The organism is Sphingopyxis sp. FD7, assembly GCF_003609835.1.
In the GTDB taxonomy this organism is placed as follows: domain Bacteria; phylum Pseudomonadota; class Alphaproteobacteria; order Sphingomonadales; family Sphingomonadaceae; genus Sphingopyxis.
In genome coordinates, this window is sequence record NZ_AP017898.1 from 1416208 (window position 1) to 1529772 (window position 113565).

The following is a 113565-nucleotide window of genomic DNA, read 5'->3' on the forward strand; positions in this document are numbered from 1 at the left end:
GCGCGGCGCAGGCATCAGCGCCGCCATGCGCACGCGCGGCCGCAGGAAAAGCGACAGCGCGACGCAGGCAAAGCCCGCGAGCGCCAGGCCCGACAGCATCTGGGCAAGACCGTCCAGCGCCGCCACGGCTATCGCGCACCCTCGGGCCACAGCACGACGCGCACCGTCTGGAGCAGGATCAACAGGTCGAGGAAGGGCGAATAGTTTTTGGCGTAATAAAGGTCATATTCCAGCTTCACGCGCGCGTCGTCGACCGACGCGCCATAAGGATAGTTGATCTGCGCCCAGCCGGTCAGCCCCGGCTTCACCATGTGCCGCTCGGCATAATAGGGCAGCGCCTTTTCCAGCTCGGCGACGAAGCTCGGCCGTTCAGGGCGCGGCCCGACAAAGCTCATGTCGCCCTTCAGCACGCACCACAGCTGCGGCAGTTCGTCGATGCGCAGCTTGCGAATGACCCGCCCGACGCGCGTGATCCGGGGATCGTTCGCGCTCGCCCAGACCGCCTTGCCCTCGGCTTCGGCGTCCGTCCGCATCGACCGGATCTTCAGAATGTCATAGGGCTGGCCGAACAGCCCGACGCGCGGTTGGCGGTAAAGAACCGGCCCGCGGCTGTCGAGCTTCACCGCGATCGCAGCGACGATCATCAGCGGCAGGCCGATCACCAGCACGATCAGGCTCGCGGCAATGTCGAACAATCGCTTGCCGACCCTGGAGATCCGCTGCCCCGCCGAAAAACCGTCGGAAAAGATCAGCCCGCTGGGGTTGGTGGTGGCCAGGTCGACGCGCCCCGTCTCGCGCTCGATGAAACTGGCGATGTCGTTGACATGCACGCCCGTCGTCTTGACCCGCAGCAGGTCGGCGAGCGGCAGCGCCTTGCGCCGCTCCTCGAGCGCCAGGACGACTTCGCCGGCGCCGAGCGCCACGACATGATCGGCAAGGCTCGCAATCTCCTGCCGCGGCACCGCCTGCGGCACCGCCGTCTCGGTCGCGCTCATCGCGACAAAGCCAACGATGTCGAGCCCGCTTCCCGGCGCCTCGGCAAGCGCGGCGAGCCGCGCCGCGCGCGGCCCGGCGCCCAGCACCAGGATGCGGCGGCGAAAGGCGTCGGCGCCCGCCGACTGGGTGAGCGCGAGCCGGATCAGGAACAGCGCGCCAATGGCGATCCCCATCGCGTAAAGGCTGTTCGCGCGCCACAGCGTCGCGGTCGGCAACAGGAAGCCCAGCACCGCCAGAAAAATCACGCCGAGCGAGATGGCGGCAAGCAGGCGCGCGGTCGCAAAACGCATCGAGCGCAGCCCCTCGTTGCCGTACATCCCCGTCGCCATCATCGCCAGCGAATTGGCGACGGCAAAGGTCGCAAGCGGCAACGCGCGCTCGTCCAGCGGCCCGGCGTCGAACCCGGATTGCCAGGCATAAAGATGCCACGCCCCCTCGGCCGCACCGAGCAGCGCGCAAAACTCGATCAGTGCAAGCCAGACGACCGCATAGGGGACATAATGTTTGAACAGCCGGACCATGCCCGCGCGATACTAGAAGCGAGGCGTCAACTGTCGGTTAATTTTACACTTGCCGCGCAGGAAAATGCGGCAAGCCGGCGTGATTTTTCACATCTCCTGTTGTTAATGCGACTGACTCGCATTAGACGCCAGCGCGACTCGTCCGAACAATCAGGGGAAAATCAAAGTGAACACCGCGCGTATCGCCATGCTTGCCTGCACCGCGCTGGCCAGCGGCACCGCCTTCGCTGCCGACGCCGCTACCGCCGAAATCGAGGATCAGGACCAGATCGTCGTCACCGGCTATGCGGGGACCAAGACCGATACCGCGCTCGTCGAACTGCCGCAGCCGGTCAAGGTCATCACCGCCGATCAATATGAGGCGCAGGGGGCGATCAACATCAGCGACACGGTGAAATATGCCGCGGGCGTGCTCGCCAACCCCTATGGCCGCGATACGCGCGTCGACGGATTCAACGTCCGCGGCATCGACGCGCTGCAATTCCGCGACGGGATGCGCGACATCTTCTCCTTCTACGCCAGCATCACCTCCGACCCCTATAATTTCGATCGCGTCGAAATCGTGCGCGGCCCGGCGTCGGTGCTGTTCGGCCAGGGCTCGATCGGCGGCCTCGTCAACCTCGTGTCGAAAGCCCCCGGCTTCGAAACGCAGGGCGAAATCAACCTCGTCTATGGCAGCTACGACCGCAAGGAAGTGCTCGCCGACGTCAACCTCGCGCTGTCCGACGGCTTCGCGATCCGCGCCGTCGGCCGCGCGCGCGACGCCGACACCTATGTCGACCATGTACCCGACGACCGGGTGATGTTCGCCCCCTCTCTCCGCTGGCAGCCGACGGCAGACACCGACGTTGTCCTCACCGGCCTCTATCAGGAGGACGACACCGGCTCGACGTCGCAGTTCCTGCCGATCATCGGCACCTTCCGCCCCAACCCCGGCGCGCCGGGTCCGCTCGACCGCTACACCTTCGTCGGCAAACCCGGCTGGGATCGCTATGCCGGCCGCTCGCTGCAAGGCATGGCGAGCGTCACGCACGATTTTTCGGACGCAGTGCGGCTCAGCCTCAAGGCGCGCTATATCGACAGCGACCTTGAGTATTTCACCCATTATACGAACAGCTACTCAAACCCCACCGATCCCTTCGCCGCCGACCGGCGCACCATCGGCCTTTACGCCGACGCCAGCGATGCGCGGATGAACGTCTTTTCGACCGACAACAACCTCCAGTTCAATTTCAACACCGGCGCAAACATCGAGCACAAGCTGCTCGTCGGCGTCGATTACAGCTGGAACAGGGTCGGCAAACGCTACGCGGGCGGCCTCGAGACCATCGACCTTTACGACATCGACTATGACGCGCTGCTCACCTACGATCCCAGCGGGCCCTTTTTCGAGGAATCGCAGAAACAGCTCGGCGTCTATGTCCAGGATCAGATCCGCTTCTTCGACCGCGTGTCGGTCGTGCTCGGCGCGCGGCGCGACCGCGTGACCGGCTCGTCGGGGCAAAAGGACCATGCCACGACATTCCGCGCGGGCATCATCGGTGACATCGGCGCGGGCTTCTCGCCCTTCTTCAGCTATACTGAAAGCTTCCTGCCGATCGCGGGGTCGCTCAGCGACGTCGACGGCAACCTCGGCGATCCGTTCAAGCCGCAGACGGGGACGCAGTTCGAGGCGGGGGTCAAATGGCAACCCGGCCCCGGCACCCTCGTCACCGTCACCGGCTTCCGCGTCAAGGAACGCAACCGCGTCATCTACGGCGAGGGCCAGTCGATCACCCAGTCAGGCGAACTCACCACCAGGGGCATCGAGGTCGAGGCTAGCCACAGCCTGCCCGGCAATTTCGACCTGCTCGTCAACTATGGCTATAACAAGCTGAAGTCGGAGGTGAACACCGACCTCGACTATCTGCCGCGCCACATCGCCTCGATCTGGTCGACCAAGACCTTCGGCCTGACGGACGAAGCGCAGCTGCGCCTCGGCGCGGGCGTCGTCTACACCGGCAAGCGCCGCTCGACGGGCCCCGCCTGGTCGCTGGTCACCCCCAGCAATACCACCGTCGATGCGCTCGCCGAAGTCAGCTGGAACAACTGGCGTTTCGCGATCAATGCGACGAACCTGCTGGATAACAGATATTTCGCCTCCTGCCTCGCGCGGGGCGACTGTTTCATGGGCGCGCCGCGCAATGTGATGGCGACCGTCGGTTACCGCTTCCGATGAACGAGACCGCGCCTCTGGTCTGGATCGGCGCCGCGGGACTCGTCGCCGCGGTGTTGCAACTTCGCCGCGCATGGGGCTTGCCGCGCCGCTCGGCGGCGGCGAACGGCATCGGCTGGGCGCTGCTGCTTATCGGCGCGGCGCTCGCGCTTACCGGCAATGGCGCATGGGGGCTCGCGGTCGCGTCGCTCTTTGGCATGACGACCGCCGCGCTGCTCCTCGCCCACGCCGGCTGGACGTCGCCCAGGGGCAAAGGGCGCGCGTCGGACCGCAAGGCGCATATGCTCCCCGAACAGGGCGAACCGCGTGCGCTGGGCCGCCGCCTGCTCACCTTCCTCCTCACTATCCCGCTCGCCTTTGCTGCGGCGCTGCTCGCCGCGCTCGGCGTGCGCGCGCTCGCGGGGATGGCGGGGTGGAGCGACGCCGACGGCAATGCGACGGCGCTGCTGCTCCTGCCCCTACTCTGGGGCATCCTCGCCTTCTGGCTGCTCATGCTGCCGCGCCGGGGCGCGCAATGCGCCTTGCTCGCGGTCCCCGCCGCAGCCGGACTCGGCCTGATCCTCGTCGGAGGCGCCATATGACGCTCGCCATTTCCAAACATGCCGTCCAGCGCGCATTGTCGGGCCACGCCGCGATCGGCCTGCTCGCCTCGGCGCTGCTCTACCTCATCTGCCTCACCGGCACGGTCGTCGTCTTCTATCAGGAATGGCAGCGGATCGAGCAGCCGAACGCCCCCGAAATGGCGGCGATCGCCCCCGACGCCGTCCAGCGCGCCGTCGCAGCGGTGCTCGCGAGCGAAAAGGGCAAGTCCGCCACGACGCACCTCTATGTCCATATGCCGGTCGACGGCCTGCCGCGCACGACGATCACCACCGACCATCAGGCGGTGCATATCGACGCCGATGGCAGGATCGCCATGCCCGAGGAGAATGCCTGGTCGGAGTTTCTGCTCCACGCCCATTATGCGCTCAACATTCCAGGCCTCGTCGGCATGACGATCGTGGGCATCTTCGGCGTGATGATCCTCGCGCTGTCGCTGTCGGGCATCGTCGCGCATCCGCGCATCTTCCGCGACGCCTTTCGCCTGCGCGCGCGCGACAATCACGGCGTCGGCCTCGCCGACTGGCACAATCGGCTCAGCGTCTGGACCCTGCCCTTCTCGCTCGCGATCGCGCTCACCGGCTCGATGATCGGCCTCGGCGTCGTCGGCGCCTATGGCCTCGCCGCCGCCTTCTACAAGAATGACGTCGAAGCCGCCTACGCCCCGATCTTCGGCGAAGAACATGGCGCCGACGCCCGCCCCGCCCCGCTCGCCAATGTCGCCGCGCCGCTCGCCTGGCTCGCCAGGAACCACCCCGACGTGCGCCCGACCTACGTCATCCTCCACGATCCACAGACGCGCGGCCAGCATATCCAGCTCATCGCCGAACATCCGCGCCGCCTGATCTACGGCGAAACCTATGAATTCGGCGCCGACGGCACCTATCATGGCAAGGTCGGCCTGTCCGACGGCCATCTCGGGCAACAACTCGCCGCCTCGACCTACAACCTCCATTTCGGCAATTACGGCGGCCTGCCCGTCAAGCTCGCTTATATCCTTTTCGGTCTCGCGCTCACCGTCGTCGTCGCCACCGGCACCTCGATCTGGCTCGGCAAAAGGCAGCGGCGCGGTCATGACGAACCGCGCCTGCGCGCGGGGTGGGACGGCGTGATCTGGGGTGTCCCGCTCGCGCTGACGCTCACCTTCCTCGCGCGCATCCTGCTCGGCAATGGCGCGCCGCTGATCGCGATCTTCTGGACATTGGCGATCGCCATCCCGCTGCTGGCCATCGCATTCCCGGCACCGCGCCCGAAACGCCTGTTGCAATATCTCCTGTGCGGCGCGCTGGCGCTGGCGCTCTTCAGCTGGTTTCTGGTCTGAGCGACGGGATTGCGATTAATTGGCGATTATCCCCTGGACATCCGTAGAGGTTCCTCACTCCGTCATTGCGAGCGGGACAATCGCCAATCATTTCGGACGCGAAGGCGTGCCCTGACATATTGTTTACGGTCGCAGGGCCGCGACAAATCATTTCACGCAAAGGCGCAAAGACACGAAGAAGTCGCGCTTGCCGCGAAAGCGGCTTCATTCCAGCGTCCGCGCGGCAGGACCGACAATGAGGAAAGAGACTGCCTTGCACGCGGGACTTTTTGCGCCTTTGCGTGAAACAAGACACGCTTCCGTTCGAGGCTATCGCCACCGTTTCCCATCACGCCCGCCCTCTCCTCAATCGTCATCCCGGCAAAGGCCGGGATCTCACCCTGTCGCCACAATGCAGCGGCGGGATCCCGGCCTTCGCCGGAACGACTCTAATCCCCGGCAAAATCGAATGCTGACACCCCGCGTTCGCCGTCGCGGAACCGCAGCGGGCGGCCGCGCGGCGGCATCGAGCGTTGCACACACAGCGTGCGCGTGCAGCGGCGGCATCCCAGCCCGATCGGCGTTGCGCGCGATCGCATCAGGTCGATGCCGCGCGCCGCGATCAATGGCGCCGCGACCTTGGCGTCGACCCCGACGCACACCGCAAAGCGCGCGGGCGTTCCGCTCCCCGTTGCACCGGGCGCCGCAACGCTGCGGCTCTGCGTGAACCAGCGCGACCCATCCTCCAGCTCGACAAGGTCGGCAATCACTTCGCCCGGCCGAGCAAAGGCTTCGTGGATGCCCCACAGCGGGCAGCGGGCATCGCCGTCGGTCAGCGGCGACTGACTCGCCCCGGCGTAACGCTTGCTCCCCTGCCCCGCGCGGTCGATGCGCAGCATGAAAAAGGGCAGCCCGCGCGCACCGACGCGCTGGAGCGTCGTCAGCCGGTGCGCGACCTGTTCAAAGCCCGCGCCGAAGCGCCGCTGGAGCAGCAGCAGGTCGTACCCCGTCGCGTCGCACGCGCGCAGGAAGCGGCCATAGGGCATCATCAGCGCCGCGGCGAAATAATGGATCAGATGCCGCTCGAACAATCGCGCCGCAGCGCTCTCGGCGAACTCCGCGCCCGCGACCAGCGCGTCGATCTCGCCCTTCGCCTCGATCTGCGCCAGCGTCGCCGACGCCTGAAACGTCCGTGACGCGGGGCGCAGCAGCTCATTGAGCATCAGTTGCCGCGCGTGCCAGTCGAGCCAGCGGAGGCGATCGGGCATCACGTCGGCGGGCAAGATGCGGATGCCGAGCTGGTGGCGCGTGCGCAAACGCTCGGCAATCGTGCCATAGAGGTCGCCGCCCGCGAGCCGCAATTCATCGGCGAGCTCCTCGGCGCGCGCGTCGAGGTCGGGGAAATGATTGCGCCATTTCTCGATCGCGCGGCGCACCGCGGCCACTTCGGGTGCGTCGCCGTCACCTTCGGTCGCCGCTTCGGGCGCCGCGTCGAACAGCCGCGCGAAAGCGGCCGCGGTCGCCGGGGCGGTCTGGAGCCACTCCTCGACCTCCTCGGCGCCGATCCCCAGGTCGGCGAAGCGCGGGTCGGCCAGCCGCCGCCGCAGCCCTGCCGCGCCCCCCGGCACCTCGTCGCCGCCCAGCGTCGCGGCGTCGAACGCAAAGCGTTCGGCCAGCTTGACCAGCACCGTGGCGGAGAGCGGCCGCTGCCCATTCTCGATCAGATTGAGGTAGCTCGGCGAAATGTCCAGCGCGTCGGCCATGGCCGCCTGCGTCATCCCCGCCTCCCGCCGCACCCGCCGCACCGTCGGCCCCGCAAACACCCGCCGCTCGTTCATGTTTGTAACTTTCTTTACTAATTTACAGGATAGTTATCACCATACCGCGTATATTCACAATTATTATTGACAAATCTTTTCACTTTCCGCGGCAACTTCGCCAACATCCACCCATCATCTCCGCACAAGGACAAAGACGATGGGTTATCAGGAAGACATGGCGCAGGCCGGCCGCCTTATCCGCGATCATGACGGCACGTGGGACGGCATCAGCGGCGAAAGCGTCGCCCGCATGCGCGCCCAGAACAGGTTCAAGACCGGCCTCGACATCGCCCGCTACACCGCGCGCATCATGCGCGCCGACATGGCCGCCTATGACGCCGATCCCGCCAACTACACCCAGTCGCTCGGCTGCTGGCACGGCTTCATCGCGCAGCAGAAGATGATCGCGATCAAAAAGCATTTCGGCACCACCAAGGGCCGCTACATCTATCTGTCAGGCTGGATGATCGCCGCGCTGCGCAGCGAATTCGGCCCGCTGCCCGACCAGTCAATGCACGAAAAGACCAGCGTCCCGGCGCTGATCGAGGAAATCTACACCTTCCTGCGTCAGGCCGACGCCCGCGAACTCGGCATGCTCTTCCGCGACCTCGACGCCGCGCGCGCCGAGGGCGACGAACTCAAGGCCAAACAGGTTCAGGCGGCGATCGACAATCATGAAACCCACGTCGTTCCGATCATCGCCGACATCGACGCCGGCTTCGGCAATGCCGAAGCGACCTACCTGCTCGCCAGGAAGATGATCGAGGCCGGCGCCTGCGCGCTGCAGATCGAGAACCAGGTCTCGGACGAAAAGCAGTGCGGGCATCAGGACGGCAAGGTCACCGTGCCGCATGAAGATTTCCTTCAGAAGATCCGCGCGATTCGTTACGCCTTCATGGAACTGGGCGTCGAGGACGGCGTCATCGTTGCGCGCACCGATAGCCTTGGCGCCGGCCTGACCAAGCAGATCGCCTATTCGAAGGAACCGGGCGACCTCGGCGACCGCTACAACAGCTTCCTCGACTGCGAAGAGGTCGAGGGCGCGGGCAACCCCGGCGACGTGCTCATCAACCGCAATGGCAAGCTGATGCGCCCGAAGCGTCTGCCGTCGAACCTCTATCAGTTCCGTCCGGGAACCGGCGAGGACCGCTGCGTGCTCGATTGCATAACCTCGCTCCAGAACGGCGCCGACCTTATCTGGATCGAGACCGAAAAGCCGCACATCGAGCAGATCGCCGGCATGGTGGATCGCATCCGCGAAGTCGTGCCCAACGCAAAACTCGCCTACAATAATTCGCCGAGCTTCAACTGGACGCTCAATTTCCGCCAGCAGGTTTATGACAGCTGGGCGGAAGAGGGCCGCGACCTGTCGGCATATGACCGCGCCAAGCTGATGAGCGCCGAATATGACGACAGCGAGCTTTCCAGGGAGGCCGACAACCGCATCCGCAGTTTCCAACGCGATGCAGCCAGGCGGGCGGGCATCTTCCACCACCTCATCACGCTGCCGACCTATCACACAGCGGCGCTCAGCACCGACAATCTCGCCAGGGAATATTTCGGCGACGAAGCGATGCTCGGCTACGTCAAGGGCGTACAGCGCAAGGAAATCCGCGAGGGCATCGCCTGCGTGAAGCACCAGAATATGAGCGGAAGCGACATCGGCGACGATCACAAGGAGTATTTTGCCGGCGAAGCCGCCCTCAAGGCCGCGGGCAAGGACAATACGATGAATCAGTTCGCCGCCTGACCGAGCTCGGCGCGAGGGGTTCCGTTGCACCCCCTCGCGCCAACCCTCTCGGCGCGGGACGCCTTGCACAATCGTCCCGCGCCTTCCGAGCTTTCCTGGGGAGGAAAGCCTGTCCGCCGGAAGCCCCCAAGGCCTCCGGCGGACATTTTTATCGCGGCATACCGGCGTCCTCGTCGCGCGTCCTGATAAGCGACCAGATGACGCCACCCGCGATCAGCGCGACGGTCACGCCCAGGCTGACCAGCGGCGGGAACTTGTCGCTGCCGAGGATGAAATCGGCGACAAAGATTTTCGAACCGATGAACACAAGCACCAGCGCGAGCGCATATTTGAGATAGTGAAAGCGATGAACCATCGCCGAAAGCGCAAAGTACAGCGCGCGCAGGCCCAGGATCGCCATGATGTTCGAGGTGTAGACGATGAAGGTGTCGGTGGTGATCGCAAAGATGGCCGGCACGCTGTCGACCGCGAACACAAGGTCGGCGAGGTTGATGACGACGAGTGCCAGGAACAACGGCGTCGCCGCAAGCACCAGTTTGCCCGTCTTGCCGTCGGGTAGGCGAACGAAAAAACGCTCGCCGTGGAGCTGGCTGGTGATCGGGATGTGGCGCGACAACCATTTGACGACGGGATTACCCGCAACGTCCATCGGCTTTTCGCCTACGAAGAGCATCTTGACGCCCGTGAAGATCAGGAAGGCGGCAAAGACATAGAGCAGCCAGCCATATTCGCTGACCAGCGCTGCGCCGCCCGCGATCATGATGCCGCGCAGCACGATGACCGCGACGATACCCCAGAGCAGCGCGCGATACTGATATCGCGGCGGGATCGCAAAGGTCGTGAAAATAAGCGAAATGACGAAGATATTGTCGATCGACAACGCCTTCTCGATAAAGAAGCCCGTGTAGTATTGCAGGCCGGCCTCGCCGCCCTTCGCGCTCCACACCCACGCACCGAATGCGAGCGCGATGCCGATGTAGAACGCCGAGAGCTTCAAACTCTCGCCGATCCCCATTTCCTTGTTTTCCCTGTTGAGAATACCAAGGTCGAACGCGGTTAGCGCGACGACGATCGCGATAAAGGCCAGCCAGAACCAGGCCGGCGTGCCAAGCCAGTCGGCAAACAGAAACTCCATGATGGCTTTTCCCTGAACAGGCCGCGCGCGCGGCTTTTGGCCCGCACGCGCAGCTTTCGGTTATCGGACGATTTAGCGGACGAACGCAGGGCGGGACACGAGTGCGGTGAGCCGCCGTTTGACAGCAAACTTCAGCGCCTTGAGCCGCAAGAGCCGGAACGGATCAGCGCCGTGGCGCCGCGCCTCGCGGCGCTCGGCTTCGTCAAGCCGACGGTGAAGCTGGGACAAACGGTAGAAATGGCAACGAAAACGCATCGAAAAGGGCCTCCTGATTGATAAATCAAGCAGGTGACGCCGACGCCGAGCCCCGAACAGGGGGGAGATAGGGCCGCAAGCATCGGTGTCACCCGATGCGGTCCGACATCACGTAGCGGGACATTTCCCGCCGACGCCAGAGGGGCCCGGCCCGCACGCCTGTCATTTAGGGGGCGGCCGTGCGGCTTGCAAGTCCCCTGCCCCGCGCCCGCTGCAGACGAGTTGGAGGGCGCCCCATGAGCCAGTGCGGCCAACGGGATTTCGACTCAGAGCGGCGCTCGCCCACGAAGCCCGCGCCGGAGCCACGCCGTAGCACGAAGGCTCCGAACGCTGCGGAAGTTTTGCCGCGCGAAACCGGCAAGACGGTTAAGGAGTGGGGAGCGGGCATGGACTCTATTTCGGAAACCCCGAATAGGCCGCATCCCCGAGCGAAGACGAGGGGCCATGCCGAGCGAAGTCGAGGCGGCGGGGTTACGCGGTTCTCGCTTCGCTCGAACGAGCCCCTCGCCTTCGCTCGGGGATGCGGAGGTCATTAGAGCTGGCGTCCTGCCCAGAGCCGCAATCAGCCGAAACAAGCCGATCGGACTAACCCTTACCCATCAGCTTCATCGTCATCGCCGTGAGCGCCTCGGTGGCGGTCGAGATCACCGCGGGCGCATCGGGCGCCCAGAAGGGCGAGTGGAGGCTGGGCAGCGTCCGGCCTTCCTTCTTGGCCGCGTCAAACTCGGCCTGCGGGACGCCGCCCACCCAGATGATCAAGCTCTTGATATCCTTGTCCGCGCGCGCGAAGCGGCCGAAATCCTCGCCGCCCATCACAGGAGGAACCTTGACGACGCGCGCTTCGCCGAAGCTGGTTTTCAGAAAGGCCGCCATCTCTTCGGTGAACTCGGGCGTATTGAAGGTCGCCGGCGTATATTCATCCTTCTGCACCGTCACCACGGGCATTCGGTCGTCGGGCATCCCCGCGGCGATCGCCTCACCTTTCGCAATGCGCGCGATGCCGCCCAGCAGATGATCGCGCACCGCATCGGTGTAGCTGCGCACGGTCAGTTGCAGCCGCGCCTCGTCTGAAATGATGTTGTGCTTCGCCCCTGCATGAAAGCTGCCGACCGTCACCACCGCGCTGTCGAGCGGGCTGATCTCGCGCGACACCAGCGTTTGCAGCGCGCCGACGATGCGGCTCGCCAGCACGATCGGATCCTTGGTCGTCTGCGGATAGGCGCCATGCCCGCCGACGCCCTTCACCAATATGTCGACGCTGTCGACATTGGCGAGCGCATAGCCCGGCGCATAGCCGATCATACCCGCGGGAAACTGCGCTGCATCGTGGAACGCCAGCACATATTCGGGTTTCGGAAAGCGTGTATAAAGCCCGTCCTCGAGCATCATGCGCGCGCCCGCGCCGCGTTCCTCGGCGGGCTGGCCGATCATCACCAGCGTCCCCGACCATTTGTCCCTGTTCGCCGCCATCAACCGCGCCACGCCGACCCATGCGGTCATATGCGTGTCGTGGCCGCAGGCGTGCATCACGCCCGTTTCGACGCCTTCGGCGGTCGTAACCCGCACCTTCGACGCGCCGGGCAGCCCCGTCTGTTCGGTGACGGGCAGGCCGTCCATGTCGGCACGTACCATCACGACCGGGCCGGGACCGTTCTTCATCACCGCGACGACACCGGTGCCGCCCACCTTTTCGGTGACCTCGAACCCCAGCTTGCGCGCTTCGGCCGCCAAAATGCCCGCCGAGCGCACTTCCATGAAGCTGAGTTCGGGATTGGCGTGCAGATCGGCGTAAATCGCCATCAGCGACGACATCTGCGCCTGCACCTCGCCGCGCAGCGTCTGCGCCGATGCGGGCGCTGCCAATGCAAGCGCCGCCGCGCTCATCCAGAAAGTGCGCATTATCCCATCCCCCTTGTCAGTTCGCCGGAACCAGCTCGATCACGTCGAGCAGCGATTCATAGGCCGGAGCGGGCAGCACCAGCCGCCAGCGATTGTCGCCGATCCGCTCGATCAGCCCCGCCATGTCGCGCATCCGGTCGCTGCCGTAATTGACCGCCATTTTTTCATCGCCGAGTTCGAGCGTGCCGAGGAAAATCTGGCGCTTCAGATTGTCGGGAAAGACCAGCCCGACGGGACGCTGCGACCCGGTGAGTTTGGTGAGGCTGGACAACCCCTGCTCGGCCGCGACGCGGCAGCGGAACCAGCCATAGGCGATATAGCCGAGCCCGCCGCGCCCCTTCGCGCCGATCTTGATCGTCCGGCAGCGATAGTCCCCCGCGGGCAGATACGCGTTGGGCAATGCGGCCGTCGGCTGGAGCAATGCGCCCTCGCGGTCGATTTCGGCGCCATGTCCTTTCGCGCGCGCGTCGGCGAGCGCCGCCTGCCAGCTCCTGTACCAGTCGCGAATGCGCTGCTTGTCGGCGTCGGTCGCCGTCGCGCGCCAGGTGCCGCTCGCCTCCGACGCGTCGGCTGCCGTCGGTGGCATCGTCGGCACGACCGTCTGGCATGCGCCAAGGGTGGCGCCCAGCGCCACCGCCAGAATCCGATTGGTGCGACCCATGATTCTCCGTTTCTCCCCGACCCCTTTGGTTAACCTTAGGAGAGAGAAAGAGAATGCTCAAGCAACTCCACCCTCTCCCATCGGGAGAGGGTTGCCGTTACGCCGCGGTCCAGCCGCCGTCGACACTGAGGTTCGCGCCGGTGATGTTCGCCGCCTCGTCGCGCGTCAGGAAAGCGGCGAGCGCCGCGACCTGCTCGACGGTGACGAACTGCTTGGTCGGCTGCCCCGCGAGCAGCACGTCGTTGATCACCTGCTCGCGCGTCATGCCGCGTGCCTTCATCGTGTCGGGGATCTGGTTTTCGACGAGCGGCGTCCAGACATAGCCGGGACTGATGCAATTGACCGTGATCCCGGCGTCGGCCACTTCGAGCGCCACCGTCTTGGTCAGCCCGGCTAGCCCGTGCTTCGCGGTGACATAGGCCGATTTGAACGGCGATGCGACGAGCGAATGCGCCGATGCGGTGCCGATGATCCGCCCCCATTTCTTCTTGCGCATCCCGGGGACGGCGTGGCGGATCGTGTGGAACGCCGCGGTCAGGTTGAGCGCGATGATCATGTCCCACTTCTCGACCGGGAAATCCTCGACGGGCGAGACGAACTGCATCCCCGCATTGTTGACGAGAATATCCACGCCGCCGAAATCCGCCTCGGCCCGCGCGAACATCGCCGCAATCTCGTCGGGCCTGGTGAGGTCGGCGCCGTCATAGGCGGCCTTGCCGCCGCTGATCGCCTCAATGTCTTTGCGCTCGGCCTCGATCGCGTCGGCGTCGCCGAAGCCGTTGAGGATGATGTTCGCGCCGTCGGCGGCAAAGGCCTTGGCGATGCCGAGCCCGATGCCCGAAGTCGATCCGGTGACGAGCGCAGTCTTGCCTTTAAGGTGCATGTCCTTGTCCTTTCGGTGGGGGAGAATCAGCGAATATCCTTGTCGGCCTTGGGCTTCAGCCCGTCGGCCTGCACCGCGAAGCTGTCCGACCGTCCCTCGGCGATGCTTTCGGCGAGCAGATGGCCGTCCTTCATCGCCGCTTCGACCGCATCGCGGCCGAGCGCCCAGTTGACCTCCATCGTCGAGCGCGAAAACTCGAAATCGCGCGCGCCGGTCTGCCAGGCGGGCGGTTCGTGGATGAGCTGCACAACGTTGAGCGCCTTGCAGTCGACCATCCGCCGCACCGCCTTCACCTCGGGCAGCTCGGCGAGGTCTTCGGGCAGTTTCGCGAGCATCCGGTCGATCAGCCGATGCTCCTTGCGGCGCCGTACCAGCCCGTCCGAAATCCGCCGCGTGCGGCTGGAATAGCGGATGTCCTTCTCGCGCGACCAGGCCTCTTCCAGATCGTGCGGGCGCGTCCCGCGCGCGGGGAACAGGTCGACCTGGAACACCAGCATATCCTCATGCGCCGCCGCGACGACATGTTCGAGCGGGGTGTTCGACACCAGCCCGCCGTCCCAATACCAATGGCCGTCGATCTCGACCGGCGGCAGGCCCGGCGGCAAGGCACCCGATGCCAAAATATGCCGCGCATCAATTGTATCAGTGGTCGTGTCGAAATAACGGAAATTGCCCGTCTCCACCGCGACCGCGCCGACCGACAGGCGAACCTTGCCATTGTTCACCCGGTCCCAGTCGACCAGCCGGTTCAGCGTCTGGGCCAGCGGCGCGGTGTCGTAAAAGCTGATCGCCTCGGGCGTCTGCCGTTCGGCAAAGGCGGGCGGCGGAAAGCGCGGAGTGAAAAAGCCCGGCACGCCGAACGCCATCACCTGCCCGGCCGCGGCCATATGCGACCATTCGCGCGCCCAGTCAGTGTCGGGGATCGGCAGCGACGGCAGCGCCGACGACACACCTTCCCAGAACTCACGCATCTTGCCGACCGCCTGATCGCGCTCGTTGCCCGCGATGATCGCGGCATTGACCGCGCCGATCGAAATGCCCGCGACCCAGTCGAGCTCGATCCCCAGGTCGATCAGCGCCTCATACACCCCCGCCTGAAACGCGCCGAGCGCGCCGCCGCCCTGCAGGACAAGCACGACCAGATCGGGAAGCGGAAGCGCGGCGCGGGTGGCTCGGCGGGGCATGGAGTCGCGATCCTTGAGTTGCGGATGCGCGATTTGTGCACCGCAACACGCCCTATTGCAATGGCTTGCCCGCTGCGAAGTCCCTTGGCGCTTATCCCGCTCGCATCCGTAGGCGTCATTGCGAGCGCAGCGAAGCAATCTCCAGCTTGCGTAGCACCCGAACGATGGCTGGAGATTGCTTCGTCCCCCGGATCAAGTCCGGGGTCCTCGCAATGACGAGTGGGGTCTCCTTATGGTAAGGGGATAATCGCCAAGCCCCTTCCAATTGCCCGATGCTGCTGTAACACTCGGGCCGAAACGATCCTTCACCGGTGGAGAAGCCCGATGCGCCTCGACGATTATGATCCCGGAGACGATATTCGCGATCTGGGCCGGGGCGGCGGCGGGTTCGGCGGGGGCGGCGGCGGTCTTGGCGGGCTGCTGATCGGTTTCCTGCCGATGCTGCTCGGCCGCAAGATGGGATGCGGGACGATCCTGCTGCTCGGCGCGGTCGCCTTTTTCCTGCTCGGCCCCGGCGCCAACATGCTGAGCATGGGCGGCGGCACCGCCGATCCCATGGCCGACAGCCGCGGCGCCCCGCAGGGCGTCGCCTGCGATACCGAGGCCGAGCGCTTTGCCTGCAACGTCTTCGGATCGACGCATCAGGTGTGGGCCAGCCTGATCGACGGATATCGGCAGCCGACGCTCTACTTCTATTCCAATCGCGTGGACCGGACCGGCTGCGGGTCCGCAAGCTCGGCCATGGGCCCCTTTTATTGCCCCGCCGATCAGGGCGTCTATCTCGACACCGACTTCTTCCGTGAGCTCGACAGCAAGTTCGGCGCCGCGGGCGACGCCGCGCAGGCCTATGTCGTCGCACACGAAGTCGGCCATCATATCCAGACGATCAGCGGCATCGCAAATCAGGTGCGCCAGGCGCAGGCGCGCAGCTCGCAGGCCGAGGGCAACCAGCTTCAGGTCCGCATGGAACTTCAGGCCGATTGCTACGCCGGCGTCTGGGCGGCGCGGGCGCGCAACAGCGCGGGCCAGCCGGTGATGGAGCCGGGCGACATGGAGGAAGCGATGCGCGCTGCCAATGCGATCGGCGACGACACGCTGATGCGCTCGGCGGGACAGCGTCCGGTGCCCGAAAGCTTTACCCACGGGACGAGCGAGCAACGCATGACCTGGCTGCGCCGCGGCCTGCAAACGGGGGATCCGCGCCAGTGCAACGCTTTCGACAGCGCCATCTGAGCGCTGCGCTCGCGACAAGTCTTTTGGCGGCATCGCCGACGTCGGCCGAAAATCTCTATATCGAGGCCGGACGGCTGATCGATGGCGTCTCCAGCGAGGTCCGTACCGGCCAGTGCATCACCGTCGAGGCCGAACGCATCAAGGCGGTGGCTCCATGCGGGCCGACGCCCGATGGCGCGAAGCGGCTCGACTGGTCCGCCTTCACCGTCCTGCCCGGCCTGATCGACCTCCACACGCACCTAGCCGACCTCGGCCAGAGCGCCGACCTCGCCGCGCCGATCAAGGCGTCGCCCGCCGAAACCGCGCTCGTCGGCGCGCGCAACGCACGCGTGACGCTGGAAGCCGGATTTACCAGCGTGCGCGATGTCGGCACCTATCGCGGACTCACCGACGTCGCCTTGCGCAACGCGATCGACCGCGGCGACGTGCCGGGGCCGCGCATGTGGGTCGCGGGCGCCTATATCACCATCCCAAAGGGCGGCGGCGAGCTCAACGGCGTCATCCCCAATGAGCAGCTACCGCCCGACATGCGGCTGGGCGTCGCCGTGACGTCCAAGGAAGCGGCGGAAAAAGCGGCCTTCCTTCTCGATCAAGGCGCCGATTTCATCAAGACGATCGCCACCGGCGCGGTGCTCGCGATCGGCACCGAACCCGGCGCGCCCGAACTGACGGTCGATCAACTCCGCGCGGTGGTGCAGGTCGCCCATGCCCGCGGCAAAAAGGTCACCGCGCACGCCCACGGCGCCGAGGGCATCAAGAACGCCATCCGCGCCGGGGTCGACAGCATCGAACATGCGAGCCTTGCCGACGAGGATGCGCTTCAGCTTGCGAAACAGCACGGCACCTGGCTCGCGATGGATATCTACAACGGCGACTATATCGACGAGATCGGGACGAAGGAGGGCTGGCCCGCCGAATATCTGCGCAAGAACCGCGAGACGACCGACGCCCAGCGCGCCGCCTTTCGCCGCGCGGTCGAGCTGGGGGTCAACATCGGCTATGCCACCGACGCCGGCGTCTATCCGCACGGACTGAATGCGCGGCAATTCCGCAATATGGTTCAATATGGGATGACGCCGATGCAGGCGATTCAGTCGGCGACGGGCCACGCCGCCGAAGAAATGGGCCGCAGCGACATCGGCGCGATCGTCCCCGGCCGCTATGCCGATTTCGTCGCGGTAAAGGCCGACCCACTCGCCGACATCACGGCGCTCGAGGCGATCGATCATGTTATGAAGGGCGGTGTGCTGGTACGCTAGGATCAGCGTGCAGCGTCGCGTGGCCCTCGTTCCTTGCCTAATATTCGACGATGATGCGGACCCGGTCGATGCCAAGCCCCGCGGCACGGGCGATCTGTTCGCGGCTGCGGTCGATCACCTCCTGAAGCGGCTCGGGCGCAGCATCGTCGGGGGATTCATCCAGTGCCGGTTCGACGCCCGACTCTTGAACCTCAGGAGGCGGGGCGACGGCGCTTTTCAACTCCACCGCGCTCAGCGTCGCCGGGGATACCGGGCCTTCGAACTGGCAGCCGAAAAGCCGCCCGCTGGCCCAGATGACGACCGCCGTGATGCCGCCCGCATGGGGTAACTCGATTTCGATCCGGTCACAGGGTTCCAGCTGGATGTCGCTTTCAAACAGCAGTCCCGTTCCCGATATATTGTGGATCTGGACCGCGATACCCGTCCCGTCATGCTTCACGCCACGGGCAAGCAGGCTCAGTTTGCGGCGCACGTCCTGGCGTTTGTCGCCATTCGGCGCCAAGGGGAGGAAATGTCCGTAAATGGGCATATGCTTTTGTTGGAGTTGACTGGTTAAAGGAAGGTTAGCGAGCCCGTCGAAAGGCGGCGTTCGGTGCAGAATATCCGGGTGGCCGCCGCGGCGGGCCATGCGGACGCGCTGGGCGAAGGCCGCCGGTCCGCGACGAACGCGCTTGATCGCGCTCGCGTCGTCGCTAAACCGCTTTCATGCGTAACCTTCTCCTGACCAGCGCGCTCGCGCTCGCCGCCGCCCTTTCCTCCCCCGCCATGGCCCGCCCGATGACCGAGGTAGACCTCGCGACGCTGAAGCGCGTCGCCGCACCCGCCGCATCGCCCGACGGGCGCTGGGTGGTTTTCCAGATGACCGAGACCGAGGCGGGCAGCTACAAGCGTTCGACCGGCCTCTGGCTCGTCGACCGTCATGCCAAAGGCGCCAAGCCGACCCCGATCGCCGACACCGCGGGCAAGAACGAAACCTCACCCGCCTTCGACAAGGACGGCATCCTCTATTTCCTCTCGAACGCTTCGGGCAAAAGCGAGGTGTGGCGCGTCGATCCCAAGGTCGGCGGCGCCGCGATGCAGGTTACCGACACCAGGGCCGATGTCGCGGGTTTCAAGATTTCGCCCGACGCGACGAAGCTGCTCGCCTGGGGCGACATCCCCAAGGAATGCACCGACTTCGGTTGCGAGGCGAAGGACAAGGGCGCGCTCGTCGGCCCCGGCAGCGGCCGACTTTACAAGGATGGCGTCGGCTTCGTCCGCCACTGGGACGAATGGGAAACGCCGGGCACCTACAGCCGCCCCTTCATCTTCAATCTGGAAGGCGGCAAGGCGACCGCTGCGCGCGCGGCCGATGCCGGGCTGGTCGGCGATACGCCGTCCAAACCCTTTGGCGGCGGCGAGGAGCTGGCGTGGGGCGCCGACAGCCGCACCGTCTTTTTCACGCTGCGCAAGGCCGACCGGAACGAACCGATGTCGACCAATCTCGACATCTATCACTGGCTCGTCGACAGCCGGATGATGCCGGTCAATCTGACCGCCGACAATCAGGCGACCGATACGCTGCCCACGCCGTCGCCCGACGGCAAGTGGCTCGCCTATGCCGCCATGGCGCGGCCGGGTTATGAATCCGACCGGCTGGTGCTGATGCTCCGCGACCTCGAAAGCGGGGAGACGCGGAAACTTACCGACGCATGGGATCGCTCGGTCGGTTCGATTGCCTGGGCTCCCGACGGCAAGTCGCTCTATGTGACCGCGCAGGACGTGCTCGAACATCCCATGTTCCGCGTCGATGTCGCAACGGGCAGCGTCGAGCGGCTGAAGGCCTCGCCCGAAGCGCTGGAGGGCAATATCGGCGACGTCACACCGCTCCCCGGCGGCGCGCTTCTCTATTCGCGCAACAGCGCGCTCGCGCCGACTGACCTGTTCGTGCGCGATGCCAGGGGCAAGGTCCGCCAGCTCACCAATGTCAACGCCGATCGCCTCGCCGAGTTCGATCCGGTGAAGCTCGAAAAAATCCGTTTTGCGGGCGCGAACGGCGACACGGTATGGGGCATGATTCTGAAGCCCGCGAATGTGGCCGAAAAGCTTCCGGTCGCCTTCATCGTTCATGGCGGCCCGCAGGGCAGCTTCGGCAACAGCTGGTCGACGCGCTGGAACCCGCGCCTGTTCGCGCAGCAGGGCTATGGCGTCGTCACCGTCGATTTCCACGGTTCGACGGGTTACGGGCAGGCCTTCACCGACAGCATCAACCAGGATTGGGGCGGCAAGCCGCTCGAAGATCTGAAACTCGGCCTCGCCGCCGCGGGCGAACAGGATGCGCAGCTCGACGTCGCCAACGCCTGCGCGCTCGGCGCCTCCTATGGCGGTTATATGATGAACTGGATCGCGGGGCAGTGGACCGACGGCTTCAAATGCCTCGTCCAGCACGATGGCGTCTTCGATCTCCGCGCGATGGCGTTCGAGACCGAGGAATTATGGTTCGACGAATGGGATCATGGCGGCCCCTGGTGGGAACGCACCGACCCCGAAAAATGGAACCCGGTGAACCATGTCGCGAAGTGGAAGACCCCGATGCTCGTCATCACCGGCGAAAAGGATTTCCGTATCCCCTACAGCCAGGGCCTCGCCGCCTTCACCGCACTCCAGCGCCGCGGCGTGCCGTCGCAATTGCTCGTCTTTCCCGACGAAAACCACTGGGTGCTGAAGGGCGCGAACAGCGTCCAGTGGCACCAGACGGTGTTCAACTGGCTGGGGCGGTATTTGAAGAAGTAAGCAAGACCGTGTGCTCGCGCGAAGGCGGGAGCCCATCACCGGCCGGTGCAAGTTGGAACCGTCAGGATATGGGTTCCCGCCTTCGCGGGGACACGCATGTGGTTGCAGCACGGGCGCGTTCCCCCTTGCCGCGCCGCACCATGGCTGGCAAAGGCGCCCCGCTATGCCGATGGAAAAAACCTTCGATCCCGCCGCCATCGAGGCGAAATGGGCCCAGGAATGGGAAAGCCGCGGGCTGTTCCGCCCGCACCGCCCCGACGCAACCCCCTTCACGATCGTCAACCCGCCGCCGAACGTCACCGGCGCGCTGCACATCGGCCATGCGCTCGACAATACGTTGCAGGACGTTCTGATCCGGTACGAGCGGCTGCGCGGCAAGGATGCTTTGTGGGTCGTCGGCACGGACCATGCCGGCATCGCGACGCAGATGGTCGTTGAGCGCCAGCTCAACGAGCGCCAGCAAAAGCGCACCGATTTCACCCGCGACGAATTCGTGGGCAAGGTGTGGGAATGGAAGGCGGAGAGCGGCGGCCAGATCACCCGCCAGCTCCGTCGCCTCGGCTGCTCGATGGACTGGAGCCGCGAACAGTTCACGATGGACCCGCATTTCACCAAGGCGGTGGTCAAGGTGTTCGTCGACCTGCACAAAAAGGGCCTGATCTACCGCGACAAGCGGCTGGTGAACTGGGATCCGAAGCTCAAGACCGCGATCTCCGACCTCGAGGTCGAAACGCAAGAGGTGCAGGGCGGCTTCTGGCATTTCAAATATCCGCTCGCGGACGGCGTGACGCTCGATGACGGGCGCGACCATATCGTGGTCGCGACGACGCGGCCCGAAACGATGCTCGCCGACATGGCGGTCGCCGTGCATCCGGACGATGAACGCTACAGGAGCGTGATCGGCAAGCAGGTCAAGCTGCCGATTACGGGCCGCCTTGTCCCGGTCGTCGCCGACGAGCACGCCGATCCCGAACTGGGCAGCGGTGCGGTGAAGATCACGCCGGGGCATGATTTCAACGACTTCGAGGTCGGCAAGCGCGCGGGTTTCAAGCCCGCCGAAATGCTCAACATGCTCGACGGCGACGCGAACGTCGTCCAGACCGCCGACGGGCTGATACCGGACGAATATATCGGCCTCCACCGTTTCCGCCGCGACGGTATCGACGGCGCGCGCGAACTGGTCGTGCGGCGGATGAAGGAAGCGGGTTTCCTGATCCCGCACATCGACAAGGATGGGGGCGAGCACGACGCCGAGCCGCGCACGATCCAGACGCCCTTTGGCGACCGCGGCGGCGTGGTGATCGAACCCTGGCTTACCGACCAATGGTATGTCGACGCCAAAACGCTCGCGCAGCCGCCGATCCAGGCGGTGCGCGACGGGCGCATCCAGATTGTCCCCAAGACGTGGGAAAAGACCTTCTTCAACTGGATGGAGAATATCCAGCCCTGGTGCGTCTCGCGGCAATTATGGTGGGGGCACCGGATTCCGGCTTGGTATGGGCCTCGCCCTGATGAGCTGAACGGTTTCGGTTATAGCGATGCTCCGTGCTTTGTTGGTGAAACCGAAGAGGACGTGAGAGCAGAGGCGGCGTCAAAATATTGTGTTTCGCCGGATCGCGTGTTCTTCGCTGACAGTCCGGGGAAAGCGGGTGCTGTGTGGGTTGAGAACAGCATAAACGGCGATACCGTTGTGCTGTATCGAGACCCCGACGTCCTAGACACCTGGTTCTCCTCCGCCCTCTGGCCCTTCGCGACGCTGGGCTGGCCCGAGAATAGCGAGCTTCTCAAACGCCACTATCCCAACGATGTCCTCATCTCGGGCTTCGACATCTTGTTCTTCTGGGATGCGCGCATGGCCATGCAGGGGATGGAGTTCATGGGCGAAGTCCCGTGGAAGACGCTCTATCTCCACGGCCTCGTCCGCGCGCCCGACGGGCAGAAAATGTCGAAGTCGAAGGGCAATGTCGTCGATCCGATCGGGCTGATCGACCAATATGGCGCCGACGCGTTGCGCTTCTTCATGGCGGCGATGGAAAGCCAGGGCCGCGACATCAAGATGGATGACGCGCGCCTCGCGGGCTATCGCAATTTCGCGACCAAGCTGTGGAACGCCGCGCGATTCTGCGAAGCCAACGGCATTTCGGCTTCGACCAGCCTCGAAGCCCCCACGGCGGCCCTGCCGGTCAATCGCTGGATCATCGGCGAGGTCGCGGACACCGTCGCCGCGATGGAAGCGGCCTTTGCCGCCTATCGCTTCGACGATGCCGCGAACGCAATCTACAGCTTCGCCTGGGATCGCTTCTGCGACTGGTATCTGGAGCTGATCAAGGGCGCGATTGACGACGAGACAAAGACCGTCGCCGGCTGGGTGCTCGACCAGATCCTCGTCATGCTCCACCCCTTCATGCCCTTCATCACCGAAGAGCTTTGGACGGGGCTTGGCGAGCGCGCGGACTATCCGCTGATTACGGCCAAATGGCCCGCACCGAATGCTGCGCGCGATGTCGGTGCCAGCGCCGACATCGACTGGCTGATCAAGTTGGTGAGCGAACTGCGCGCGGCCAAGGCCGAACTCGGCCTGCCCCCAGGCGCGCGCCTGACCGCGCATTTTCCGGCGGAGCTCAAGGATCGCGCCGACAAGCTGGCCGCGCAGCTCGACCGCCTCGCGCGTCTCCAAACCATCAGTTTCGACCCCGCCCCCGCGGGCGCCTCGGCGCAGCTCGTCGTCGAAGGCGAGACGATCACCGTTCCGCTCGAAGGCGTGATCGACATCGCCGCCGAGCGCGAGCGGCTGACCAAGGCGCTCGCCGCCGCAACGAAGGAGCGCGACAGCCTCGCCGGTCGGCTGGGCAACCCCTCTTTCGTCGAGCGCGCGAAGCCCGAAGCCGTTGAAAAGGCACGCGCCGACCATGCCGCGAAGGAAGCCGAGGCCGACCGCCTGGCCGCCGCGCTCGCGCGTCTCGGCTAGTCGGCGCGCGCCGCAGCTTTCGACCAAGGCGCGGGCGGCTTCGACTGGCGGCCCGCTGCACACTGGTCAGCGGGTCGCTTTTGGCGCTAGAAGCGGGGATAATGAACGCCAATCTCCGCAAAGACGCGCTGCGCGACCAGCGCGCGAAAATGCTCGCGGCGGCACCCGACTGGCGCGCGTCGGACGCGCGCGTCAATCCGCGCGTCGCGATCGGGTCGATCCTCGCCATGTGGCTGATCTATTTCCTCATCACGACCGGCCTCGCCATGCTGACCGGCGCAAGCGAACAATGGTCCTATGCCGGACGCCGCGCGATCGTCGTGGTTGCGGGCATCCTCTGCACCTTCGTGCTCTATCAATTGCTCCAGCGCGCGCAGCCGCGCAGCTTCGGTGCGCGGCTCGCCGCGGCGCTCGGCGCGGCGGTGCCGCTCGTCGTCCTTTACGCCAGCATCAACCTGTTCGTCTTCTTCTACTGGTTCCCGGCGCCCGACAGCGCCAAGGTCATCGAAGAGGTGCAGTCGAAGTTCCCGGTGGCGTGGGAAATGGTGCTGATCCTCGACAGCTCGATCCGCTGGTATTTCTTTTTCGCCGTGTGGGCCGCGCTCTATGTCGCTTTCGGCTATGCGAACGAGATGCGCGCGGTCGAACGCCGCGCCAATCATTTCCGCATGGAGGCCAAGAATGCGCAGCTCCGCGCGCTCCATTACCAGGTCAATCCGCATTTCCTGTTCAACACGCTGAACTCGCTCTCCACGCTCGTGCTCAAGGGCTCGAAGAGCGAGGCCGAGACGATGATCATGAACCTGTCGTCCTTCCTGCGCTCAAGCCTCGCGGTCGATCCCGAGCAGCTCGTCAGTCTCGACGAGGAAATCGCACTCCAGCGCCTTTATCTCGACATCGAGCAGGCGCGCTTTCCGGACCGGTTGCAGGTCGAGGTGTCGATGCCCGACGAGCTCAAACATGCGTGCGTACCGGTGCTGATCCTGCAACCGATCATCGAAAATGCGATCAAATATGGCGTGTCGCCCAGCAAGGGCAAAATCGCGATTCGCCTGCAAGCCAGCGCCGAATATGGCCTGCTCGTCTTGCGCATCGAGAATGACATCGACCCCAGGGCGCCGGTGCCGACGTCGGGAACCGGCCTCGGCCTCGGCAATGTTCGCGAGCGCTTGCTGACCCGCTATGGCCCCGCGGCCGGGTGCGAATGGGGCAAATCGGACAATGGCGGCTTTGTCGTTTCGCTATGGCTGCCGCTGGCACGGGAGGCTTGCTGATGCTTCAGACCTTGCGCACATTGATCGTCGATGACGAGCCGCTCGCGATCGAGCGGCTTCAGATCCTTGCCGGGCAACAGGATGGGATTTCGCTCGTCGGCACCGCGAGCGACGGCGCCTCGGCGCTACGCATGGTCGATGCGCTCGCGCCCGACCTGCTGCTCTGCGACATCGCCATGCCCGACCTCAACGGGTTGGAGGTGGCGGCGGCGATCGAGCGGCTCGACAATCCGCCCGCGATCGTCTTCGTTACCGCCTTCGATCGCTACGCCGTTGCGGCGTTCGAGGTCGCGGCGGTCGACTATCTGCTGAAACCCGTTGCCCCCGACCGGCTGGCGCGCGCCTTGTCGCGCGTACGCGAATGGCGCGCGGCCGAGCGCGCTCCGGCGCAGAAGAGCAAGTGGATCACCGAATTCTGGGTCCAGAATCGCGGCGAGATGCTGCGCATCGATGCGGCGCAGGTCGATCTGATCGAAGCCGAACGCGACTATATGCGCCTGCACGTCGGTGCGCGCAGCTGGCTGATCCATCAGACGATCAAATCGTTGGAAGCGCGGATGAACCCCGATCAGTTCATGCGTATCCATCGGTCGAAGATGATCCGGCGGGACGGCATCGTCGGGCTGAAACATCATGGCGACGGCGCGTGGAGCGTCGACCTGGGCGAAGGCGGCGTGCACCGCATCGGCCGCACCTATCTGCACGATGTAAAGGCGATCATGCACGCCTGAAAAGGCGACCATGCCGCCTGGGCATGGCCGCCTTCACAAATGATCGCAAGGGACGCGATCAGGGTGCGGCGGCGATCACGAGCCGCCCGGCCTCGGCGTAGCGTGCGCCATTACCGTTGAATAGTTCGGCCAGCTTGATCTCGGCGTCGGCCATCGCCGATTTTTCGCAACGGATCGCGATGGCGCGCTCGTGGAGCGGCTGACGGTAATGCGGTCGGCTGCCGCACACCTTTTGCACCGCATATTTGACGCGCGTTGTCAGCGATTCGCGGCCGTCTTCGGTTGCAAGGTTGAGATCATCGTAGCGCACGATAGTCGTTCGCCGTTCGCCCTCTTCGTCGACGGCGGCGGCCGCGGGGACCGCAAGGCCGGTCAGCGCCATCGGCGCCGCCAGCAGGATGAAATTAAGGTTCGCCATGGGGGAGTCCTCTCGCAGGGGGATCGGATGCGGGATACGAAGCGCCCGGACCGGGGAGACCGAGGCCCTCCGCATCCCGCAGCCTTGGAATGGCGCATTTGCTCCGTTCGATCATCCCGGGTTCGACCGGATCGGTGGGCACGTCGATCAGACCGACCAATGGCATCCGGTCATCGACGAATGGCCGACGGCACGGTAATTTCGTGACACAATTCTTGCATCCCGGTGACAAAGCGACCATTTTTTGTCATTGTGAAGAAATTATCTTACCGAACGACTCGAAAAGTCGAAAGCGCGCTGTTCCGCGGCGTGCTGCTGGTCGGCGTGGGCGTCCTGTGCGGTGCGCTTCTGGGCAACATGGCCGCAGGGAAGCGGTTAAGCCGTGACACGGCCGACATCCCGATGTCCTACACGGCGCTCAGCGCCAACCCCGATGCGGCCGCGACTCCCCTGATCGAACCCGCCCCGTGTCGCGCCTGTCCCGACAGCTATGGCGTCGCGGCGCGCCTCCGCGCTGACCGCGAACAGCGCGCGAACGGCGCGTTCCGCGCGCTGGGGGCCGTCGAACCGGCGATCGACGACGCCCACGCCGAGGAAAATTATCGATATGGCGGCAGTTTCCCGAATCTCGCGCCGCTATCGTCCGCGTCAGCCATCGAACCTCCCGCCTCGACACAGGATGGCGAGACTGATCGGGATACGGAACGCCCCGCCCGCACCGATGCGCCCGATTTTATTGCGGAGGCGCCTTGACCGGCGGCGCGCAGCGCGTCTTGTCGCCAGCCTTGCATGCAGCGACGTCGGCTTCCCACTTCATCCGCTCCTCGGCCGACATTGCGGCAAGACGCGCCTTTTCGGCCTCATAGGCAGCGGTTTCCTCGGCAAAGACTTGCTGGTCGTGCGCGACCTGCTGCGCCGCCGCCGAGACTTCCTGCGTATAGAGGACGTTATCGCTCCGCGCCCGCGCCGCTTGCTCCGCGTTGAGGCGTGCGGTGTTGGCCCGCTCTTCGGCCGTGGTGCCGTCGGGCAATTTCTGTTGGGCCGCGGGCGGCGCGTCGGCGGCCTGATGCGCGGCGGCCTGACCGGCGGCCAGCAGCGCCAGGGCAAATGAAACGGTCAATATCGTCCGGGTCATCGAAACGTCTCCTTCGATCCACAGCTCTGCTCCAACGCGCCAGCTCGCGCCGCGTTCCGGCCGCGATTTGACCTCGCGTCGGCCAGTCGTCATGCTGGGCCCCTTCCTTCTGCGCGATCGGACCCGCATTTGCCAGCCCCGACGAAATATCCACTCAACCGGCCCGTCTTTTTCGTCCCGCTCGCGGTCCTGCTCGCCGCCGTGTTGTTTAGCCTGTGGCAGGGCGCGACGGTCGTGGCCGTCGAAACGGCGATCAACGATTGGATACTGCACCATTTTTCGCCGCTCTTCGCCTGGGCGGGCATCGTTTTCCTCGCGCTGCTGCTGATCGTGGCGCTGTCGCCGCTCGGCGGCCGCATTGTCGGCGGGGCGCAGGCGACGCCGATCCTGACACGCTGGCGCTGGTTTGCCGTCACCCTCTGCACAACGATCGCCACCGGCATCCTGTTCTGGGGCGCCGCCGAGCCGCTGTTCCATCTCAACGCCCCGCCCGCGATGCCGGGGATCACGCCGGGCAGCAACGCCGCCGCGGCCTTCGCCATGTCGACGATGTTCCTTCACTGGACGCTGACGCCTTATGCCATTTACACCGTTGCCGGCCTTGCCTTCGCGCTCGTCTATTACGACCGCCGCGAACCCTTCAGCCTTTCGTCGCTTTTCGTGCCGCTTATCGGACCGCGCGCGCACGGCGCCGCGGGCACCGCGATCGACATCGTCTGCCTGTTCGCGCTCGTCGCCGGCATGGCCGCTTCGCTCGGCGCGGGCGTGCTCGCGCTCGCGGGCGGAATCGAGGGACTGTCGAGTTTCGCGGGTGGCGCGCCGCTGCGCTGGGGTATCGCCGCGGCGATCGTCGCCACTTTCGTCATTTCGGCGGCGCTGGGTCTTCAGCGCGGCATTGCGCGATTGTCGCTCCTCAACATCTGGCTGTTCCTCGGCGTGTTGCTGTTCGTCGTCGTCAGCGGTCCCGCCGCGCGCCTTCCCGCACTCGGCCTGGCGGGCGCCACCGACTATGCCGCAACCTTCGTGCCGCGCAGCCTCGGCATCGACGTTGATCGCGACTGGCACCAACAATGGACAATCTTCAACTGGGCCAACTGGTTCGCCTGGGCGCCGGTCACCGCGCTGTTCCTCGGCCGCCTTGCGGTAGGCTACAGCATCCGCGCCTTCATCCTCGTCAACCTGCTGCTGCCCGCGCTGTTCGGCGCGGTTTGGATGATTGTCATCGCCGGAACGACGATCATCCTCGACCAGCAATCGGGCGGCGGTCTTTACACCCTCCTGACCAGCGCCGGTCCCGATCCGCTTCTCTATCACCTGTTCAGCGAACTCGGCGGGGGCCTGCCCGTTCTCGTGCTGCTGATCGGCGCGATTTTCATTTCCTATGTGACGGCAGCCGACAGCAATGTCTCGGCGATGAGCGCGCTTTCGACGCATGGCATATCGCCCGAAACGCCCGAAGCGCCGCTCGCGGTCAAGATCGCATGGGGGATTACCGTCGGGCTGGTCGCGACCATTCTCGTCGCATCGTCGGGGATCGACGGCATCCGCATGATGTCGGTCCTCGGCGGCTTTCCCGCGCTGTTCATCATCCTCGGCGCCGCGATGTCGTTGGCCGTCATGACGATGGAACGCCGACCGGCCGTTGCCTCGACGGATCGCTGACCCAAGGGGCACATTGCCGCCGCGCGGCGCGCGTCCTATCTAAGCGGCGAAGCGGTATAGACCGCCCTTGCGTCTTTAGAACAAATCTGGAACATACCGCCTCCATGAGTCTCACCCACATCTCCGTGCGCGGTGCGCGCGAGCATAATCTGAAGGGCGTCGACGTCGATCTGCCGCGCGACGCGCTGATCGTCATCACAGGGCTTTCGGGGTCGGGGAAATCGTCGCTCGCCTTCGACACCATCTATGCCGAGGGACAGCGGCGCTATGTCGAGTCGCTGTCGGCCTATGCGCGCCAGTTCCTCGAAATGATGCAGAAACCCGATGTCGAGCATATCGACGGCCTCTCGCCCGCGATCAGCATCGAGCAGAAGACGACGAGCCGCAATCCGCGTTCGACCGTCGCCACCGTCACCGAAATCTATGACTATATGCGCCTGCTGTGGGCGCGCGTCGGCATTCCCTATTCGCCCGCAACCGGCGAGCCGATCAGCGCGCAGACGGTCAGCCAGATGGTCGACCGCGTGATGCAGCTTCCCGAAGGCACGCGCGCCTATCTGCTCGCCCCCGTCGTCCGCGGACGCAAGGGCGAGTATAAAAAGGAACTCGCGCAGTGGCAGAAAGAGGGCTTCACGCGCGTCCGCATCGACGGTGAGTTCTACGCGATCGAGGACGCCCCGGCGCTCGACAAGAAGTACAAGCATGATGTCGAGGTCGTCGTCGACCGCATCGTCGTGCGCGAAGGCATCGAGACGCGGCTCGCCGACAGTTTCGAAACCGCGCTGAAGCTGGCCGAAGGGCTTGCTTATGTCGATCTCGCCGACGGTGTCGTGCCCGGCCGCGAGGACGAGGAGAGCGGCGGCACGGAACAGAAAATGAAGGGCGCGGGCATCCCGGCGAATCGCCTCATCTTCTCCGAAAAATTCGCCTGCCCGGTCAGCGGCTTCACCATCGCCGAGATCGAGCCGCGGCTGTTCAGCTTCAACGCGCCGCAGGGCGCCTGCCCCGCGTGCGACGGCCTCGGCGAACGGCTGGAGTTCGACCCCGAGCTCGTCGTCCCCAACCATGCGCTCAGCCTCAAAAAAGGCGCGGTGGTGCCGTGGGCGAAATCGAACCCGCCCTCGCCCTATTATATGCAGGTGCTCGAAAGCCTCGGCAAAGCCTATGGCTTCTCGCTCGACACGCCATGGCAGGATCTGCCCGGCGCGGTGCAGCTGATCATCCTTTATGGCACCGGCGGCAAGCCCGTCGAACTGACCTTCAAGGACGGCAAGCGCAGCTATACGACGCACAAGGCGTTCGAGGGGGTGATCGGCAACCTCAATCGCCGGATGCTCCAGACCGAAAGCGCGTGGATGCGCGAAGAGCTGGGCAAATATCAGACCGCGCAGCCGTGCGAGACGTGCCACGGCGCGCGGCTGCGCCCCGAGCCGCTCGCGGTGAAGATCGCGGGCGAGAATATCAGCATGTCGGCGCAGCGGTCGGTTGCCGACGCGCTCCAATGGTTTTCGACGCTCGACGAGAAGCTGAACGAGCAGCAGCGCCAGATCGCCAGGGCGATCCTGAAGGAAATCAACGAGCGGCTTGGCTTCCTCAACAATGTCGGGCTGGACTATCTCAACCTCAACCGCACGAGCGGCACGTTGAGCGGCGGCGAAAGCCAGCGCATCCGCCTTGCGAGCCAGATCGGCAGCGGCCTCTCCGGTGTGCTCTATGTGCTCGACGAGCCGAGCATCGGTCTGCACCAGCGCGACAACGACCGGCTGCTCGCGACGCTGAAGCGTCTGCGCGACCTCGGCAACACCGTGATCGTCGTCGAGCATGACGAAGATGCGATCCGCCACGCCGACCATATTGTCGACATGGGCCCCGGCGCGGGCGTCCACGGCGGCGAAATCGTCGCCGAGGGCACGCTGAAACAGGTGCTCGCGAACAAGAAGAGCCTGACCGCCGCCTACCTCACAGGGGCGAAAAAGATCGAGGTGCCGAAGCACCGCCGCCCCGGCAACGGCTTCGACCTGGTGCTCAAGGGCGCGCGCGCGAACAACCTCCGGAACGTCACCGCGAAGATCCCGCTCGGCACCTTCACCTGCGTCACCGGCCTGTCGGGGTCGGGCAAGTCGAGCCTGATCATCGACACGCTCTATGCCGCGGCGGCGCGCACGCTGAACGGAGCGCGGCTCGTCGCGGGGCCGCACGAGAGCCTCACCGGGCTCGAACATTGCGACAAGGTCATCGACATCGACCAGTCGCCGATCGGCCGCACGCCGCGGTCGAACCCCGCCACTTATACGGGCGCCTTCACGGTCATCCGCGACTGGTTCGCGGGGCTGCCCGAAAGCCAGGCGCGCGGATACAAGCCGGGGCGCTTCAGCTTCAACGTCAAGGGTGGGCGCTGCGAAACCTGCACCGGCGACGGCCTCATCAAGATCGAGATGCACTTCCTTCCCGACGTCTATGTGACCTGCGAGACGTGCCACGGCAAACGCTACAACCGCGAAACGCTGGAGGTTAGGTTCAAGGGGATGAGTATCGCCGACGTGCTCGATATGACCGTCGAGGATGCGGCCGAATTTTTCAAGGCGGTGCCCGCGATCCGCGACAAGATGGCGATGCTCGTGCGCGTCGGGCTCGGCTATATCAAGGTCGGGCAACAGGCGACGACCTTGTCGGGCGGCGAGGCGCAGCGGGTGAAGCTCGCCAAGGAATTGTCGCGGCGCTCGACCGGGCAGACGCTCTATATCCTCGACGAGCCGACGACGGGGCTGCATTTCGAGGATGTGCGCAAATTGCTCGAAGTGCTCCAGGCGCTCGTCGAACAGGGCAACAGCGTCATCGTGATCGAGCATAATCTCGATGTCATCAAGACCGCTGACTATATCCTCGATCTCGGCCCCGAAGGCGGGGTCAAGGGCGGCGAAATCGTTGCATGCGGCACGCCCGAACAGGTGGTGAAGGAAAAACGCAGCTTCACCGGGCAGTATCTCAAGCCGTTGCTGGAGAAACAGGCGCCGCCGCAATGATCACCACCGCCGCCGCCGACTTTGCCGCCGCCTTGCCGAACGGCGGTCGCCTCGCGGGGCTCGATGTTGGCACCAAGACGATAGGCGTTGCGCTGTGCGATGCGGGCTGGTCCTTTGCATCGCCCGACAAGACGATTGTGCGCAAGAAATTCGCCGCCGACCTCGACGCGCTCAGGGCGCTCGTCGCTGCGCAGTCGGTCGTCGGGCTGGTCGTCGGCCTGCCGCTCAACATGGACGGCAGCGACAGCCCGCGCACGCAGAGCACGCGTGCCTTTGCGCGCAACCTCGCGCCGCTCGGCCTCCCCGTGCTGCTGTGGGACGAACGCTGGTCGACCGCCGCGGTCGAACGCGCGATGATCGCCGCCGACATCAGCCGCGCCAAACGCGCCGAGCGCGTCGACAGCGCCGCAGCGGCGTTCATATTGCAAGGCGCGATCGACGCGATGACAAGATGATCCTCCCTGCCGCGTAGCGGTGAGGAGGTGGCAGCGCGAAGCGCTGACGAAGGGGCCATAACGCTGCCGCTGCTGCCCTCCACCACGCCTTGCGGGCGCGGTTCCCCTCCCCATGGCTTCGCCACAGGGAGGATACGCTTGCCAGAATCGCCGCCCTTACCTAAACGCTCCCCTTTAATGACAAGCGCCACCATCCGACCCGCCAGCGACTATCCGCCCGGCGGCGATGCCTTTCGCCATCGCCACCTCACCGGCATCGCCCAGCTTACCCCGTGGGAGATTTCCTACTTATTGGATGCCGCCGAACAATGGGTCGAACTCAACCGCAGCGGCGCGGCGAAGCATGACGACCGGCTCGCGGGGCTGACGATCATCAACGCCTTTTTCGAAAACTCCACCCGCACGCTCCTGTCGTTCGAGATTGCCGGAAAACGCCTCGGTGCCGACGTCGTCAACATGCACGCTGCGCAGTCGAGCGTGAAGAAGGGCGAGACGCTGATCGACACCGCGATGACGCTCAATGCGATGCGCGCCGACGCCATCGTCATTCGCCACTCGGCGTCGGGCGCGGTGCAACTCATCGCCGACAAGGTCGATTGCCCCGTTCTCAACGCGGGCGACGGCCGCCACGAGCATCCGACACAGGCGCTGCTCGACGCGCTCACCATCCGCCGCCGCCTTGGCAAGGTCGAAGGACTCACCATTGCGATCTGCGGTGACGTTCTCCACAGCCGCGTTGCGCGCTCGAACATCCTGGCGCTGACCTTGCTCGGCAACGAGGTGCGCGTCGTTGCCCCCGCGACGCTGACCCCGCCCGCGATGGAACGGATGCACGTCGCCACCTTCACCGACATGGACGAGGGGCTGAAAGACGCTGACGTCGTGATGATGCTGCGCCTCCAGAACGAACGCATGGACGGCGCCTACCTGCCCTCGGCGCGCGAATATCATGCGCTTTATGGTCTCACCCCCCAGCGGCTCGACAAGGCGAAGCCCGACGCCATCGTCATGCACCCCGGCCCGATGAACCGCGGCGTGGAGATCGACAGCAGCATCGCCGACGATCCCGCGCGCTCGACGATCACCGAGCAGGTCGAAATGGGGGTCGCGGTGCGCATGGCGTGCCTCGACATATTGACGCGCCGCCAGCGGGGAGTGCCGGGATGGAACTGAGGCCGCTCCACATCGTCAATGCTCGGCTGGTCGATGGCGACACGCCGCGTCCGGGCAGCCTGCTCGCGGTCGATGGCCGTATCGCCACGATCGACCCGACCGACATTCCCGAAGGCGCCGAGACAATCGATGCCAGAGGCCAGTGGCTCGCCCCCGGCATCATCGACCTCGGCGTCTTTGCGACCGACAAGCCCGCCTTTCACTTCGGCGGGATCACCCGCGCCGCGCTGATGCCCGACAATGGCCCGCTCGACGGCGCGGGACTGGTCGAGCGCGCAGCCAAGGGCGGCAAGCCCGACCTGTGGGTCCATCCGCTCGCCGCCGCGACCAAAGGGCTTGAGGGAAAGGAACTCGCCGAAATCGGCCTGATGAAGGCGGCGGGCGCGCGCGCCGTCGCCACCGGCCGCTCCCGCATCGCCGACAGCGGCGTGATGCGCCGCGCGCTCGCCTATGCCGCCTCGCTCGGCCTCGTCACGATCATCCATGCCGAGGATGAGGGGCTGACCGCCGGCGCCGTCGCAACCGACGGCGAAATGGCGACGCGCCTCGGTCTCGCCTCCGCTCCGGCAATCGCCGAAGCGATGGCGATCGCGCGCGATCTGGCGCTTGTCGAGGAAACCGGCGCGCCCGTCCATTTCCGCCAGGTCACGACCGCGCGCGGGCTCGACCTGATCCGCGCCGCCAAGGCCAAGGGGCTGCCCGTGCTGTGCGGTATCACCCCCGCGCATCTGTTGCTCTCCGACACCGCGATCGGCGATTTCCGCACCTTTGCGCGCCTGTCGCCGCCGCTGCGCAGCGAGGACGACCGGCAGGCCTGCCTTGCTGCGGTGGCCGACGGCACGATCGACATATTGTCGTCAGGGCACGATCCGCGCGGCCCCGAAGACAAGCGCCTGCCCTTCGCCGAGGCTTTGCCCGGCATGGCGGGCGCCGAAACGCTGCTCGCCATGGGTCTGAACCTTGTTCGCGATGGACATATAACGCCGGGTCGTCTGTTCGAGATGCTCGCGGCGACTCCCGCCTGCCTGCTCGGTGTCGATGTCGGCAAGCTTGCCATCGGCAAGGAAGCCGATCTCATCCTCGTCGATCCCGATACGCCGTGGCAGGTCGACGCCAAGAAGATGGCGGCGTGGGCGGGCAACACGCCCTTCGACGGGATGCCGGTACAGGGCCGCGCAACGATGATGTGGAAGGGCGGCCAGCGGATACGGTGACCGGGTCCGCGCGGCAGCGATCCCTCTTGCACGACTTTCCGTTTACGTTAAGGTCAGTTTCAAACCGCAACCGGAGAGTGATTCATGGCCCTTCCCCCGATTTTCGACCGCCTGCGCCTGCCCGTCATCGGGTCGCCGTTGTTCATCGTGTCGGGGCCCGATCTGGTCATCGCGCAGTGCAAGGCGGGCATCGTCGGCAGCTTTCCCGCGCTGAACGCGCGCCCGCAATCGCTGCTCGACGAATGGCTGCATCGCATCACCGAGGAGCTGGCGGCGTGGGACCGCGACAACCCCGACCGCCCCTCGGCGCCCTATGCGGTCAACCAGATCGTCCACAAGTCGAACGACCGGCTGGAGGCGGACATTGCGACCTGCGCCAAATGGAAGGTGCCGATCACGATCACCTCACTCGGCGCGCGCGAGGAGCTCAATCAGGCGGTGCATGGCTGGGGCGGGATCACGCTGCACGACGTCATCGACGATCGTTTCGCGCGCAAGGCGATCGAAAAGGGCGCCGACGGGCTGATCCCGGTCGCCGCCGGCGCGGGCGGCCATGCCGGACGGCAATCGCCCTTCGCCCTCGTGCAGGAAATCCGCGAATGGTTCGACGGCCCCGTCGCGCTGTCGGGAGCGATCGGCCACGGCCGGTCGATCCTCGCCGCGCAGGCGTGCGGCGCCGACCTCGCCTATATCGGCAGCGCCTTCATCGCGACCGCCGAAGCGAACGCCGACGAAGGCTATAAGAACGGCATCGTCGAGGGACGCGCCGCCGATATCGTCTATTCCAATCTCTTTACCGGCGTTCACGGCAACTATCTCCGCCAGTCGATCGTCGCGGCGGGCATGGACCCCGACAATCTGCCCGAAGGCGACCTCAAGACGATGAATTTCGGATCGGGCGGCAACACCAAGGCCAAGGCGTGGAAGGACATCTGGGGATCGGGTCAGGGGATCGGCGCCGTTTCCGCGGTGCGTCCCGTCGCCGAGTTTGTCGCCGAACTGGAGGAGCAATATCTCGCTGCGCGCCACGAATTGGCGGCGAAGGTCCGGCTCTAGACCCTGTCTCGGTAAGATTGAAGCGACGAGTCGGAGGCGAAGACGACCGCCGGTCAGATCGCGACCTGACTCCCCAGCTCGACAACGCGGTTGGTCGGCAGGCGGAAATACTCCATCGCGCTTTCCGAATTGCGGAGCATCCACGCGAACAGTTTTTCGCGCCAGATCGGCATTCCGGGCTTCTTCGCCGCGATCAGCGTCTGGCGCGACAGGAAGAAGCTGGTTTCCAGCATCTTGAACTCGCCGCCACAGCTCGACACCCGGCCCAGCGCTTCGGGCACGTCGATCGGCTGCATGAAGCCATAGTTGAGCACGAGCCGGTGGAAACCCTGCCCCAGATCCTCGAGTTGGCAGAGCTTGCTTTCGGGGACGAAGGGCACGTCGGCGATCTTGATCGTGAGCAGGATGATGCGCTCGTGCAGCACCTTGTTGTGCTTCAAATTGTGGAGCAGCGCGTGCGGCACGCCGTCGCTGCTCGACGTCATGAACACGGCGGTGCCGGGCACGCGCGTCGCGCTGTTCGCGGCCGACTTCACGAAAATCGGGATCGGCATCGCGCCTTCGGCCATTTCCTGCTGCATCAGTTTGCGTCCGCGCGACCAGGTGGTCAGCAAGGTAAAGATCACCAGGCCGATCGCCAGCGGCACCCAGCCGCCATCGGGCACCTTGATCAGATTGGCGCCGAAATAGGCAATATCGACGATGAAGAAGACCGCGAGCACCGGCAGCGCCTTCCACGCCGGCCATTTCCACAAGGTAAAGAGAACGACGCTCATCAGGCAGGTGTCGATGAACATCGCGCCGGTCACCGCGATGCCATAGGCCGCGGCGAGGTTGCTCGACGAGCCAAAGCCCAGGACGAGCAGGATCACCATGATCATCAACCCCCAGTTGACGATCGGAATATAAATCTGACCCGCGGCCGACGCGCTGGTGTGCTCGACGCGCAGGCGCGGCATGAAACCCAGCTGGATCGCCTGCTGCGTCAGCGAGAAGGCGCCCGAAATCACCGCCTGGCTGGCGATGATCGTCGCGAGCAGCGCGAGAATGACGACGGGCAGCTCCAGGAACTGCGGCATCATCTGGAAAAAGGGATCGGAAATCAGCTCGGCGCGTGGCCCCGCTTCGGCCGCGAGAACCATCGCGCCCTGCCCCATATAGTTGAGCATCAGCGCGGGGAGCACGAAACTGAGCCACGACAGCCCGATCGGCCCGCGCCCGAAATGCCCCATGTCGGCATAGAGCGCCTCCGCCCCGGTCACGGCGAGCACGACCGCGCCCAGGGCTATGAAGGCAGTGAAGCCGTCGAGATAGAAAAAGCGCAACGCGTTCACCGGATTGAGCGTCTCGACGATAATCCACGGATTATTGCCGATATGCAGGATGCCGAGCGCTGCGAGCATCAGAAAATAGAGCAGCATGATCGGGCCGAACAGCGCGCCGACCCTGGCCGTTCCGCGCGCCTGGATCGCGAACAGGCCAATCAGGATCGCGAGCGCGATCGGGACGATATAGGGCTCGAAACCTTCGTCGACATAGGACAGACCCTCGGTCGCCGACAGCACCGACATCGCCGGGGTAATCATGCTGTCGCCATAGAAGAGCGCGGTCGCGAACACGCCCAGCAGGACGATCGGCCAGGTCCAGCGCTTGCCCTCCGACGACCGGCTGATCAGCGCGAGCAGCGCGAGGCTGCCCCCCTCGCCCTTGTTGTCGGCGCGCATGATCGTCATCACATATTTGAAGGTGACGACGAGCATCATCGACCAGAAGACCAGGCTCAGAACGCCATAGATGTGCAGCCGGTCGGGCTCGATCGGGTGATGGCCGGCGAAGGTTTCGCGGAAGGCATAAAGCGGGCTGGTGCCGATGTCGCCGAAGACGACGCCGATAGCGCCGACGGCAAGCTTCAGCTTGCCATCGCCATGATGCCCATGGCCGTGATGGCCGGTTTCGGCGGCGGCTTCGATGGCGGTTGCCACGCCCTCGGCCGCCTGTTGCGACTCAGCAGTCATCGCGCGCCTTTAGACGAGCCTGCGATTTTGGAACAGGTTTCAATTCGGGACGCTCGCGGTGGCTTCGTCGTTCGCGTCCGGCGGCACCGGCCCCATCGCCTGCCGCAGCTGCGCGAGCCGCATTTCGAGGTCCGCGCGCCACGGCGCATCGGCAGGGCTGCGCGCGAGCAATTCGCTCCACACCGCCTCCGCGCCTTTGAGATCGCCTCCCTGTGCCAGCGCCAACCCCGCAAAAAAGGGCGGCGCCGGGTGCGACGGATCGCGCCGCGCCGCCTCATCGAACGCCAGCGCCGCGGCGGGCGACATCATCCCGCCGCCATGCGCCGCGAGCGCATTGCCGAGGCCGACCCACAGGTCGACATTGTCGGGATATGTCTCCAGTCCCTTTTCCAGCGTCTTGGCCGCGAGTTCGGTCTTGCCCGTGCGCGCGAAGCCGTCGGACATGCCCAGCCATTGCGCCGCCGGGCCGAAGCGTTCGGCCATGCCCTGCCGCCGGTCGGTCAATGCCTCGCCAAAACCTTCGGGTTCCTCGGCCGCCGCGACGGGCTTTCCGGGCAGCGACGGGCTGCCCTGGAGCGCGTAACCTGTCAGGCCCAGCATCACCGCCGCCCCCGCCAGCGGGCGCACGGCGGAGGGCAAGCGGCCGAGCCAGAAAATGCCGCCGATCGTCAGCACCGCGGCGAGCATGACCCACAGCCAGGTCACGCCTTGTCCTCCGCATCGCCATCGCCGCGCCGGAACCGCCCGAACGCCAGCCAGCCGCCGATCGCGAGGAACAGCAGCGGCCCGAGCCAGAGCAGCGCCGTCGCCGCGTCGAACGGCGGATCATAAGTCACCCAATTGCCATAGCGAGCCACGAGCCACGCCTTGATTTCATCGGGACTTTCGCCGGCGGCGATCTTGCTGCGCACCTCGTGCCGCATGTCGCCCGCCAGCGGAGCGTCGCTGTCGGCAATCGACTGGCCCTGACAGACGAGGCAGCGCAGTTCCTCCATCAAGGCCTTGGCGCGCGCCTCCTTCGCCGGGTCGTTCAATTGCTGATAGGCATAGGGCGCGGGCGGGAGACGGTCCTGCGCGAAGGAAGGAACAGCGAACAGCAAGGCCAAAAACAACAATGCACCCCCGCGAAAGCGGGGGTCCAGGGCGACGTTGAACCCACGCCGCATTGTGCCGCTCTGGATCCCCGCCTTCGCGGGGATCCATGCTGTGAAGGCCTGTACTCCCCTCATTTCATCGCCTCGATCTTCGCGACGATCTCGGGCACCTGGTCGGCCAGGATCACGCCCTGGATCTGCTCGCGGATGATGCCCTTGCCGTCGACGAGGAAGGTTTCGGGCACCCCCGACGATCCCAGCGCGATCTGGACGCTGCTCTGCATATCGGCGCCGATGCGGTCGAAAGGATTGCCATATTCGCTCAGGAACCGGGCGACATCCTCGGGCCGGTCGCGGATCGCGATGCCGTCGATCGGCACGCCCGCGGCCTTGAGCGCCTCGAGCTGCGGCGCCTCGGCGCGGCACGGGATGCACCAGCTGGCGAACACATTGACAAGCCGCGGCTGCCCGTCGGCAAGATCGCTGCTCTTCAGCCCCGGCACCCCGGCGGTCGCGGGCGGCAGGTCGAACAGCGGCATCGGCTTGTCGATCCATTGCGACTGGATCAGCGTTTCGGCGGGCGTGACCAGCCGATAGATGAAAGCACCGAACAATAATCCCATGATTGCCAGCGGCACAAACAAGACCCAGCGGTTCTTCATGGCGCAAAACGCTCCTGTGCTTTGCGGTGCCGGCGCGCGCGCCACATGGCGAGCAGCTGCGCGCGGCCGAGCAGCGACAGCGTCGCGCCGAGCGCAATCAGTCCGCCGCCCAGCCATATCCACCACACCAAAGGTTTCCACCACAGGCGAATCTGATAGCGGTCGGCACGGCCATCCTCGCCCGACACCGGCTGGCCCAGCACCGCGTAAAGCTGCCCGCCGGGCCGCGTCAGCAGCGCGGCTTCGTTGGTTTCGGTCGGTGCGGTGCCCATCAGTCCCGGAAAAGTGCGCGCTTCGGGTTTCATCGTAAAGCTGTTGCCCGATGCGGTTGTCGCGACCAGCGAGCCTTCAACGGCGGTATAGTTCGGCCCGGCCACGGGCTTCACGCCCACGAATTTTACCGAAAAATCGGCGATGCGGATGGTCTCGCCAGGCGCGGCGGCGACCAGCCTCTCCTTGATGAAGGCGCTTTCGGCGCCCATTCCGGCGAGACACACCGCGACGCCGAAATGCGCCACGACCATGCCCCAGGTCGGCAAGGGCACGCGCCGAAGGTTGCGCCCCCACAGCGGGGCCAGGCTCGCGACCGCGACGACAGCGGCAACGGTCATGCCGAGCAACGGCAATATCCCCACGGCGCCGCCGAACAGGATCAGCGCGAAGAGCACCGCCGCCCCTGCAAGGGCCGACGCGGGGAGGCGCGACCACAATCTTTTGCCGTCATCCTTGCGCCAGCTGAGCAACGGTCCCGCGACCATGACAAGGCAGAGGATCAGCGCCAGCGGCCCCGCGACGCGATTATAATAGGGTGGCCCGACCGAAATCTTCTCGCCCATCGCTTCGGCGACGATCGGATAGAGCGTGCCAAGCAGCACGAGCGCGAGGATCGTCGTCAGCAGCAGATTGTTGATGACGAGCGCGCCCTCGCGGCTCAGCAGCGCGAATTTCTTGCCCTCGGCGACCGCCCCGGCGCGCAGCGCGAACAGGGTGAGCGCGCCGCCGATATAGATCGCCATCAGCACGAGCAGAAAGGTGCCGCGTTCGGGATCGACGGCAAAGCTGTGGACGCTCGTGAGCAATCCCGACCGCACGATGAAGGTGCCGACCATCGACATCGAAAAGCCGATCACCGCGAGCATCACCGTCCAGGCGCGCAGCGCGTTGCGCGTTGCCGTCACCGCGACCGAATGGAGCAGCGCCGCCCCCGCGAGCCACGGCACGAGCGAGACATTCTCGACCGGATCCCAGAACCACCAGCCGCCCCAGCCAAGCTCATAATAGGCCCAATAGCTGCCCGCGGTGATGCCCAGGGTCAGGAAAATCCAGCTGCCGAGCACCCACGGCCGCATCGCGCGCGCGAAGGCCGGGCCGATCTCGCGCGTGATCAGCGCGCCGACGGCAAAGCTGAACGCCACCGACAGCCCGACATAGCCGACGTAGAGCGTCGGCGGGTGGAAGGCCAGGCCGATGTCCTGGAGCAGCGGATTGAGCCCCTGACCGTCGGGCGGCGCCACCGGCAAGCGCTTGAACGGGTTGGACGAGAACAGCAGGAAAGCGAAAAAGCCCAGGCTCAATGCCGCCTGCGCCGCCAAGGTCGCGACCAGCGTATCCTCGCGCAGCCGCTTCTCGAACAGCGCGATCAGCGCGCCCGACAGCGACAGGATCATCAGCCACAGCAGCATCGACCCTTCGTGATTGCCCCACGTCCCGGCAATCTTGAAGATCATCGGTTTCAGGCTGTTGCTGTTGCGCGCCACCAGCTCGACCGACATGTCGGAGCGCACGAACAGCGCGATCAACAGACCGAAGGCCGCGGTAGTGAGCACGCCCTGCGCGACGCTCGCCGGCCGGACGAGCGCCGCCAGATCCTTCGGCCCGCCGCGCAGGAACAAGGTTCCCGCGACGAGCGACAGGCAGGCGAGCGCCGCCGCGATCCACAGCAGCGCGAGGCCGAGTTCGGCGATCATGCGATCACACCATCAAACCAGTGCATGTCTTTGCGAGGAGCGAAGCGACGAAGCAATCTCCAGCTATCGACACCAAAGGCCGCGAGCTGGAGATTGCTTCGCTTCGCTCGCAATGACGAACTTGGAACGCAGCTCATACCCCCGCCGCCGCCTTCATATCCTTCGGCATTTCGCCCATCTGCGGTGGCATATAGCGTTCGTCATGCTTGGCCAGGATACGGTCGGCAACAAAGGTACCGTCGGCGCGCATCCGGCCGTCGGCGACCATGCCGCTTTCCTCGCCGAACAGATCGGGGACGATGCCCTTATATTCGACAGGCACCGATGCCTTGCCGTCGGTTGCGACGAAACGGATCGTGAGGCCATCGGGCTGCCGCACGATGCTGCCTTTCGCGACCATGCCGCCCAACCGCATCGCTTCACCGACCGCCGCCTTGCCGCCCGCGACTTCGACAGGCGTACGGAAATAGGCCGCCTCGTCGCGAAGCGCGCTCGCCGCGAGCACGCCCGCGCCGACGACGCCACACAGCGCGACGACCGCCAGGACCAGCCGCTGATGCTTTGCCTTCATCGACGATCCTTTCGCAGCGCGTCGCTGCGTCTCTCGGCCCGCACCATCGCGCGCCAGCTCGACCAGAGCACCGCGGCGGTCAGCGCGACCGTCAGGCCATAGGCCGCGGCCACATAGGCCCATTGACCGCCCCCGCTGATCACCCCCGCCACGCCTTATTCCTCCTCGTCGGCCAGCCGCCGCAGCCGCGCCGCGACGCGGTTGTCGGCGATGATCCGCCGCATCCGCATCAGCACGATAGCCCCGAATAGCAGCGAAAAACCCAGCAAGGTCAAGCCCAGCGGCCACAGCAGTGCGCCGTCGATGCTCGATCCGCCCAGCGTGATGCTCGGTCCCTGATGCAGGCTGTTCCACCACACGACGCTGCGGTTGATGATCGGGATGTTGATCGCGCCGACCAGCGCATAGATCGCCGCCCCGCGCGACAGTGATCCACCCTGTCGCTGCGCATCGTCGCCGTTCGTGAGCGCGATAAAACCAGCATAAAGAAAGAGGAGCACGAGCATCGAGGTCATCCGCCCGTCCCATTCCCACCAGGTGCCCCAGGTCGGCTTGCCCCAGATCGACCCGGTGGCAAGGCAAAGCGCGGTGAACAGCATCCCCGGCACCGCGATCGCGCGCGCGGCGATGCCCGCCAGCGGATGCCGCCACACCAGCTGGACAAGCCCCGCAACCGCCAGTGAGGTCCAGCCGCCCATGCCCAGCCACGCCGACGGCACATGAACATAGAGGATGCGCGCGGTCTCGCCCTGCTTGTAATCGCCTGGCACCAGCGTCAGCCCGGCCAGCCCCCCACCGAACACCAGCAACAGGCCAAGGCCGAGCAGCCAAGGCGTCAGCGGCCTGGCAATCGTCAGAAAACGGGTCGGATTGGCATAGGCGTGCATCGGTTTCGCGTCGTCCTTAGGAGAGGCGGCGCCTGCGGTCCAGCGATTTGCCGGGCGAAGGCGTCGGGATTCACTGTTCCGGCCGCGTCCAGATCCAACTGCCCGTCACGCCCGCAGCGACCACCGGCACCATCGCCCATGGCCACGGCGCAAGCGCCAGCGCAAGCGCGATACTCGCAACGAAGGCAAGTGACGCGGCAACCTTGGCCTTGCGGCTGATCGCGCCATGGTCGCGCCACGCGACGATATGCGGTCCGAAGGTCTGATGCGCCAGCAGCCACGCCTCCAGCCGCGGCGACGAGCGCGCGAAGCAGAAGGCGGCGAGAATGACGAACGGCACCGTCGGCAGCAACGGCAGTACCGCGCCGATCGCCCCCAGGCCGAGCGACAACCAGCCCGCGACCAGATAGAAGTGCCGTTTCATTTGCGATGGCTTAGCGCCTTTTCTCCCCGACGCCATCCACTTACCGTCGCCCCCGCGCAGGCGGGGGCCGCTGGCAACCTTGGCGAGATGGCGGCCCCCGCCTTCGCGGGGGCGACGCTCACCCGCGCCCGATCAGCTTTTGCGCCATCCGGTCGGCGACGACCGACGCCGGAGTGCCGCTCGCCTTGCTTTCGGTCCAGATTTCGGCGAGTCGGCCGGGAATCAGCCGGATGCGGCTTTCGACCTCTTCCTGGCTGCCCTGCCCCAGATATTCGAGCGCGACGTTGATGATCCCGCCCGCGTTGATGACATAGTCAGGAGCATAGACAATGCCGCGATCATGAATCCGCTGGCCGTCGAGCGCGGTCGCGAGCTGGTTGTTCGCACCGCCCGCGACGATTTGGACCTTCAGCTTGGCGATGCTCGCCTCGGTCAGGATCGCGCCCAGCGCATTGGGGCTGAGCACATCGGCCTCGACCTCCATGATCGCCGCCGAATCGGCCAGCTCGGCGCCCAGTTCCTCGGCCAGCGCCTTCGCGCGCGCCAGATTGACGTCGGCGAGGGTCAGCTTCGCGCCTTCGGCCGCCAGCCGCCGCGCGACGCCGCCGCCGACGCTGCCGACGCCCTGGATCGCGACGCGCACATCCTTCGCGCTGTCGGCGCCCAGCCCTTCGCGAATCGCCGCCTTGATGCCCAGGTAAACGCCGAGCGCGGTGAATGGTCCCGGGTCGCCGCCCGCCTCGCCGCTCGCGACGGGCAGCCCGCTGACATGCTTGGTCTGCTTGGCAATTTCGACCATGTCGGCGTCGGTGATGCCGACATCCTCGGCGGTCACATAGGCGCCGCCGAGCGAATCGACCGCGCGGCCGAACGCCGCGAGCAGTTCGGGGGTCTTCGCCTGCCCTTCGTCGGCCAGGATCACGCCCTTGCCGCCGCCCATCGGCAGCCCCGCCATCGCATTTTTATAGCTCATGCCGCGCGACAGGCGCAGCGCGTCGGTGATCGCCGCCGCGCGCTGCGGATAATGCCAGTAACGCACGCCGCCCGCGCCGGGGCCGAGGTGCGTCGAATGGACGGCGATCACCGCGGTCAGGCCGCTGGCGCGATCGCGGAACATGTGGACATGTTCGTGATCGTCGAAATCGGCGAAATCCCAGACAGCGGACATGGCAGCTTCCTCACGTTAAAAAATTACGTGAAGACGTAATAATGAAACAGGGGTAACGAGTCACCCCAAAAGCGTCTGTCAGCCATGAAAGCAAAAATGGGGCGACCAACGGGGCTCGAACCCGTGACCTCCGGTACCACAAACCGGCGCTCTAACCAACTGAGCTATGATCGCCACACGCCGCGCGAACCCGCCTGCGACAGCGCGCGGCGATAGGCCCGACCTCCCCCTTCGTCAAGCATTGTTCGCGTCGGTCGACAACAGTAAAAGCGCGCCATGGCTGGCAAGGATCATGTCGACATGGCCTCTTCGGGCGCCGACCGCACCGCAGCGCGGCTGGCGGCCGTCCCCGGCATACGCCGCGCGCCGACACCCAGGCTCGAACAGTTCATGCTGCCGCGCTTCCTCGACGGCGAAACCTGCGCCGCGCTGATCGCGCTGATCGACGGCGATGCGCGTCCCTCGACGATCGCCGACCCCAATGGCGACGAGGCGTTCCGCACCAGTTCGACCTGCGACCTCGACCACCGCCTTCCGCTCGTGAGCGCCGTGAACAAAAGGCTCCACGATCTGACCGGCATCCCGCTCGAATATGGCGAGCCCTTGCAGGGCCAGCGCTATGACGTCGGCGAGGAGTTCAAGGCGCACACCGACTATTTCGACCCCCACGGCGCCGACTGGGACATCTATTGCGCGGTGCCCGGCCAGCGGAGCTGGACCCTGATGATCTACCTCAACCAGCCCGCCGCGGGCGGCGCGACGCGCTTCCTCGCCACCGGCAAGATGCACCAGCCCGAAGTCGGCAAGCTGCTCGCGTGGAACAATGTCCGCCCCGACGGGACGACGAACCCCGACACGCTCCACCATGGGATGAAGGTGCGCAAGGGGCGCAAATATATCATCACCAAATGGTTCCGCGAACGGCCGTGGCCGTGGACGGAGGGGGAGTTGGGGTAACGGCTACCTCAAAACCCGTTCGTGTCGAACGGAAATAGGGGTCGGTTTGCACCGACCCCTCGTTGGAATTACCGCATCAGCCTATACTGGAAGTGCAGCGTCAGCGTGTTCGACACCCGCCCTGGTTCAACCGGTGTCGATTTGGCATCGGCGGCCATTTCCATCCGCACATAGGGCATCGGCGGCTGTGGCCCGGCAAAGCCGCCCTCGCTGATCGACACCAGTTCGGCGCCGCGATAGCCCGCAAGCCGTGCATAATCCGCGGCCTTGGCCTCGGCCGCCTTGATCGCCGCGCCGCGCGCACCGACGAGCTGCGCATCGGGATCCTTCATGCCGAACCACGGCCCTTCGATATTGGTCCCGCCCGCGGCGACGAGCGCGTCGAGCAGCGGGCCGATGTCGTCGATCCTGCCCGTCGTCGCGCGCACGGTGTTCGATACCTGATAGCCCAGAAAGCGCGGTGGCTGGCCGTCGGTGCGGTTGCTGTAATCATATTGCGGCGACAGGTTGATGCCGCTCGTCTGGATGTCCTCGGCCTTGATCCCGCGCGCCTTGGCGGCGGCGATCAGCCGGTCCATCGCGGCGGCATTGGCGCGCATCGCCTCCACCGCGGTGGACGCGGTGGTGGTCACTCCGGCGCCGACGGTCGCCTGGTCGGGGCGCGAGCGCACCTCCTCGCTGACGCTGAAGCTCAGGATCGGCCCCTGCGTCGTCGCTGCCGTCACCGCCGATCCTCCTTGCTGTGCGATGGCGGGCGCCGCCGCGATCAGGGCCAGTCCGGATGCCATAGCGGCAAGCATTTGCTTCGTCATTTCATTCTCCTGTGAACCGGGCTTGCGGTCATTTGCCATTTCCACCCCGTAACGCCGACGGCGCGGACCCGTTCCCGCCTTTGTGCGGACGGCGCTTGCATGATGCTGAACGCGTCAGTAGCGAGCCGTTCATCATGGCGGCACCGATCTTATCATATGAAGGCCTCGGCCTTGTGCAGGGCAGCGGCTGGCTGTTCCAGGATCTCGACATCTATGTCGGGCCGCGCGACCGGCTCGCGCTGATCGGCCGTAACGGCGCGGGCAAGACGACGCTGCTCAAGCTGCTCGCGGGGCGCATCGACCCCGACAAGGGCCAGCGCACGATCGTTCCCGGCACGCATGTCGTGATGCTGGAACAGGAACCCGATTTCCGTCCCTTCGCAACGCTGATGGATTTTGCGGTGGCGGGCGTCGACGGCCCCGCAAGCCATGAAGTTGCGGCGATCGCCGACCAGCTCGGCATCGACATGAGCCGCACCGCCGCCAGCGCGTCGGGCGGCGAACGCCGCCGCGCCGCGCTCGCGCGCGCGCTCGCGCAGAACCCCGACGTTTTGCTGCTCGACGAGCCGACCAACCACCTCGACCTCGCCGCGATCGACTGGCTTGAAAGCTGGCTCGCGCGCTACACGGGCGCTTTCGTCGTCATCAGCCACGACCGCACCTTTCTGACGCGGCTGACGCGCCAGACCCTGTGGCTCGACCGCGGCAGCATCCGCCGCAAGGAAATCGGCTTCGGCGGCTTCGAGGAATGGAGCGACGCCGTCGCCGCCGAGGAAGCACGCGCCGCGCAAAAGCTCGATTCCAAGCTGCGGCTCGAAACGCATTGGCTCCAACGCGGCGTCACCGCGCGCCGCAAGCGCAACCAGGGGCGGCTCGAAAAGCTGAAGGAAATGCGCGCGACCCGCGCCGCGATGATCGGCGGTCCCGGCGTCGCCAGGCTCGGCCTTGCCAACGACGATGTCCGCTCGAAATCGGTAATCGTGGCCGAAGGCGTGACCAAGAGCTTCGGCGACCGCACGATCATCAGGAACTTCGATTTTCGCGTCCAGCGCGGCGACCGCATCGGCATCGTCGGCGCGAACGGCGCGGGCAAGTCGACCCTGCTCAAGCTGCTCACCGGTGAGCTTCAACCGGACAGCGGCAGCGTCACTCTCGCCCCGACGCTCGACGGCATCGTCATCGACCAGCAGCGCAGCCTGCTATCGCCCGAAAAGCGGGTGCGCGACGTGCTCGCCGACGGCGGCGACTGGGTCGAGGTACGCGGCGTCAAGAAGCATATCCAGGGCTATCTGAAAGAGTTTCTCTTCGACCCCGGCGTCGTCGAGGCGAGCGTCGGCGCGCTGTCGGGCGGTGAACGCTCGCGGCTGCTCCTCGCGCGCGAATTTGCCCGCGAATCGAACCTCCTCGTCCTCGACGAGCCGACCAACGACCTTGACCTCGAAACGCTCGATTTGTTGCAGGAAGTCATCGCCGACTATGCCGGCACCGTGCTCCTCGTCAGTCACGACCGCGACTTTCTCGACCGCACCGTCACCGTCACGCTCGGCCTCGACGGGTCGGGCAAGGTCGACATCGTCGCGGGCGGCTATGCCGACTGGGAAGCCAAGCGGGTCAAGCCGGGCAGCGTCAAAACCAAAGCCTCAACAGCTGCCGCCCCGCCCCCGCCGACCGCGCGCAAAAAGCTGAGTTACAAGGATCAGCGCGATTACGACCTCCTCCCGGCCCGGATCGAGGCGATCGAGGCCGAGATGACGGAGATCGAGACCGAATTGTCCGACGCCGCGCTGTTCACGCGCGATCAGGCCCGCTTCAACGCGCTGACGGCCAAACTCGACGCCCTCCGCACCGAAAAGGCCGCGGCCGAGGATCGCTGGCTGGCCCTCGCGGAAGAAGTCGAGGCCCTGCAATAAGCGGGAGGTGAAACACTCCTGCGCGCGACATCCGCTTTGAGGTGGTGAGCTGCCCTATAAGTCCGTCATGCTGGCTGCGGCGATGGCCTCGCTGTTTCAGCATCCATGGCCTGACCTCTGATCCGGCGCTGCACCGGAGGAAACGAATGGGCCATGGACCCTGAAACAAGTTCAGGGTGACGCGAATTGAGAGGTCCGCAATCGGTCGTTTACCGTCATCGCAACGACCATCGCCCCAAAAAACCTCACCCCCCGGCACCAAACTCCCGCGCCAGCCGCAGCACCGGCTCGGCCAGTTCCTTGCGGCAGATCAGCAGGTCGGGAAGATAGGTGTCGGCATTGTTATAGCGCAGCGGCGACCCGTCGGCGCGGCTCACATGCAGTCCGGCAGCCGCGGCCACCGCGGCAGGCGCGCAATTGTCCCATTCATATTGGCCGCCGCTGTGCAGATAGATGTCGGCCTCGCCGCGCACGACCGCCATCGCTTTCGCGCCGGCCGACCCCATGGCGACCAGCTCGGCGCCCAGATGGTCGGCGACGAACAGCGCTTCGGCGGCGGGGCGCGAGCGGCTGACCAGCATCTTTGGCGGGTCGTTCGGCGGCGCGAGCGGCGGCGGCGACGCCGATGTCAGCGTCACCCCCAACCCCGGCAGCGCGACCACGCCGACCGCGGCAACGCCGTCGATCGCCAGCGCGACATGCACGGCCCAGTCGCTACGCCCCTCGCCATATTCGCGCGTGCCGTCGAGCGGATCGACGATCCACACGCGCGACCGGGCGCAGCGTGCGACATTGTCCTTCTCCTCTTCGGAAAGGAGCGCATCGTCGGGGCGCGCCGCGTGGATTTCGCGGCACAGCATCGCGTTCGCGGCTTCGTCGCCCGCCTGCCCCAGCGCCTTGCCCTCGATATCGCCGCGCGCGCGAAGATCGAGCAGGATCGCCCCCGCCGCCGCCGCGAGACGCTCGGCAAGCTGGTCGTCGGTCTCGTTCATCCGAGCAGGCGCTCGACGATCAGGTCGGCCGCGGCTTCGGGTGACATGGCGGTCGTGTCGATACGGATTTCGGGATTTTCGGGCGCTTCATAGGGGCTGTCGATCCCGGTGAAGTTCTTGAGCTGCCCCGCGCGCGCCTTTTTGTAGAGGCCCTTGACGTCGCGGCGCTCGGCTTCCTCCAGCGGCGTGTCGATGAACACTTCGATAAACTCGCCTTCGGGGAGCATCGACCGCACCATTTCGCGCTCCGCTCGGAACGGCGAGATGAAGGCGGTGATGACGATCAGCCCCGCGTCGGTCATCAGCTTCGCGACTTCGCCGACGCGGCGGATATTCTCGATCCGGTCGGCCTCGGTGAAACCCAGGTCGCGGTTCAGCCCGTGGCGCACATTGTCGCCGTCGAGCAGAAAGCTGTGCCGGTTCATCCGGTGCAACTTCTTCTCCACCAGATTGGCGATTGTCGACTTGCCCGACCCCGACAGTCCCGTGAACCACAAGAGCGCCGGCTTCTGATTCTTGAGGTTCGCGCGCATCTCGCGGCTGATGTCGCTTGCCTGCCAATGGACATTCTGCGCGCGGCGCAGGCTGAAATGCAGCATCCCCGCGGCGACCGTCGCATTGGTCAACTTGTCTACAAGCACGAAACCGCCCAGCGTCCGGTTGTCGGCATAGGCCTCGAACACGATCGGCTTGTCGGTCGCCAGTTCGACGACGCCGATGCCGTTCAGTTCCAGCGTCTTGGCCGCCAGATGGTCGAGCGTGTTGACGTTGATCTCATATTTGGGGGCCTGCACCGTCGCCGACACGCTCTGCGTCGCGAGCTTCAGCCAATAGGCGCGGCCGGGGATCATTGCCTCGTCGGCCATCCACACCAGTGTCGCCTCGAACCGGTCGGCAGCCTCGGGCGGATTGTCCGCCACCGCGATCACGTCCCCGCGCGAGCAATCCACCTCGTCGGAAAGTGTCAGCGTCACCGACTGACCCGCGACGGCTTCGTCCAGGTCGCCGTCGAGGGTAACGATGCGATCCACGGTCGTCGTCTTGCCGCTGGGCAGGATGCGCACCGCATCGCCCGGCCTGACCTTGCCGCTGGCAAGCTGCCCCGAGAAACCCCGGAAATCGAGGTTCGGGCGGTTGACCCATTGCACCGGCATACGAAACGGCCTGGCTTCGTCGGCGGCGGCGCCGATCTCGACATTTTCGAGATGCTCGATCAGCGTCGGTCCCGTGAACCAGGGCATGTTCGCCGACAGCGCGGTGATATTGTCGCCCTTGAACCCCGAAATGGGGATCGCGGTAAAATGGGTGATGCCGATCTCGCTCGCAAAGGCGCGATAGCTCAGCAGGATGCGCTCGAAAACCGCCTTGTCGTAACCGACAAGGTCCATCTTGTTCACCGCGAGCACGATATGCTTGATGCCGATCAGGTGCGCGAGGAAGCTGTGCCGCCGCGTCTGGGTGAGCACCCCCTTGCGCGCGTCGATCAGGATGACGGCGAGGTCGGCGGTCGAGGCGCCGGTGACCATGTTGCGCGTATATTGCTCGTGCCCCGGCGTGTCGGCGACGATGAACTTGCGCTTCTCGGTCGTGAAAAAGCGATAGGCGACGTCGATCGTGATCCCCTGCTCACGCTCGGCGGCAAGGCCGTCGACGAGCAAGGCAAAGTCGATTTCCTGCCCCTGGGTGCCGACGCGCTTGCTGTCGGCTTCGAGCGCGGCGAGCTGATCCTCGAAGATCATCTTGCTGTCGTAGAGCAGTCGCCCGATCAGCGTCGATTTGCCGTCGTCGACCGATCCGCAGGTGATGAAGCGTAGCAGCGACTTCTTCTCATGCCCCGCCAGATAGGCGTCGATGTCCTCAGCGATCAGGGCGTCGGTGACGTAAACAGGATCGGTCATATCTTTAACTTCGTCATTCCCGCGAAGGCGGGAATCCCGCTTCGTTCATTGGCTCCGAAAGAGGCCCCCGCCTTCGCGGGGGTTGACCCTTCGTCAATCTGAAGATTGACGTGGCGGGTCAAAAATACCCCTCCTGCTTCTTCTTCTCCATGCTCGCATCGCCGCCGTCCTTGTCGATGATGCGGCCCTGGCGTTCGCTGGTCGTCGTCAGCAGCATCTCCTGAATGACCTCGCTCAGCGTCGCCGCCTCGCTCTCCACGGCGCCGGTAAGCGGATAGCAGCCGAGCGTGCGGAAACGCACCGAGCGGAGCGTCGGCGTCTCACCCGGCAGCAGCGGGAAGCGCTCGTCATCGACCATCAGCAGTAACCCGTCGCGCTCCACGGTCGGGCGCGGCGCGGCGAAATAGAGCGGGACAATGGGGATATTCTCGCGCGCGATATATTGCCAGATGTCGAGCTCGGTCCAGTTCGATATCGGAAAGACGCGGATGCTCTCCCCCTTCGCCTTGCGCGCGTTGTAGAGGTTCCAAAGCTCAGGCCGCTGCTTTTTGGGATCCCAGCCGTGGCTCGCGGTGCGGAAAGAAAAGATGCGCTCCTTGGCGCGGCTCTTTTCCTCGTCGCGGCGCGCGCCCCCGAAGGCGACGTCGAAGCCATGGAGGTCGAGCGCCTGTTTCAGCCCCTCGGTCTTCCACATGTCGGTGTGCAAGGGGCCGTGATCGAACGGGTTGATCCCGCGCGCCTTCGCTTCCGGGTTCTGATGGACGATCAGTTCCATGCCGCTTTCCGCGGCCATGCGGTCGCGCAGTTCGTACATCGCCTTGAACTTCCATGTTGTATCGACATGGAGCAGCGGGAATGGCGGCGGCGAGGGATAAAAGGCCTTGCGCGCAAGGTGCAGCATCACCGCGCTGTCCTTGCCCACGCTATAGAGCATCACGGGCTTTGCCGCGTCGGCCATCACTTCGCGCATGATATGGATGCTCTCGGCCTCCAGCCGGTCGAGATGGGTCAGCGTATCGGTCATGCCCTGCCCTTGCCGCCCCTCCGAAAACCGATCAAGCTGTATGGCCTTTTGGCGCTGCAAGCCAGACTTGTGAGGCCGGTCGTCACGGCGCGGCATCGACCTTCGCCTGCCGCCACTCGGCAGCGATCGCGCCAATCGTCTCGCGCGCGTGCGCCAGCCGCGGGCTGATTTCGGGCAAACCGGCCCAGGCGGGATCGGCGACCAGCCCCAGTTCGCGGCGAAAATCATAGCCCGCGACCTTGAGCGGCACGATGCCGTCGATCGCGAGCGACACCGGCGCGGTGGTGATGCCGATGCCCGCGGCGACCATCCGCAGGCAACGCTCGTCGCTTTCGCTGCGCAAGGCAAAGCGCGGGCGCACGCCGTGGCGCGTGAAGAAACGGCTCGTCGCCCCCAGAAACTCGCACGAACGCCGCGCGATCATCGTTTCGGCGGCCAGTTCGTCGGGTGTGACCTCGATACGGCCGACCAGCGGATGATCGGCGGCGATGAACATCGTCAGCGGCTCATCATAGAGCGAGGTGATATTATCGCCGCGCTCGCCGGGACGCAGCCCGACAAGCGCCATATGGATGCGCGCGCTGCCCAGCGCGGCGCGAAGCTCGGCATCGCCGTTCTCAACGATCTCGATCGCAAAGCTGGGGCGCAGCGCCGCGACGATCGCCTGCAACAACTCGCCGGGCACCGATCGGATCACACCCAGTTTCAGCTCGGCCAGGGGCCGTTCGCCGGTACGACCGAAATCGTCGGCGGCGCGAAATCCGCGGTCGAGATCGCGCGCGATCGGCAAAAAGCGCCCGCCCGCTTCGGTGAGGCGAATCTGCCGCCGGTTGCGCAGGAACAGCCGCGTCCCGACCAGCCTTTCCAGCTCGGCGATCCCCGCCGACAGGGCCGGTTGGGTGACGCGGATGCGCAAAGCCGCCTGTGTAAAGCCGCCGGCATCGACGACGGCGAGGAATTGCCGGATATGCGCGCGCTTTATCATAGATTTTGCTTATGCTGAAACGCGACCTCTTTCAATTTCCATATGCCAGGATTTTGATGCACAGTTGCGGGACCATCCGGCCCTCGATCGACAGGTAATCCATGCGCGCCACCCCCGATTTCGACTTCGCCCTCGGTGAAACCGCCGACATGATCCGCGAAACCACCGCCCGCTTCGCCGACGAACGGATCGCGCCGCTCGCCGCCAGGGCCGACGCCGACGACTGGTTTCCGCGCGATGAGCTGTGGACCGCGATGGGCGCGCTCGGCCTCCACGGCATCACCGTCGAGGAAGAGTGGGGCGGGCTTGGCCTCGGTTATCTCGAACATGTGATCGCGGTCGAGGAAGTCAGCCGTGCCAGCGCGGCGATCGGTCTTTCCTATGGCGCGCACTCGAACCTGTGCGTCAACCAGATCCGCCGTTGGGGCAATGCCGAGCAGAAGGCGAAATATCTGCCCAGGCTGATTTCGGGCGAGCATGTCGGCAGCCTCGCGATGTCCGAAGCCGGTGCGGGCAGCGACGTCGTGTCGATGAAGCTCAAGGCCGACAAGGTTCAGGGCGGCTATGTGCTGAACGGCACGAAGTTCTGGATCACCAACGCGAGCCACGCCGACACGCTGGTCGTCTATGCCAAGACCTCGCCCGAGGCGGGATCGCGCGGCATCACCGCCTTCCTGATCGAAAAGGATATGCCGGGGTTCAGCATCGGGCAAAAGATCGACAAGGTCGGGATGCGCGGCAGCCCCACCGCCGAGCTGGTGTTCACCGATTGCGAAGTGTCCGAAGACCAGGTCATGGGCCCCGAAAATGGCGGCGTCGGCGTGCTGATGTCGGGGCTCGATTATGAGCGCGTCGTGCTCGCGGGGCTTCAGCTCGGCATCATGCAGGCGTGCCTCGACACGGTCATTCCTTACGTGCGCGAACGCAAGCAGTTCGGCAAGCCGATCGGCTCGTTCCAGCTGATGCAGGCGAAGGTCGCCGACATGTATGTCATGCTCCAGTCGGCGCGCTCCTACGTCTACAACGTCGCCAAGGCGTGCGACGCCGGACAGACGACGCGCTTCGACGCCGCGGGCGCGATCCTGCTCGCGAGCGAAAGCGCGGTAAAGGTCGCGGGCGAGGCGATTCAGGCGCTTGGCGGCGCGGGATACACGAAGGACTGGCCGGTCGAGCGCTATTGGCGCGACGCCAAGCTGCTCGACATCGGCGCGGGGACCAACGAGATCCGCCGGATGCTGATCGGCCGCGAACTGATCGGGGCGGCGGGGTGAGTGAAATGCCGATTGTTGAAGGTGAAGAACCAAAGAAATCAAAGCGATCGGTCCGCGAGCGAGCCGACGCAATCAAGCCATTTGTGTGCAAAAACCTGATCGCTGTCATCGAAAACCCGGCCGACATCAAGAATATCGGCACGGTCATCCGCAACGTGAACGCACTCGGTGTGGAGAAGGTTTATATCGTCGATCCCCGCAAGGCGCTGCCTGACGACTGGCAGGAAATGCGCGAAAGGCCTTCATTATCCAAGACGTCCGTTTCGGCGATCAAGTGGAGCTTCGTGAAACGGTTCGACAGCACAGACGATTGCTTCGATCATCTGGAGAGAAAGAATTTCCGGTCGATCGTCACCTCGCCGCACATGAAGGGACAGGTAAATATTATCCTGCACGAAGGCGATTACACCGAACATGCCAAGCTGGCTGTGTGGTTCGGCAATGAAAAACGCGGGATCAGCGACCGGGCAGTCGAGCGCAGCGATGCCTGCGTTTCAATCCCGATGTTTGGCATGATTGAGAGCCTCAATTTGGGCACGTCCTCCGGCATCGTGCTTTATGAAGTGACGAAGCAGCGGCGAGAATATCAGAGCAAATATAGCAAGCGCGACAAGCGCGGCGCTCGGGCAGAGCCATTGCCAACGGTTATGCCATTGGAGGAACGCCAAAAGTGAACGCCCCGACCCTCAACACTATCCTCGACCGGGAAAGCTCCGAGGCCAAGGCGCGCTTTATTCGCAACCAAGCGCTTGCTACCGAACTACGCGCACGTGTCGCCGAAGCGGCGCTGGGCGGCAACGAAAAGTCGCGCGAGCGCCTGCTCGACGCGGGCTCGCCCGTCCTCGAGATCGGCCAGCTTGCCGCGTGCGACTTGTATGGCGGCGAAGTGCCGGGTGCGGGGATGATCGCCAACATCGGCGCGGGGACGAACGAGATCCGCCGGATGCTGATCGGCCGCGAACTGATCGGCGCCGGCGCGTGATCTGGCTCTGGCTGTCGGCGGCGTTTATGACGACGACGGCCGCGATCCACGCCATTCTTGGCGAGCGGCGGCTGATGGGACCGCTGATGATGCTCGATCAGGGCATCATGGGGGTCGACCTTGCGCGGCGCGTCTTTCGCCTCGCCTGGCATGCGCTGTCGCTGCTCATGCTCGTCTCGGCAGCGTCGGTCGTCTGGCCGGGCACCCCGCGCGGGCTGATCCTGCTGATCGGCGGCGCATGGCTCGCGACCGGCCTGTTCGACGCCATTTATACGCGCGGACGTCATATCGGCTGGCCCTTCCTCGCCGCGTCGGGCGCCTGCGCGCTGCTGGGGGCCACATGAGCCAGCCCCTGCTCGACGCGCTTCAATATTATGGCGCCGCGGCGGCGACCTTTGCCGCGCTGATCGTCTCGCTCAACCTTGGCGAGCGGTGGACCGGCTGGGCGTTCGTCATTTTCGTGACCAGCAGCCTCGCGCTGATCGCCTGGGGCTTCCTGCAGTCCGACAGCGAAGGCATCGGGTGGCAGAATATCGCGCTGCTCGGTATCAATTGCGTGGGCGTCTATCGCCACCTTATCCGCAAGAAGCCGGGCGACGTCGCGGCCGCGCAGGAATGACGACATGACATTTTTGATGGGAGATTCGGCAAGGTGAGCGCCCCGGTCCTGGGAACGATGGTCGATCGCGACGGCGAGGCGTTCCGCGCCAACGCCGCGCACAACCGCGCGCTGCGCGACGAGCTGTACGCGCGCGTCGCGCAGGCGGCGCTGGGCGGCAACGAAAAGTCGCGCGAGCGCCATGTGAGCCGCGGCAAGCTGCTCCCCCGCGAGCGCGTCGAGCGCCTGCTCGACCCCGGCTCGCCCTTCCTCGAGATCGGCCAGCTCGCCGCGTGCGACCTCTATGGCGGCGAGGTGCCGGGCGCCGGGATGATCGCCGGCATCGGCCGCGTGTCGGGGCGACAGGCGATGATCGTCTGCAACGACGCGACGGTGAAGGGCGGCACCTATTATCCGATGACGGTGAAAAAGCATCTGCGCGCGCAGGAAATCGCGCAGGAAAACCGCCTGCCGTGCATCTATCTGGTCGACTCCGGCGGCGCGAACCTGCCGCATCAGGATCAGGTCTTTCCCGACCGCGACCATTTCGGGCGCATCTTCTTTAACCAGGCGAATATGAGCGCGCGCCGCATCCCGCAGATCGCGTGCGTGATGGGAAGCTGCACCGCGGGCGGCGCCTATGTGCCCGCGATGAGCGACGAAACGGTGATCGTCCGCGGTCAGGGCACGATCTTCCTCGCCGGCCCGCCGCTGGTGAAGGCGGCGACGGGCGAAGAAATCAGCGCCGAGGATCTGGGCGGCGGCGATCTCCACGCCAGGAAGTCGGGCGTTGTCGACCATCTCGCCGAGAATGACGAACATGCGCTGACGATCGTGCGCGACATCATGTCGCACCTTGGAACTGAGGAAGGATTCAAGGTCGAGATGAAGGAGCCGCGCCCGCCCAGATATGACGCCGAAGACCTCTACGGCATCATCCCGCAGGACGTCCGCGCTCCCTATGACGTCCACGAAGTCATCGCGCGCATCGTCGACGGCAGCGAGTTTCACGAGTTCAAGGCGCAATATGGCAGCACGCTCGTCTGCGGCTTCGCGCATATCTGGGGCATCCCCGTCGCGATCCTCGCCAACAATGGCGTGCTGTTCAGCGAAAGCGCGGTCAAGGGCGCGCATTTCATCGAACTGGCGCAGCAGCGCCGCATCCCCCTGCTCTTCCTCCAGAATATCAGCGGCTTCATGGTTGGTGGCAAGTACGAGGCAGAGGGCATTGCAAAGCATGGCGCAAAGCTGGTGACCGCGGTTGCGACGGCAACGGTTCCGAAGATCACCGTGCTGATCGGCGGCAGCTTCGGCGCGGGCAATTACGGCATGTGCGGGCGCGCCTATTCGCCGCGCTTTTTGTTTACGTGGCCCAATGCGCGGATCAGCGTGATGGGCGGCGAACAGGCGGCGTCGGTGCTCGCGACCGTCCACCGCGACGCCGACAAATGGACGCCCGAGGAAGCCGAAGCCTTCAAGGCGCCGATCCGCCAGAAATATGAGGACGAAGGCAATCCCTACCACGCGACCGCGCGCCTGTGGGACGATGGCATCATCGACCCCGCGCAGACGCGCGACGTGCTGGGCCTCGCCTTCGCCGCAACGCTGAACGCCCCGGTCGAAGACCGCGGCTTCGGCGTGTTCAGGATGTGATTATGATGATCCAATCGCTCCTCATCGCCAATCGCGGCGAAATCGCCTGTCGCATCATCCGCACCGCGCGCGCGATGGGCATACGGACCGTTGCGGTCTATTCGGATGCCGACGCGAAAGCGCTGCATGTGCGCGAGGCCGATGAGGCGGTGCATATCGGGCCGTCGTCGGCGCGTGAAAGCTACCTCGTTGGCGAGAAGATCATCGCCGCTGCGAAGGCAACCGGCGCCGAGGCGATCCATCCGGGCTATGGCTTCCTCTCCGAAAATGCCGAGTTCGCGCAGGCCGTGATCGACGCGGGCCTCGTGTGGGTCGGGCCGAAGCCTTCGTCGATCACCGCGATGGGGCTGAAGGACGCCGCCAAGAAGCTGATGGCCGAGGCCGGGGTGCCGGTGACGCCCGGCTATATGGGCGAAAATCAGGACCCCGCCTTTCTCGCCGAACAGGCGGCCGAGATCGGCTACCCCGTGCTCATCAAGGCCGTCGCAGGCGGCGGCGGCAAAGGGATGCGCAAGGTGGATAGCCCGGCTGACTTCGCCGACGCGCTCGCCTCGTGCCAACGCGAGGCGGCCGCGTCGTTCGGAAACGACCATGTGCTGATCGAGAAATATATCCTGACCCCCCGCCATATCGAGGTGCAGGTGTTCGGCGACATGCACGGCAACGTCGTCCACCTGTTCGAGCGCGACTGCTCGCTCCAGCGCCGCCACCAGAAGGTGATCGAGGAGGCCCCCGCCCCCGGCATGGACGAAGCGACGCGCGCCGAGTTGTGCGCCGCTGCGGTGCGCGCGGCGAAGGCAGTCGATTATGTCGGTGCAGGGACGATCGAGTTCATCGCCGACGCGAGCGAGGGCCTGCGCGCCGACCGCATCTGGTTCATGGAAATGAACACGCGCCTGCAAGTCGAGCATCCGGTGACCGAGGAAATCACCGGGGTCGATCTGGTCGAATGGCAGTTGCGGGTGGCGAGCGGCGAGCCGTTGCCGCTGACGCAGGACCAGCTGGCGATCAACGGCTGGGCGATGGAAGCGCGGCTTTATGCCGAGGATCCGGCGAAGGGTTTTCTGCCGAGCATTGGCACGCTCGAACTCTTCCAGCTTCCCGAACATATCGGCCGCATCGACACCGGCGTTTACGAAGGCGCTGAGGTATCGCCCTTCTACGACCCGATGATCGCCAAGGTGATCGCCTGGGGCGAGAACCGCGACGAAGCGCGCGAGTTGCTCTCCGAGATGCTGGAGGATAGCGCGATCTGGCCGGTGAAGACCAATTCGGCCTTTCTGATCAATGCGCTCGACCATCCCGATTTCGTCGCGGGCACCGTCGATACCGGATTGATCGGCCGCGACGGCGACAGCATGACCGCCGAACCGGTGCCGACCGAACAGGCGCTCACCAACGCCGCAATGGCGATGGTCCCCCGTTCATTGCAGTCGGGATTCCGCCTCAACGCGCCCGCCGTCCGCGGCGCACCCTTTCTGCTGGACGGCAAGCGCGTCGATGTGCGGCTGCATGGGCCGGGCACCGGGGAACCGGCGCCTGCGATGCTCGTCGCCGAAAGCGGCGCGGTGTGGCAACTCACGCCCTGGCGTGCGCAAGGCAGCGCGGGCGGCGCGGCGGGTGACGGCGCGATCCTGTCGCCGATGCCGGGCAAGATTATCGCGGTCGATGTGTCCGTGGGCGATATGGTGTCGAAAGGGCAGAAGCTGCTGACGCTGGAAGCGATGAAGATGGAACACAGCCTGACCGCGCCTTTCGATGGCGTCGTCGCCGAACTCAATGCCTCAGCGGGCGCGCAGGTGCAGGTCGAGGCGTTGCTGGCGCGGATCGAGGCGGCGGAATAAGGTTCCTTCTCCCTTCGGGAGAAGGATATGGAGCCTTGCTGCTTCAGCAGCTAGGCGGAGTTGGATGAGGGGTTGCGAGCTATCGTGGGGGCAGAACCCCTCACCCAGCTGCGACTAGCCGGCAAGCCGGCAAGTCTTCGCATCCCTCTCCCGATGGGAGAGGAAGTAAGATGCCCGGCAAATATTTCGACGAATGGACCATCGGCGACACGCTGACGCACGAGATCCGCCGCACCGTGACCGAGACCGACAATCTGCTCTTCACCACGATGACGCACAATCCGCAGCCCTTGCACCTCGACATCGAGGCGGCGAAGGCTTCGGAGTTCGGACAAATCCTCGTCAACGGCACTTTCACTTTCAGCCTGATGGTCGGACTGTCGGTCGGCGACACGACGCTGGGCACGCTCGTCGCGAACCTCGGTTATGATAAGCTCGTCATGCCCAAACCCGTGTTCATCGGCGACACGCTGCGCGCAACAAGCGAAGTCATCGCCCTCAAGGAGTCGAAATCGCGCCCCAATGCGGGTATCGTCACTTTTCTGCACCGCTGCATCAACCAGCGCGACGAAATCGTTTGCCAGTGCGAACGATCGGCGCTGCTCAAAAAGAAGGATGCCTGATGCGCCTCCGCTCGCTTCTCTTCGTCCCCGGCGACCGCCCCGAACGCTTTGTCAAGGCGGCGGCGTCGGGCGCCGATGCGATCATTCTCGACCTCGAGGATTCGGTGTCGCCCGCGAACAAGGAGGCGGCGCGCGCCGCGATCGCCGATTATCTTGCGGGGACACGCGAAGTCGTGACGCTGGTGCGCGTCAATCCGCTCGACGGCCATATGACCGCCGCTGATGTCGCGGCGGTGATCGGCGCACGCCCCGACGCGATCATGCTCCCCAAGGCCGAAGGAGCGCCGAGCATCCAGCAACTCGACACCATCCTGCGCAGCGAGGCGGCGGATGACGCGTCGCTGCCCGCGATCCTGCCCATTGCCACCGAGACGCCCGCGGCGATCTTCACACTCGGCAGCTACCGCGAAGTGAAGGACCGGCTGCTCGGCCTGACCTGGGGCGCCGAGGATCTGCCCGCCGCGATCGGTGCGACGACGAGCCGCGAGGAGGACGGCGGCTACACCGAACCCTATCGTGTCGCGCGTGCGCTCACCCTGTTCGCCGCGCACGCCGCGGGCTCGGCGGCGATCGACACGGTGTTTCCCGCGATCAAGGACGCAGCGGGCCTCGCCGCCTATGCCGCCCGCGCGCGGCGCGACGGCTTTACCGGCATGATGGCGATCCACCCGTCGCAGGTCGAACCGATCAACGCCGCCTTCACTCCCAGTGCCGAGGAAGCGGCGCGCGCGCAGGCGATCGTCGATGCCTTTGCCGCCAATCCCGGCGCCGGGGTGCTGCAGGTCGACGGCAAGATGGTCGACGCGCCGCATCTGAAACAGGCGCGGCACATCCTCTCACTGGCGGATTGACCCCCGCCATCCCGGCGAAGGCCGAGACGACGGATGGGAGCGGTTAGCGCCCGCGCCGCCGAAACGGCCGGTGCCGTTTCATCCAGCTTTTGCCGCGCCGCCAGCTTTTCCTGAGGCCACGCTCGGCGAAGCTTTCGAACATCGCATCGGGGCTCGCCGGGTCGAGCAGTTCATTGTCGGCGATGAAATCGTCCAACGGCCCCGGCGCCACCAGGTCGAGCAGTTTGAGCGAACGCCCCGGTCCGCGCAGTGCTTCGATCGCCGCGATCAGTGAGCCGGAGGCGTCAAAGGCGCGCGCGACCTCCGCCGGATCGACGTCCAGATGCTCGCCGATCAGCGATTCGCGCAGCCTGCGGATCACCGGCCCGGCGCCGCGATTTGCAGGCAGCGCCGCGTCGATCGTGACGTCGCATTCGCTGTCGAGGCCCATCGAGCGGTTGTTCATGTTCGACGATCCGACGCGCAACAGCCGGTCGTCGACGATGGCGGTCTTGGCGTGGACATAGATGGGATCGCCGCCCGCCGTATGCGGCACATAGATCCGCAGCCGTTCGCCATGTTTCGTCCTGGCGATCGCACGCACCAGCTTCACCCGCGCCGCGTCCATCGCCATCTGCTCGAGCCAGCCATCGGCGGTTTCGGGCATCACCATGACGAATTCGGGCGCGTCATCCTCGTCGAGCCGCGCGGCGATCGCGGCGGCGATCTTGCCGCTCGTGAAATACTGATTTTCAAAATAGATGAAGTGCTTCGCCGCCGCGATCATGTCGAGATAGAGCTGCTCGATCTCGCGCACGCCGGGATAGCCGTCATATTCGGCGCGCGAACGCGAAATAGCGACATCGACATCGGTGAAGTCGGGTTCAAGCGCGGCGGGCCAGGCCTCGCCGTCGCCTTTGACGTCGCGCAGCGCCTTTTTCGTCGCGCGTTGCCAGCGCTCATTGCCCAGTTCGGCGAGCGCGCGGCCGACGTCCCCCGCAAGGATCATCGTCGAATCATGCCATGGCATATAGATTTTGCCGTCGGGGTTGGACCGCCGCGTGTCGCCATCCTTGTGCTCACGCGTGTCCCAGCGCGACGCGGCGACGTCGATGCCGCCGCACACCGCCAGATGATCGTCGAACACCGCGACCTTCTGGTGATGGCTGCATCCCGCCGGATGTGCGCTGTCGAGGCGAAAGCTGATCGAGCGCGTCGCCTTCCAGCGCAGGATCATCGTGACGATGCGCGGCACCAGAAAATGCTTCAGCCCGCCAAAGTTCCAGCGCAGGATGTCGATGTCGCGATCGGGCTTCGCGTGCGCCAGCGCCAGCAGATAATGGCCGAGCGACTCGCCTTTGCCGTCGGCGTCGGGCTCCAGCGCAATGCGCGGATCGAAATCCCAGCCGATCAGCAGGATGCGCTCCTTCGCGCCTTCCATCAGTTCTTTCAGCAGTTTGAAATAATCGGCGGCGTCGACGATCATCCGCGCCTTGTCGGCGCGCTCGATCCGCCAGCAATTGCGGCCCTCGACGACAATCGGTTCCAGATCGCTGCCCATCGCCGCCGACACGCTTGGCGGCGGCGATGGTTGCACCGGCACGGCCTCAGGCCGCGAAGAATTGTTCGGGGGTCAGCGCCATCATCGTTTCGCTGCCCGCCTCGATCTTGCGGCGGAGCGATCCGGCGTCGGGCAGAAAACGTTCGCCGAAATGGCGCGCGGTGACGATCTTGGCGTCGAGGAAGTCCTTGGCGCCGCGCCCTTCGTCGAGCGCCTTCTGCGCCGCCTCCGCCATGCGTAGCCACATCAGCCCCAGCGCGACGATGCCGGTGATGTGCATATAATGATGCGCGCCGGCGCCGACATTGTTCGGATTGGTCATGCCATTTTGCATAAACCACATCGTCGCGGCTTTGAGCTCGCCGTTCGCCTTTTCCAGCCGCTCGGCGAAATCGGCGAGCGCGGGCTTGTCCTTCGCCGCCGCGCATTCGGCATCGACGATGGCGAACAGCGTCTGGATCGCGCGACCGCCATTCTGCGCGAGCTTGCGCCCGACCAGATCCATCGCCTGCACGCCGTTCGCGCCTTCGTAAATCATCGTGATGCGGGCATCGCGAACATATTGGCTCATGCCATGTTCCTCGATGTAACCATGGCCGCCGAATATCTGCTGCGCATTGGTTGCGACCTCATAGCCCTTGTCGGTGCCATAGCCCTTGATGACGGGGGTGAGCAGGCTGACGAGGTCGTCGGCAAGCTGCCGCTCCTCCTCGGTCTCGGCGACATGCGCCAGATCGACCTGGAGCGCGCCCCACAGGCACAGGGCGCGCAGCCCTTCGACCGTCGCCTTGGCGTCCATCAGCATCCGGCGCACATCGGGGTGGACGAACAGCGGATCGGCCTTTTCCTGCGGATCTTGCGGCCCGGTCAGCGCGCGGCCCTGGCGGCGGTCCTGCGCATAGGCCACGGCGTTCTGGAACGCGATATCCGCCTGTCCCAGCCCCTGAATCCCGACGCCCAGCCGCGCCGCGTTCATCATCACGAACATCGCGGCAAGGCCCTTATTCTCCTCGCCGACCATCCAGCCCTTCGCGCCGTCATAGTTCATCACGCAGGTCGAATTGGCATGGATGCCCATCTTGTGCTCGATCGACCCGCATTGCAGCGCGTTGCGCTCGCCCAGCGAGCCGTCCTCATTGACAAGGAACTTCGGGACGATGAACAGCGAGATGCCCTTGACGCTGTCGGGCGCGTCGGGGGTCTTGGCAAGGACGAGGTGGATGATGTTGTCGGTCAGGTCATGCTCGCCCGACGAAATGAAAATCTTGGTGCCCGTAATCGCGTAGCTGCCGTCGCCATTGGGCACCGCGCGCGTGCGGATGAGGCCAAGGTCGGTGCCGCAATGCGGTTCGGTCAGGTTCATCGTCCCGCCCCATTCGCCCGACACCATCTTGGGGACGTAAAGCGCTTTCTGCTCGTCCGATCCCTTGACCAGAATCGCCGCCACTGCCGCCTGCGTCAGCCCCGGATACATGGCAAAGGCCTGGTTCGCGGCCATGCGATATTCCTCGACCGGAAAACCGACGACGTGCGGCAGTCCCTGCCCGCCGAATGCCTCGGGCTGCGTCAGCAGCGTCCAGCCGGCGTCGCAATAGGCCTTATACGCCTCCTTGAACCCTCTGGGCGTCGTCACCGAGCCGTCGTCGTGGCGTGTGCAGCCTTCGAGGTCGCCGGGATGATTGATCGGAAACAACACCTCTTCGCAGAACTTCCCCGCTTCGGTCAGCACCGCTTCGATCATGTCGGGGGTCGCGTTGGCAAAGCCGGGCAGATTCGCATAGCGTTCGACGCCGAGCACCTCGTTGAGGAGGAACAGGCTGTCCTGCACGGGGGCGCGATAGACGGGCATGGAAAATCCTTCTGAAAAGCAGTTGATCGGATCCAACGTGCCTGGGGAGAGGCCAGCGTGGGGGCGAGCCGACTATTTCTTGTCGGCGTCGACCTTTTTCACCATTTCGATGAAACGTGACAATTCATCTACAGCGCTGTCAATATCGTCGCGCTGGCGGCGGAGCAATGCGATACGTTGCTCGCACTTCTCGATCGTCACCTGTCGCTGCAACTTGCGACCGTCGCCGACGTCATAGAGGTCGATCATCTCACGGATGTCGGCCAGGCTGAAGCCGGTGCGTTTCGCACGCAAAATCCACGCAAGCCGCGCGCGATCGCGCTTGGAATAGATGCGCGACAGCCCCTTGCGCGACGGGCTGATCAGCCCCTCATCCTCATAAAAGCGCAGCGCGCGGGCGGTGACGCCGAACTCGGTCGACAAGTCGGTGATGCTGAACTGTTCGCGCCCCAGATGGTCGGGCGTATCGATGTGCGAGTGGCCGTAGGGTTCGGTCATGCCGCCGAAACTAGTTTCCGTTGACGTGAACGTCAATAGCGCCGGAGCGCCGCGATTCCGAGCGATTCAACCCGCGCAGGGCTGGATGACATTGCCGCGCCCGTCGCTGATCCGCAAGCCCCTTGCATCACCCTCCGACCAGCTCGCGCGCGGCAGCCGCAGGCCCGACAGCGAAGCGCGGTTCGGGCACAGCTGCGCGCATTGCGACGGCAGCCTTCCCGGCAGGCGCAGCTCGTCATTTTCCTCGCGGACCAAGACGGCGCAGCCCTCCGCTCCCGCAAAGCGCATCCGCCACTCATCGCCCTCGCGCACGATCGTCCCCCGCGCGGTGCAGGCGAGAGTGTCGCCGAAAGCCGCGGTCACCGCAAAGCGCCACTGCCCCGCGCCGTCGGGAACGACGCACATCGCATCGCGGCCCAGATCGTGCGCGCGCTCGAATACGCCGACCGGCGTTTCAGCCTCGGGCCGCACGACGCCGCGTTCGCGTGCCGCAATCTCGAGCGGATTCCCCGCGTCGATCGCCTCGTCACCGCCCGCCCTGCGCTCGCACCCCGCGAGCAGCAGCCCTGCCAGCGCAAGGACGGTGCTAACCCTGCGCATCGTCCGCAAGAAAGGTCAGGCGGCCATCGCCCTCGACGCGGCGATAAAAGCACGACCGGCGCCCCGTGTGGCACGCCGGTCCCGCGGGCTTCACGCGCAGCAACAGCGCGTCCTGATCGCAATCGACGCGCATTTCGACGAGCGCCAAGCCGTTGCCCGACGTCTCGCCCTTGCGCCAGAGCACGCCGCGCGAGCGCGACCAGAAATGCGCCTGCCCCGTCGCGCGCGTCGCCTCGATCGCCTCGTCGTTCATATGCGCGACCATCAGCAGCGCCTGCGTATCGGCATCGACGACAATCGCGGTCACCAGTCCGGCGGCGTCGAAACGCGGGAGAAATCGGTCGGTCGTGTCGCGCTGTTCATCCATGCCCGACGCTTTAGAGCAGGATCGAAGCCGCTGTCACCCCGCGCGTCGCCGCCGATGTGACAATATCGTGATTAGGGGGGCGACAATCGGCTTTCCCCTCCCTATATGCGCCGCAGTCACTGCCCCCCTGCCGCTGGAACGCCATGCTGACGACCCATCCTTTCGACGACGACAAGCTCCGCGAGGAGTGCGGCGTCTTTGGCATTCACGGCGCCGACAGCGCCTCCGCGGTCGTCGCGCTGGGGCTGCACGCGCTGCAGCACCGCGGACAGGAAGCCGCGGGCATCACCGCCTTCGACGGCAAGGAGTTTCACACCCACCGCGCAATGGGCCATGTCGCGGGCAATTTCGACCGCGACGAGATCATCCGCCAATTGGACGGCGCGTCGGCGGTCGGCCATGTGCGCTATTCGACGACGGGCGAGACCGCGCTGCGCAACGTCCAGCCCTTGTTCGCCGACCTCTCGACCGGCGGCTTCGCCGTCGCGCATAACGGCAACATCTCGAACGCCGCGGCGCTCCGCAAGCTGCTCGTCCGCCGCGGTTCGATCTTTCAGTCGACCAGCGATACCGAGGTGATCATCCACCTCGTCGCGACATCCAATTATCGCTCCTTGCTCGACCGCTTCATCGACGCGCTGAAACAGGTCGAGGGCGCCTATTCGCTGATCTGCCTCACCGCCGAAGGCATGATCGGCTGCCGTGACCCGCTTGGCATCCGCCCGCTGGTGATCGGCAAGCTTGGCGATGCGCATATTCTGGCATCCGAAACGGTGGCGCTCGACGTCGTCGGCGCCGAGTTCCTGCGCTCGGTCGAGCCCGGCGAGCTTGTCATCATCCGCGACGGCCAGCTGACGTCGCACCGCCCCTTTGCGCAGCAGTCGGCGCGGCCGTGCATCTTTGAATATGTCTATTTCTCGCGCCCCGATTCAATCGTCGACGGCACCAGCGTCTATTCGGTGCGCAAGGCGATCGGCGCCGAACTGGCGCGCGAAAATCCGGTCGACGCCGACCTCGTCATCCCGGTCCCCGACTCGGGAACGCCCGCGGCCATCGGCTATGCGCAGGAATCGGGCATTCCGTTCGAGCTCGGCATCATCCGGTCACACTATGTCGGGCGCACCTTCATCCAGCCGGGCGACAAGGTGCGCCACCTCGGCGTCAAATTGAAGCACAACGCCAACCGCGCGCTGATCGCGGGCAAGCGCATCGTGCTGATCGACGATTCGATCGTCCGCGGGACGACGAGCCTCAAGATCGTGCAGATGATGCGCGACGCGGGCGCCGCCGAGGTGCATATGCGCATTGCAAGCCCCCCGACGTCGCACAGCTGCTTCTACGGCGTCGACACGCCCGAGCGCGCGAAGCTGCTCGCGGCGCAGATGACGGTCGGCCAGATGGCGAATTTCATCAACGCCGACAGCCTCGCCTTCCTCACGATCGACGGCCTCTATCGCGCGCTGGGCGAGGCCGACCGCCAGCAGGACGCGCCGCAATATTGCGACGCCTGCTTCACCGGCGACTATCCGACCACGCTCACCGACTTCGACGAGCATGGGTTGGAGGATCAATTTTCGCTGCTTGCCGAACGGGTTGTCTGACATAATGGTTACAAGGTCTGAAGAACTGGCGGGCCAGGTCGCGCTCGTCACCGGGGCGAGCCGCGGCATCGGCGAAGCGATCGCCGAGGCGCTGGCGGCGCGCGGCGCGCATGTCGTCATCACCGCGCGAACCGCTGGCGGACTCGAAGCGCTGGAGGATCGCATCCACGCCGCGGGCGGCACCGCGACGATCGCGCCGCTCGACCTCACCGACGGCGACAGCATCGCTCGCCTCGCCAGCGCGATGGCCGAACGCTGGCAGCATCTCGACATGCTGGTGCTCAACGCCGCGATGCTCGGCACGCTCACCCCCGTCGCCGCGATCGACGGCAAGGAGTTCAACAGGACGCTGACGCTCAACCTGATCGCACAGCAGGCGCTGATCGCCAATTTCGACCCGCTGCTCCGCCGCGCCGCCAACGGTCGGCTGCTCGCGCTATCCACCGGCGTCGCGCGGACGCCGCGCGCCTATTGGGGCGCCTATGCCGCGTCGAAGGCGGCGTTCGAGGTGCTCGTCACCAGCTATGGCGCGGAAATGCGCAACATCTCGGGCGTCCGCACCGCGATCCTCGACCCCGGCGGCACGCGCACCCAGATGCGCGCGCGCGCCTATCCCGGCGAAGATCCCCAGAGCATCAAGGAACCGGCCGTGGTCGGCGAATATGTCGCGAAGCTGATGGTCGAAGGCTTTGACAGCACCGCCTTCCACGCCTTGCCCAAGGTCATGGAAAAAGCTTGACGCCATCGGCGCTTTCCTGCGCTAGGTTGAGCGCAAATCGGGCTGGCGGGGGCGTGGAATGACCAGGACTATTTTGCGATCGGCGATTGCCGCGGCGATCGGTATCGCGGTGGCGTTCGGATTGATCTGGCTGGCGCAATATGCCGGCAGCGAAATTGCGCCGGCCGAATATGATCCGGCGACGGGCGAAATCCTGATCCCGATCGCCTCCACCATCGCGCTGATCGTCGGCTGGTTTATCGCTACCTTTGGCGGCAGCTGGCTTGCGATGCGCATTTCCGGCGGAACCGGCGCGGGATGGGTCGTCGCAGGCGCCGTGATCGGCGCTGCCCTCTATACCGCCATCGACTTTGCCGACACCTGGTGGATGATGGCACTGGGCGTTGCCATCCCGCTTGTGGCCGCGTGGCTGGCGCAGCGGGCGGCCGCGACCGTTATCGACTAGGGCCGATCGACATTCGGAAGCTGGCGAGTCGAAAAGGGTGGTTTTCCGTGATCCGGAGCGCAGCGTGCTTTTTTGCACGTGAGCAGCGGAAGCGCGGAAGGCCGCCACTTGCAGACCGCCAGAACTGAATGTCGATCGGTCCTAGACCCTGTTTCAGATCGTCACCCGAGCGAAGGCCGGGGTCTCGCCGTCGAGATCCCGGCCTTCGCCGGGATGACGAAAATCAGTTTGCCGCCTCGCCGTCCACCGCCGCCTGCACGGCCTTGTAAAAGGCCTCGCGCGCCGCGCCGACACCTTCGGGATCGGTCGCCGTCGGCCAGTTGCCGTTCGACGCGATCACCAGCCTGCGCCTGGGGTCGATGAAGATGCCCTGCCCGAAAATGCCCTGTGCGGCGAAACTGCCGTCGTCGTTCGTCCACCATTGATAGCCATAGCCACGACCCGGCACGTCGATCCCCGCCTGCTTCGTCGTCGCCGAGGCCAGCCAGTCGTCGGGCAGCACCTTCACGCCGCCCGCGACGCCGCCGTTCAGGATGAACTGGCCGAAGCGCGCATAATCCCTGAGGCTCGCCGATATGCAGCAGCCGCTGATCTCATGCCCCGTCGGCCCGAGCATCCACACCGCGTCCTGCTCCATGCCAAAGGGCTTCCAGACCTTTTCCGACAGATATTCGGACAGCGTCTTGCCGGTTGCGCTCGACACCAGCACGCCGATCAAATTGGTCTCGCCGGTCTTGTACACCCACTTCGACCCGGCGGGCGCTTCGCGCGGCAAGTTCTTCATATAGCTGACGGTTATGTCCTCGCCCGCGACCGGCTTTTGCAGGTTGAACTGCGCGACGTCGGACTTGGGATCGGTATAATCCTCGTTCCATTTGACACCCGACGTCATCGTCAGCAGCTGGCGCACGCTGACATCGTCATAGGCCGATCCCTTGAGGCCGGGGATATAGGCGGTGACCTTGTCGTCGAGGCTCTTGATATAGCCGTCCTTCACCGCCGCGCCGACGAGCGTGGAGGTGAAACTCTTGGCGACCGAAAAGCTCGTCCAGCGGCCCGCGGCGCCATAGCCGAGCGCATATTTTTCGAGCCGGACCTTGCCGTCCTGCACGATGATCAGCCCCGCGTTGCGCTGCGTCGCCATATGGGCGTCGACGTCGATCCCGAGGTCGATCGGCTCGCCTTGCGGCAGGGGATAGACGGCGTCGCCCGCCTCGATCGTGTTGACGACCACCTTGGGCACCGTTTCCATTGTGCGGAAAGCAAGGTCGCGTTGGTCCTGGGTCCAGAAAAGCACGTTCAGATCCTTTGGCAATTGGTCGGTCGTTTGCGTCGTCGCGGGGGCATTGCACGCCGCCGCGGTGCCGAGCAGCACCGCCGCCAAAAGTCTTCGCATCATCATTCCTCCCCTGTTTTCAGGCCGGTTTTTCGAGCGTGACCTGCGCAACGTCGATGCCGCCGCCGCGAAAGCCCCCCTCGCAATATTGCAGATAATAGCGCCAGAGCCCGACGAAACGCGCATCGAAACCGGGTGGCAGGCGATCCGCGGCGACCGCGGCGTCGAAGCGCTCGCGCCACTGGCGCAGCGTTTCGGCATAGTCGCCGCCAAACCGACGGACATCGCGCCAGATGAGCCCCCTCTCCTCGGCGAGCGCGCGAAAACGGCTCTCGGACAGCAGGCAGCCGCCGGGGAAGATGTAGGCCTGGATGAAATCGCTGCTCGCCGCATAACGCTCGAACAGCGCATCGTTGATCGCGATATACTGGATCGCCGCCTTGCCGCCCGGCCGCAGCAATCGCGCGATCGCACCCAGATAGGCGGGCCAATAGGCCTGCCCCACCGCTTCGACCATTTCGACGCTGGCGATCGCGTCATAGGGGCCCTGGACGTCGCGATAGTCACAAAGCTCGATCCGCGAGCGTCCCGACAGATCGACCGCCGCGAGCCGCGCATCGGCGACTTCGGCCTGCGCGTGCGACAGGGTGATGCCGGTGTAGATCACATCGTGGCGCTCGACCGCGCGCTCGGCGAGCGCCCCCCAGCCGCAGCCGATTTCGAGCAGCCGACACCCCGACCGGAGATCGAGCCGGTCGAGGATCGCATCGACCTTAGCCGCCTGCGCCTCCTCCAGCGACTGCCCCGGATCAGCGAACAGCGCGCTCGAATAATTCATCGAAGAATCGAGCCACAAGCGATAGAAATCATTGCCCAAATCATAATGAGCATGAATGTTCCGCCGCGCGCCGCGCCGATCGTTGCGGTGGAGTGCATGGATGGCGCGATTGAGCCAGCGCGACGGGCCGTGCGCGCGCGCCGCATCGCCCAGCGCTTCGCCGTTGCGCATGAAAAGGTCGAACAGCGGAACCGGATCGGGCGACGCCCATTCGCCCTTCTCCCACGCGCGATACCAGCCGATCGAACCCGACAGGGCGAGCCGCGCCAGCGCCGCCCAGCTGTGCAGGTGAACAATCGCGGTCGGCCCCTTGCCGCGGCCGCCGAGCAATCGCACGCTGCCGTCGGGCAAATGCCCCTCGATCGTTCCCGCGAGCAGCCCGGCGTCGATCCGGTCGAGCAGGCGATGGAACAGCGCTGATGGCGCGAGGGCGATCAGCCGCGCCATCACCCCGCCCGCGCGATAGGCGCGGTCGGCGCGGAGCAGTTCCTTGCCGCGGCGGGGGCTGACATGGGTGTTCACAAGCTCCTTCCTGCCCCAAAGGCGCGCGGCTGACAATTGCCTGAAACGCCTGCCATCGTGACGTCACGCACGCGCCCTCTATTGGGGGGCGCTCGCCGTATCGGGGGCGGTCAGCCGGACCTGGAAACGCTCCTCCGCCAACGGGTGCATGAAACGCTGGTCGCGCAGCACCAGCGCATCGCCATCGCGCTCGGCCACCGGCATCCGCGCCCAGAACAGGAAGGCGCGCGCATCGGGATCGCCCTTGACCCACATGGCGAGCCGCGGATCGTTCATTCCCGTCGGCGCGCCGGTCAGGTCGACGGCCCCGCCGACGCCGGGCGTGAACGTTGCCGTGCCATAACGGTCGGCGGTGCGCCAGAAAATGTCGCGCCGCCAGAAGGCGAGCGGCGGCGGGCTCGCGACGACGAGCGCGTCCGCCGTGCCGCCCGCGGCCAGCGCGCCCGACGCCATCCGCTCCGCCGCGCCGGTGATCAGCCCATTCGCGAAGATATAGGCCGAAACGGCCACGAAACCGATCCACGCCGGGCGCCACCAGCTCGCCGCGCCGCGCCGTTCACGCCGGAACGACAGCCAGAGCGAGACCGCCAGCGCGATCCAGATCCACAGGTCGATGATGAAGATGCTGTCACCATAGAACCATTGCGACGAGAAGGGTTCGAGCAGGCGGATGCCGTAATTGTTGAGCCAGTCGAGCGCCGGATGACTGAGACACCCGATGCAGGCAAGCGCGAGCAGCCAGCCGCGATGGACCGGAAGGCGATCGACCGGTCGATTGCCACGCCGTTCCTGCCAGCGGTCGAAGGCAATCATCAGCACCCAGAGGATGAGCGGCAGCACCAGCATGGCAACCGGCCCATGGGTGATCCCACGCCGAAAGCCCAGATGCTGCACCCCATCGAGCCAGAACAGGCAGGCCGCGTCGATGTCCGGCAGGTTCGCCGCCACAACCAGCGTCGGAATCGCCAGCCCTGTCTTCTTCTTGAGCCCCATCTGTCCCAGCAATGCGCCGACAAGGCTGTGTGTCAAATTATCCATAGGCCCCGTCGCTCGCTGCGCCATCCTCCGATCGACGGCCGCCCCCAACGGAGGACGACCGCCCGGATCATAGCTGCGTGCCGAGCAGCGACGGCGCGGTAATGGAGGAGACCACGGCGCCGATGATGAGGAACAGCACGACCGCAACGATCACAACAATGGCCGCGTAAGCCGCTGCCTTGTCCTGCGGCACCTTCATCAGCACGGGCAGGCCGAGATAGAGGATATAGAGGCCATAGAGCGCGAACAGCAGCCCGATCAGGCCGAGCATCGGGATCAGCCCGAAAACGCCGCCAACCCACGCCGCGGTGCCCGAATAGGCGGCAACCTTCAGCGCCTGGATCTGGTCCTTTTGACCGCCGAAACTGGGCGCCAACCCGTCGATGACGAGCGCCAGGACAAAGACGGTCGCCAGGGTCAGCCCATAAGACAGAATCGCGGAGGTCAGCGCGGCGCCGATTGGCGGATGCCAGGTCACGCCAAGCGCCGGGAACCCGATGAGCTGGCCGCCGATCAGCGAGGCGAACGGCCCGATCGCCGCCAGGACGACGACATAGGGGACATAGATCGACTTCGTCGTCGCCGGTTCGGCGGCGATCACCGGCCACGCTTCTTTGGGTTTGAGCAATATGTCCCTGGCGCGCCGGACGATGCCCGCGGCGGGGCCGGAACCATTGGGTGATAAATCAGCCATCATGCGTCTCCCCTGCTAGGATGCGGCCCGCAACCCGATCGGGACATGCAGAGGCCACGGGAATGTTTAGCCCCGATGACCAGCGCATCCGTAACCCCGATCACAACCGATTCGGCAAACCGCGGCACCCGGGAATGTAACGCACTTGAAACAGTCGTAAACCGCCATAGATTGAAGGCATGATGCCCGAATCCGCCCCCGAAACCCCGAACAGACCCGTGGCGCCGCTGGTCGGTCGCGCGCGCTTTGCCCCTGGCGACATCGTGCGCCACCGCATGTTCGACTTTCGCGGCGTCGTGTTCGACATTGACCCGGTCTTTGCGAACAGCGACGAATGGTATGAAGCGATCCCCGAGGAAATCCGACCGGCAAAGGAGCAGCCCTATTACCATCTGCTCGCCGAAAATGGCGATTCATCCTATATCGCCTATGTCAGCCAGCAGAATCTGGTCGCCGATGGCGACGGCGGCCCGATCGACCATCCGCAGATCGAAACGATGTTCGACGGGCTGGAGCAGGGCCGTTACCGCGTCCGCGCAATCCACCGTCACTAGATTTTAGACCCTGTTTCCGTGAGATTGAAGCGCGGGACGGAGCAGATTTTGCCGCGCGGCGAGGCGCGACGAGGGAGCGATGGTTATCCATCGTGACCGACGAGCAACGACGTCCTCGCGGCAAATCGGCCTGCCGCCGCAGGCGGTCGTCCCTTCAATCTCACGGAAACGGGGTCTAGCGACATTCGACCCCGGTAGAGAGCGCGGGAGCGCGGCGCATCAGGCCTTGAGCTTCCAGCCCGAGGCCAGCAGGCGATAGGTCACAAATCCCAACACGACATTGACCGCGACGAGCACCAGCGCCGCGGTCGGCACGGGATTGGCGATTGTCGCATCGACCGTTCCGATAAAGCCGTAACGAAAGCCCATGATCGCATAATAGACGGGGTTGGCGTGGGCGATCCCCTGAAACCAGGGCGCGAGCAGGTCCACCGAGTAGAAAGTGCCCGACAACAGCGCCAGCGGGGTCACGACGAAATTGGTCACCGCCGCGGCATGATCGAACTTTTCGGCCCAGACCGACGTGATGAGTCCGAGGAAACCCAGCATCATCGCCCCCAGTATGCCAAAGACCGCGACCGCCCACAGATGATCGGCTCCGACATCGACGCCGGGCCAGAACAGCATCGCGATCCAGAGTACGAAACCGACGAGGATCGCGCGCGTGATCGCGGCGCCGACCAGCGCGATAACCAGCTCGCCGACCGCGAGCGGCGGCATCAGATAGTCGACGATCGTTCCCTGGATCTTGCCCACGAGCAGCGAAAAGCTGGAATTGGCGAAGCTGTTCTGCAGCATCGCCATCATGATGAGCCCGGGCGCGATGAAATCGGCGAAGGGGACGCCGATGACGGTGCGCCCGGCCCCGCCAAGCGCCACGGTAAAAATGACAAGGAAAAGGAGCGTCGTGATCGCGGGCGCCCAGATTGTTTGCAGCTGGACCTTGAAAAAGCGCCGCACCTCCTTGACATATAGCGCCCGCATGGCCGGCACGTTGAGCGCGCGGATGTGCGGGACGCCGGGTTCGGCAAAAGCCGGACCTGAGCGGATATTTGCTGAGTCGGGGTTCGAATTTTGGGGCTGGCCGTTCATGGCGTTCTCGCCTATCGCCTCCCCGATCTTACCGCAAGCTGGGCCGTCGCGACCTCGATCCCGAAAGGATCGCAATACGGACGCTGTGGCCCGCGGCGGGCAATGATGAGGAATGAATATGTCGTGGACCGATGAGCGCATCGAACAGTTGCGCAGCATGTGGGAAAAGGGCCTGACCGCCAGTCAGATCGCCGACGAACTCGGCGGCGTCAGCCGCAATGCCGTCATCGGCAAGGCGCACCGACTGGGGCTGAAATCGCGTCCCTCGCCCGTCAAGGCGACCGAAAAGGCCGCAAAGCCCGCCAAGCCTGCGGCGCCCGCCGCACCGAAGCCCGCACCCGCCGCTGCCACGGTGCGTCCGGCCGCCCCTGCCGCGCCGCGTCCGGCGCCGGTTTCCGCACGCCCCGAACCCAGGCCTGCGGCCGAAGCCCCGCGCGAAACGAGCAGCGACGTCGCGCCGAAACCCGATGCGCCGCGCATCGTCTCGATCGGCCCCGGCGGCTTTATCCGTCAAGGCCCCGGCGACCAGCAGGCGCCGATCCCGCCCGCGCCGCCGCGTCGGCTGGTGCCCGCCAAGCCGAGTCCGGAAATTGCCGACAAGACGAGCCTGCTCGACCTCAACGATCGCATCTGTCGCTGGCCGATGGGGCATCCGGGCGAGCCTGACTTCCATTTCTGTGGTGAGGCGGTGAACCCCGGCTTCCCCTATTGCGTCGAGCATTGCGGCCGCGCCTATCAGGCACAGCTGCCGCGCGGCACGCGGCGTCCGCCCCCACCCCCGCCCTTTGGCGGTCCGCGAGTTCGTTAAGCGCGCCCGGTGAGGCCGTTCGGCCAGGATTTTGAGTTCGCGCGCGCGCTCGGCCTGCAAATGGTCGCGCGCGGCGGCGGATGCTGCACAATGGCGATCGACATCGAGCGTGAGCGGCATTTCAATCCGCAAGGTGTCGCGCACGGCGGCGTCGCCTATTCGCTCGCCGACACCGCGATGGGCGGGGCGCTGTTCAGCACGCTCGACGAGGGGCTCTGGTGCGCGACGCTGGAGATCAAGTTCAACTATCACGTCGGTGTGCGCGAAGGCCGCCTGATTTGCGAGGCCAGCGTGCTCCACAAGGGCAAGCGCGTGGCCAATATCGACGCCCGTTTGTTCCAGCACGACCGGCTCGTCGCGAGCGCCAACGGCAATTTCGCCATTTTCCCGGCGCCGAAGAATTAGCCCAACCTCTTTGACCCGTCATCCCGGCGAAGGCCGGGACGACGACCTGGGGCCGATCGACATTCAGCTCTGGCGGTCTGCAAATGGCGGCCTTCCGCGCTTCCGCTGCTCACGTGCAAAAGCACGCTGCGCTCCGGATCACGGAAAACCAGCATTTTTGACTCGCCAGCTTCTGAATGTCGATCGGTCCGAGGTCTTTGGTCCCGGTGTTTGATGGTGCGGGTTTGAGGTAAATCGTTCGGGTTCATTTGCCCAGCATTTGCAGATGTATTCGTAGGGAGTGAGGCCGCGGAGCGTCTTGAGGCGCCGGCCGTAGTTATAGGCATCGATGAAGTCGTGGAGGTGCGCAGTCAGTTGGGCATGGCTGTCATAATGGTATCGTTTGACGGTCGCTTCCTTGATCGTCCGGTTCATCCTTTCGACCCCCGCCTTCGCGGGGGCAGGCTCTGGCCGTTGGTCCAGGGATGCTTCACTTTGGTCAGCCGGTGCTCGATGCCATGCTCGTCGCAAACGCGATCGAAGATGTGGTGGAAGGCATATTTGTGGTGCGCCATGTTGGTGAACTGGATGCCGTTGTCGGTCAGCACGGTGTGGATCGCATAGGGGACCGCTTCGATCAGGTTCCGCAGGAACTGGGCAGCAATCATCTTGTCGGCTTGCTGCTGCAGCTCGACGAAGGCGAACTTGCTCGTCCGGTCGATCGCCACGAACAGGCGCAGCTGATCTTCCCCCGGTTGCGCGGACACCAGGGTTAGCCCGTCATGCGTTGCTCGGCCTGTTCGGGGGTGAGATACCCGAGGGCCGAGTGCATGCGGTTCCGATTATAATAGCCTTCGATATATCCGAACAGAGCCTGCCGGGCTTCGAGATGCGTTGCCCAGCGGCATTGATGGACCAGTTCGACCTTCAGCGTATGGAAGAAGCTCTCCATCGGCGCGTTGTCGTAACAGTTCCCAGTGCGGCTCATCGACGCGGTCGCGCCGATCGCAGTGAGTTGATCGACATAAGCCCCGGCGGCATATTGCGATCCGCGATCGGAGTGATGCACGAGTCCGCGTAGCGGTCGCTGCCGTTGGGCGGCCATCATCAACGCAGCGAGCGTCAGTTCGGTGCGCATGTGATCCCGCATCGCCCAGCCCACGATCTTGCGAGTCGCCAGATCGAGCACGGCGGCCAGATACAGCCAGCCTTCGCCGGTCGGGATATAGCTGATATCGGCCAGCCACACGCGGTTCGGCGCCGTGGCTTCGAAGCGCTGCGCGAGCAGGTTCGGCGCGATCGGCAGGTAATGGCGGCTGTCGGTCGTCGAGGGCCGAAAGCGGCGACCGGCAAGCGCACGGATGCCGTGGCGGCGCATCAGCCGCTCGACACGACCGCGGCTGCAGCCGCGCCCTTCCGCGCGCAGCGCGGCATGCATCCGGGGACTGCCGTATCGCCCGGAATGCCGCGCCTGGATCCGACGGATATCGCCGAGCAACACGGTGTTCGCCGTCGTGCGCATACTCGGCGGCCGATCGCGCCAATCGTAATAGCCGCTGCGCGACACACCGAGCATGCGGCACATGACGCTGACCGGCCAGGTGCCAGCATGGGCGCGGATGAACTGGAACTTCACCGTGGCATCTCCGCGCAAATGCCGACCGCTTTTTTCAGAATGTCGCGCTCCATGCGCGTGCGATCGAGTTCGCGGCGCAGCCTGGCAATCTCCGACGCCTGATCCGCCGGCGACGCCATCGGCGATGATAGCGGCTTCGCCGCAGGCACTGTCCCCTTGATCTCCAGTGCCCGCTGCCAGCGCCTCAACATCGTCGGCATGATCCCCAGCTCACGCGCAACGTCGGTCTGCATCCGACCGCTCGTCTCCCACAGCGTCACAGCCTCGCGCTTGAACTCGTCTGTGAAATATCGCTTCCCAACCTTCGCCATCTTACACCTCCTCGCTCCAATGAGCCGTTCATCGGTGTCCGCGCAACCGGGGGAAGATCAAACCGCTTCCGGCGCTGGGCCGAGCGCGGTGTGTGGGAACGGATCTTCGTCCAGCTCGCCGGGGTCGAAGGCGTGCCGGACAAGCTCTTCATCGACAGTAGCCGCATCAAGGTCCACCGCACCGCCGGAGGCGCAAAAGGGGGGGCCTTGGCTCATGGTATCGGCATCGCCAAAGGCGGCAGGAATACCAAGCTCCACGCCGTCTGCGACGAGAAGGGCCGCCCCACGTCCTCCTGCTGACACCCGGCAATACGCACGATGCCAAGGTCGCCACGCTGGCGATCAATGCCGTGCCACCGTCAGAATATCTGGTTGCCGACAAGGGCTACGACAGCAACGCCTTACGCGCCTGGCTGATCGAGCGCGGCACCACGCCGGCCATCCCCGCCAGGTCCAATCGCAAGGCGCGCATTGAACACGACCGGAAAATCGCCAGCGCAATGACGTCGAGCGCATGTTCTGCCGCTTCAAGGACTGGAGGCGCCTCGCCACACGCTTCTACCGCAACATCAAGACCTTCATGGTCACTATCGCCATCGCCGCCTTCGTCACTTGGTGGCTCCAATGAGTCCAAACCCAAAGCTCCTATCGTACGACATCAGCAGCTTTCAACGATGCCCGTTCGAGCGCTCCACGCGAGAAAGGCGCGAGATCGCCGCGCAGCCCATGTTTGAGCGCCGAGAGCGAAAGACCGTGCGCAGCCACGTCGACCAAGGCGAGACCTTGCCACAGTCCATCAAGGATACCCGCCGCAAAGGCGTCCCCGGTGCCGACGCGATCGACGATCGGCGCAATTACGGCGTCGGCGGTTGCGGCCCACGCTTCGCGCGTGTCGATACGCGCAACGATACAATGCTCATCAGCGCCCACGACATGCCGCGCCGTCGATGCGACGTGGGTGAGCGCCGGAAAACGGTCGAGCAAAGCCAGCGCGGCCGCGCGTCGCCGATCCTCGCCATCGCCCGAAAATTCCTGCCCCAGGAGCAGCGAGGCGTCGCGGTGATTGCCGAAGAGCAGCGTCGCCTGCTCGACAATCGGGCGCAGGATCGCGGCGGGGTCGTCGTGCCAGCGCTCCCACAAACGGCCGCGCCAGTTGCCGTCGAACGACACGCCGATTCCGCGCGCACGCGCTGCGCGGGCGGCGGCAAAGGCCGATTCGGCCGCGGCCGCGCCAAGCGCGGGTGTCACTCCCGAAAGGTGCAGCCAGTCGGCGCCGCCGAGCAATGCATCCCAGTCCCACTCGGTCGGCGCAGCGCGTGCAAAGGCCGAATCGGCGCGGTCGTAAACGACTTCGGCCGCGCGCATCGGACCACCGGCAATGTGGTAATAGAGGCCCATCCGTCCGCCGCGGCGCAAGATCGCACCGATATCGACCCCGTGCCGCCGCAATTCGGCGATGGGGGCGTCGCCGATCGTGCCCGAAGGCACGGCGCTGACCATGCGGCTGCGATGGCCGAGCGCCGCAAGCGCGACGGCCACATTCGCCTCCGCGCCCCCCACCCAGGCGTCGAAGCGCGGCGATTGTAGCGGCATTTCCCCGGCGGGGACGGAGAGACGCATGACGATTTCGCCAAAGCAGAGAATGGTGCGGGATTGAAGCGTCATCAGGGCAGTCCGGTTTCGGGAACGGCGGTGCAGGCGATGCGGATCGCCGAGCCAAAACTTGCGGTCGCGTGCTCGCCCGGAACGATCGGATGGACCCCCGTGATCGCCCCTGCCGAAATCCATTGACCGGGCGCGAGCGCGATGACGCCGCGCAGATGAAGATCGACGAGGAAGCGGAGCGAACCCCAGGGACCATCGAGCACATCGCAGGCGCGCCCGCGGCCGACGCTGGCGCCCTCGATCCGGGTTTCGACCCCAAGCCGGTCGAAGCCGTCGCGCGCAAGCGGGGGGCCGATCAGCAGGCCGTTGTTGATCCCGATATCGGCAATGATGCCGAAGGGAGCGAGGTCGTGGACATCGGGCGCGGGCGAACTCGCAACCTCGAAACCCACGCGGATTTCGCTCACATAATCGGGCGCGTCGGCGAGCGAGGGAAGATGATCGGGCACGCGGTCGAGGCGGAGCATCACCTCAGCCTCGATCGCGCCCGTGCCACCGACAAATATCCGTGCCTGACCCGGCGTACCGTCGGAGACGTCGACGCTCCGCAGTATCGGCCCCGCGAGCCGCTCGGCAGCGAGCGAGGCCACGAGCGGACCGGGGATACGCCCGACTTTCCAGCCGAGCACTGGCAAGGCCAGCGCATCGCAAAGCCGCCGCTGCACGGCATAGGCGTCCTCAAGCGTCGCCGGAGCTGGGCGCGGAAAGGCGGCGAGCGCCGTTCCCGCCCGGCGGGCCTCGATCAACAGGGTCGCCGCATCGTCGGCACGCGCGGACAGGCTCATGCGGGCGACCGTCGGACCATCAGGCGAGCTTCGCGCTCAGCAGATAGCGCTCGCGGCTTTCTGCGGCGCGGCGGCGCAGTTCGTCGAGTGCGCGCTCTTCGGTCTCGTCGAGCATCGATTCGAGCAGGCGGTTGAAATGCCGCCGCATCGCGAGGCGCGCGCCTGCGGCATCGCGGCGCCTGAGCGCTTCGACGACATCGGCATGTTCGGACTGTCGCGCGCGGCCATCTTTGCGGCAGACGAGCGAGTGGCTCTGCCGAACCTCGGGCAATTCCATGCGCATACGCCACAGACTCTCGATGACGTGGATGATCGCCTTGTTGTTCGATGCCGCCGCGATCGTCATGTGAAACTCGCGGTCGATGACACTGATCTCGTCCTCGCTCGCGGCCTCGTCCGCCATCGCAGCGAGCAGTTCATCGAGCTTCGCGAGGGTTTCGGCCGAGATCGTCGGCGCGGCGAGTGCGGCCGCCTCGGCCTCGAACAGCGAACGCGCTTCGGTGACTTCGAAGGCGCTGACTGGGGGCAGGCGCTTGCTGTCGCCCGGGATTTGCGATTCGACATAGGCCCCGGCGCCAGTGCGGATGTGAATCCAGCCCGTCGCCTGCAAGGCGATTTCAGCTTCGCGGATCGTCACGCGGCTGACCTCGAACCGTTCGGACAGCTCGCGTTCGCCGGGAAGGCGTGCGCCGGGGGGATAGGTGCCGTCGAGGATCAGGTCCCGGATGGCGTCGGCGATGTCTTCAAAAAGGCGGCGTTCGGCCATAGCTTATTCGTCTCCCACATCATGTGTAGAGAGTTCATACAATCCGGTATGACAATTTTGAAGCCTAACAATGCGACGATCGTCAATCGGCATCGGAACATGCTCCGTCCGAGGGGATTTTGGCCGCGCAGAGCCATGCGACCAGCCGCGCCATCATCGCCGCGCGTGTCGCCGCATCGAATTTCCCATGGCCGCCGCCCGGTACCACGACAAAATCGTTGCGGATGCCAAGCGCGTCGAGGCGGTGTTTGAGTAACTGCGACTGGGCGATGGGGACGACTTTGTCGGCATCGCCGTGCACGATGAAGATGGGCGGCGACGCGGCGTCGAGCCAGGTCAGCGGCGACATGGCTCGCGCCATCTCCGCGGCGTCGCCGCGCGCACCGATCCATCGGGCGACCGTGGGGTGCAGTCCGCCCTCGCCCGATCGCAGCACCGCAAGGTCGGTGGGGCCGTAAAAGTCGATCACCGCGGCAGCGCGCGGCGGATTGCGGCAATCGGGGGCATCGATCGCGTTCGACGCGGGCAGCAGGCCCGCCATCAGCGCCAGATGTGCCCCCGCCGAGCTTCCCGCCAGCAGGATTTGATCCGGATCGAAACCGAACCTGGCGGCGTTAGCGCCCGCCCAGTGCAAAGCGCAACGCGCATCGATCACCGCGGCGGGCGCGCTCGCCTCGCCCGCCAGCCGATATTGCACCGCCGCGACCGAGAATCCGGCATCGAGATAGGGCCGGAACGCCTGCCAGTCGGCGGGCCGCGCGCCGCGCGCCCAGCCGCCGCCGTGAAAATAGAGGAGGACGGGTACCGGCGCGCGCCGCGCGTCGGGATGAAGATAAAGATCGAGATGGAGCGCTACGCCGTCGGCCTGCCGATAGACGAGATCGCGCACGATCGATGCCGGTTCATCGCTTTCGCGCGCGGCCGACGGCGGCGATGCCGGAAGCACCGCCGCCGCCGCTGCGACCGACAGAAAAAGACGCCGCATCACCGCCCTGCGCCGATCAGATCCGCGCCCGGATTCCGATGAAATATTTCGAGCCGTAATAATGATATTGGCGGCTGCTGCCATAGATGGGCATATAGGTCGCCTTGGGTTCGTTGAAGATGTTGAGCGCCTCGAAGCGCAGCGACACGCCCTTCATCAGGTCAAGCGAGGCGCGGAAATCGACGGTCTCGCTGGGTCCGACAAAGCGAAGCTGGCTGTTGCCACCGACGAAATCCTGATAATATTTCGAGCGGTAGTTATAGATCGCCTGCAGCGACACCGGGCCGATCTCATAATAGGCCTGCGCCGACAGCACATGTTTGGAATAGCCTGACAGGCTGGCCGGGGGGATGATACCTTCTGACACGGTCTCGGTCACCGGATCGAACTGGTCGCCGAGCCGGACGTCCTCATTCTCGAAGTTCGAATCGGCATAATTGTAGCTGACCTTTGCGCCCAGCCCGTCGAGCGGCTTGGGCAGGAAGCTGAAGCGCGTCGCCGCAGTGAGTTCGAGGCCATAGATGCGCGACTTGTCGGGGCTGTTGCGCGTCTGCGTCACCGGCACCGTCACCGTCTGCCCGTCGATGACGAATTGTTCGTCGAACACGACCGGCTGGAAACCGCCGTTGAACTGCTTGTAATAGAGCGTAGCCGACAGAATGCTGTCCTTGTTCGGATACCATTCGATCGCCGCGTCGGCGTTCCACGACATCAGTGGTTTCAGACGCGGGCTGCCGTTGGCGCGGACATTGTCGATCGCGTCCTCGATATTGGTGAAACTGCCGCCGTCGTCGAGCGTGAAGGTGCGCCCCGCGCCGAGCGCGCTGGGAGCGGGCCGCGACATGGCGCGATAACCCGCGACGCGCAGCAGCGTGTTCGGCGCAACCTCGAAGATCGCGTTGACGCTGGGCAGGATGCGCGTGCTGCGGCTCTTGATCGTTACTGTTTCGAAATCGTCGGTGGTTTCGAGGCGGAAGGTGCCGTCGCCATTGTCGACAAGGACGAACTCGCTGCGCAGGCCGTTCGAGGTCACGTCGGTCTTGACGACACGCACGCCGATATTGCCGCGGACGGGGAAGCTGCCGAGATCGACGTCGTAGTCGGCCATGATATAGCCCGCGAGCGTGCGTTCGGTGACGTCGCGGTTCGCAGGCGACCTTTTGTCCTCGAGCGCGCCCGGATCCTCGCTCCCCATATATTCGCGAAACAGGCAATCGACGTCGAAGGTCGCCCAGCTGGTGATGGCGTTGCCGTCGGCCGCCGACAGGAAGTCCGTCTGCGGAAAGGCGCGGTTGCGGCAGAGATTGTTGATGCGCCGGTCCTCGGCGATCGGCGGGTTCAGGTTGAAGTCGCCGTTGCGCACATCATAGTCGCGGAAGGTCATTTCGGACCAGCGCACGCCCGCCGAGAGCTTGCTGAAAAAACCGTCCATTTCATAACCCGCGTCGAAGCGGCCGGCGATGATCTTGTTGTGGCGGCGGCTCTGGTCGCGGCGGAAGCGCGCATCGTCCCAGAATAAATCGTGGTTGTTGAGGTCAAAACGCGGATCGATCGTGATCGTCGGCACGAAGCTGCCCGGCGCGATCTCATATGTATAGGGAATGCGCATGTTGTTGAACACGGTGCGCACGCCGTTGACGTCCGTCGGGTCGGTGCGCAGGCGGACGTTGCGTTCATCCTCGACGCGGATCGTGCGCGAATAGCTGCCGTCGATGATGAGCGTCAGCCGGTCGCTGGGCTGCCATTCGATCGACAGGCCGCCACCCAGATATTCCTCGGCGCGCGACAGTTCGGACCCGTTCGATTCGATCGCGCTCTGCCCGCTCAGGCTCTGAACGATGCCGTTTTCATCATAAACGACGTTGGTCAGGCTGCGGCGTGCTTCGGAGATGTTGAGGTCGCGGCGGCTCTCGACAAAGGTGCGGTCCGAATATTGGACGTCGAGATTGATGTTGAACTGGTCCGACGGCCGCCACTGGATCGCGCCGAAGATCGCGTCGCGCTTGTCGGTCTCGCTGATCTGGCGGAAGGTATAGGCGTTGGGGACGAGGTAGAAGGGATGGCCTTCGCCATAATCGTCGCGGCCATACTCGGTGCAATTATTGTTGGTCACGACGATGTCCGCACGGCACGCCGTCCAGGTCGTCGACGCGGCATAGGTTTCTTCGGGATTGTTGGTGTCGTTGCGCTGCACGCCGATCGCGATGCCGATCGTGTCGTTCGCGAACTGGTCGACATAGCTCAGCGTTCCGCGCCAGCCGATGCCCCCCGACCCGACGATGCGGTCGCCATAGGGATTATACTGCGCCTTGACCTCGGCCTGGATGCGGCGCTTGCCGAAATCGAGCGGGCGGAGCGTTCCGATCTCGATCGTGCCCGCGACGCCGCCTTCGACAAGGCTCGCCTGCTGCGTCTTGTATATCTTGATATTGTTGACGAGTTCGGAGGGGAACTGGTTGAAATTGACCGAGCGGTCGCCGCTGCCGTTCGTCGCGTCGCGGCCGTTGAAGGTCGAATTGGACAGAAAGGGGCCGAGGCCGCGCAGCGCGATTTCGGACGCGTCGCCCTTTTCGCGGTGCGTCGTCGCGCCGGTGATCGTCTGGATCGCCTGCCCGACCGAGATCGCCGGAATGTCGCCGATGTCGTCCGACGACAGCGCATCGACGATCGCCGTTTCCTCCCGCTTGGTGTTAATTGAATTCTGGATCGTCTCGCGAATCCCGGTGACGATGATCGCGTCATCCTCCTCCGGCCCGGCCCCCGCGGGCGCTTCCTGCGCCATCGCAGGCGCCACAGTCGCGATCAGCGCCGAGCAGGCGCTGGCCAGCAAGACGGTGCGGCGCGTGCGCGCATGGATAGGATTGCGAGAATTCACGTCGTCTCTCCCCAAGAATGATTCTTTTATGACCAATATTGTTGTTCAATATCGGTTAATTTGTCAACCAATATGTCTGGATAATTGGCTAGTCCATATTGACAGGCAATTATCCTTATCGCACAAGCTGGCTGCGCAACTGCGGAACCGCGCGCGCCAGCGCCTCGGTCACCAGTTTTGCCGTGACTTCGGCGCCGACGGGGCCGAGGTGAGTGTAATCGAACTTGCGCGTCACCTGTCCACGCGCGCCCTTGCCGACAATCGGCGGCTGTGCGGGCGGAGCCGGGCGCGCCGCGAGCGTCGTGCCCGCTTGCGCCGCCGCGAGCTCCTCGGGCGTCGGCGGCACTTGCGCGAGCTTGGTCGCCATCTCGGGCCCCATCTCCTCCGTCTGCGCGGCGCTCAGCGCGTTGAGATCGACAAGCGGCACATCCATCGCCTTCGCGACACCGCGCACCTGGTCCGACCAGCTTGCGAGCGTGTTGCGCAGCTTCCCGTCCCGGAACTCGCGCCGCGTCAGCGGGGTGACGAGCACGGGCGTCGCACCCGCTGCCCTTACCTCTTCGACAAAGCGGCGGAGGTTCGCGGGGAACTCGGTCGTCTCGTCGGTCCAGCGTTCAGGCTTGCTCGACTGGTCGTTGTGCCCGAACTGGATCAGCACCCAATGGCCGCGGTATCCCGGCACGCGCGCTTCGGCGAGCGCGATGTCCCAGCTGCCCTCCTGCCGATAACTGCGCGTCGAGCGCCCGCCGCGCCCGGCGTTGACGCAGGCGACCGACGATTTGACATGGTTCGCGCAAAAGGCGCCGCCCCAGCCGCTGTGCGGCGCCATCGTCGAATCGCCGACGAGGATGATCTTGTAGGGCTGAAGCGGTTCGGCGTCGGTGCGTTCGCGCTCCTGCGCCCCCGCCCCCGACCCGCTCGCGAGCAGCGCGCACGCGGCGATTGCGAAAAGCCCGCGCATCACGAGAAAGCCAGCCCGCCGTTCACGTCGAGACACACGCCCGCGAGGAAGCTTGCGGCGGGTGAGGCAAGATAGACGATCGTGTCGGCAACCTCGTCGGGATGGCCTTCGCGGCGAAGCGGCGTGTTGCCTGCCGTCGCGGCGCGCCCTTCGGGCTTCGAGAAAATATCGTGAAAGCTGGTGCCAATGAGGCCGGGGCAGACCGCGTTGACGCGGATGCCCTGCGGCCCCAGCTCCTTTGCCATCGCGCGGGTATAGGTCATCAGCGCCCCCTTCGCGGCCGCATAGACCGACGCGCCGGGACCACCACCGTCGCGGCCTGCTTGGCTCGAGACATTCACCACCGCCGACCCTTCGCCAAGGAAGGGCTGCGACGCCTGAAGCACGAGGAACGCCGATTTGAGGTTGAGCGTCATCACCTGGTCAAAAAAGGCTTCGTCCATCTCGCTCAGCGTCTTGCGCGCGACCATGCCGCCGGCAAGGTTGACGAGGATGTCGAGCCGCCCGCTGAACGCGACACCGACCTCTTCGAGCATCGCCTTGACCGCGCCGCTGTCGGTGACGTCGGCCTGGACCAGAAAGGCGTCGCCGCCCGCGTCCTCGATGGTCTTCAGCGTGTCCTCTGCCGCATCGCGACCGCTGTTGTAATTGATCGCGACGCGAACGCCGGCGCGCGCGAGTGCGATCGAGACTGATCGTCCTATGTCGCGGCCGCCGCCGGTGACGAGCGCGGTTTTGCCCTGGAGAGTCATGTGGTGCAGTTCCTTATTCTTGGATGTTGGCGGGTTTGACGGTGACCGGGACGACGCGACCGCCGACCAGCCAGAAACACAGGAAAGCGGCGGGGACGATCGCCGCCGAGAGCGCGAAGATCGGCGCATAGCTCGTCTCGGTCAGCGCGGGGACGAGCCAGGTGGTGATGAGCGTGCCCGCAACTGCGGCGGTGCCGCTGATCCCCGCGAGGCTGCCGACGGCGCCGCCGCCGAAATAGTCGCTCGGCAGCGTCTGGATATTGCCGATCGCCATCTGGAAGCCGAAGAGGATGCACGCGATCAGCAGCACGGCATTGAGCGGTTCGCTCGCGCCGATCGTGAAGAGCAGCGAAGGCAGCATGATCGCGCAGCCGATACCGATCGTCGTCATGCGCGCGCGGTGGACGCCGCCGCCGCCGCCGATGATCCGCCCCGCGAGCCAGCCGCCGAACAGGCTGCCCAGCATCGCGCCGACAAAGGGCACCCACGCGAAAAGCCCGATCTGCTTGACGTCGAAGCCGAAGGTTTCGGCCAGATAGATCGGCAGCCACGACACGAAGAGCCACCAGACGGGGTCGAGGAAAAAGCGCGACAGGATGACGCCCCAGCTCTGGCGATAGCGCAGCAACTCGCCGAGCGGCACGCGGCGGCTCTCGTCCCGCCCCGCTTCGGTGCGGCCGGTCAGGATATAGGTGCGTTCTTCCTCGCTAATCCCCGGATGGTTTTCGGGATCGGCCTTGTAGAACCAGAGCCACGGCACCAGCCAGACGAAGCCCAGCAAGCCGATGAGCAGGAAGGTTCCAGGCCAGCCGAACTGGACGAACAGCAGCGCGATCAGCGGCGCCGACACGATGCCACCGAGCGAAGCCCCGGCGTTGAAAATGCCCTGCGCCAGCGCGCGCTCGCGCGACGGGAACCAGAGCGCATTCGCCTTGGTCGCGCCCGGCCAGTTGCCCGCTTCGCTGACGCCTAGCGTCGCGCGCAGCACCATCAGCGGCGGCATCGAGCGCACGAGCGCGTGCGCGGCGATCGACAGTGACCAGATGACGATCGAGATGGTAAAGCCCATCCGCGTCCCGATCGCGTCAAAGATGCGCCCGAACAGCGACTGGCCGAAGGCGTAGAAGATCATGAAGATCGTCACCAGCAGCGCATAATCTTCCTTGGTGGCGCCGATGTCCTTCGACACTTCGGGCCACATCACCGCCAGCGCATTGCGGTCGATATAGTTGATGACCGTCGCCAGCGCGATCAGCGCGATCACGCACCAGCGAAAACGACCCTTGATATTGCTCATTTTTTCGCTCCGGTTGCGGCGATGTCGAGGCGGCCGACCGGGCCGGTCCATGCAAGAATGCGGCCATCAACGGTGACGCTGTGCTGCGCGTTCGGGGTGACATCTTCGGCAACCGCGATCGCGATGCGACGGCCGTCGACGAGCGTGACGAGCACCAGATCGAGGCCCTTTACGCGGCGATGCTCGAGCCCTGTCACGCGCGCGCTGCTTGCCACGACCGTCTCGGCCGACGCGTCATAGGCGCCGTGCGGCTCAAGCAAGTTCACGAAGGTCGCGGTCGCCGCGCCATCGACACGCTGGATCAGCGCGGGTTCGCGGCGCAGGTTGAACTCGGGATCGTTCGCGCCGCTTTCGGCAAGGATGAAGCGCGCGCCCGCGGGCGGTGCCATATGATAGGAATAGAAACGGCTGCCCTGCATCCATGTCAGCCGCGCCTTGCCCGTCCCGGTGCCTTCGCCGTCGACCCACAGATGCTGATAGCCGTTCGCCTTGCCCAGCACCGGTCGTTCGGCGAGATTGCGGGCAAAGGCGATGTCGCTGTCGATGATATGCCCCGAAAAATGCAGCGGCAGGTCATAGACATGCCTGCCGCCGCCAGTTCCGTGGAGGATATCGAGCGAAAGCGGATTTGCGAGACCGTCGACTTCGATCAGCAGCAGCGCGCGGCGCATCGTCACGCCCTTGTACGCGCTGTCGATCTCGCCGATCGCATAGCGGGTGGGGCCGCCCAGCGACGCGGCAAGCTGGCGCGTACCATGCCGTTCGCCGACTTTCCAGTCGCCGCCGAAATGGCTTTGTTCGTCGACGACGAGCGTATTGTGCGCGATCGTCGCGCTCGCCCAGCTGTCGTTTTCGGGCAGGTAGCGCCCGCCGCGCTTCGCCTCGACATTCAGGAAGCGCGCGGCGCCATAGTCCGTCACCACCGCGCCGGTTTCGTCATAATAGACCCAGCCGAGGCGGTCGAAATGGCCATGACCCATCCCCTGCACGGTATTTTTGGCGACGAGCAGCGGGCCCTTGGGATCGGGCTTGCTGCGCAGCAGGACAAGCGCGCCGCCCTTGCCGTCGGGACCGTCGGAGAGCAGCCGCGAGCCGAAGGACCAGGGCTTCGCCTTGCCCGCGGCCAGGTCCGCCGCCAGCGCCTGCCCCGCGGGGGTCAGCACGGTGCGGTCCTGCCAGTCGGCGATCGACAGAAAGGCGGGATCTTTCGTCGCCGCATAGGCAATGGCGACGGCGTGATAGAGTTCCTCGGTGCGCAGGCTCTTGTCGGGCATCGCGTCGTTGACCGGCAGGAAATATCCGTCGTGGGTCAGGTCGATCGCGGTGCGCACGGCCTTCAGGACGATGCCGTCCCGATAGTCGAAAATCCTGCGGTCGGGATCGTTCGCGGCGATCGCCGCGGCAAAAACGACGAAGGGCTGGAGCGCATAACGCTGATAATAGGGGCCTTCGGCATAATAGCCGTCGGGCGAGAAGAGCAAGTCGAGCTGACGCAGGAACCCCGCCTTGCCGCTTTTGTCGAGCCCGAGCAGCGCCTTGTCGACAAGGTCGCGGTCGCCGAGCAGATAGCCCGACAGGCCGACCCCGGCCGCCGCCCACGTCGCATGATTGTGGATGCGGTTGATGACCTCAGGCGACTCGTCGGACAGGAAGCGTGCCATCGGGCGGATCACATCGTCGTCGATCCGCTGGCGGTCGGCGGCGGACAGCGACCCGCGGATCGCCGCATAGCCCTGCGCCGCATTGACGAGGAACACGCTGTCGTTGAGGCTTTGCCAGAACAGCCGCCCCGCGGTCTGGTTCGCCTTTGCGGGGTGCGGACCGAGCGCCGGATAAAGATCGGCATAGGCAAGCAGAAGATCGCGGACATGATCGCGGTAGCGCGCCTCGCCGGTCAGGCGGAACAGCTGGCCGCCCTCGAAAATGACGCGATAATTGCGCTTATGCTGTTCGTGGGTGAAGCCGCCGCCGGGATCCCTGGGCACGGGCACGTTGATGCCTGCGCGGATCGAGGTATCGACGGTGCGGCGCGCGTGCTCGACCTCCGAAGCGAACAGTGGGGCAAAGGCCTGCGCCGAGGCCGCGGACGGCGTCGCCGCCATCGCGGGACCGGCTGGCATCGCGGCGGCAGTGAGGAGCAGCGCGGCCGCCCGGGACGGAAATGCGATCACGGCTGGGCCTCCACAAGATTATCCTCGATCACGCCGCGCGGCGGCCCTTTCCAGACGAGTTCCTCGATCCGCGGCGCCGGGGTCGCGGCAAAGGCGTTCGACGCAATTCGCGTTTCGGGCGCTCCGACCGAATGAATGACCAGGATGCCGTCAGATCCGGCAAAGCTGTTCTGCGCGATTTGGCTATGCTGGGCGCCCGAGATACGCAGCGACACGTCGCCCGCGCCGCTGTCCACAACGCTCGAACGGGTCATCGCGAACCAGGGACCGAACGTGCTTTCGTCACTGCCCTTGCGCAGCAAATCGGCGACCATGGCAACGCGCGCGAAGCGGCTGCCGGTAATCGTCAGCCGTTCCATCGGATACCAGCCCTTCGGTTCCTGTTCGCCGGTGCCCAGGACCACCACCCCCATGTCGGCAAAGTCGCTGTTCGAAAGGGTGACGTCGTCGGCGAAGGTGCCCGGCGCCATGACGATGCCGTCGAGGCGCCCCTTGCCCGGACCGCGCACCGATACGCCATCGAAAGCGATGCGGTAATTGGGGGCGACGCCGCCCTCGACCGCGATCAGCGCGCGCTCGCCCGCAGTCGCCCGCGCGTCGATCGCCAGATTTTCGAGCCGCAGCCCACCGCCACCCGCAATCCGCGCCAAGCTGGATGCGACGCGCAGCACGGGCTTTGCATCGTTGGCGCCGGCGATGGTCAGCCTGCGCCGGACCGTCAGCGGTGCGGCGATATCATAGACCCCCGTTCCGAGCGCCAGCGTGTCGCCCGCCCTGCTTTCGGCTACCGCTTCGGCCAGCGAGGCCCCCACGGCGAGTGCCCGCGTTGCGCCGGTGCCAAACGCCGCTTCGGGCGCATCGCCGCGATACCAATGCGCACCGACCTCAGCGCGCGTCACGGGTTTCAAATTGCGCGGCGCACCGACCGCGGCGAGCGCCGGATCGGTGGGATAGAGGAGGCCGTTGGCGGCGCGTTCAAGCGTCACCGCGCGCTGTTCGACACCTTGGCTCAGCAGCGGCCTTGCAACCATCGCCTGGACATTGCCCGCAAGCGCGATACCGGCAATGTCGCCTTCGGCGCGAAACGGGTCTTGCCCTTTCGCCCCCACGATCAGGTTGCGCTCAAAGCGGCTGTCCACCGGCGCCGCCGATCGTTCGGCATCGGCCCCCGCGGCAAAGGTGATGCGCGCACTGTCGACGATGCTGTTGCCGACGATCCGCGCGTTCGCGACCTGATGATAGCGATTGACGACTGAATTGGGCACGCCGTTCATCACGCTAATCGCGCTTTTGAACGAGGTGCCCGCCAGCCCCTCGAAATAATTGTCGCGCACAATCTGGTCGCGGTTGATCACGCGCACGCCGCCGGTGTCGGGCACGCCCTTGCCGAAAAAGATATTGCGCTCGATCAGGTTGCCGTTGCCGTGGCGCAGCACGAACGCGCCCTGCGCTTCGAGCACCAGATTTTCGCGGAGGATATTGCCGCCCGCCTTGACCGAGACGATCTCGACCTCGCCGCTCGTGCGGTCGAAGATGTTGCGTTCGACGAGCGTCAGGCTGTCGGACAGCGATTCCTCGCTCGTGCCGATGCGGATCGTCTCGCCCCCGTTTGATCCCAGCGGCGGGCGCGGGCCGAAATAATTATGGTCGATGCGGTGCCGATTGGCCTCGCCCTGCCCCTTGGGCCGGATGACCGCAAGCGTGACCCCGGCGTTGGTCTTGCCCTCGAAATGCGAATGATCGACGCGGTTGTCGGTGCCATAAAGCGCGATCCAAATATCCTCGGCGCGGCGGTCGGGTTTGCTGAAACCGTCGATCACCACTTCGGTTACGCGCGAATCGCGCGCAGGGGTCCGCGAATCGCGGCGGAAGGAAATGACTTCGCGCGTGGGGCTGTAGCCGCCCCGAAAGACGAGGCCGGTGACGACCAGATGCCGGCCGCCGAGTCGCAGGTTCGACTGGCCCGTGAGGATCACCTTGCCCTTCGTCTGGGCCGCGAGCGTGATCGGCTTGTCCACCGTCCCGGTGCCGGTGAACACCGCCTGGAAATCGCGCCACTCCCCGTCAGCCAGCAGGATGGCATCGCCCGGCGTCGCCGCCTCGACCGCCGCCTTGAACTGCGCCTGGTCGGTGACGAGCATCTCGCGCCCATGCGCCGCGACGGAGGTCGAAATCAAAAGCGCCACCGCCAGAATCGATCGAAGTTTCAACGCCTCACCCATTCGTTCGTTCGCTAACTGGTCTATACATGAGGTATGACAATACAAGATTTTTCTGCTGCCAAATTGCCTGACTAATGGAGACGTCCGGCGCCGCGCCCCTAGAAGCGCAGCGCGGCACCGAAGGTGATCCGGCGATCGGGCAGACCCTCGAAGCACAGCAGCGCCCCGTCGTTGACGCAATATTGCGAGATTTTCGACTTCGTGAGGTTGACCCCCTCGATCCCGATATTGAGGAAGTCGGTGACGTCATAATTGATACTGGCGTTGAGCTGCCCGCGCGCCGCGGTGACCACCGGAAAACCGAAGGTGCTCGCCAGCGTCGCACCGCCGACCGTGTCCAGCGTGCGGAACGCACTGCGCCATGTATAGCGTGCGCGCGCCGACAGCCCGTATTTTTCATAATAGAGCGTGACGTTATAGGCGTGCTTCGAAAAATCGAGCAGGCCCTGCTTCGCGGTGACGGGCACGAAATCGGCATCGTCGTAGATGCCGTTGATCGCATTGAAGATGTCGGTGCCGCGCACCGCCGAGGTGTTGACCGCTTCGCCGCCGCCGAACTTCTGATAGGTATAGTTGGCGAGGATGCCGAAGCCCGAGGCGAAGCCCAGCGCATCCTCGAATTGCGACAGATCATATTGCAGCGCGACCTCGACCCCGGTCTGCGTCGTGCTGCCCGTATCGTTGATCGTCGTCAGGATCGGCACGCACATGCCCGACCCGCCGATCGGCGACAGCTGGTTGCGGAAGGCAATCGGGTTATAGATGCCGCCGCCTTCGCACGGCGGCGTAATGTCGCGGAAGCCGTTGGCGTCGAGCGGCGCATCCTCGAGCTGCGTCACGAACAGGTCGGTGCGCTTTTTGTGAAAAACGCCGACGCTCAGCACCGATGCCGGCGCAAAATACCAGTCGATCGACGCATCATAGGATGTGACCGTTTCGGGCCGAAGGTTCGGATTTCCAATGGAAACCGCGGCATTTTCGCTCGTCACGAACGACACTGACGTCGACAAAAGGTTGAAATCGGGCCGATTGATGTCCCTGCCCCAGCTGGCGCGGAGCATGATGTCGTCGCTGACATCGGCGACCAGGTTCAATCGCGGCAGCAGCTTGCTGTAACCGCCGCGGCTGACGACCTGCGTCACGACATTGCCGGTCACCGAATTGCCGATCGAATCGAGCCGCGTGTCGAGCCAGCGCAGCCCGAAATTGCCGCGTACCGGCCCAACCTCGAAATTGGCCTGGCCGTACACCGCGTGCGTCGTCTCGTTGATGGTGAAGAAGCCCGCCGAATTGGCCGAGGCGTCATTAAGCACGCGCCCGCCGGGCGCAGCCAGCAGCGCCTGGCGCAGAATATCGATCGTGCCTTCGCGGTCGCTGAATGCGCGGTTGGGATCGATCAGCAGGAAATCCCCGAAGAACAGATCCCGGCCATCGGCGTCGCCGAAATTGTCGGGCCCCGGAACGAGCAGGTCGGCGAACGCGGTCCCGCGCGGACTGTCGTTCAAGCTGCTGAGCGTGAGGGTCGAACCCACGTCGTTGAAACTGCTCGTCGACTTGTTGAACCGGTAACCGACGTCGAACGAGGTGAAAAAGGGCGTCAGGTCCGCGACGTCGAGCGACGTGTCGAGGCGGAAGGCGTCCTCCTTGTTCCGCCGACTGTCGTTGCCGATCACCACCTGTTGCAGCACGACATTGGCGGGATCGAGCAATTGCGCGACGGTCGGCGCCAGCGGCGAGTCGAAATTGATCCCGAACCGCAGCGACCCACCCGACAGGTCATAGGCAAAGGGGACCGCATTGTCGTTGCCGGTAAAGACGGGCGCATTGGGGTTGAGGAAATTGAGCGTCGTGCTGAGATCGGGGTTCGACGTGTTCGAAATCGATCGCGACGCTTCGGCCCGCCCCGTCAGGCGGCCGGCACTGAACTCAGTCCCCAGCCGATAGATTTCGCTCTTGGTCAGCCGCGCGCCGACATCGCTTGAAAAGCGAAGGTTAGGATCGTCGCGATCGACCGCGAGATCGGGTTCCAGCACCCCGGTCTCCGCGACCGCGATGCTGCCGAGCCGCACGCCGTCGAGCGATCCGAAATCGACCGTCTGGAACGAAGTCGGCACGCTGTAATTGAGCAGCGCGTTAACCCCCGACGCTTGGACGCGCGAGCTGTCCTGGCGTCGCTCCTGGTCGTTATAGACGGTGTCGAAATAGAATTTCAGATTGTCGCTCGGCGCCCATTCGAGCGTACCGGCGAAATTCTTGGTTTCATATTCGAAGTTTTCGAGTTCCTGATTGAGGAACTGGATACCGACGAAGTCAAAGGATTGTGCGGCCGGCCGCCGCATCGGCTGATTCTCGAGCACACCGCCACGCACCACCGCCGCATCGACATTTTCCACTAGCCCGCCGTCGCGATCGACGCGCGGGCGAAAGGATGTCGCTTCCTGCTGCGCATAGCTGCCGCTGAGCACCAGCCCGATCTCGCCGACGCCGGTCGACCAATTATCGCCGAAGGTCGCTGAAATACGCGGCGTCACGCTATCGGACAGCTCGCTATATTCACCCTGCACGCGCCCCGCGATAAGCATCTCGCGAAGATCGAGCGGGCGAATGGTGCGCAGGTTTATCGTGCCACCGACCGAGCCCTCGATCGTCTTGGCCTCCGGCGCCTTGATGACCTCGACCGACGCGATGATCGATGCGCTGACATCCTCGAAGCTGATGCCGCCGCGCCCCGACCCGGATCCCACGGTCGAGACGCCGTTGATTTCGACGCGATTATCGTTCGTGCCGCGAATCTGGACCCCGGTGCCGACCCCCGCTTCACGCGTGATCTGCACTCCCGTCACATTTTCGAGCACCTCGGCGAGATTCTGGTCGGGCAGCTTGCCAATATCTTCGGCCTGAATGACCTCGATCAGGCTGTCAGCATTGCGCTTTTCCGAAAGCGCGCTTTGCAGCGACGATCGAATGCCCGTGACGACGATCGCCTCGTCGTCCGCGGCCTCTGTGGCCGATCCCTGCGCAAGCGCGGCGCCTGGAGCCGTCGCTGCGGTCAGCGCCGTCCCGACGAGGCATATCTTGCGGAAACGAATTCTGCGCGCGGACGAACCGGTCCCGCGATCGGACATGCACATGCGCCTCTCCCTTGCTCTTGCAATCTTTCTTACGGACATAATCGTTAGTCCATTTTTGTCAACCAATATCGGAAATATGACTCGCCATATTGTCATGCCACATTGAATTGCATAAATGATGTTGATGCTGAGGGAGTTGGCTAACCGCGCTTCGCTGACAATCTCTTTCATGACATCGCCGAACACGGGAGCCGCGAGACTCGATGAACGAAGCTGCGTCAGGAAGCCGGAGGTCAGATGTTTCATGCTGCGGTTCTTCGCGGGTCGGCCCTGGGTAAGCCGTTCGCGCCGCGGCCGTCCCCAAGCGCGACCGCGGCCGCCATCGCCTGCCGTATCCGCAGGTTCCAGATCGGTCCGCAGCGGGCAGGTGTAACCCGACCGGAGGCGCACGCAGCGCAAGATAGATTTTTGAAGTGATCGGAGGTGGTGGTCAGCTGCGGCTTTTGAAGTGCTGACCTGCCCCCTGGTTTCTACCAGACGAGATTAGGTGTTGGTCCCGGCATTTGATGGCGCATTATCCATGGAGCAATGGAAGTATGTGCTATGGGACAGATTTTACACGGGAGCGCCTGGACGACGGAGGCAGTCCGTCGAGCGATACAACATAGTCAAGAGAGCCTGAGGCTTCTCGCCAAGTGCTACGGCATCAACCAGAAGACGGTCGCCAAGTGGACGAAGCGTACGGCATTCAAGGATTTGCCGACTGGTCTGAAGGATGTGCATTCGACAATGCTCTCGATCGACGAAGAGGCGATCATCGTCGCCTTCCGTGGTGACACGGCTCGAAGAGGAGACGCGGATCGGCAAGGGCGGGACCCTTGGCGGCGCAGCTGTCGCGGCTCGACCTGATCGTGCTCGACGAGCTCGGTTATTCGCGCGGCTGTTTGTGGTGACGGCGGGGCGGGATGACGACAGTTGCGCCTTGCGCCTCGATCTTCTCGCACAGGCTGTTGGCGTCATAGGCCTTGTCGGCGAGGACTTGCCCGGCCTCCAGTCCGTCGATCAGTTCCTTGGCGGGCGCCATGTCGTTCTGCTGTCCGGGGCCGAGGTTGAAGCGCACCGGCAGGCCCAGCGCATCGACTACGGCATGGATTTTGGTGCCGAACCCGCCTCGCGAGCGGCCCAGGGCCTGGGCTTCCTGGCCCCCCTTTTTAGCGGTGCCCCGGCCGCCTGCGCCTGAGCCCGGATGACGGTGGCATCGATTGCGATCCACTCCATGTCGGGATGGCAAGAAACCGCCTCGAATATCCGGTCAAACACACCTTGTTCGATCCAGCGATAGTAGCGCCGCTTGGCCGTCTGGTAAGGACCGAACCGCTCGGGCAAATCGCGCCAGCGCCCGCCCGAACGCGCCAGCCACAAAATGGCGTCGAAAAACCGCCGTGCGTCACTGCGCGGGCCGCGCCGGTCCTTGCGCCCACCGGGCACAAACTCCCGCAAAATCTCCCATTGGTCGTCCCGAAGCACTTCGCCTTCCACACCAGCCTCCAAAAGCCAGCGTTGAATCAGAACTCAGCACAAATGGGAATCCCATAAATTGTCACTACAGCCTAGGCGGCCGCCGCGGAGATCCAGAACCTGGAGAATAACCGCGAACGCGGCAAAACTTGTACGGAATAGCGCTTCAATGGGACAAAGAGGGCTTTCGTGACAACTGGAATCCTATCCACAGGAAAGTAAGCCATAAGCCGATCAGCCAAGCTCAGGCCCGAACCATTATCGAGGCCGCCTTCGCCAAGGATCAAGAATTGAGACTCAAGCCACTTCGCACCGTTTTTCTGGATGTAGGCGGTCGTCCGGTCGCGTTCAACCGCGCCGATGGCGCCTGACGTGACCCCCTGGTTTCCACCAGCGGGGATTAGAGCCCAGCAGCTTTGTTGCGCATGAGCGCAGTGTAAGCAATGGCCTGTGCAGCGGAGCCCGAAGGGCGTAGCTGCACAGGCCATTGCTTATGCAGTTCGGCGGCGAACGCCGCCGGTGTCTCATATCCAAGGGCCGAGTGTGGCCGCGCCTGGTTGTAATCTTCGGCCCAGGCCGCGATCACTGTGCGGGCATGATCGAGGTCGAGGAACAGCGTCTCGTTCAGAAGCTCATCGCGCATCCGGCCATTGAAGCTCTCGACATAGCCGTTCTGCATCGGCTTGCCCGGCGCGATATAATGCCACTCGACCCCGACCTCACCGCACCATGCGAGCACCGCGTTCGATGTCAGCTCGGTCCCATTGTCGCTGACGATCATCCCCGGTCTGCCGCGCTCCTCGATCAGATCGCTGAGCTCGCGCACGACCCGGCGCCCGGAGATCGACGTGTCGGGCACCGCGCGCAGGCACTCCCGCGTGACATCGTCCACGATGTTGAGCACCCGGAACCGCCGACCTGACGCCATCTGATCATGCACAAAGTCGAGGCTCCACCGCTGGTTCGGCAGCGCGAGCACCGGTGCGGGCGCCCGCGCACCGATCGCCCGGCGCCGGTTGCGTCTTCGTCGGACCATCAGCCCCTCCTCTCGATACAGGCGCTGGGTCTTCTTCCTGTTGATCATCACGCCCTCCCGGCGCAGCAGGATATGCAGGCGCCGATAACCGAACCGGCGACGCTGCTGCGCCAACTCGCGCAGCTTCTCCCGAACCTCGGCATCGTCGCCACGCTGCGACCGGTAGCGCATGCTCTTCCGATCGGCGCCTGTGACACGGCACGCCCGCCGCTCGCTCATCCCATGGCAAGCCTGGAGATGGGCGACCGCTTCCCGCTGAACGGCGGGCGTCACCATTTTTTTGTGAGAAGATCCTTCAGCGCCGCATTGTCCAGCATCGAGTCCGCAAGCAACCGCTTCAGCTTCGCGTTCTCGTCCTCGAGCGAGCGTAGCCGCTTCGCCTCCGACACCTCAAGGCCGCCATACTTGGCCTTCCAGTTGTAGATCGTTGCTTCCGACACCCCGTGTCGCCGCGCCAGCTCGCCGGTCTTCGCGCCCGCCTCCGCTTCCTTCAACACCCCGATGATCTGCTCTTCCGAAAACCTCAAACGCTTCATCTGTCCGTCCTTCCTTCAAGACCGGACTCTAATCACTGTTGGAGGAAAATCAGGGGGTCACGTCACGCCTCCTACATGCGATTTCAAATCGCTCAGAGCCTGTTTCATGTGTGGACGGCCCCTGTTGGGCAAGGGGTAATTTGACGGTCTGATACTACCCTGGTCAGGTTCATTCATGTGTCCGGCCTGTTCGCGTGGCGCGAAAGGCCGCTGACCATGATGGTGTCGGTGGATCGGTCCTCATCAAAATTGCGCGCTTGGTTGGCGCGTTGAGATCCCCGGCTTGATCGGGTTGCATCAGCTTTGTCGTTTCCTGGTGAAAGGAATCATCCAAGGGATTCGACGCAGCTGATATGAAGGGCCTCGCATCGCGCCTGTTTCAAGCGCGGTGCAAAGCCGTCAACAGGCCCTGATCGGGCTGTGGGTGAATTTGTGACATTGACCGTTGTCACTCGACGGAAAACCTTGTTATCCAACTTCGTTCAGTTTATACACGAATGCAGCTAAGTGATTGATAATACTCTATTTATCTGCGACTCTTAATCAGCGGGTCCTAGGTTCGAGCCCTAGTGCGTCCACCATTTTTCTCCATAAAACAGCTGCTTATGCGAGATCGGCGTTGGATTGTCCGTGTGGTCTGCGCAACTATCAAGCGCATTTCTATAGGCCGCCAGCATTCCCGACGCTTGTATACCATGCATCCTCGGGCGAAGCCTCACCCCGCGGGCTTGCTAAAGCTCCGGCCCGCTTGGGGTCACCGTCCAGGTCTGCCCTTTCTTGAGCAGACTCTGCAAATCGGCCTTCTTGCCTTCGGCCGCGGCCTTGTTCTGCCGCACGACGTCAGCCTCGAAGGTCGGGCGCGGATCGTCGTAGAGCACCCCCAGCGCCATCGGGAACTCCCCGAAGCGCATCTCGACGAGCATGTGCGCGACACTGCGGTTGGTAACGTCGTGAACGATCACGCCCGCCGCCTGCCAGTCGCCATCGACGACATCGACGGTCTTCAGATGCAGCGCCTCGGCGTCGAGCGCGATTCCCTTCGTCCCCTTGGCATAGAGCATCGGTTCGCCATGCTTCAGCCATAGCTGGCGATCCTCCGCGCCCTTGGGCGCCGCAAAATCCTCGAACACGTCTTTGTTATAGACGATACAGTTCTGGAAAATCTCGATAAAGGCAGCGCCCTTGTGCGCATGTGCCGCCTTCAGGACGTTCGGCAATTCCTTCGACACGTCGAAGCCGCGCGCGACGAAGCGGGCGCCCGCGCCGAGCGCAAAAGCCGCGGGCTGCGCGGGGCGATCGACCGAGCCATAGGGGGTCGACGGGCTGGTCGTGCCGACGCGGCTGGTCGGCGAATATTGGCCCTTGGTCAGCCCGTAAATCTCGTTGTTGAACAGCATGATCTGGCAATCGAGATTGCGGCGGATCAGGTGCATCGTGTGGTTGCCGCCGATCGACAGCCCGTCGCCGTCGCCGGTGACGATCCAGATGTCGAGCCCCGGATTGGCGAGCTTCAGCCCCGTCGCAAAGGCCGGCGCGCGGCCGTGGATCGTATGGAAGCCATAGGTGTCCATATAATAGGGAAAGCGCGACGAGCAGCCGATGCCGCTGACGAATACCGTGTTCTCGGGCGCGGTTCCGATTTCGGGCATCGTGCGCTGCACCGCTTTGAGGATCGCATAGTCGCCGCAGCCGGGACACCAGCGGACCTCCTGGTCGGTTTCCCAATCCTTGAGCGTGGTCGTCCGCGCGATGGTCGTCATCTCGTTCACTTGAGTGCCTCCTCGATGGCGGCTTCGATCTCGGCAATCGTGAAGGGCTGGCCCGACACCTTGTTCACGGGCCTGGCATCGACCAGATATTGATCGCGCAGCACCGTCTTCAATTGCCCCGTGTTCATTTCGGGCACGATCACCCTGTCATAGCTCTTCAGCAGCTCGCCCAGATTGCCGGGCAGCGGCCAGATATGGCGGATATGGACGTGGCTGACATCCAGTCCCTCGGCACGCTTGCGCCGCACCGCCTGGTGGATCGGGCCGAAGGTCGAGCCCCAGCCGACCACCGCCAGCTTGCCGCCCTCGGCGCCCAGCTCGACGATCTGGTCGGGCACTTTGATGCCGTCGATCTTCGCCTTGCGAATATCGGTCATCGTCTGGTGGTTCGCGGGCGCGTAGTTGATGTGGCCGGTGTCGACTTCCTTCTCGATCCCGCCGATGCGGTGAAGCAGGCCGGGGGTGCCGGGCTTGACCCACGGACGCGCGAGCTTGTCGTCGCGGCCATAGGGTTTGAAGCCACCCTCAGGCACTTCGGTCAGGAACCGGGCCGGAAACGCCTCATAGGCCGCCAGATCGGGCACTTTCCACGGTTCGGCCGCATTGGCGATATAGCCGTCGGTGAGCAGCATCACCGGGGTCATATATTGCACCGCGATGCGGCACGCCTCGATCGCGCATTCAAACGCATCGCCCGGCGAACGGGCGGCGATCACCGGCATCGGCGCATCGCCGTTGCGTCCGTACACCGCTTGATAAAGGTCCGACTGTTCGGTCTTGGTCGGCAGGCCGGTCGACGGCCCGCCGCGCTGCGAATTGACGATCACCAGCGGCAGTTCGGTCATAATCGCGAGACCCATCGCCTCGCCCTTGAGCGCGATGCCGGGCCCCGACGAACTGGTCACGCCGAGCGATCCGCCATAGCTGGCGCCGATCGCCGAACAGATGGCCGCAATCTCGTCCTCGGCCTGAAAGGTCGTGACGTCATATTCCTTGAGCCGCGACAGGTGATGCAGGATCGCCGACGCCGGAGTGATCGGATAGCCGCCGAAAAACATCGGCAGCCTGGCGAGCTGCGCGCCCGCGACGAGCCCGAGCGCGATGCCTTCGGCACCGGTCAGCGTACGATAGAGGCCGGGTTCGGCGGGCGCGGGGTCGACATGATGCTGCTTGAGCGGCCCCGCCAGCTCGGCCGTCTCGCCATAGGCGTGCCCCGCATTGAGCGCCGCGACGTTCGCCGCCGCCAGCTCGGGCGCCTTCGCAAACTTCGCATTGAGCCAGTCGATCAGCGGCTGGCGGTCGCGGTCGAACATCCACAGCGCCAGCCCCAGCGTCCACATATTCTTGCAGCGCAGCGCTTCCTTGTTGCCAAGGCCAAAGGGCTTCACCGCGTCCATCGTCAGCTGGCTGATATTCAGTTTCAGCAGCTGCCATTTGGCGAGGCTGCCGTCGTCGAGGGGATTGGCTTCATATTTCGCTTTGGCGAGGTTGCGGTCGTTGAACTCGCCCTCGTCGGCGATGATGAGGCCGCCGGGCTTCAATTGCGGCACATTGGTCTTGAGCGCCGCGGGATTCATCGCGACCAGCACGTCGGGCGCGTCGCCCGCGGTGTCGATCGCCGACGATCCGAAATTGATCTGGAACGCCGACACGCCGAACAAGGTGCCCTGCGGCGCGCGGATTTCGGCAGGAAAATCCGGGAAAGTGGCAAAGTCATTGCCCGCAAGCGCCGACGACAAAGTGAATTGGCCGCCGGTCAGCTGCATCCCGTCGCCGCTGTCGCCGGCAAAGCGAACCACCACTGCATCCGAAAGCGGGGACTGCCGCGCGCCGTCGGCCTGGTCCTCTACCACTGTCGCCATTTTGTCTTCTGCCTCAAATCTTGCGAACCTGTGACATGGGCCTAGGCCTCTGCGCGCCAAGCCGCAATTGAGAAAAAATTGTGCGCCGCAAAGGGCAAGGCGTCGCTCGGTTTCGATTTGCGATTGAATTTGCCCCGCCAATCCCGAATAGCGTGACGAAAATCGCGACCAGGGAGAAACGCAGATGACCGATGGCCCCACCCATTTCAGGCGCCCCGACGTGGCGGCTTTCCTCGCCTTCCTGAACGCGCAGGAAGGACCGAAGATGGAGGAAATGCCGCCCGAAGGCGCGCGCGAGATGTTTCGGGCAATGGGCCAGCTTGCCGACGCCCCGCGCGGCGAGATCGCGCATGTCGAGGATCGCGCCATCCCCGGACCCGCGGGCGAGATTCGGGTTCGCATCTATGACAATCGCCCGGCCCGCGAGCCCGGCCCCGTCATGGTCTTCTATCACGGCGGCGGCTGGGTGATCGGCGACCTCGACACGCACGATCCTTATTGCGCCGAAGCCGCGCGGCAGCTCGACATGCCCGTGATCGCGGTCGATTACCGCCTCGCCCCGGAACACCCCTTCCCCGCCGCGCCTGAGGATTGCGAAGCGGCGACGCGCTGGGTCGCCGACAACATCCCCTGCACCGGCCTTGTGCTTTCGGGCGAAAGCGCCGGCGGCAATCTGACCATCGCGACCGCGCTCACGCTGCGCGACAAGCCGGCGTCGAAACCCGTCGTCGCGATCCACCCCATCTACCCCGCCGTGACGACGCACGACGACTGGCAAAGCTATCGCGATTTCGGCGAGGGCCATCTGCTCACCCAGGGCAGCATGACCTGGTTCGGCAATCATTATGCTGCGGATCCCGCCGACTATCGCGCCTCGCCGCTCGATTTTCCGGCCGAGGGCCTGCCGCCGACGCTGCTGGTCACCGCGGGGCTCGACCCCTTGCGCGATCAGGGCCGCGCCTATGCCGCCAAGCTCATCGAAGCGGGCGTGCCCACCAGCTTTCGCGAGGCAAAGGGCAATATCCACGGCTATATCAACCTGACGCGAGCCATTCCGAGCGCGAAGGACGATATTCGCGGCGCCCTCACCATATTGAAAGCGATCGTCGCCGAGGCTAGCGGAGCCGCATGATCGATCACGACAAGCTCCCCTATCGCCCCTGCGCGGGCGTGATGCTCGCCAACCGCGATGGCCGCGTTTTCGTCGGCCAGCGGCTCGATACGTCGAGCGAGGCGTGGCAGATGCCGCAGGGCGGGATCGACGCGGGCGAGGACGCCGAAGAGGCGGCGATCCGCGAGCTTGGCGAGGAAACCGGCGTCCATGGCGGGCTCGTCGACATCATCGCGCGCAGCCGCGAGGAGTATTTCTATGACCTGCCCGACCATCTGATCGGCAAGATGTGGGGCGGCAAATATCGCGGCCAGCGCCAGCACTGGTTCCTGATGCGCTTCATGGGCGAGGACAGCGACATCAACATCCACACCAGCCATCAGGAGTTCCGCGCCTGGAAGTGGGTCGAGCTGAACGAGATCGAAAAGCTGATCGTTCCGTTCAAACGCGCGCTTTATCGCGGGTTGGTCGAGGAGTTCGGCCCGCTCGTCTGACCAGAGCCGTCATTGCGGGCGAAGCGACGCAATCTCCAGCCATCCACCTTTCGCCATGTCGATGGCTGGGGATTGCCGCATCGCCCCCGGCTCCTTGCAATGACGATGCGATCAAGCGCTCTCTTCGTGCAACGCCAGCGCCCTACGAAAGACGTCGGCGAACATCTCCGGCGTCAGCCGCCCGGTGTTCGTGTTGTAACGCGAGCAATGATAGCTATCGACCAGATGTCGCCCATCGGGCAGCGCGTGGACCGCGCCATGCGCGAAGGGAAAGGCGGCAAGGCGGACGCCGACGGCGCGCAGCACCGCATCATGGGCGATCCGTCCGAGCGCGACGATCACCCGCACCTTCGGCAAGGCCGCAAGCTGCCGCTCGAAAAAGGGCCTGCAATTCGCGATTTCGGTGGGCGTCGGCTTGTTCTGCGGCGGCAGGCATTTGACGCTGTTGACGATGATCGCGCCGTCGAGCGCCAGCCCATCGTCGATCCGCGCATCATAATCGCCCCGGCTCAGCCCGAACGCGGCGAGCGTCCTGAACAACAGGTCGCCCGCATAGTCGCCGGTGAACGGCCTCCCCGTCCGGTTCGCCCCATGCTTGCCCGGCGCCAGTCCGGCCAGCGCCAGCCATGCATCGGGATCGCCGAAGGCATGGACCGGCGCGTTCCACCAGTCGGGATGTTCGGCCTGACACGCCCGGCGCAGCGCGACGAGGCGCGGGCAGCGTGGACAATCGCGCGGCGGCTCGGTTCCGGGCAACGGGCTATCAATTTCCATGCGGCTGCGATAGGCGCGCGGACATGAGCAACGCAATGCCGCTGCCCCTCTATGCGATCGGCCTCGGGTCGAACCGGCGCCATGCGCGCTATGGCGATCCGCGCGCGGTGCTGCTCGCGGCGCTCGCCGCGCTGGAGAGCGACGACATCGAGGCGGTTGACGCCAGCCCGATCATCGCCAGCGATCCCGTCGGCCCCTCGCGCCGCCGCTACGCCAATGCCGTCGCGCTCGTCGCCTCGAAGCTGAGCCCGCCCGAAATGCTCGAACGGTTGCAGGACATCGAGGCGCGCTTCGGCCGCCGCATAGGCCAGCGCTGGGGCGCCCGCACACTCGACCTCGACATATTGCTCTGGTCGGGCGGCGCCTGGTCCGACGCGGCGCTGACCATCCCGCACCCCGCGCTTGCCGATCGCGCCTTCGTGCTCGGCCCGCTCCGCGCGATCGTGCCCGATTGGCGCCACCCGCTCCACGCGCGCAGCATCCGCCAGCTCGCCGCGCAGCTCGTCCGTCCAAAGCCGGTTGACCGGCGCGCCGCGGCGCACTAGGGCGACGGCTCACCTCGCGCGCCGCAACATCCGGGCGCCGATGGGCCCTTAGCTCAGTCGGTAGAGCAACTGACTTTTAATCAGTAGGTCGCTGGTTCGAACCCAGCAGGGCTCACCACATTTAAACCTCTTTGGTTCCATAAGCTGCCCCGCGCCGACCGGCGCGGAAAGCAGGTTCAATGGAGGGTAATCATTTGTCGACGCTGATTACGGGCGCTGCCGGATTCATCGGGATGCAGGTCGCGGCGGCCTTGCTTCGCCGCGGCGAAGCGGTTGTCGGCATCGACAATTTCACGCCCTATTATTCGGTCGAGCTCAAACGCGCGCGCGTGGCGCGGCTCGATGCCGATTCTGGCGGCCTGTTCACCTTCCTCGACGTCGACTTTGGCGATGCTGCGGCGCTCGATAATGCGCTGGCGGGCCAAAGGATCGACCGGATCGTCCATCTCGGCGCCCAGCCCGGCGTCCGCTATTCGCTCGAAAATCCCGCCGCCTATGTCCACTCGAACGTCGCCGGGCATGTCAACATCCTCGAACTCGCGCGGCATCGCGCGATTTTGCATCTCGTCTATGCCTCCTCCTCCTCGGTCTATGGCATGCGCGCCGACACGCCCTTCCGGGTCGCCGACCGCGCCGACACGCCGATCTCGCTCTATGCGGCGACCAAGCGCGCCGACGAATTGCTGAGCGAAACATACGCGCATCTGTTCCGCATTCCCCAGACCGGCCTGCGCTTTTTCACCGTCTATGGCCCGTGGGGACGCCCCGACATGGCGATGTGGAAGTTTACCGAGGCGGTGCTGCAAGGTCGGCCGATCGACGTCTATAATCATGGCGATATGCGCCGCGACTTCACCTTTATCGACGATATTGTGAACGGCGTGGTTCTGGCGCTCGACCACCCGCCCGCCGACGACGGGCGCGAGAAGCCGGGCGGTTTCACGACTCCGCACCGGATCTACAACATCGGCAACAACCAGCCGGAAAAGCTGACCGATATGATTGCCGCCATCGAGCAGGCGTGCGGTCGCAAGGCCGAAATCAACCTGCTGCCGATGCAGGATGGCGACGTCTATCAGACCGCAGCCGATATCGGCGATATCCAACGCGATCTTGGCTTTGCACCGACAACGCCGATTTCGGTCGGGATTTCCGCCTTTGTCGAATGGTATCGGAAAGACTGGCTGCCACGAAGCGCCTGAATATCACCACCGCAGGAAACGCGGCAGAATCAGCCGCCCGGCGAGCGCCGAGATGACCACCGCCAATCCATGCCACAATGCGATGTGGATCAGATTGTCGTCGGCGCAATGCAGCGCGACGATCGTGGCACCCGCGGCGCCCGAGGCGAGGCCGATCACCCAGCCCGCCCGCGCCGGTGAGGTCGGCGCGCCAGACCTGAGCCACAGGAACAGCGCCGCGCCGACGCCCAGCCCCGACGCAATGCCGAGCGACAGGCAATGCGCGTCGAGCCCGCCGTGCGCCGCGTCGATCGCCGCATGAGTGTCGCCGAACGCCAGCAGCAATGCCGCGAGCGGCAAGGACAGCGCCGCGAGCACCGCCCAGCGCCAGCCGCTATAGTCGCGCCCGACGCCGGGCAGACCCATGCGCAACGCGCTCCACGCCGCGGCGACGCCCGTGGCCGCGATCAGCCAGAAGCTGAGCATCGACAGCGCGGGCATCCCGCCCGCGGCAAGGTCGTGACGCATCCCGTAAAGCCACAGGAGCAGCACTGCACCGCCAACCCAGCCCGCAGCCGTCCACGCCAGACCCCGAACCATCTTTTTGGGTGGCACGGGTTTTAGTTCGTCGGCCAGTCCGTCGATCAGTTCGTCGATCGATGCGTCGTTCATTTCATTCACTTTCAATAAGTTGTGCGAGTTTTTTGAGGCCGCGATGAATGTTCACCTTCACCAGCGACTCGCTCTGGCCGCAGATTTGCGATGCTTCGGCAATCGAGGCGCCCTCGATCTTGACCAGCGTGATCGCCTGCGCCTGGCCAGGCGGCAGCAATGTCATCAGCCGGTCGATACTGAGCCGCGCATGGACCGCTTCGTCCTCCGCGCCTACCGCGGCGTCATTGTCGCCAAGTTCCGCCTCGTCCCGTTGACGGCGCAGCATGTCGATCCAGCGGTAACGCGCGATCGCCGCGAGCCAGGGCAGGAAAGCGCGGCCGCTGTCCCATGTCGCGAGCTTGCGGTGCATCGACACAAGCGTTTCCTGTATCAGATCGTCGATCTGATGCGGCGCGATACGGCGCGCGAAATAGCGCGCGAGCCAGAGGCGGCAATCACCGAGCAGCGCGCGATAGGCCGCGCGGTCCCCCCGCTGCGATGCGGCCATCAACCGCGCGAGCGAAGGTTCGTCGAGGCTCATCTCCGGCGCAGCCTAGCAAAGAGCGCGTCGAGCGAGAACAGCCCGCCGCCGCGCACGATCAGCATCGCCGCCATCGCCGCCCAGAGCGAATGCACCGGCCACCAGGCGTCGGGAAAGACGAAGATCTGGATGACGAGCGTCATCACGAGCAGCGCCGCCGCCGAAAAGCGCGTCGCGAGGCCGAAAAGCAGCAACGCTGGGAACAGATGCTCGGCCCAGACCGTCAGCGGCACCGCGAGCGCGGGATCGAGCGGCAGGCCGGAAAACTCGTTCGCGAACAGATCATATTGTATGGGGTCGATAGCTGGAAAGCCGCCCTCGGCGACCTTGGTCTGGCCCGAGCGCCAGAAGACTCCCGCGAGCGCGACGCGCAGCAGCAACAGCGCTGCACCCTCGGCGATCCGCGACGATGCCATCCCGACGGCGCGATCGTAAAAACCAAACAAGCGTTTCATCTTTCCACCTTTGCAAAAGCCCCGGCCTCGATCAGCGCCGCGATCGCCGCCCCGCCGCCGGGATGGTTTTCGCCCAGCAGCGCGATAAGGTTACCGAGCGGCGATATGTCCGCCGCGGCATCGAGCACCGCGGCATCCGCCGGATGCGCGGCGAACAGCCGCACCTCGGCATCGGGGCGGGTGATGAGGATGGCTGCCGTGCCGGGCGCGAAGGCGGGATCGAGGCGCGGCGCCGCATCGGCCGCGAGGGGCACGATGCGCGCGGCGGGGTGACGGCGAACCGGCGTCGCGATCAGCGCAGCTTCGTCGCACCTGGCCAGGTCGCCGAGCCGGAGCGCGGGGGCATCGGCGGCATGATAGCTTTCGAGCCACGCCCATTCGACGCGCGCGATGTCAGCGGCGAGCGGATCATCCAGCCAGTCGGCCAATCCCGCGCCGATGTCGGCGAGCGCGCGCCGCTCGGCTCCGCCCGAGTCGATGAAGGCGCGCGAGAGGCGGTTGAACACGCCTTCCCCCAAATGCTCGCGGAGGCGCGGAAACGTGTCTTCGAGCGCCACGAGGCGCGCGTGCGAAATGGTGTTGGCGTGGACGCGCAGCCCGCGCAGCACCGCCGCCTCGGTCCCGGCGAACAGGCCGGTCGGCAGGTGCCGAGGACCGTGGAGCAACGTCGCCGCCACCGCCGCCTGATCGCCGTCACGCATCGACCGGCTCCAGCAAGGCGTCGGCCTTGCCCGCCTCGGCCATCAGCACGGCGAAATCGGGCACGCCGCTGTCCCATTCGACAAGGACGGGCCGCGGCCCCGCGCGGCGGATAAAGCGGGCGAGCAGCGCCCAGCAGCTGTCGCGCACCGACGAACCATGATCGTCGATCGCGATCCGGCCGCCGTCACCGTCATCCTTGACCGCGTGACCCGCGACATGGATTTCACCGACAAGCGCGGGATCGATCGCGTCGAGCCACGGCGCGGGATCGAGGCCGAGATTGAAGGCCGAGACCTCGACATTGTTGATGTCGAGCAGCAGGCCGCAGCCGCTGCGGCGACAAAGTTCGTGGAGGAACGACAGCTCGTCCCAGTCATCGCGCGCATAGGCAAGATAACGCGAGGGATTTTCGATCAGAATGCGACGGCCGAGCCGGTCCTGCACATGATCGACCTCGCGCGCGAAATGATCGAGCGCCGCGTCAGTGTAAGGAATCGGAAGCAGGTCGGGAAATCTGTCGCGCGGGGTGCTGCTCCAGCTCAGATGGTCGGACACCATCGCGGGCTGGTAACGGTCGCAAAGGCGCGCGAGCGCGTCGAGTTCGTCGCGGTCGACACCCGCCGCCGACCCGAGCGACAGGCCGACCGAATGGAAGCTGATCGGCATGACGTCCGCAATCGCCGTGAGCCAGCGATGCGGCGGCCCGCCCGCGCCGAAGTAATTTTGGGGGTGAACTTCGGCCCAGGCGGGCGCCGCGCCCCGCTCCGCGGCCGCCAGCACGTCGGCATAGTGCCGGGCCTTCAGCCCGATACCGGCGCGCGGCGGCAGTGTGTGGAGCGGGACGGAAGCCATGGGGTCAGCCCTTCTTCGGCACCGGCTTGGCGTTGCCCTTGTGCGCGGTCAACGTGCCGCCCATCTTTTCGCAGCTGCCCTTGGCGACATATTTCCAGGCGTTACCCTGATAATCGACGGTCGAGGTGCCGGCGCAGCTTGTGCCCGGACCGGCGGCGCAGTCATTCTTGCCCTTGAGCGCGACGCCGTAGCATCTTTCCTTGGCGTCCTTCGCGCCTTCGGCGGCGATCGCGGTGCCCGTGAGCGCCTGGCCCGCGGCAAGCGCAAGCACCGCCGACGCGGCAAGCGACAGTTTCAACGAATTGGTCATGGGAGTCTCCCTTCCTAAATGGTTTGATGCGGAGGATGGCATCGTCCGGGGTTCGCGGCCCGCGGGAAAAAGGTTACGCAGTGCGCGGGCAGGAATTGGCAGAGCGCCGCCAATCGCATAGGAACCGGATCAACCTCATCTGAAACGGCATTCCGGCGAAGGCCGGAATCTCACCCTGGACTTCTGACGCAGCGGCGAGATTCCGGCTGTCGCCGGAATGACGAGAATAAAGGTGGTATTCAGTCCAGCCCGGTCGCGCGCCGCCAGCACAGAGCGGGTCGCGAATGGGACGGCAGACCAAAGGGCGGCGATGAACATCCTTCTGACCGGCGGCGCCGGATATATCGGCAGCCATGTGGCGGCGACGTTGGCGGCGGCGGGGCACCGCGTGACCTGTTTCGACAATCTGTCGAACAGCGACGCAGCGGTGATCGACCGGCTGGAAGCGATCACCGGCGCGGTGATCCCGCTGGTGGTCGGCGACATCCGCGACGGCGACGCGCTGCGCCGTGCGATGCGCGGCCACGCGATCGAGGCGGTGATCCATTTCGCCGGATTGAAAGCCGTCGGTGAGTCGGTGGCCGAGCCGATCCGCTATTATGACAATAATGTCCGCGGCACGCTGTCGCTGATCGAGGCGATGATCGACTGCGGCGCCAGGCGGCTGGTTTTTTCGTCGAGCGCCACCGTTTACGGCCAGCCGCAATATCTGCCGCTGGACGAGGATCATCCGACGTCGGCGACCAACCCCTATGGCCGCACCAAGCTGATGATCGAAGAGATGCTGGGCGACATCGCCGCCGCCGATCCCGACTGGCGGATCGCGATCCTGCGCTATTTCAACCCCGTCGGCGCGCACGACAGCGGACTGATCGGCGAGAACCCCAATGGCGTCCCCAATAATCTGATGCCCTTCATCAGCCGCGTCGCGGCGGGCCGGCTCAGCGAATTGTCGGTGTTCGGCGACGATTATGACACGCACGACGGCACGGGGGTGCGCGACTATATCCATGTCGTCGATCTGGCGGCCGGGCACGCGGCGGCGCTGGACGCCATTGTCGGGGCCGACCGGTCACTGTCGATCTGGAACCTCGGCACCGGCCAGGGCTATTCGGTGCTCGACATGATCAAGGCGTTCGAGCGCGTGAACGGCGTCGCCATCCCCTATCGCATCGCGCCGCGCCGCGCGGGCGACGTTGCCAGCTGCTTCGCCAGCCCCGACCGCGCCGCGCGCGAGCTGGGCTGGACCGCGGAGCGCGACCTTGACGCCATGTGCGCGTCGAGCTGGCGCTTCGAGCGGATGCTGGCGACGCGCAACGCGGATTGATATCAGACTATTCTTCGTCATTGCGAGCGCAGCGAAGCAATCTCCAGCTATCGAACTGGAGATTGCTTCGCTGCGCTCGCAATGACTGGGTGGGTGCTGGGCTTACCCCAGCCACCCGCCGTCTGCGCGAGCACCCATACACCAATCGCGAGGAACAACACCGCCGCAACAAGGCGTATCTTGGCCAAGTCAACGCGCTTCAGCAGTTCGTTTCCAAGGAAGATCGCGGGCACATTGGCGATCATCATGCCGAGTGTCGTGCCCACCGTGACCGCCGCGACCGCCTGATATTGCGCGCCGAGCGCAATCGTCGCCACCTGCGTCTTGTCGCCCATTTCAACGAGGAAGAAGGCAACGAGCGTCGTCAGAAAGGCGCCGAAACGCGGCCTGGGCGCATCCTCGTCATCGAATGTGTCGGGCACCAGCGTCCACGCCGCCATGGCGATGAACGAAACGCCGATCGCGTAACGAAAGACCGGGCTGTCGAGAAGGGCGGCCGCCTGCGCACCGAGCAGCGCCGCGAGCGCATGGTTCGCGAGTGTTGCGACCAATATGCCGAAGATGATCGGCAGCGGGCGGCCGAAGCGCGCCGCGAGCAATATGGCTAGCAGCTGTGTCTTGTCACCGATTTCGGCGAGCGCGACGATAGCGGTCGAGGTGAACAGGGCTTCCATGACAACTCCGGGGCCGGGCGGCTTCGCGATTCCAACGGACATCGAACCCGCCGCCCGGCCCGGACGGAGGCTCGACGCCATTGGTCTCGCCCAAGCGGTGCACCGCTTCCACCGCACCACGGCCTCTCGACCGAGTATGTTGACGCGGCGGCCCGTCGCAAGCGACGGCTGGCTACTCCCCAGATGACGCGGCGGCGGTAGACGGCGGCGCGGCGTCTGGCAAGTCCGAAGCCGCGGCGGCCGCCTTTTCGGCTTCGGCGATGTCGGCGTCCATGGCCTTTGCGCGCGCATCGATTTCCTTCGCCGCCTTGTCGTAACGGGTGTCGAAATCGGGCTCGTCCTGGCAGGCGGCGAGGAGGAGCAAGGGGATGATCAGGAGCGCGCGCATCAATAATCCTTGCGATAGCGAATCGACAGGTTCGACTGCCCCGATCCGCCCGCCTGGCTGAGCAGTGAAAGCGTGCGGGTCAGGCTGATCTCAAGCTGCGTCGCGGTGTAGCCGCGCGCGTCGGTGATGACCTCCAGATAGATATCCTTGGTGATATATTGTCCTGCGGCGAGCGCGGCGCCGCGGCCGATCGTGTCGTCGGGGCCGAGTACGCGCAGGCGGTCGATGCCGGCCGCCGACTGGAGCGCGCCGAGCGGGCTCAATCCCCCGCCCCCGCTGCTCAGCGTGTTGAGCGAGGAAGCGAGCTGCACCGCCTGAAGCGGCGACAGCGTCGTGATCGAATCGCCGAACAGGATGCGCGAGACGATCTCGTCCTGCGGCAGCCCCGGCACGCTGGAGAAGGCGACCTGCGGGTTGCTGGCGCGTCCCGTCACGCTGACGCTCACCGTTACCGTTTCGATGGTGTCGCTGGCGATCAGGCGGATCGCGGGGTCGAAGGCGTCGCCGGTCGGGAAGGTCACACGCCCCTCCTCCAGCTCGAACGAGCGTCCGGCAAAACCCAGGGTGCCGCGCACCAGCTCGATCTCGCCGGTCACGCGCGGCGCCAGGGTCGTGCCGCGCAAGGCGACATCGGCCTCCCATTCGGATTCGAGCCCCATGCCGCGGACATAGATTTCATCGGAGGCCCGCAGGCGAATATCGAGGCGGATCAGGTCGAAGAGGCTGCCGCCGAGCGCGGCCAGCCCATCGCCGCTGATCCGCGTACGTCCCGCAGGCGCCTTGCGCCGCACGCCTGTCAGCACGGGCACCTGCGCCGCGCCTTCGCGCACGATACGATAGCGCGTTTCGGGGAGGCGAAGGTCGCCCGACAAGAGCGCGGTTTCGCCCGCGGACTTTTGCAGCCGCAGATTGCCCGTCGCGCGCGCGGCGATATTCTCGCTGCGCGCGAGCCGCGCATTGTCGAGCGTCGCGGCGAGGTCCATCGGATAGCCATCAGCCTGCGACAGGCTGATATAACCGCTGGCCGTGACCGTGCCCTCGCCGGCCTTTGCGGTCAGTTCGGCGATTTCCAGCCGGTTGCCGGAAAAGCGGCCATTCACCCTCATGCCGACGAGCCGCGTGCCATAGGTCTGGTTTTCGTAAACCATGTCGCGCCCGCGGACGACGCCGTTCAGGCACGGATCGGCGACGCGGCAGCCGAAATCGGCGGCGACCGCAACCGGTCCCGACACATGCTGGTCGGCGGGGCCGAAGAAGGAATAGAGCGTATCGGCGGGGCCGTTATAGCGGACGCCGCCGCCGAGCGGCGCGGCGCGCAGCCGGTCGGTCCACGCACCCGCGGCGGGACCGAGCGGGCGCAGCGACGCCTGGATACGTCCGACCACGGTGCCGCGCTTGCGCATCACCGCGCGCGCTTCGCCGCCGTCGGCGAGCAGCTTGCCCGCGAAATTGACGTCGACCGGCTGGCTGACCGAGACGGCGGTGGTGCGCGTGAAATTGCGGATCGTCAGCCGCGCGTCGGCGCGCGGAAAGGCGTCGGCATGGGCTTGCTCGAAATCGAGACTGCCGCTCGCACGGCCGCCGATCCCCATGCCGGGATAGACGGCATTGAGGATCGCCATATTGACGCGGTCGAACCGCGACTGAAGCCTGA

The 113565-nt window shown here is 65.2% G+C and carries 102 protein-coding genes, 2 tRNA genes and 5 pseudogenes (2 of these 109 cut by a window edge); 45 read left to right on the forward strand and 64 right to left on the reverse strand.

Translation table 11 applies throughout. The annotated features are described in order from the left end of the window. Together prsK and SPYCA_RS06650 are read right to left on the reverse strand one after the other, a co-directional pair. Positions 1-126, reverse strand: the start of a protein-coding gene (prsK, locus tag SPYCA_RS06645; protein ID WP_120219488.1) for an XrtA/PEP-CTERM system histidine kinase PrsK. Its footprint begins 1980 nt before the window's first position; 126 of the gene's 2106 nt are visible here — the first part of the coding sequence; the start codon lies at positions 124-126; its stop codon lies beyond the left edge, outside the window. A gap of 2 nt (positions 127-128) precedes the next feature. Further along, complete coding sequence (locus tag SPYCA_RS06650; protein ID WP_120219489.1) at positions 129-1517, reverse strand: TIGR03013 family XrtA/PEP-CTERM system glycosyltransferase; 1389 nt, start codon at positions 1515-1517, stop codon at positions 129-131. A gap of 187 nt (positions 1518-1704) precedes the next feature. Between SPYCA_RS06650 and SPYCA_RS06655 the strand changes: the two genes are divergently transcribed. The 3 genes from SPYCA_RS06655 to SPYCA_RS06665 are packed head-to-tail and all read left to right on the forward strand — an operon-like array spanning position 1705 to position 5653. Further along, positions 1705-3735 carry a TonB-dependent siderophore receptor gene (locus SPYCA_RS06655; protein ID WP_120222190.1) on the forward strand — a complete coding sequence of 677 codons (2031 nt, stop codon included), beginning with the start codon at positions 1705-1707 and terminating at the stop codon, positions 3733-3735. Beyond that, positions 3732-4313, forward strand: coding sequence for a hypothetical protein (locus tag SPYCA_RS06660; protein ID WP_120219490.1), 582 nt, complete (start codon positions 3732-3734; stop codon positions 4311-4313). The genes SPYCA_RS06655 and SPYCA_RS06660 overlap by 4 nt, the downstream gene beginning before the upstream one ends. Continuing rightward, positions 4310-5653, forward strand: coding sequence for a PepSY-associated TM helix domain-containing protein (locus SPYCA_RS06665; protein WP_120219491.1), 1344 nt, complete (start codon positions 4310-4312; stop codon positions 5651-5653). The genes SPYCA_RS06660 and SPYCA_RS06665 overlap by 4 nt, the downstream gene beginning before the upstream one ends. A gap of 428 nt (positions 5654-6081) precedes the next feature. Here the strand turns inward: SPYCA_RS06665 and SPYCA_RS06670 are convergent, their stop codons facing one another. After that, positions 6082-7470 (reverse strand): helix-turn-helix domain-containing protein, encoded by a 1389-nt coding sequence (locus tag SPYCA_RS06670; protein WP_120219492.1) that lies wholly within the window; start codon positions 7468-7470, stop codon positions 6082-6084. Positions 7471-7609: 139 nt separating this feature from the next. Between SPYCA_RS06670 and SPYCA_RS06675 the strand changes: the two genes are divergently transcribed. After that, on the forward strand, positions 7610-9202 hold the full coding sequence (locus SPYCA_RS06675; RefSeq protein WP_120219493.1) for an isocitrate lyase: 1593 nt from the start codon (positions 7610-7612) through the stop codon (positions 9200-9202). Positions 9203-9350: 148 nt separating this feature from the next. On the opposite strand, the gene SPYCA_RS06680 is transcribed toward SPYCA_RS06675, so the two are convergent. The 5 genes from SPYCA_RS06680 to SPYCA_RS06705 all read right to left on the reverse strand — a co-directional run bounded on the left by SPYCA_RS06680 (position 9351) and on the right by SPYCA_RS06705 (position 15219). Continuing rightward, entirely contained in the window at positions 9351-10337 is a 987-nt protein-coding gene (locus tag SPYCA_RS06680) for a TerC family protein (protein ID WP_120219494.1), read from the reverse strand. 840 nt (positions 10338-11177) lie between these two features. Then, positions 11178-12491 (reverse strand): amidohydrolase, encoded by a 1314-nt coding sequence (locus tag SPYCA_RS06690; RefSeq protein WP_120219496.1) that lies wholly within the window; start codon positions 12489-12491, stop codon positions 11178-11180. Positions 12492-12507: 16 nt separating this feature from the next. Beyond that, a complete protein-coding gene (locus tag SPYCA_RS06695; RefSeq protein WP_120219497.1) occupies positions 12508-13152 on the reverse strand; it encodes a DUF4893 domain-containing protein in 645 nt (214 codons plus the stop codon). A gap of 97 nt (positions 13153-13249) precedes the next feature. Further along, on the reverse strand, positions 13250-14035 hold the full coding sequence (locus tag SPYCA_RS06700; RefSeq protein ID WP_120219498.1) for a 3-hydroxybutyrate dehydrogenase: 786 nt from the start codon (positions 14033-14035) through the stop codon (positions 13250-13252). 26 nt (positions 14036-14061) lie between these two features. Beyond that, entirely contained in the window at positions 14062-15219 is a 1158-nt protein-coding gene (locus SPYCA_RS06705; protein WP_120219499.1) for a patatin-like phospholipase family protein, read from the reverse strand. Positions 15220-15543: 324 nt separating this feature from the next. On the opposite strand from SPYCA_RS06705, the gene ypfJ reads away from it, so the two are divergent. Continuing rightward, a complete protein-coding gene (gene ypfJ, locus SPYCA_RS06710) occupies positions 15544-16452 on the forward strand; it encodes a KPN_02809 family neutral zinc metallopeptidase (RefSeq protein ID WP_011541242.1) in 909 nt (302 codons plus the stop codon). Further along, positions 16425-17711, forward strand: a complete 1287-nt coding sequence (locus tag SPYCA_RS06715) for a metal-dependent hydrolase family protein (RefSeq protein WP_120219500.1) — start codon at positions 16425-16427, stop codon at positions 17709-17711. The genes ypfJ and SPYCA_RS06715 overlap by 28 nt, the downstream gene beginning before the upstream one ends. 37 nt (positions 17712-17748) lie before the next feature. Here SPYCA_RS06715 and SPYCA_RS06720 read toward each other — a convergent pair whose 3' ends face one another. Continuing rightward, positions 17749-18339, reverse strand: a complete 591-nt coding sequence (locus SPYCA_RS06720) for a PilZ domain-containing protein (protein ID WP_120219501.1) — start codon at positions 18337-18339, stop codon at positions 17749-17751. Between the two features lie 77 nt (positions 18340-18416). Here SPYCA_RS06720 and SPYCA_RS06725 point away from each other — a divergent pair, with 77 nt between their 5' ends. The 4 genes from SPYCA_RS06725 (at position 18417) to SPYCA_RS06740 (ending at position 25456) form a co-directional block, all read left to right on the forward strand. Continuing rightward, positions 18417-20483: a S9 family peptidase gene (locus SPYCA_RS06725; RefSeq protein WP_120219502.1), complete on the forward strand. Its 2067-nt coding sequence runs from the start codon at positions 18417-18419 to the stop codon at positions 20481-20483. A gap of 163 nt (positions 20484-20646) precedes the next feature. Further along, positions 20647-23451: a valine--tRNA ligase gene (locus tag SPYCA_RS06730; protein ID WP_120219503.1), complete on the forward strand. Its 2805-nt coding sequence runs from the start codon at positions 20647-20649 to the stop codon at positions 23449-23451. Positions 23452-23552: 101 nt separating this feature from the next. Beyond that, positions 23553-24725, forward strand: a complete 1173-nt coding sequence (locus tag SPYCA_RS06735; RefSeq protein ID WP_120219504.1) for a sensor histidine kinase — start codon at positions 23553-23555, stop codon at positions 24723-24725. Next, positions 24725-25456: a LytR/AlgR family response regulator transcription factor gene (locus SPYCA_RS06740; RefSeq protein WP_120222191.1), complete on the forward strand. Its 732-nt coding sequence runs from the start codon at positions 24725-24727 to the stop codon at positions 25454-25456. Before SPYCA_RS06735 ends, SPYCA_RS06740 begins: the two co-directional genes overlap by 1 nt. Before the next feature lie 58 nt (positions 25457-25514). Here the strand turns inward: SPYCA_RS06740 and SPYCA_RS06745 are convergent, their stop codons facing one another. Then, on the reverse strand, positions 25515-25874 hold the full coding sequence (locus tag SPYCA_RS06745) for a UrcA family protein (RefSeq protein ID WP_172594991.1): 360 nt from the start codon (positions 25872-25874) through the stop codon (positions 25515-25517). A gap of 252 nt (positions 25875-26126) precedes the next feature. Here SPYCA_RS06745 and SPYCA_RS06750 point away from each other — a divergent pair, with 252 nt between their 5' ends. Further along, complete coding sequence (locus SPYCA_RS06750; RefSeq protein ID WP_146625094.1) at positions 26127-26627, forward strand: hypothetical protein; 501 nt, start codon at positions 26127-26129, stop codon at positions 26625-26627. On the opposite strand, the gene SPYCA_RS06755 is transcribed toward SPYCA_RS06750, so the two are convergent. Further along, positions 26608-27102: a hypothetical protein gene (locus SPYCA_RS06755; RefSeq protein WP_120219507.1), complete on the reverse strand. Its 495-nt coding sequence runs from the start codon at positions 27100-27102 to the stop codon at positions 26608-26610. The two genes, SPYCA_RS06750 and SPYCA_RS06755, sit on opposite strands and share 20 nt — an antisense overlap. Positions 27103-27138: 36 nt before the next feature. Here SPYCA_RS06755 and SPYCA_RS06760 point away from each other — a divergent pair, with 36 nt between their 5' ends. The 6 genes from SPYCA_RS06760 to SPYCA_RS06785 all read left to right on the forward strand — a co-directional run bounded on the left by SPYCA_RS06760 (position 27139) and on the right by SPYCA_RS06785 (position 35592). Next, complete coding sequence (locus tag SPYCA_RS06760) at positions 27139-28671, forward strand: BCCT family transporter (protein WP_120219508.1); 1533 nt, start codon at positions 27139-27141, stop codon at positions 28669-28671. Positions 28672-28775: 104 nt separating this feature from the next. After that, a complete protein-coding gene (gene uvrA, locus SPYCA_RS06765; protein ID WP_120219509.1) occupies positions 28776-31694 on the forward strand; it encodes an excinuclease ABC subunit UvrA in 2919 nt (972 codons plus the stop codon). Then, positions 31691-32149, forward strand: coding sequence for a Holliday junction resolvase RuvX (gene ruvX / locus SPYCA_RS06770; protein ID WP_120219510.1), 459 nt, complete (start codon positions 31691-31693; stop codon positions 32147-32149). Before uvrA ends, ruvX begins: the two co-directional genes overlap by 4 nt. 177 nt (positions 32150-32326) lie before the next feature. Then, a complete protein-coding gene (locus tag SPYCA_RS06775; RefSeq protein ID WP_120219511.1) occupies positions 32327-33322 on the forward strand; it encodes an aspartate carbamoyltransferase catalytic subunit in 996 nt (331 codons plus the stop codon). Further along, positions 33313-34536, forward strand: a complete 1224-nt coding sequence (locus SPYCA_RS06780; RefSeq protein WP_120219512.1) for a dihydroorotase — start codon at positions 33313-33315, stop codon at positions 34534-34536. Before SPYCA_RS06775 ends, SPYCA_RS06780 begins: the two co-directional genes overlap by 10 nt. Before the next feature lie 84 nt (positions 34537-34620). Further along, positions 34621-35592 (forward strand): NAD(P)H-dependent flavin oxidoreductase, encoded by a 972-nt coding sequence (locus SPYCA_RS06785; RefSeq protein ID WP_120219513.1) that lies wholly within the window; start codon positions 34621-34623, stop codon positions 35590-35592. Between the two features lie 53 nt (positions 35593-35645). Here the strand turns inward: SPYCA_RS06785 and SPYCA_RS06790 are convergent, their stop codons facing one another. The 11 genes from SPYCA_RS06790 to SPYCA_RS06835 all read right to left on the reverse strand — a co-directional run bounded on the left by SPYCA_RS06790 (position 35646) and on the right by SPYCA_RS06835 (position 44554). Then, positions 35646-37607: a potassium transporter Kup gene (locus SPYCA_RS06790; protein ID WP_120219514.1), complete on the reverse strand. Its 1962-nt coding sequence runs from the start codon at positions 37605-37607 to the stop codon at positions 35646-35648. Positions 37608-37646: 39 nt separating this feature from the next. Next, positions 37647-38312, reverse strand: a complete 666-nt coding sequence (locus SPYCA_RS06795) for a tetratricopeptide repeat protein (RefSeq protein ID WP_120219515.1) — start codon at positions 38310-38312, stop codon at positions 37647-37649. Then, complete coding sequence (locus SPYCA_RS06800) at positions 38309-38773, reverse strand: cytochrome c-type biogenesis protein (protein WP_120219516.1); 465 nt, start codon at positions 38771-38773, stop codon at positions 38309-38311. The genes SPYCA_RS06795 and SPYCA_RS06800 overlap by 4 nt, the downstream gene beginning before the upstream one ends. 59 nt (positions 38774-38832) lie before the next feature. Next, on the reverse strand, positions 38833-39363 hold the full coding sequence (locus tag SPYCA_RS06805; protein WP_120219517.1) for a DsbE family thiol:disulfide interchange protein: 531 nt from the start codon (positions 39361-39363) through the stop codon (positions 38833-38835). Next, positions 39360-41330 (reverse strand): heme lyase CcmF/NrfE family subunit, encoded by a 1971-nt coding sequence (locus SPYCA_RS06810; protein ID WP_120219518.1) that lies wholly within the window; start codon positions 41328-41330, stop codon positions 39360-39362. The genes SPYCA_RS06805 and SPYCA_RS06810 overlap by 4 nt, the downstream gene beginning before the upstream one ends. Before the next feature lie 133 nt (positions 41331-41463). Next, positions 41464-41901, reverse strand: a complete 438-nt coding sequence (ccmE, locus tag SPYCA_RS06815) for a cytochrome c maturation protein CcmE (protein WP_120219519.1) — start codon at positions 41899-41901, stop codon at positions 41464-41466. Continuing rightward, on the reverse strand, positions 41898-42053 hold the full coding sequence (locus SPYCA_RS19230) for a hypothetical protein (RefSeq protein WP_172594992.1): 156 nt from the start codon (positions 42051-42053) through the stop codon (positions 41898-41900). The genes ccmE and SPYCA_RS19230 overlap by 4 nt, the downstream gene beginning before the upstream one ends. 3 nt (positions 42054-42056) lie before the next feature. After that, entirely contained in the window at positions 42057-42788 is a 732-nt protein-coding gene (gene ccmC, locus SPYCA_RS06820; protein ID WP_120219520.1) for a heme ABC transporter permease CcmC, read from the reverse strand. 70 nt (positions 42789-42858) lie between these two features. Beyond that, on the reverse strand, positions 42859-43212 hold the full coding sequence (locus tag SPYCA_RS06825; RefSeq protein WP_120219521.1) for a YbaN family protein: 354 nt from the start codon (positions 43210-43212) through the stop codon (positions 42859-42861). A gap of 118 nt (positions 43213-43330) precedes the next feature. Then, positions 43331-44380, reverse strand: a complete 1050-nt coding sequence (locus SPYCA_RS06830; protein WP_120219522.1) for a Glu/Leu/Phe/Val family dehydrogenase — start codon at positions 44378-44380, stop codon at positions 43331-43333. Between the two features lie 97 nt (positions 44381-44477). Next, positions 44478-44554: transfer RNA gene (locus SPYCA_RS06835), tRNA-His, on the reverse strand. A gap of 102 nt (positions 44555-44656) precedes the next feature. Between SPYCA_RS06835 and SPYCA_RS06840 the strand changes: the two genes are divergently transcribed. Further along, on the forward strand, positions 44657-45337 hold the full coding sequence (locus tag SPYCA_RS06840) for a prolyl hydroxylase family protein (protein ID WP_232003562.1): 681 nt from the start codon (positions 44657-44659) through the stop codon (positions 45335-45337). Positions 45338-45405: 68 nt separating this feature from the next. On the opposite strand, the gene SPYCA_RS06845 is transcribed toward SPYCA_RS06840, so the two are convergent. Then, positions 45406-46149 (reverse strand): SIMPL domain-containing protein, encoded by a 744-nt coding sequence (locus tag SPYCA_RS06845; RefSeq protein ID WP_120219523.1) that lies wholly within the window; start codon positions 46147-46149, stop codon positions 45406-45408. Positions 46150-46283: 134 nt separating this feature from the next. On the opposite strand from SPYCA_RS06845, the gene SPYCA_RS06850 reads away from it, so the two are divergent. Beyond that, positions 46284-48059, forward strand: a complete 1776-nt coding sequence (locus SPYCA_RS06850) for an ABC-F family ATP-binding cassette domain-containing protein (protein WP_120219524.1) — start codon at positions 46284-46286, stop codon at positions 48057-48059. A 245-nt stretch (positions 48060-48304) separates the two neighbouring features. On the opposite strand, the gene SPYCA_RS06855 is transcribed toward SPYCA_RS06850, so the two are convergent. The 4 genes from SPYCA_RS06855 to SPYCA_RS06870 form a co-directional block, all read right to left on the reverse strand. After that, positions 48305-49051, reverse strand: coding sequence for a 3'(2'),5'-bisphosphate nucleotidase CysQ (locus SPYCA_RS06855; protein ID WP_120219525.1), 747 nt, complete (start codon positions 49049-49051; stop codon positions 48305-48307). Next, on the reverse strand, positions 49048-50949 hold the full coding sequence (gene cysN, locus SPYCA_RS06860; RefSeq protein WP_120219526.1) for a sulfate adenylyltransferase subunit CysN: 1902 nt from the start codon (positions 50947-50949) through the stop codon (positions 49048-49050). Before cysN ends, SPYCA_RS06855 begins: the two co-directional genes overlap by 4 nt. Before the next feature lie 118 nt (positions 50950-51067). Beyond that, positions 51068-52069 carry a sulfate adenylyltransferase subunit CysD gene (cysD, locus tag SPYCA_RS06865; protein WP_269462440.1) on the reverse strand — a complete coding sequence of 334 codons (1002 nt, stop codon included), beginning with the start codon at positions 52067-52069 and terminating at the stop codon, positions 51068-51070. Next, entirely contained in the window at positions 52056-52958 is a 903-nt protein-coding gene (locus SPYCA_RS06870) for a LysR family transcriptional regulator (RefSeq protein ID WP_120219528.1), read from the reverse strand. Before SPYCA_RS06870 ends, cysD begins: the two co-directional genes overlap by 14 nt. A 101-nt stretch (positions 52959-53059) precedes the next feature. Between SPYCA_RS06870 and SPYCA_RS06875 the strand changes: the two genes are divergently transcribed. From SPYCA_RS06875 to SPYCA_RS06915, 9 genes and pseudogenes are all read left to right on the forward strand, one after another. After that, complete coding sequence (locus SPYCA_RS06875; RefSeq protein WP_120219529.1) at positions 53060-54229, forward strand: isovaleryl-CoA dehydrogenase; 1170 nt, start codon at positions 53060-53062, stop codon at positions 54227-54229. Positions 54230-54234: 5 nt separating this feature from the next. Next, positions 54235-54903, forward strand: a complete 669-nt coding sequence (locus SPYCA_RS06880; protein ID WP_120219530.1) for a TrmH family RNA methyltransferase — start codon at positions 54235-54237, stop codon at positions 54901-54903. Next, positions 54900-55148 (forward strand): annotated as a pseudogene (locus SPYCA_RS06885) (methylcrotonoyl-CoA carboxylase); the annotation flags it as partial. The gene SPYCA_RS06880 and the pseudogene SPYCA_RS06885, both read left to right, overlap by 4 nt. A gap of 59 nt (positions 55149-55207) precedes the next feature. Then, positions 55208-55555, forward strand: a complete 348-nt coding sequence (locus SPYCA_RS06890) for a hypothetical protein (RefSeq protein WP_120219531.1) — start codon at positions 55208-55210, stop codon at positions 55553-55555. After that, complete coding sequence (locus SPYCA_RS06895; protein WP_120219532.1) at positions 55552-55830, forward strand: hypothetical protein; 279 nt, start codon at positions 55552-55554, stop codon at positions 55828-55830. Before SPYCA_RS06890 ends, SPYCA_RS06895 begins: the two co-directional genes overlap by 4 nt. Before the next feature lie 33 nt (positions 55831-55863). Continuing rightward, positions 55864-57462 (forward strand): carboxyl transferase domain-containing protein, encoded by a 1599-nt coding sequence (locus SPYCA_RS06900; protein WP_120219533.1) that lies wholly within the window; start codon positions 55864-55866, stop codon positions 57460-57462. Positions 57463-57467: 5 nt separating this feature from the next. Beyond that, positions 57468-59306, forward strand: coding sequence for an acetyl/propionyl/methylcrotonyl-CoA carboxylase subunit alpha (locus tag SPYCA_RS06905; RefSeq protein WP_120222193.1), 1839 nt, complete (start codon positions 57468-57470; stop codon positions 59304-59306). A gap of 170 nt (positions 59307-59476) precedes the next feature. Continuing rightward, positions 59477-59929 (forward strand): MaoC family dehydratase, encoded by a 453-nt coding sequence (locus SPYCA_RS06910; protein WP_120219534.1) that lies wholly within the window; start codon positions 59477-59479, stop codon positions 59927-59929. Beyond that, entirely contained in the window at positions 59929-60780 is an 852-nt protein-coding gene (locus SPYCA_RS06915) for an HpcH/HpaI aldolase/citrate lyase family protein (protein ID WP_120219535.1), read from the forward strand. The genes SPYCA_RS06910 and SPYCA_RS06915 overlap by 1 nt, the downstream gene beginning before the upstream one ends. A gap of 43 nt (positions 60781-60823) precedes the next feature. On the opposite strand, the gene SPYCA_RS06920 is transcribed toward SPYCA_RS06915, so the two are convergent. The 5 genes from SPYCA_RS06920 to hisI all read right to left on the reverse strand — a co-directional run bounded on the left by SPYCA_RS06920 (position 60824) and on the right by hisI (position 65634). Continuing rightward, positions 60824-62320: a phospholipase D-like domain-containing protein gene (locus SPYCA_RS06920; protein WP_172595147.1), complete on the reverse strand. Its 1497-nt coding sequence runs from the start codon at positions 62318-62320 to the stop codon at positions 60824-60826. Between the two features lie 46 nt (positions 62321-62366). Then, a complete protein-coding gene (locus SPYCA_RS06925) occupies positions 62367-64169 on the reverse strand; it encodes an acyl-CoA dehydrogenase C-terminal domain-containing protein (protein WP_120219537.1) in 1803 nt (600 codons plus the stop codon). Between the two features lie 72 nt (positions 64170-64241). Then, positions 64242-64667: a MerR family transcriptional regulator gene (locus tag SPYCA_RS06930; protein WP_120219538.1), complete on the reverse strand. Its 426-nt coding sequence runs from the start codon at positions 64665-64667 to the stop codon at positions 64242-64244. A gap of 66 nt (positions 64668-64733) precedes the next feature. Further along, positions 64734-65267, reverse strand: coding sequence for a hypothetical protein (locus SPYCA_RS06935; protein ID WP_120219539.1), 534 nt, complete (start codon positions 65265-65267; stop codon positions 64734-64736). Then, positions 65254-65634: a phosphoribosyl-AMP cyclohydrolase gene (hisI, locus tag SPYCA_RS06940; RefSeq protein WP_120219540.1), complete on the reverse strand. Its 381-nt coding sequence runs from the start codon at positions 65632-65634 to the stop codon at positions 65254-65256. Before hisI ends, SPYCA_RS06935 begins: the two co-directional genes overlap by 14 nt. Before the next feature lie 143 nt (positions 65635-65777). Here hisI and purF point away from each other — a divergent pair, with 143 nt between their 5' ends. From purF to SPYCA_RS06955, 3 genes are read left to right on the forward strand one after another with little or no spacing between them, the layout of a single operon-like run. Then, positions 65778-67235 (forward strand): amidophosphoribosyltransferase, encoded by a 1458-nt coding sequence (gene purF / locus SPYCA_RS06945; protein WP_120219541.1) that lies wholly within the window; start codon positions 65778-65780, stop codon positions 67233-67235. A 4-nt stretch (positions 67236-67239) separates the two neighbouring features. Continuing rightward, entirely contained in the window at positions 67240-67974 is a 735-nt protein-coding gene (locus SPYCA_RS06950) for an SDR family NAD(P)-dependent oxidoreductase (RefSeq protein ID WP_120219542.1), read from the forward strand. A gap of 58 nt (positions 67975-68032) precedes the next feature. Further along, positions 68033-68419 (forward strand): hypothetical protein, encoded by a 387-nt coding sequence (locus SPYCA_RS06955; protein WP_120219543.1) that lies wholly within the window; start codon positions 68033-68035, stop codon positions 68417-68419. A gap of 223 nt (positions 68420-68642) precedes the next feature. Here the strand turns inward: SPYCA_RS06955 and SPYCA_RS06960 are convergent, their stop codons facing one another. From SPYCA_RS06960 to SPYCA_RS06975, 4 genes are all read right to left on the reverse strand, one after another. Continuing rightward, a complete protein-coding gene (locus SPYCA_RS06960) occupies positions 68643-69815 on the reverse strand; it encodes a serine hydrolase domain-containing protein (RefSeq protein ID WP_120222194.1) in 1173 nt (390 codons plus the stop codon). 19 nt (positions 69816-69834) lie between these two features. After that, positions 69835-71115 (reverse strand): SAM-dependent methyltransferase, encoded by a 1281-nt coding sequence (locus SPYCA_RS06965; RefSeq protein ID WP_120219544.1) that lies wholly within the window; start codon positions 71113-71115, stop codon positions 69835-69837. 78 nt (positions 71116-71193) lie between these two features. Next, a complete protein-coding gene (locus SPYCA_RS06970; RefSeq protein ID WP_120219545.1) occupies positions 71194-72153 on the reverse strand; it encodes a metal-dependent hydrolase in 960 nt (319 codons plus the stop codon). Between the two features lie 67 nt (positions 72154-72220). Further along, positions 72221-72847, reverse strand: coding sequence for a Yip1 family protein (locus SPYCA_RS06975; protein WP_232003564.1), 627 nt, complete (start codon positions 72845-72847; stop codon positions 72221-72223). Between the two features lie 179 nt (positions 72848-73026). Here SPYCA_RS06975 and hspQ point away from each other — a divergent pair, with 179 nt between their 5' ends. Next, positions 73027-73401, forward strand: coding sequence for a heat shock protein HspQ (gene hspQ, locus SPYCA_RS06980; RefSeq protein ID WP_120219547.1), 375 nt, complete (start codon positions 73027-73029; stop codon positions 73399-73401). Positions 73402-73620: 219 nt separating this feature from the next. On the opposite strand, the gene SPYCA_RS06985 is transcribed toward hspQ, so the two are convergent. Then, on the reverse strand, positions 73621-74493 hold the full coding sequence (locus tag SPYCA_RS06985) for an ABC transporter permease (protein ID WP_120219548.1): 873 nt from the start codon (positions 74491-74493) through the stop codon (positions 73621-73623). 118 nt (positions 74494-74611) lie between these two features. On the opposite strand from SPYCA_RS06985, the gene SPYCA_RS06990 reads away from it, so the two are divergent. Beyond that, entirely contained in the window at positions 74612-75301 is a 690-nt protein-coding gene (locus tag SPYCA_RS06990) for a GcrA family cell cycle regulator (RefSeq protein ID WP_120222195.1), read from the forward strand. 9 nt (positions 75302-75310) lie between these two features. Then, a complete protein-coding gene (locus SPYCA_RS06995) occupies positions 75311-75706 on the forward strand; it encodes a PaaI family thioesterase (RefSeq protein ID WP_120219549.1) in 396 nt (131 codons plus the stop codon). Between the two features lie 138 nt (positions 75707-75844). Here SPYCA_RS06995 and SPYCA_RS07000 read toward each other — a convergent pair. Then, positions 75845-76428, reverse strand: a pseudogene (locus SPYCA_RS07000) (DDE-type integrase/transposase/recombinase); the annotation flags it as partial. Positions 76429-76457: 29 nt separating this feature from the next. After that, positions 76458-77632 (reverse strand): IS3 family transposase gene (locus SPYCA_RS07005; protein ID WP_120219132.1). Its coding sequence is split into 2 segments (ribosomal slippage): positions 76458-77347 and positions 77347-77632, totalling 1176 coding nucleotides; the frame shifts between segments, so codons are not numbered across the junction. Positions 77633-77722: 90 nt separating this feature from the next. Between SPYCA_RS07005 and SPYCA_RS07010 the strand changes: the two genes are divergently transcribed. Next, the gene (locus tag SPYCA_RS07010) at positions 77723-77932 is read left to right on the forward strand and encodes a hypothetical protein (RefSeq protein WP_120219550.1); all 210 of its coding nucleotides are present in this window, start codon (positions 77723-77725) and stop codon (positions 77930-77932) included. Continuing rightward, the gene (locus SPYCA_RS19800) at positions 77929-78366 is read left to right on the forward strand and encodes a transposase (RefSeq protein WP_443029504.1); all 438 of its coding nucleotides are present in this window, start codon (positions 77929-77931) and stop codon (positions 78364-78366) included. Before SPYCA_RS07010 ends, SPYCA_RS19800 begins: the two co-directional genes overlap by 4 nt. On the opposite strand, the gene SPYCA_RS07025 is transcribed toward SPYCA_RS19800, so the two are convergent. The 11 genes from SPYCA_RS07025 to SPYCA_RS07075 all read right to left on the reverse strand — a co-directional run bounded on the left by SPYCA_RS07025 (position 78278) and on the right by SPYCA_RS07075 (position 95236). After that, the gene (locus SPYCA_RS07025) at positions 78278-79297 is read right to left on the reverse strand and encodes a sugar kinase (protein WP_120219552.1); all 1020 of its coding nucleotides are present in this window, start codon (positions 79295-79297) and stop codon (positions 78278-78280) included. The genes SPYCA_RS19800 and SPYCA_RS07025 overlap by 89 nt on opposite strands. Further along, entirely contained in the window at positions 79297-80082 is a 786-nt protein-coding gene (locus tag SPYCA_RS07030) for a 2-keto-4-pentenoate hydratase (RefSeq protein ID WP_120219553.1), read from the reverse strand. Before SPYCA_RS07030 ends, SPYCA_RS07025 begins: the two co-directional genes overlap by 1 nt. Before the next feature lie 19 nt (positions 80083-80101). Then, positions 80102-80848 (reverse strand): FadR/GntR family transcriptional regulator, encoded by a 747-nt coding sequence (locus SPYCA_RS07035; protein ID WP_120219554.1) that lies wholly within the window; start codon positions 80846-80848, stop codon positions 80102-80104. Between the two features lie 82 nt (positions 80849-80930). After that, positions 80931-81833, reverse strand: coding sequence for an alpha/beta hydrolase (locus tag SPYCA_RS07040; protein WP_172594993.1), 903 nt, complete (start codon positions 81831-81833; stop codon positions 80931-80933). Positions 81834-81849: 16 nt separating this feature from the next. Further along, positions 81850-84708 carry a TonB-dependent receptor gene (locus SPYCA_RS07045; RefSeq protein ID WP_232003568.1) on the reverse strand — a complete coding sequence of 953 codons (2859 nt, stop codon included), beginning with the start codon at positions 84706-84708 and terminating at the stop codon, positions 81850-81852. Positions 84709-84823: 115 nt separating this feature from the next. Continuing rightward, positions 84824-85669 carry a rhamnogalacturonan acetylesterase gene (locus tag SPYCA_RS07050; RefSeq protein ID WP_120219556.1) on the reverse strand — a complete coding sequence of 282 codons (846 nt, stop codon included), beginning with the start codon at positions 85667-85669 and terminating at the stop codon, positions 84824-84826. Continuing rightward, positions 85669-86421, reverse strand: coding sequence for an SDR family NAD(P)-dependent oxidoreductase (locus SPYCA_RS07055; RefSeq protein ID WP_120219557.1), 753 nt, complete (start codon positions 86419-86421; stop codon positions 85669-85671). Before SPYCA_RS07055 ends, SPYCA_RS07050 begins: the two co-directional genes overlap by 1 nt. Positions 86422-86434: 13 nt before the next feature. Then, positions 86435-87718 carry an MFS transporter gene (locus tag SPYCA_RS07060; RefSeq protein WP_120219558.1) on the reverse strand — a complete coding sequence of 428 codons (1284 nt, stop codon included), beginning with the start codon at positions 87716-87718 and terminating at the stop codon, positions 86435-86437. Next, on the reverse strand, positions 87715-89889 hold the full coding sequence (locus SPYCA_RS07065; RefSeq protein WP_232003570.1) for a heparinase II/III domain-containing protein: 2175 nt from the start codon (positions 89887-89889) through the stop codon (positions 87715-87717). Before SPYCA_RS07065 ends, SPYCA_RS07060 begins: the two co-directional genes overlap by 4 nt. Beyond that, a complete protein-coding gene (locus SPYCA_RS07070) occupies positions 89886-92075 on the reverse strand; it encodes a chondroitinase-B domain-containing protein (RefSeq protein ID WP_172594994.1) in 2190 nt (729 codons plus the stop codon). The genes SPYCA_RS07065 and SPYCA_RS07070 overlap by 4 nt, the downstream gene beginning before the upstream one ends. Positions 92076-92209: 134 nt before the next feature. After that, complete coding sequence (locus SPYCA_RS07075) at positions 92210-95236, reverse strand: TonB-dependent receptor (RefSeq protein ID WP_120222198.1); 3027 nt, start codon at positions 95234-95236, stop codon at positions 92210-92212. A 549-nt stretch (positions 95237-95785) separates the two neighbouring features. On the opposite strand from SPYCA_RS07075, the pseudogene SPYCA_RS07080 reads away from it, so the two are divergent. Continuing rightward, a pseudogene (locus tag SPYCA_RS07080) lies at positions 95786-96022 on the forward strand (IS481 family transposase); the annotation flags it as partial. Then, positions 96015-96114, forward strand: a pseudogene (locus tag SPYCA_RS19750) (ATPase); the annotation flags it as partial. The pseudogenes SPYCA_RS07080 and SPYCA_RS19750, both read left to right, overlap by 8 nt. 11 nt (positions 96115-96125) lie before the next feature. On the opposite strand, the pseudogene SPYCA_RS07085 reads toward SPYCA_RS19750, so the two are convergent. Beyond that, positions 96126-96721: pseudogene (locus SPYCA_RS07085) on the reverse strand (IS5 family transposase); the annotation flags it as partial. Between the two features lie 128 nt (positions 96722-96849). Between SPYCA_RS07085 and SPYCA_RS18995 the strand changes: the two are divergent. Beyond that, positions 96850-97071, forward strand: coding sequence for a hypothetical protein (locus tag SPYCA_RS18995; protein ID WP_146625095.1), 222 nt, complete (start codon positions 96850-96852; stop codon positions 97069-97071). A 29-nt stretch (positions 97072-97100) separates the two neighbouring features. On the opposite strand, the gene SPYCA_RS07090 is transcribed toward SPYCA_RS18995, so the two are convergent. The 3 genes from SPYCA_RS07090 to SPYCA_RS07100 all read right to left on the reverse strand — a co-directional run bounded on the left by SPYCA_RS07090 (position 97101) and on the right by SPYCA_RS07100 (position 101903). Next, a protein-coding gene (locus SPYCA_RS07090) for an IS3-like element ISSpma3 family transposase (RefSeq protein ID WP_120218809.1) occupies positions 97101-98272 on the reverse strand; the annotation gives its coding sequence in 2 pieces (ribosomal slippage) (positions 97101-98020 and positions 98020-98272; 1173 coding nt in all). 731 nt (positions 98273-99003) lie between these two features. After that, entirely contained in the window at positions 99004-100041 is a 1038-nt protein-coding gene (locus SPYCA_RS07095) for a 2-oxoacid:ferredoxin oxidoreductase subunit beta (protein WP_120219560.1), read from the reverse strand. After that, positions 100038-101903 carry a 2-oxoacid:acceptor oxidoreductase subunit alpha gene (locus SPYCA_RS07100; RefSeq protein ID WP_120219561.1) on the reverse strand — a complete coding sequence of 622 codons (1866 nt, stop codon included), beginning with the start codon at positions 101901-101903 and terminating at the stop codon, positions 100038-100040. The genes SPYCA_RS07095 and SPYCA_RS07100 overlap by 4 nt, the downstream gene beginning before the upstream one ends. A gap of 184 nt (positions 101904-102087) precedes the next feature. Between SPYCA_RS07100 and SPYCA_RS07105 the strand changes: the two genes are divergently transcribed. Both SPYCA_RS07105 and SPYCA_RS07110 read left to right on the forward strand, forming a co-directional pair. Further along, complete coding sequence (locus tag SPYCA_RS07105) at positions 102088-103035, forward strand: alpha/beta hydrolase (protein WP_120219562.1); 948 nt, start codon at positions 102088-102090, stop codon at positions 103033-103035. Continuing rightward, positions 103032-103508 (forward strand): RNA pyrophosphohydrolase, encoded by a 477-nt coding sequence (locus SPYCA_RS07110; protein ID WP_120219563.1) that lies wholly within the window; start codon positions 103032-103034, stop codon positions 103506-103508. Before SPYCA_RS07105 ends, SPYCA_RS07110 begins: the two co-directional genes overlap by 4 nt. A gap of 111 nt (positions 103509-103619) precedes the next feature. Here SPYCA_RS07110 and SPYCA_RS07115 read toward each other — a convergent pair whose 3' ends face one another. Continuing rightward, positions 103620-104282 carry a uracil-DNA glycosylase gene (locus SPYCA_RS07115; protein WP_120219564.1) on the reverse strand — a complete coding sequence of 221 codons (663 nt, stop codon included), beginning with the start codon at positions 104280-104282 and terminating at the stop codon, positions 103620-103622. A 23-nt stretch (positions 104283-104305) separates the two neighbouring features. Here SPYCA_RS07115 and folK point away from each other — a divergent pair, with 23 nt between their 5' ends. The 3 genes from folK (at position 104306) to SPYCA_RS07130 (ending at position 106029) form a co-directional block, all read left to right on the forward strand. Next, a complete protein-coding gene (gene folK / locus SPYCA_RS07120) occupies positions 104306-104827 on the forward strand; it encodes a 2-amino-4-hydroxy-6-hydroxymethyldihydropteridine diphosphokinase (RefSeq protein ID WP_120219565.1) in 522 nt (173 codons plus the stop codon). Positions 104828-104869: 42 nt separating this feature from the next. Next, positions 104870-104945: transfer RNA gene (locus tag SPYCA_RS07125), tRNA-Lys, on the forward strand. A gap of 76 nt (positions 104946-105021) precedes the next feature. Then, the gene (locus SPYCA_RS07130; protein ID WP_172594995.1) at positions 105022-106029 is read left to right on the forward strand and encodes an NAD-dependent epimerase/dehydratase family protein; all 1008 of its coding nucleotides are present in this window, start codon (positions 105022-105024) and stop codon (positions 106027-106029) included. A 3-nt stretch (positions 106030-106032) separates the two neighbouring features. Here SPYCA_RS07130 and SPYCA_RS07135 read toward each other — a convergent pair whose 3' ends face one another. The 6 genes from SPYCA_RS07135 to SPYCA_RS07160 are packed head-to-tail and all read right to left on the reverse strand — an operon-like array spanning position 106033 to position 109522. Next, a complete protein-coding gene (locus SPYCA_RS07135; protein ID WP_120219567.1) occupies positions 106033-106680 on the reverse strand; it encodes an NrsF family protein in 648 nt (215 codons plus the stop codon). Position 106681: 1 nt separating this feature from the next. Further along, entirely contained in the window at positions 106682-107203 is a 522-nt protein-coding gene (locus SPYCA_RS07140; protein WP_120219568.1) for a sigma-70 family RNA polymerase sigma factor, read from the reverse strand. After that, entirely contained in the window at positions 107200-107658 is a 459-nt protein-coding gene (locus SPYCA_RS07145) for a DoxX family protein (protein ID WP_120219569.1), read from the reverse strand. The genes SPYCA_RS07140 and SPYCA_RS07145 overlap by 4 nt, the downstream gene beginning before the upstream one ends. Then, positions 107655-108359 (reverse strand): HvfC/BufC N-terminal domain-containing protein, encoded by a 705-nt coding sequence (locus tag SPYCA_RS07150; RefSeq protein ID WP_120219570.1) that lies wholly within the window; start codon positions 108357-108359, stop codon positions 107655-107657. Before SPYCA_RS07150 ends, SPYCA_RS07145 begins: the two co-directional genes overlap by 4 nt. Beyond that, positions 108352-109212 (reverse strand): MNIO family bufferin maturase, encoded by an 861-nt coding sequence (bufB, locus tag SPYCA_RS07155; protein WP_120219571.1) that lies wholly within the window; start codon positions 109210-109212, stop codon positions 108352-108354. The genes SPYCA_RS07150 and bufB overlap by 8 nt, the downstream gene beginning before the upstream one ends. Before the next feature lie 4 nt (positions 109213-109216). Next, positions 109217-109522 carry a BufA1 family periplasmic bufferin-type metallophore gene (locus tag SPYCA_RS07160; RefSeq protein WP_120219572.1) on the reverse strand — a complete coding sequence of 102 codons (306 nt, stop codon included), beginning with the start codon at positions 109520-109522 and terminating at the stop codon, positions 109217-109219. A 310-nt stretch (positions 109523-109832) separates the two neighbouring features. On the opposite strand from SPYCA_RS07160, the gene galE reads away from it, so the two are divergent. Next, entirely contained in the window at positions 109833-110849 is a 1017-nt protein-coding gene (gene galE / locus SPYCA_RS07165) for a UDP-glucose 4-epimerase GalE (protein WP_120219573.1), read from the forward strand. Between the two features lie 47 nt (positions 110850-110896). Here the strand turns inward: galE and SPYCA_RS07170 are convergent, their stop codons facing one another. The 3 genes from SPYCA_RS07170 to SPYCA_RS07180 form a co-directional block, all read right to left on the reverse strand. Beyond that, entirely contained in the window at positions 110897-111523 is a 627-nt protein-coding gene (locus tag SPYCA_RS07170; protein WP_120219574.1) for a TMEM165/GDT1 family protein, read from the reverse strand. A 172-nt stretch (positions 111524-111695) separates the two neighbouring features. Then, positions 111696-111911, reverse strand: a complete 216-nt coding sequence (locus SPYCA_RS07175) for a hypothetical protein (protein ID WP_120219575.1) — start codon at positions 111909-111911, stop codon at positions 111696-111698. Continuing rightward, positions 111911-113565, reverse strand: partial view of a translocation/assembly module TamB domain-containing protein gene (locus SPYCA_RS07180; protein ID WP_120219576.1) — the 3' end only. 2569 nt of this gene lie beyond the right edge of the window; 1655 of the gene's 4224 nt are visible here — the last part of the coding sequence; its start codon lies beyond the right edge, outside the window; its stop codon occupies positions 111911-111913. The genes SPYCA_RS07175 and SPYCA_RS07180 overlap by 1 nt, the downstream gene beginning before the upstream one ends.

Excerpts from the sequence above, each read along its gene's own strand:
- SPYCA_RS06650 (WP_120219489.1), bottom strand. The coding sequence starts at position 1,517 with ATGGTCCGGCTGTTCAAACATTATGTCCCCTATGCGGTCGTCTGGCTT.
- SPYCA_RS06655 (WP_120222190.1), top strand. The coding sequence starts at position 1,705 with ATGCTTGCCTGCACCGCGCTGGCCAGCGGCACCGCCTTCGCTGCCGAC.
- SPYCA_RS06660 (WP_120219490.1), top strand. The coding sequence starts at position 3,732 with ATGAACGAGACCGCGCCTCTGGTCTGGATCGGCGCCGCGGGACTCGTC.
- SPYCA_RS06665 (WP_120219491.1), top strand. The coding sequence starts at position 4,310 with ATGACGCTCGCCATTTCCAAACATGCCGTCCAGCGCGCATTGTCGGGC.
- SPYCA_RS06670 (WP_120219492.1), bottom strand. The coding sequence starts at position 7,470 with ATGAACGAGCGGCGGGTGTTTGCGGGGCCGACGGTGCGGCGGGTGCGG.
- SPYCA_RS06675 (WP_120219493.1), top strand. The coding sequence starts at position 7,610 with ATGGGTTATCAGGAAGACATGGCGCAGGCCGGCCGCCTTATCCGCGAT.
- SPYCA_RS06680 (WP_120219494.1), bottom strand. The coding sequence starts at position 10,337 with ATGGAGTTTCTGTTTGCCGACTGGCTTGGCACGCCGGCCTGGTTCTGG.
- SPYCA_RS06690 (WP_120219496.1), bottom strand. The coding sequence starts at position 12,491 with ATGCGCACTTTCTGGATGAGCGCGGCGGCGCTTGCATTGGCAGCGCCC.
- SPYCA_RS06695 (WP_120219497.1), bottom strand. The coding sequence starts at position 13,152 with ATGGGTCGCACCAATCGGATTCTGGCGGTGGCGCTGGGCGCCACCCTT.
- SPYCA_RS06700 (WP_120219498.1), bottom strand. The coding sequence starts at position 14,035 with ATGCACCTTAAAGGCAAGACTGCGCTCGTCACCGGATCGACTTCGGGC.
- SPYCA_RS06705 (WP_120219499.1), bottom strand. The coding sequence starts at position 15,219 with ATGCCCCGCCGAGCCACCCGCGCCGCGCTTCCGCTTCCCGATCTGGTC.
- ypfJ (WP_011541242.1), top strand. The coding sequence starts at position 15,544 with ATGCGCCTCGACGATTATGATCCCGGAGACGATATTCGCGATCTGGGC.
- SPYCA_RS06720 (WP_120219501.1), bottom strand. The coding sequence starts at position 18,339 with ATGGCCCGCCGCGGCGGCCACCCGGATATTCTGCACCGAACGCCGCCT.
- SPYCA_RS06725 (WP_120219502.1), top strand. The coding sequence starts at position 18,417 with ATGCGTAACCTTCTCCTGACCAGCGCGCTCGCGCTCGCCGCCGCCCTT.
- SPYCA_RS06730 (WP_120219503.1), top strand. The coding sequence starts at position 20,647 with ATGCCGATGGAAAAAACCTTCGATCCCGCCGCCATCGAGGCGAAATGG.
- SPYCA_RS06735 (WP_120219504.1), top strand. The coding sequence starts at position 23,553 with ATGAACGCCAATCTCCGCAAAGACGCGCTGCGCGACCAGCGCGCGAAA.
- SPYCA_RS06740 (WP_120222191.1), top strand. The coding sequence starts at position 24,725 with ATGCTTCAGACCTTGCGCACATTGATCGTCGATGACGAGCCGCTCGCG.
- SPYCA_RS06745 (WP_172594991.1), bottom strand. The coding sequence starts at position 25,874 with ATGGCGAACCTTAATTTCATCCTGCTGGCGGCGCCGATGGCGCTGACC.
- SPYCA_RS06755 (WP_120219507.1), bottom strand. The coding sequence starts at position 27,102 with ATGACGACTGGCCGACGCGAGGTCAAATCGCGGCCGGAACGCGGCGCG.
- uvrA (WP_120219509.1), top strand. The coding sequence starts at position 28,776 with ATGAGTCTCACCCACATCTCCGTGCGCGGTGCGCGCGAGCATAATCTG.
- ruvX (WP_120219510.1), top strand. The coding sequence starts at position 31,691 with ATGATCACCACCGCCGCCGCCGACTTTGCCGCCGCCTTGCCGAACGGC.
- SPYCA_RS06775 (WP_120219511.1), top strand. The coding sequence starts at position 32,327 with ATGACAAGCGCCACCATCCGACCCGCCAGCGACTATCCGCCCGGCGGC.
- SPYCA_RS06780 (WP_120219512.1), top strand. The coding sequence starts at position 33,313 with ATGGAACTGAGGCCGCTCCACATCGTCAATGCTCGGCTGGTCGATGGC.
- SPYCA_RS06785 (WP_120219513.1), top strand. The coding sequence starts at position 34,621 with ATGGCCCTTCCCCCGATTTTCGACCGCCTGCGCCTGCCCGTCATCGGG.
- SPYCA_RS06790 (WP_120219514.1), bottom strand. The coding sequence starts at position 37,607 with ATGACTGCTGAGTCGCAACAGGCGGCCGAGGGCGTGGCAACCGCCATC.
- SPYCA_RS06800 (WP_120219516.1), bottom strand. The coding sequence starts at position 38,773 with ATGCGGCGTGGGTTCAACGTCGCCCTGGACCCCCGCTTTCGCGGGGGT.
- SPYCA_RS06805 (WP_120219517.1), bottom strand. The coding sequence starts at position 39,363 with ATGAAGAACCGCTGGGTCTTGTTTGTGCCGCTGGCAATCATGGGATTA.
- SPYCA_RS06810 (WP_120219518.1), bottom strand. The coding sequence starts at position 41,330 with ATGATCGCCGAACTCGGCCTCGCGCTGCTGTGGATCGCGGCGGCGCTC.
- ccmE (WP_120219519.1), bottom strand. The coding sequence starts at position 41,901 with ATGAAGGCAAAGCATCAGCGGCTGGTCCTGGCGGTCGTCGCGCTGTGT.
- ccmC (WP_120219520.1), bottom strand. The coding sequence starts at position 42,788 with ATGCACGCCTATGCCAATCCGACCCGTTTTCTGACGATTGCCAGGCCG.
- SPYCA_RS06825 (WP_120219521.1), bottom strand. The coding sequence starts at position 43,212 with ATGAAACGGCACTTCTATCTGGTCGCGGGCTGGTTGTCGCTCGGCCTG.
- SPYCA_RS06830 (WP_120219522.1), bottom strand. The coding sequence starts at position 44,380 with ATGTCCGCTGTCTGGGATTTCGCCGATTTCGACGATCACGAACATGTC.
- SPYCA_RS06840 (WP_232003562.1), top strand. The coding sequence starts at position 44,657 with ATGGCTGGCAAGGATCATGTCGACATGGCCTCTTCGGGCGCCGACCGC.
- SPYCA_RS06845 (WP_120219523.1), bottom strand. The coding sequence starts at position 46,149 with ATGACGAAGCAAATGCTTGCCGCTATGGCATCCGGACTGGCCCTGATC.
- SPYCA_RS06850 (WP_120219524.1), top strand. The coding sequence starts at position 46,284 with ATGGCGGCACCGATCTTATCATATGAAGGCCTCGGCCTTGTGCAGGGC.
- SPYCA_RS06855 (WP_120219525.1), bottom strand. The coding sequence starts at position 49,051 with ATGAACGAGACCGACGACCAGCTTGCCGAGCGTCTCGCGGCGGCGGCG.
- cysN (WP_120219526.1), bottom strand. The coding sequence starts at position 50,949 with ATGACCGATCCTGTTTACGTCACCGACGCCCTGATCGCTGAGGACATC.
- cysD (WP_269462440.1), bottom strand. The coding sequence starts at position 52,069 with ATGCCGCGCCGTGACGACCGGCCTCACAAGTCTGGCTTGCAGCGCCAA.
- SPYCA_RS06870 (WP_120219528.1), bottom strand. The coding sequence starts at position 52,958 with ATGATAAAGCGCGCGCATATCCGGCAATTCCTCGCCGTCGTCGATGCC.
- SPYCA_RS06875 (WP_120219529.1), top strand. The coding sequence starts at position 53,060 with ATGCGCGCCACCCCCGATTTCGACTTCGCCCTCGGTGAAACCGCCGAC.
- SPYCA_RS06880 (WP_120219530.1), top strand. The coding sequence starts at position 54,235 with ATGCCGATTGTTGAAGGTGAAGAACCAAAGAAATCAAAGCGATCGGTC.
- SPYCA_RS06895 (WP_120219532.1), top strand. The coding sequence starts at position 55,552 with ATGAGCCAGCCCCTGCTCGACGCGCTTCAATATTATGGCGCCGCGGCG.
- SPYCA_RS06905 (WP_120222193.1), top strand. The coding sequence starts at position 57,468 with ATGATCCAATCGCTCCTCATCGCCAATCGCGGCGAAATCGCCTGTCGC.
- SPYCA_RS06910 (WP_120219534.1), top strand. The coding sequence starts at position 59,477 with ATGCCCGGCAAATATTTCGACGAATGGACCATCGGCGACACGCTGACG.
- SPYCA_RS06915 (WP_120219535.1), top strand. The coding sequence starts at position 59,929 with ATGCGCCTCCGCTCGCTTCTCTTCGTCCCCGGCGACCGCCCCGAACGC.
- SPYCA_RS06920 (WP_172595147.1), bottom strand. The coding sequence starts at position 62,320 with ATGGGCAGCGATCTGGAACCGATTGTCGTCGAGGGCCGCAATTGCTGG.
- SPYCA_RS06925 (WP_120219537.1), bottom strand. The coding sequence starts at position 64,169 with ATGCCCGTCTATCGCGCCCCCGTGCAGGACAGCCTGTTCCTCCTCAAC.
- SPYCA_RS06930 (WP_120219538.1), bottom strand. The coding sequence starts at position 64,667 with ATGACCGAACCCTACGGCCACTCGCACATCGATACGCCCGACCATCTG.
- SPYCA_RS06935 (WP_120219539.1), bottom strand. The coding sequence starts at position 65,267 with ATGCGCAGGGTTAGCACCGTCCTTGCGCTGGCAGGGCTGCTGCTCGCG.
- hisI (WP_120219540.1), bottom strand. The coding sequence starts at position 65,634 with ATGGATGAACAGCGCGACACGACCGACCGATTTCTCCCGCGTTTCGAC.
- purF (WP_120219541.1), top strand. The coding sequence starts at position 65,778 with ATGCTGACGACCCATCCTTTCGACGACGACAAGCTCCGCGAGGAGTGC.
- SPYCA_RS06950 (WP_120219542.1), top strand. The coding sequence starts at position 67,240 with ATGGTTACAAGGTCTGAAGAACTGGCGGGCCAGGTCGCGCTCGTCACC.
- SPYCA_RS06955 (WP_120219543.1), top strand. The coding sequence starts at position 68,033 with ATGACCAGGACTATTTTGCGATCGGCGATTGCCGCGGCGATCGGTATC.
- SPYCA_RS06960 (WP_120222194.1), bottom strand. The coding sequence starts at position 69,815 with ATGCGAAGACTTTTGGCGGCGGTGCTGCTCGGCACCGCGGCGGCGTGC.
- SPYCA_RS06970 (WP_120219545.1), bottom strand. The coding sequence starts at position 72,153 with ATGGATAATTTGACACACAGCCTTGTCGGCGCATTGCTGGGACAGATG.
- SPYCA_RS06975 (WP_232003564.1), bottom strand. The coding sequence starts at position 72,847 with ATGGCTGATTTATCACCCAATGGTTCCGGCCCCGCCGCGGGCATCGTC.
- hspQ (WP_120219547.1), top strand. The coding sequence starts at position 73,027 with ATGATGCCCGAATCCGCCCCCGAAACCCCGAACAGACCCGTGGCGCCG.
- SPYCA_RS06985 (WP_120219548.1), bottom strand. The coding sequence starts at position 74,493 with ATGAACGGCCAGCCCCAAAATTCGAACCCCGACTCAGCAAATATCCGC.
- SPYCA_RS06990 (WP_120222195.1), top strand. The coding sequence starts at position 74,612 with ATGTCGTGGACCGATGAGCGCATCGAACAGTTGCGCAGCATGTGGGAA.
- SPYCA_RS07025 (WP_120219552.1), bottom strand. The coding sequence starts at position 79,297 with ATGACGCTTCAATCCCGCACCATTCTCTGCTTTGGCGAAATCGTCATG.
- SPYCA_RS07030 (WP_120219553.1), bottom strand. The coding sequence starts at position 80,082 with ATGAGCCTGTCCGCGCGTGCCGACGATGCGGCGACCCTGTTGATCGAG.
- SPYCA_RS07035 (WP_120219554.1), bottom strand. The coding sequence starts at position 80,848 with ATGGCCGAACGCCGCCTTTTTGAAGACATCGCCGACGCCATCCGGGAC.
- SPYCA_RS07040 (WP_172594993.1), bottom strand. The coding sequence starts at position 81,833 with ATGCGGCGTCTTTTTCTGTCGGTCGCAGCGGCGGCGGCGGTGCTTCCG.
- SPYCA_RS07050 (WP_120219556.1), bottom strand. The coding sequence starts at position 85,669 with ATGCGCGGGCTTTTCGCAATCGCCGCGTGCGCGCTGCTCGCGAGCGGG.
- SPYCA_RS07055 (WP_120219557.1), bottom strand. The coding sequence starts at position 86,421 with ATGACTCTCCAGGGCAAAACCGCGCTCGTCACCGGCGGCGGCCGCGAC.
- SPYCA_RS07060 (WP_120219558.1), bottom strand. The coding sequence starts at position 87,718 with ATGAGCAATATCAAGGGTCGTTTTCGCTGGTGCGTGATCGCGCTGATC.
- SPYCA_RS07075 (WP_120222198.1), bottom strand. The coding sequence starts at position 95,236 with ATGTCCGATCGCGGGACCGGTTCGTCCGCGCGCAGAATTCGTTTCCGC.
- SPYCA_RS07100 (WP_120219561.1), bottom strand. The coding sequence starts at position 101,903 with ATGGCGACAGTGGTAGAGGACCAGGCCGACGGCGCGCGGCAGTCCCCG.
- SPYCA_RS07105 (WP_120219562.1), top strand. The coding sequence starts at position 102,088 with ATGACCGATGGCCCCACCCATTTCAGGCGCCCCGACGTGGCGGCTTTC.
- SPYCA_RS07110 (WP_120219563.1), top strand. The coding sequence starts at position 103,032 with ATGATCGATCACGACAAGCTCCCCTATCGCCCCTGCGCGGGCGTGATG.
- SPYCA_RS07115 (WP_120219564.1), bottom strand. The coding sequence starts at position 104,282 with ATGGAAATTGATAGCCCGTTGCCCGGAACCGAGCCGCCGCGCGATTGT.
- folK (WP_120219565.1), top strand. The coding sequence starts at position 104,306 with ATGAGCAACGCAATGCCGCTGCCCCTCTATGCGATCGGCCTCGGGTCG.
- SPYCA_RS07135 (WP_120219567.1), bottom strand. The coding sequence starts at position 106,680 with ATGAACGACGCATCGATCGACGAACTGATCGACGGACTGGCCGACGAA.
- SPYCA_RS07140 (WP_120219568.1), bottom strand. The coding sequence starts at position 107,203 with ATGAGCCTCGACGAACCTTCGCTCGCGCGGTTGATGGCCGCATCGCAG.
- SPYCA_RS07145 (WP_120219569.1), bottom strand. The coding sequence starts at position 107,658 with ATGAAACGCTTGTTTGGTTTTTACGATCGCGCCGTCGGGATGGCATCG.
- SPYCA_RS07150 (WP_120219570.1), bottom strand. The coding sequence starts at position 108,359 with ATGCGTGACGGCGATCAGGCGGCGGTGGCGGCGACGTTGCTCCACGGT.
- bufB (WP_120219571.1), bottom strand. The coding sequence starts at position 109,212 with ATGGCTTCCGTCCCGCTCCACACACTGCCGCCGCGCGCCGGTATCGGG.
- SPYCA_RS07160 (WP_120219572.1), bottom strand. The coding sequence starts at position 109,522 with ATGACCAATTCGTTGAAACTGTCGCTTGCCGCGTCGGCGGTGCTTGCG.
- galE (WP_120219573.1), top strand. The coding sequence starts at position 109,833 with ATGAACATCCTTCTGACCGGCGGCGCCGGATATATCGGCAGCCATGTG.
- SPYCA_RS07170 (WP_120219574.1), bottom strand. The coding sequence starts at position 111,523 with ATGGAAGCCCTGTTCACCTCGACCGCTATCGTCGCGCTCGCCGAAATC.
- SPYCA_RS07175 (WP_120219575.1), bottom strand. The coding sequence starts at position 111,911 with ATGCGCGCGCTCCTGATCATCCCCTTGCTCCTCCTCGCCGCCTGCCAG.